The 93,229-nt window shown below is 46.6% G+C and carries 82 protein-coding genes, 1 pseudogene and 1 riboswitch; of the genes and pseudogenes, 36 read left to right on the forward strand and 47 right to left on the reverse strand.

Annotated elements, in window-relative coordinates:
• The first annotated feature begins 79 nt into the window (after nt 1–79).
• The 13 genes from recN (at nt 80) to QUA56_RS12325 (ending at nt 13,915) form a co-directional block, all read left to right on the forward strand.
• Nucleotides 80–1,834, forward strand: a complete 1,755-nt coding sequence (recN, locus tag QUA56_RS12265) for a DNA repair protein RecN (RefSeq protein ID WP_333357948.1) — start codon at nt 80–82, stop codon at nt 1,832–1,834.
• A gap of 340 nt (nt 1,835–2,174) precedes the next feature.
• Nucleotides 2,175–2,321: a hypothetical protein gene (locus QUA56_RS12270; protein ID WP_333357711.1), complete on the forward strand. Its 147-nt coding sequence runs from the start codon at nt 2,175–2,177 to the stop codon at nt 2,319–2,321.
• 116 nt (nt 2,322–2,437) lie between these two features.
• A complete protein-coding gene (locus tag QUA56_RS12275; RefSeq protein ID WP_333357713.1) occupies nt 2,438–5,620 on the forward strand; it encodes a GAF domain-containing protein in 3,183 nt (1,060 codons plus the stop codon).
• A 449-nt stretch (nt 5,621–6,069) separates the two neighbouring features.
• Nucleotides 6,070–6,618 carry an inorganic pyrophosphatase gene (locus QUA56_RS12280; RefSeq protein ID WP_333357715.1) on the forward strand — a complete coding sequence of 183 codons (549 nt, stop codon included), beginning with the start codon at nt 6,070–6,072 and terminating at the stop codon, nt 6,616–6,618.
• Between the two features lie 228 nt (nt 6,619–6,846).
• Nucleotides 6,847–8,154 carry a serine/threonine-protein kinase gene (locus QUA56_RS12285; RefSeq protein WP_333357717.1) on the forward strand — a complete coding sequence of 436 codons (1,308 nt, stop codon included), beginning with the start codon at nt 6,847–6,849 and terminating at the stop codon, nt 8,152–8,154.
• 145 nt (nt 8,155–8,299) lie between these two features.
• A complete protein-coding gene (locus QUA56_RS12290; RefSeq protein WP_333357719.1) occupies nt 8,300–9,709 on the forward strand; it encodes a serine/threonine-protein kinase in 1,410 nt (469 codons plus the stop codon).
• Between the two features lie 80 nt (nt 9,710–9,789).
• The gene (locus tag QUA56_RS12295) at nt 9,790–9,993 is read left to right on the forward strand and encodes a hypothetical protein (RefSeq protein WP_333357722.1); all 204 of its coding nucleotides are present in this window, start codon (nt 9,790–9,792) and stop codon (nt 9,991–9,993) included.
• 67 nt (nt 9,994–10,060) lie between these two features.
• Nucleotides 10,061–10,573, forward strand: a complete 513-nt coding sequence (locus QUA56_RS12300; protein WP_333357724.1) for an inorganic diphosphatase — start codon at nt 10,061–10,063, stop codon at nt 10,571–10,573.
• Nucleotides 10,574–11,211: 638 nt separating this feature from the next.
• The gene (locus tag QUA56_RS12305) at nt 11,212–12,063 is read left to right on the forward strand and encodes an MBL fold metallo-hydrolase (protein WP_445242902.1); all 852 of its coding nucleotides are present in this window, start codon (nt 11,212–11,214) and stop codon (nt 12,061–12,063) included.
• Between the two features lie 49 nt (nt 12,064–12,112).
• A complete protein-coding gene (locus tag QUA56_RS12310) occupies nt 12,113–12,679 on the forward strand; it encodes a diheme cytochrome C (protein WP_333357729.1) in 567 nt (188 codons plus the stop codon).
• A gap of 11 nt (nt 12,680–12,690) precedes the next feature.
• The gene (locus QUA56_RS12315) at nt 12,691–12,978 is read left to right on the forward strand and encodes a hypothetical protein (protein WP_333357732.1); all 288 of its coding nucleotides are present in this window, start codon (nt 12,691–12,693) and stop codon (nt 12,976–12,978) included.
• Nucleotides 12,979–12,998: 20 nt separating this feature from the next.
• Entirely contained in the window at nt 12,999–13,205 is a 207-nt protein-coding gene (locus QUA56_RS12320) for a hypothetical protein (RefSeq protein WP_333357735.1), read from the forward strand.
• A gap of 152 nt (nt 13,206–13,357) precedes the next feature.
• Nucleotides 13,358–13,915 carry an HPP family protein gene (locus tag QUA56_RS12325; RefSeq protein WP_333357738.1) on the forward strand — a complete coding sequence of 186 codons (558 nt, stop codon included), beginning with the start codon at nt 13,358–13,360 and terminating at the stop codon, nt 13,913–13,915.
• A 103-nt stretch (nt 13,916–14,018) separates the two neighbouring features.
• Here QUA56_RS12325 and QUA56_RS12330 read toward each other — a convergent pair whose 3' ends face one another.
• From QUA56_RS12330 to QUA56_RS12350, 5 genes are all read right to left on the reverse strand, one after another.
• The gene (locus QUA56_RS12330) at nt 14,019–14,429 is read right to left on the reverse strand and encodes a phosphodiester glycosidase family protein (protein ID WP_333357740.1); all 411 of its coding nucleotides are present in this window, start codon (nt 14,427–14,429) and stop codon (nt 14,019–14,021) included.
• A 115-nt stretch (nt 14,430–14,544) separates the two neighbouring features.
• Nucleotides 14,545–15,261 carry a hypothetical protein gene (locus QUA56_RS12335; protein ID WP_333357743.1) on the reverse strand — a complete coding sequence of 239 codons (717 nt, stop codon included), beginning with the start codon at nt 15,259–15,261 and terminating at the stop codon, nt 14,545–14,547.
• Nucleotides 15,262–15,280: 19 nt separating this feature from the next.
• Nucleotides 15,281–15,592, reverse strand: a complete 312-nt coding sequence (locus QUA56_RS12340; protein ID WP_333357746.1) for a polymorphic toxin type 33 domain-containing protein — start codon at nt 15,590–15,592, stop codon at nt 15,281–15,283.
• Between the two features lie 136 nt (nt 15,593–15,728).
• Nucleotides 15,729–18,857, reverse strand: coding sequence for a phosphoenolpyruvate carboxylase (gene ppc, locus QUA56_RS12345; protein WP_333357747.1), 3,129 nt, complete (start codon nt 18,855–18,857; stop codon nt 15,729–15,731).
• A gap of 225 nt (nt 18,858–19,082) precedes the next feature.
• Entirely contained in the window at nt 19,083–19,307 is a 225-nt protein-coding gene (locus QUA56_RS12350; protein ID WP_333357750.1) for a hypothetical protein, read from the reverse strand.
• A gap of 432 nt (nt 19,308–19,739) precedes the next feature.
• On the opposite strand from QUA56_RS12350, the gene QUA56_RS12355 reads away from it, so the two are divergent.
• The 4 genes from QUA56_RS12355 (at nt 19,740) to QUA56_RS12370 (ending at nt 27,868) form a co-directional block, all read left to right on the forward strand.
• Nucleotides 19,740–23,279 (forward strand): hypothetical protein, encoded by a 3,540-nt coding sequence (locus tag QUA56_RS12355; RefSeq protein ID WP_333357754.1) that lies wholly within the window; start codon nt 19,740–19,742, stop codon nt 23,277–23,279.
• An 804-nt stretch (nt 23,280–24,083) separates the two neighbouring features.
• Entirely contained in the window at nt 24,084–26,957 is a 2,874-nt protein-coding gene (locus tag QUA56_RS12360; RefSeq protein WP_445242903.1) for a zinc-dependent metalloprotease, read from the forward strand.
• Between the two features lie 159 nt (nt 26,958–27,116).
• Complete coding sequence (locus tag QUA56_RS12365; RefSeq protein WP_333357765.1) at nt 27,117–27,545, forward strand: element excision factor XisH family protein; 429 nt, start codon at nt 27,117–27,119, stop codon at nt 27,543–27,545.
• Nucleotides 27,521–27,868: a XisI protein gene (locus tag QUA56_RS12370; protein WP_333357766.1), complete on the forward strand. Its 348-nt coding sequence runs from the start codon at nt 27,521–27,523 to the stop codon at nt 27,866–27,868. Before QUA56_RS12365 ends, QUA56_RS12370 begins: the two co-directional genes overlap by 25 nt.
• Before the next feature lie 106 nt (nt 27,869–27,974).
• On the opposite strand, the gene QUA56_RS12375 is transcribed toward QUA56_RS12370, so the two are convergent.
• Together QUA56_RS12375 and QUA56_RS12380 are read right to left on the reverse strand one after the other, a co-directional pair.
• Nucleotides 27,975–28,598: a Uma2 family endonuclease gene (locus QUA56_RS12375; RefSeq protein ID WP_333357767.1), complete on the reverse strand. Its 624-nt coding sequence runs from the start codon at nt 28,596–28,598 to the stop codon at nt 27,975–27,977.
• A gap of 133 nt (nt 28,599–28,731) precedes the next feature.
• Entirely contained in the window at nt 28,732–28,926 is a 195-nt protein-coding gene (locus QUA56_RS12380; RefSeq protein WP_333357771.1) for a hypothetical protein, read from the reverse strand.
• A 423-nt stretch (nt 28,927–29,349) separates the two neighbouring features.
• On the opposite strand from QUA56_RS12380, the gene QUA56_RS12385 reads away from it, so the two are divergent.
• Nucleotides 29,350–30,759 (forward strand): amidohydrolase family protein, encoded by a 1,410-nt coding sequence (locus tag QUA56_RS12385; protein WP_333357772.1) that lies wholly within the window; start codon nt 29,350–29,352, stop codon nt 30,757–30,759.
• A gap of 135 nt (nt 30,760–30,894) precedes the next feature.
• On the opposite strand, the gene QUA56_RS12390 is transcribed toward QUA56_RS12385, so the two are convergent.
• From QUA56_RS12390 to QUA56_RS12420, 7 genes are all read right to left on the reverse strand, one after another.
• A complete protein-coding gene (locus tag QUA56_RS12390; protein WP_333357778.1) occupies nt 30,895–31,107 on the reverse strand; it encodes a hypothetical protein in 213 nt (70 codons plus the stop codon).
• The gene (locus QUA56_RS12395; protein WP_333357779.1) at nt 31,104–31,340 is read right to left on the reverse strand and encodes a DUF433 domain-containing protein; all 237 of its coding nucleotides are present in this window, start codon (nt 31,338–31,340) and stop codon (nt 31,104–31,106) included. The genes QUA56_RS12390 and QUA56_RS12395 overlap by 4 nt, the downstream gene beginning before the upstream one ends.
• 172 nt (nt 31,341–31,512) lie before the next feature.
• Complete coding sequence (locus QUA56_RS12400) at nt 31,513–32,013, reverse strand: pyridoxamine 5'-phosphate oxidase family protein (protein WP_333357781.1); 501 nt, start codon at nt 32,011–32,013, stop codon at nt 31,513–31,515.
• A 217-nt stretch (nt 32,014–32,230) separates the two neighbouring features.
• Nucleotides 32,231–32,467: a DUF433 domain-containing protein gene (locus QUA56_RS12405; RefSeq protein ID WP_333357782.1), complete on the reverse strand. Its 237-nt coding sequence runs from the start codon at nt 32,465–32,467 to the stop codon at nt 32,231–32,233.
• Nucleotides 32,468–32,590: 123 nt separating this feature from the next.
• Nucleotides 32,591–32,830: a DUF4926 domain-containing protein gene (locus QUA56_RS12410; RefSeq protein ID WP_333357783.1), complete on the reverse strand. Its 240-nt coding sequence runs from the start codon at nt 32,828–32,830 to the stop codon at nt 32,591–32,593.
• A 10-nt stretch (nt 32,831–32,840) separates the two neighbouring features.
• Nucleotides 32,841–33,176 carry a DUF6883 domain-containing protein gene (locus QUA56_RS12415; protein WP_172186779.1) on the reverse strand — a complete coding sequence of 112 codons (336 nt, stop codon included), beginning with the start codon at nt 33,174–33,176 and terminating at the stop codon, nt 32,841–32,843.
• A 54-nt stretch (nt 33,177–33,230) separates the two neighbouring features.
• Nucleotides 33,231–33,476: a DUF433 domain-containing protein gene (locus QUA56_RS12420; protein ID WP_333357784.1), complete on the reverse strand. Its 246-nt coding sequence runs from the start codon at nt 33,474–33,476 to the stop codon at nt 33,231–33,233.
• Nucleotides 33,477–33,536: 60 nt separating this feature from the next.
• Here QUA56_RS12420 and QUA56_RS12425 point away from each other — a divergent pair, with 60 nt between their 5' ends.
• Genes QUA56_RS12425 through QUA56_RS12435 form a run of 3 tightly spaced genes read left to right on the forward strand, consistent with a single transcriptional unit; the run spans nt 33,537 to nt 34,567 of the window.
• On the forward strand, nt 33,537–33,851 hold the full coding sequence (locus QUA56_RS12425) for a DUF433 domain-containing protein (protein ID WP_333357786.1): 315 nt from the start codon (nt 33,537–33,539) through the stop codon (nt 33,849–33,851).
• Between the two features lie 28 nt (nt 33,852–33,879).
• Nucleotides 33,880–34,200 (forward strand): DUF433 domain-containing protein, encoded by a 321-nt coding sequence (locus QUA56_RS12430; protein ID WP_333357790.1) that lies wholly within the window; start codon nt 33,880–33,882, stop codon nt 34,198–34,200.
• 4 nt (nt 34,201–34,204) lie between these two features.
• The gene (locus tag QUA56_RS12435; RefSeq protein WP_333357798.1) at nt 34,205–34,567 is read left to right on the forward strand and encodes a DUF5615 family PIN-like protein; all 363 of its coding nucleotides are present in this window, start codon (nt 34,205–34,207) and stop codon (nt 34,565–34,567) included.
• Between the two features lie 151 nt (nt 34,568–34,718).
• Here the strand turns inward: QUA56_RS12435 and QUA56_RS12440 are convergent, their stop codons facing one another.
• The 5 genes from QUA56_RS12440 to QUA56_RS12460 form a co-directional block, all read right to left on the reverse strand.
• The gene (locus QUA56_RS12440; protein WP_333357799.1) at nt 34,719–35,696 is read right to left on the reverse strand and encodes a heme o synthase; all 978 of its coding nucleotides are present in this window, start codon (nt 35,694–35,696) and stop codon (nt 34,719–34,721) included.
• 316 nt (nt 35,697–36,012) lie between these two features.
• Nucleotides 36,013–36,927: a heme A synthase gene (locus QUA56_RS12445; RefSeq protein ID WP_333357800.1), complete on the reverse strand. Its 915-nt coding sequence runs from the start codon at nt 36,925–36,927 to the stop codon at nt 36,013–36,015.
• 692 nt (nt 36,928–37,619) lie between these two features.
• Nucleotides 37,620–39,209: a glycoside hydrolase family 57 protein gene (locus QUA56_RS12450; protein WP_333357801.1), complete on the reverse strand. Its 1,590-nt coding sequence runs from the start codon at nt 39,207–39,209 to the stop codon at nt 37,620–37,622.
• Nucleotides 39,210–39,315: 106 nt separating this feature from the next.
• Complete coding sequence (locus tag QUA56_RS12455; RefSeq protein ID WP_333357802.1) at nt 39,316–42,546, reverse strand: EAL domain-containing protein; 3,231 nt, start codon at nt 42,544–42,546, stop codon at nt 39,316–39,318.
• Between the two features lie 371 nt (nt 42,547–42,917).
• Complete coding sequence (locus QUA56_RS12460; protein ID WP_333357806.1) at nt 42,918–46,193, reverse strand: PAS domain S-box protein; 3,276 nt, start codon at nt 46,191–46,193, stop codon at nt 42,918–42,920.
• Between the two features lie 105 nt (nt 46,194–46,298).
• Between QUA56_RS12460 and QUA56_RS12465 the strand changes: the two genes are divergently transcribed.
• From QUA56_RS12465 to QUA56_RS12490, 6 genes are all read left to right on the forward strand, one after another.
• Nucleotides 46,299–46,541 (forward strand): hypothetical protein, encoded by a 243-nt coding sequence (locus QUA56_RS12465; RefSeq protein WP_333357807.1) that lies wholly within the window; start codon nt 46,299–46,301, stop codon nt 46,539–46,541.
• Between the two features lie 68 nt (nt 46,542–46,609).
• Nucleotides 46,610–48,106, forward strand: coding sequence for an Asp-tRNA(Asn)/Glu-tRNA(Gln) amidotransferase subunit GatB (gene gatB, locus QUA56_RS12470; protein ID WP_333357808.1), 1,497 nt, complete (start codon nt 46,610–46,612; stop codon nt 48,104–48,106).
• 543 nt (nt 48,107–48,649) lie between these two features.
• Nucleotides 48,650–49,819 (forward strand): pentapeptide repeat-containing protein, encoded by a 1,170-nt coding sequence (locus QUA56_RS12475; RefSeq protein ID WP_333357809.1) that lies wholly within the window; start codon nt 48,650–48,652, stop codon nt 49,817–49,819.
• A gap of 39 nt (nt 49,820–49,858) precedes the next feature.
• Nucleotides 49,859–50,446: a Uma2 family endonuclease gene (locus tag QUA56_RS12480; protein WP_333357810.1), complete on the forward strand. Its 588-nt coding sequence runs from the start codon at nt 49,859–49,861 to the stop codon at nt 50,444–50,446.
• Nucleotides 50,447–50,744: 298 nt separating this feature from the next.
• Nucleotides 50,745–51,377: a Uma2 family endonuclease gene (locus QUA56_RS12485; RefSeq protein WP_333357812.1), complete on the forward strand. Its 633-nt coding sequence runs from the start codon at nt 50,745–50,747 to the stop codon at nt 51,375–51,377.
• 110 nt (nt 51,378–51,487) lie between these two features.
• Complete coding sequence (locus QUA56_RS12490) at nt 51,488–52,720, forward strand: pentapeptide repeat-containing protein (RefSeq protein WP_333357813.1); 1,233 nt, start codon at nt 51,488–51,490, stop codon at nt 52,718–52,720.
• Between the two features lie 561 nt (nt 52,721–53,281).
• On the opposite strand, the gene QUA56_RS12495 is transcribed toward QUA56_RS12490, so the two are convergent.
• From QUA56_RS12495 to QUA56_RS12555, 13 genes and pseudogenes are all read right to left on the reverse strand, one after another.
• Nucleotides 53,282–53,662, reverse strand: a complete 381-nt coding sequence (locus QUA56_RS12495; protein ID WP_333357950.1) for a response regulator — start codon at nt 53,660–53,662, stop codon at nt 53,282–53,284.
• 126 nt (nt 53,663–53,788) lie between these two features.
• On the reverse strand, nt 53,789–54,034 hold the full coding sequence (locus QUA56_RS12500) for a hypothetical protein (protein ID WP_333357816.1): 246 nt from the start codon (nt 54,032–54,034) through the stop codon (nt 53,789–53,791).
• Between the two features lie 139 nt (nt 54,035–54,173).
• A complete protein-coding gene (locus tag QUA56_RS12505; protein ID WP_333357817.1) occupies nt 54,174–54,356 on the reverse strand; it encodes a hypothetical protein in 183 nt (60 codons plus the stop codon).
• Nucleotides 54,357–54,472: 116 nt separating this feature from the next.
• Nucleotides 54,473–54,853, reverse strand: coding sequence for a response regulator (locus tag QUA56_RS12510; RefSeq protein WP_333357818.1), 381 nt, complete (start codon nt 54,851–54,853; stop codon nt 54,473–54,475).
• A 57-nt stretch (nt 54,854–54,910) separates the two neighbouring features.
• A complete protein-coding gene (locus QUA56_RS12515) occupies nt 54,911–58,345 on the reverse strand; it encodes a PAS domain S-box protein (RefSeq protein WP_333357819.1) in 3,435 nt (1,144 codons plus the stop codon).
• A 152-nt stretch (nt 58,346–58,497) separates the two neighbouring features.
• Complete coding sequence (locus QUA56_RS12520; RefSeq protein WP_333357820.1) at nt 58,498–60,429, reverse strand: response regulator; 1,932 nt, start codon at nt 60,427–60,429, stop codon at nt 58,498–58,500.
• Nucleotides 60,430–61,211: 782 nt separating this feature from the next.
• Nucleotides 61,212–64,547, reverse strand: coding sequence for a protein DpdE (dpdE, locus tag QUA56_RS12525; protein WP_333357821.1), 3,336 nt, complete (start codon nt 64,545–64,547; stop codon nt 61,212–61,214).
• Nucleotides 64,548–65,053: 506 nt separating this feature from the next.
• Nucleotides 65,054–65,710, reverse strand: coding sequence for a glutathione S-transferase (locus QUA56_RS12530; protein ID WP_333357822.1), 657 nt, complete (start codon nt 65,708–65,710; stop codon nt 65,054–65,056).
• Nucleotides 65,711–65,838: 128 nt separating this feature from the next.
• The gene (trhO, locus tag QUA56_RS12535) at nt 65,839–66,804 is read right to left on the reverse strand and encodes an oxygen-dependent tRNA uridine(34) hydroxylase TrhO (RefSeq protein ID WP_445242901.1); all 966 of its coding nucleotides are present in this window, start codon (nt 66,802–66,804) and stop codon (nt 65,839–65,841) included.
• Between the two features lie 347 nt (nt 66,805–67,151).
• Nucleotides 67,152–67,241: pseudogene (locus tag QUA56_RS12540) on the reverse strand (IS1/IS1595 family N-terminal zinc-binding domain-containing protein); the annotation flags it as partial.
• A 59-nt stretch (nt 67,242–67,300) separates the two neighbouring features.
• Nucleotides 67,301–67,480, reverse strand: a complete 180-nt coding sequence (locus QUA56_RS12545; protein WP_333357823.1) for a hypothetical protein — start codon at nt 67,478–67,480, stop codon at nt 67,301–67,303.
• 122 nt (nt 67,481–67,602) lie between these two features.
• On the reverse strand, nt 67,603–68,949 hold the full coding sequence (locus QUA56_RS12550) for a DUF3370 domain-containing protein (protein ID WP_333357824.1): 1,347 nt from the start codon (nt 68,947–68,949) through the stop codon (nt 67,603–67,605).
• A gap of 251 nt (nt 68,950–69,200) precedes the next feature.
• Complete coding sequence (locus tag QUA56_RS12555; protein ID WP_333357825.1) at nt 69,201–70,124, reverse strand: nucleoside hydrolase; 924 nt, start codon at nt 70,122–70,124, stop codon at nt 69,201–69,203.
• A gap of 79 nt (nt 70,125–70,203) precedes the next feature.
• Here QUA56_RS12555 and QUA56_RS12560 point away from each other — a divergent pair, with 79 nt between their 5' ends.
• Both QUA56_RS12560 and QUA56_RS12565 read left to right on the forward strand, forming a co-directional pair.
• Nucleotides 70,204–72,147 carry a S9 family peptidase gene (locus tag QUA56_RS12560; protein WP_333357826.1) on the forward strand — a complete coding sequence of 648 codons (1,944 nt, stop codon included), beginning with the start codon at nt 70,204–70,206 and terminating at the stop codon, nt 72,145–72,147.
• A 237-nt stretch (nt 72,148–72,384) separates the two neighbouring features.
• Nucleotides 72,385–72,603, forward strand: coding sequence for a hypothetical protein (locus QUA56_RS12565; protein ID WP_333357827.1), 219 nt, complete (start codon nt 72,385–72,387; stop codon nt 72,601–72,603).
• Between the two features lie 488 nt (nt 72,604–73,091).
• On the opposite strand, the gene QUA56_RS12570 is transcribed toward QUA56_RS12565, so the two are convergent.
• The 4 genes from QUA56_RS12570 to ntrB all read right to left on the reverse strand — a co-directional run bounded on the left by QUA56_RS12570 (nt 73,092) and on the right by ntrB (nt 77,371).
• Nucleotides 73,092–73,880 (reverse strand): universal stress protein, encoded by a 789-nt coding sequence (locus tag QUA56_RS12570; protein WP_333357828.1) that lies wholly within the window; start codon nt 73,878–73,880, stop codon nt 73,092–73,094.
• A gap of 46 nt (nt 73,881–73,926) precedes the next feature.
• Nucleotides 73,927–74,766, reverse strand: a complete 840-nt coding sequence (locus QUA56_RS12575; protein ID WP_333357829.1) for a nitrate ABC transporter ATP-binding protein — start codon at nt 74,764–74,766, stop codon at nt 73,927–73,929.
• Between the two features lie 152 nt (nt 74,767–74,918).
• Nucleotides 74,919–76,349: an ABC transporter substrate-binding protein gene (locus QUA56_RS12580; protein ID WP_333357838.1), complete on the reverse strand. Its 1,431-nt coding sequence runs from the start codon at nt 76,347–76,349 to the stop codon at nt 74,919–74,921.
• A gap of 173 nt (nt 76,350–76,522) precedes the next feature.
• The gene (gene ntrB / locus QUA56_RS12585; protein ID WP_333357841.1) at nt 76,523–77,371 is read right to left on the reverse strand and encodes a nitrate ABC transporter permease; all 849 of its coding nucleotides are present in this window, start codon (nt 77,369–77,371) and stop codon (nt 76,523–76,525) included.
• 99 nt (nt 77,372–77,470) lie between these two features.
• Nucleotides 77,471–77,683, reverse strand: a riboswitch (cyclic di-AMP (ydaO/yuaA leader).
• 283 nt (nt 77,684–77,966) lie between these two features.
• Between ntrB and QUA56_RS12590 the strand changes: the two genes are divergently transcribed.
• The 4 genes from QUA56_RS12590 (at nt 77,967) to QUA56_RS12605 (ending at nt 83,674) form a co-directional block, all read left to right on the forward strand.
• A complete protein-coding gene (locus tag QUA56_RS12590) occupies nt 77,967–79,160 on the forward strand; it encodes a HAMP domain-containing sensor histidine kinase (protein WP_333357847.1) in 1,194 nt (397 codons plus the stop codon).
• Nucleotides 79,161–79,324: 164 nt separating this feature from the next.
• A complete protein-coding gene (locus QUA56_RS12595; RefSeq protein ID WP_333357850.1) occupies nt 79,325–79,564 on the forward strand; it encodes a hypothetical protein in 240 nt (79 codons plus the stop codon).
• A complete protein-coding gene (locus QUA56_RS12600) occupies nt 79,506–80,714 on the forward strand; it encodes a HAMP domain-containing sensor histidine kinase (RefSeq protein ID WP_333357853.1) in 1,209 nt (402 codons plus the stop codon). Before QUA56_RS12595 ends, QUA56_RS12600 begins: the two co-directional genes overlap by 59 nt.
• A gap of 833 nt (nt 80,715–81,547) precedes the next feature.
• The gene (locus QUA56_RS12605) at nt 81,548–83,674 is read left to right on the forward strand and encodes a VWA domain-containing protein (RefSeq protein ID WP_333357856.1); all 2,127 of its coding nucleotides are present in this window, start codon (nt 81,548–81,550) and stop codon (nt 83,672–83,674) included.
• 214 nt (nt 83,675–83,888) lie between these two features.
• Here the strand turns inward: QUA56_RS12605 and QUA56_RS12610 are convergent, their stop codons facing one another.
• Nucleotides 83,889–84,215, reverse strand: a complete 327-nt coding sequence (locus QUA56_RS12610; RefSeq protein WP_333357858.1) for a PEP-CTERM sorting domain-containing protein — start codon at nt 84,213–84,215, stop codon at nt 83,889–83,891.
• Between the two features lie 545 nt (nt 84,216–84,760).
• Here QUA56_RS12610 and QUA56_RS12615 point away from each other — a divergent pair.
• The gene (locus QUA56_RS12615) at nt 84,761–85,489 is read left to right on the forward strand and encodes a Bax inhibitor-1 family protein (RefSeq protein WP_333357861.1); all 729 of its coding nucleotides are present in this window, start codon (nt 84,761–84,763) and stop codon (nt 85,487–85,489) included.
• 189 nt (nt 85,490–85,678) lie between these two features.
• Nucleotides 85,679–86,795 (forward strand): peptide chain release factor 2 gene (gene prfB, locus QUA56_RS12620; protein ID WP_333357863.1). Its coding sequence is split into 2 segments (ribosomal slippage): nt 85,679–85,750 and nt 85,752–86,795, totalling 1,116 coding nucleotides; the frame shifts between segments, so codons are not numbered across the junction.
• On the opposite strand, the gene QUA56_RS12625 is transcribed toward prfB, so the two are convergent.
• Nucleotides 86,796–86,942 (reverse strand): hypothetical protein, encoded by a 147-nt coding sequence (locus QUA56_RS12625; protein WP_333357866.1) that lies wholly within the window; start codon nt 86,940–86,942, stop codon nt 86,796–86,798.
• Between the two features lie 48 nt (nt 86,943–86,990).
• Here QUA56_RS12625 and rpsU point away from each other — a divergent pair, with 48 nt between their 5' ends.
• The gene (gene rpsU, locus QUA56_RS12630; protein WP_006632476.1) at nt 86,991–87,185 is read left to right on the forward strand and encodes a 30S ribosomal protein S21; all 195 of its coding nucleotides are present in this window, start codon (nt 86,991–86,993) and stop codon (nt 87,183–87,185) included.
• Nucleotides 87,186–87,196: 11 nt separating this feature from the next.
• Here the strand turns inward: rpsU and QUA56_RS12635 are convergent, their stop codons facing one another.
• The 9 genes from QUA56_RS12635 to QUA56_RS12675 all read right to left on the reverse strand — a co-directional run.
• Complete coding sequence (locus QUA56_RS12635; protein ID WP_333357868.1) at nt 87,197–88,657, reverse strand: AtzE family amidohydrolase; 1,461 nt, start codon at nt 88,655–88,657, stop codon at nt 87,197–87,199.
• Between the two features lie 13 nt (nt 88,658–88,670).
• The gene (locus QUA56_RS12640; RefSeq protein WP_333357871.1) at nt 88,671–88,847 is read right to left on the reverse strand and encodes a DUF4089 domain-containing protein; all 177 of its coding nucleotides are present in this window, start codon (nt 88,845–88,847) and stop codon (nt 88,671–88,673) included.
• A 118-nt stretch (nt 88,848–88,965) separates the two neighbouring features.
• On the reverse strand, nt 88,966–89,424 hold the full coding sequence (locus QUA56_RS12645) for a KGK domain-containing protein (RefSeq protein WP_333357875.1): 459 nt from the start codon (nt 89,422–89,424) through the stop codon (nt 88,966–88,968).
• A 96-nt stretch (nt 89,425–89,520) separates the two neighbouring features.
• Entirely contained in the window at nt 89,521–89,973 is a 453-nt protein-coding gene (locus QUA56_RS12650; RefSeq protein ID WP_333357877.1) for a hypothetical protein, read from the reverse strand.
• Nucleotides 89,974–89,984: 11 nt separating this feature from the next.
• Entirely contained in the window at nt 89,985–90,293 is a 309-nt protein-coding gene (locus QUA56_RS12655; protein ID WP_333357880.1) for a hypothetical protein, read from the reverse strand.
• Between the two features lie 84 nt (nt 90,294–90,377).
• Nucleotides 90,378–90,830, reverse strand: coding sequence for a hypothetical protein (locus QUA56_RS12660; protein ID WP_333357882.1), 453 nt, complete (start codon nt 90,828–90,830; stop codon nt 90,378–90,380).
• Nucleotides 90,831–90,841: 11 nt separating this feature from the next.
• Entirely contained in the window at nt 90,842–91,150 is a 309-nt protein-coding gene (locus tag QUA56_RS12665) for a hypothetical protein (protein WP_333357884.1), read from the reverse strand.
• A 26-nt stretch (nt 91,151–91,176) separates the two neighbouring features.
• Nucleotides 91,177–92,442 carry a cytosine deaminase gene (gene codA / locus QUA56_RS12670; RefSeq protein WP_333357886.1) on the reverse strand — a complete coding sequence of 422 codons (1,266 nt, stop codon included), beginning with the start codon at nt 92,440–92,442 and terminating at the stop codon, nt 91,177–91,179.
• A gap of 211 nt (nt 92,443–92,653) precedes the next feature.
• The coding region (locus QUA56_RS12675; RefSeq protein WP_333357889.1) for an ureidoglycolate lyase at nt 92,654–93,229 on the reverse strand (576 nt) is incomplete at its 5' end.

Genomic DNA, 93,229 nt, shown 5'->3' on the forward strand with positions numbered 1-93,229 from the left:
CAATTCCCAATTCCCAATTCCCAATTCCCAATTCCCAATTCCCAATTCCCAATTCCCAATTCCCAATTCCCAATTCCTCATGTTGCTATACCTCAGAATAGAAAACTTTGCCTTAATTGACTGCCTCGACTTAGAATTTGGCCCGAGTTTGAACGTATTTACAGGGGAAACTGGCGCAGGCAAATCGATTATCCTAGATGCGATCGATGCAGTGTTGGGCGGCAAGGTCGATCGCCGATCGATTCGCACCGGAGCAGCGCGGGCAATATTGGAAGCTACCTTTGAATTGGACAAAGCCGCGGCTGTGTGGCTGGGCGAGCAAGAAATCGAACCCATAGACGGAAATTTAGCCGTTTGCAGCCGGGAAATTAACGCATCTAGCGGTGTTCTGCGTACCAGATCGCGTTTGAACGGAATTCTGGTCAACCGCCAGTTAATGGACCAATTGCGCGATCGGCTGGTCGAAATTACCGCCCAAGGCCAAACCGTCCACCTCGGACAAGAAACCCTCCAGCGAGAATGGCTCGATTTATACGGCGGCAAAAGGCTCGCTGAAGCGCGATCGACAATCGGCTCCGCGTGGCTGGGAGCCAGCAACGCCAAAACAGCGCTCAAACGCAGGCGTCAGTCGGAACAGCAGCGGCTGCAAAGACTTGATTTGTTAGAATACCAAGTCCGAGAACTCGGCGAAGCCCATATCGAAGACGCAGGCGAACTCGAACAGCTAGAACAAGAATCGATCCGGCTGGGCCACGTAGTCGAATTGCAGCAGCAGAGTTACCAAGTCCACCAAGCCCTGTACCAAAACGAGGGCGACACCGCATCAGCCGCCGACTTGTTGAGCAAAGCCGAAGTAATTTTAAGCGACATGGCCGTTTACGATGTGCAGTTGCAACCAATCCTAGAAATGGTCAGCGATGCTTTAGCTCAAGCCACAGAAGCCAGCAGGCAAATTAGCAGCTACGGCGAACAACTAGAAGCAGATCCCGAAAGACTCGAAGAAGTAGAAGATCGGATTCGCGAACTCAAACAAATTTGCCGCAAGTACGGGCCGCTCAAAGAGGCGATCGCCTACTACCAAAGCATTCAAAACGAACTAAACGAACTTTTAGAAGGAGGCGAGTCAATGGAAGCCTTAGAACTCGCATATCAGACCGCTTTAGAGCAATTAAAAGACGCTTGCAGCCACCTCACTACCCTGCGGCGCGAAGCAGCCCTCAAACTAGAAACGCACCTCGTAGGAGAACTTAAGCCGTTAGCAATGGAAAAAGTGCAGTTTCAAGTCGAAATCTCGCCTTGTACCCCAACCGCCACCGGTGCCGACCAAATCGCCTTTTGTTTCAGCCCCAACCCGGGCGAACCCCTGCAACCCCTGGGCGCGATCGCCTCCGGGGGAGAAATGAGCCGCTTTCTGCTCGCCATCAAAGCCTGTTTTTCCCAAATAGAAAGCGCCGGTACGCTGATTTTTGACGAAATCGACGCCGGAGTCTCCGGGAGAGTCGCCGGCGCGATCGCCAAAAAACTCTACCAACTCTCTGACAAACACCAAGTTCTCTGCGTCACGCACCAGCCGCTGATCGCCGCGATGGCTGATTTTCATTTTCGCGTCAACAAGCAGACGATCGAAGCAAAACCAAGTATCGGCGAACCCCCAGCCGAGTCCGAACCAGTTGAACGCACAGTAGTCAGAGTTGCCGCCCTCAACAGCGAGCAGCGGCGCGAAGAACTCGCCCAACTCGCCAGCGGCCGCTCAGCAACAGAAGCCATCGCCTTCGCCGAATCCCTACTCGTCGAAGCCGCCGGATTGCGCCAAACTCAGTCCGCCAAACCCTGACCAGACTCTCAAGCCGATCGTGGGGTGAAAAGGCGGAGTTTTTCCGAGCTGGAGGTTACACTAAAAATGGCAACCGCAAGTTTTACAAAAAAAAAGCTGAAAGTCCCGTGAGTTTAGTTACGGGACGAAAGCTAAGAGCAGCAAAGTTGAGAGAAATTTTAGTTAAAAATCACAATTGTGTAGAGAAGGGCACACATCACTAGCCACTGGTGGTGTCACAATTGCGGCTAGTCCCACAATGCCATCCCTCTTTCAGCAGTCCTCCCTGCAGTACGCATTCATGTTATTGCGGGCGATCGGCTCTTAGACCTGCCGAACCTACTTAAACCAGGCACGCACAATGTCAAAATCAGTTAATAAACCATTTAAACAAGACTCGCATTCTCTAAAAAGATTGCAGCAATGCCACAGCAGCGTTACCGTCGCACCAGCAGTTAACCAGCAATCCGAACAGAATTGCCCTTGCCCTGTGGCCGGAGTTCTGTAAACTGGGAAATACTTTCACACATACTTGAGTTTTGTGCGACAGGTGACTCACCAATCAACTTGCCCGCTTTCCCAGCTTAGAGACTAACCCTTACACTTAAGCTTTTGTAAAGGTCTATGAAATCTGCATCTTCCACAAATTTATCTTCTCTGGACAACGTGATAGATGTCGCTGTTGTCGGCGGTGAAAATCATCATCAGGAACAGTATTCTCCCCCAGAATTTAAAAGCAGTGCAATTATCCAGCGCCAAGGAAACCTCTCGGGTATTCTCGACCTCCTAAATAAGCAAAGTTTCACAGTAGTAGTTAAGGAAGTAGAAGACAAACTTAAGGTTGTCAATCAAACCCTGGGAATGCTCGACAATATCCTTGAGAGCGAGGGATTTGACGCCATCCTCAACGAGATGTTGCAGTCGATTACCCTCAAAACAGGGGAATTGCTGAATGCCGCTCGCAGCACGATATTTTTATTAGACGACGAAAAAAATGAACTCTGGGCGATCGTCGCCAAAGACGAAAATGGCAAAAGTCTAGAGATCCGAGTTCCGGCCCATGTGGGCATTGCCGGAGAAGTAGCCACAGAAAAAAAAGTGGTGAACATTCCTTATGATTTTTATAACGACCCCCGCTCGACTAACGCCAAAAAAACTGACAAAGAAACAGGATATCGCACTTATACAATGCTGGCGATGCCCCTGATCAACGAAGAAACAGGAGAGTTAGTAGCAGTCGTTCAACTGATTAATAAACTCAAGCCCAACCACGAACATTATGGTATTTTAGACGAACAGATTGACAAGGCAGGATTTACTAAAGAAGACGAACAAGTTTTTAGAGAATTTGCTCCCTCGATTCGCCTAATTCTAGAATCGTCTAAATCTTTCTACGCAGCAACTCAAAGACAACGGGCCGCCACGGCGCTGATGAACGCCGTCAACGCTCTGTCTCAGAGCAGTCTAGACTTAGAAGATACCCTAAAAAGGGTGATGGATCAGGCCCAAGAACTCATGAACGCCGATCGCAGCACGCTGTGGCTGATCGATGAAGACAGAAATCAACTCTGGACAAAAATGCTGATTGGCGGCAAACTCCAAGACGTTCACATACCCAGAACAGCGGGTTTTGCAGGTATTGTTGCCCAATCCGGCGAACCGCTGCTGATTCCGTTTGACGTGTACAACGACCCCCGCGCCGAAACTTCCAAAGAAACCGACAAAAAAACTGGCTACCGTACTTGCAGTATGCTCTGTATGCCAGTGTTTAATGCAGACCACAAATTGATCGGAGTTACTCAATTAGTCAACAAAAAAAGACAAGGAGAATTCCCCCCCTACAACCCTGCAGATTGGCCCCACGCCCCCGAACAGTGGAAAGCGAGTTTCAATCGCAGCGACATGGAATTTATGAAGGCGTTTAACATCCAAGCAGGAGTCGCCCTGCAAAACGCCAAACTGTTTGCAGAAGTCAAACAGCAAGAACAAAGACAAAAAGATATGCTGCACGCCTTGACTAACGGCGTGATTTCTACAGATAAAAAAGGCAATATAGTAGCGACCAATCCCAGTGCCACAAAATTACTGGGTGTCAGCGAGGCCGAATTAGCCGAAGGTCAATCTTTGCGCGAGTTAATTAAGTTAGAAAAAGGCGATTTTGCCAAGTGGTTCGATGCGTCTTTGTGTCCAGAAGACGATAAAGACCGCCAGCAGTATTACCCCGATCAAGTTTTGCTTTCCTGTCAAGGAGAATCGCAGAGTATCAATCTCTCGATTAATTCAATGACCGACGCTACCGACGCCAGCAAGGTCAACGGCGCGTTAGTCGTCATGGAAGATATTAGCAGCGCCAAGCAAGTCAAAAACCTGATGTACCGTTACATGACCCCAGAAGTAGCCGAAGCGCTGTTAGCTTCAGGGGATACAGGATTGGGCGGCAAGCGCAAAAACGTTTCGGTGCTGTTCTCAGACATTCGCAGCTATACCACACTTACGGAAAAATTGCAAGCCGAAGAAGTGGTAGTGATGCTCAACAAATATTTTGAAGTGATGGTAGATGTCGTATTCGAGTACGGAGGCACTCTCGACAAATACATCGGCGACGCTCTGATGGCAGTTTTCGGCTCTCCAGCGCCCCTAGAGGATCATGCTTGGTGCGCGATGCAAACGGCAGTGAAAATGCGGGCAAAACTGGCAGAGTTCAATCAAGAGCGCATGGCACATGGCGAACTGCCGATCGGCATCGGTATGGGCGTGCATTCCGATGAAGTTGTTAGCGGCAACATCGGCAGTAGCAAACGCATGGAATTAACTTCGATCGGAGACGGCGTAAACCTCGCCTCTCGCTTAGAAGGCGCCAGCAAGCAGTACGGCACCGACTTGATCATCAGCGACAATACTTACAGAGATTATGCCGATCGGCTCTACGTGCGAGAACTCGACTTTATCACCGTCAAAGGCAAAAGCGAACCAGTAATCGTTTACGAACTCGTCGGCATCCGCGAGGGATACTCGCCAATTGGCAAGTCACTAACCGAAACACAGGAACAAATTGTAAAACATTACAACAAGGCCCGCGAACATTACAAAACACCAGTTACCCAAAGACTCTCAGAGAGTGAGGTGAAAAACATCTTAGATGAGGTCGCCGAAATGCCGGAGGCAGAGATTAAGAAACTGTCCTACAGTGTCGAGCAACAGTTGGAACACGAACTCAAGAACCTGTTACATCAACTGAAAAAGCTGTCAGAGTACGACCCGAAAAACCTGTCGGAAGCAGACAAACTCATCGTGCTGCTGCAGCCTGAAATCCAACTGCTGAAATTGGAAGGCATCAAAAACCTCTCGGAAGACGAAGCCACAATGCTGCTGCAAGCAAAAATCAAGCAGCTATCAGCAGACGAGATTAAACCCTTGCAAGAGGGCGAAGTCAAAAAACTGTTGGAAGCAGACATCTTAGAACCATCAAATCCCAGAATCAAGAGGCTGAAACCCGCAGATATCAGACAGCTATTGCAGGCGAAAATTAAAAGTCGGGCTGCGGAGACAGTTGCAGAAATGTTAGATGAGGAATTTGAAAATCTGGGACTCGATCGGGTTAAAAAACTGCTGAGCGAGTTTAAGAAAGTCTTAGAACCAAAAGCCAAGCAAGCCTTTAAAGACGCCGAACACGAATTTAACGCCGTTGTGGAAGTCGATCCCAAAAACAAGGCAGCTAAGTTGCACGTCGATCGCTGTAAGTTATTTCAGCACCGGCCTTCAGACGTACTAAACTGGGACGGCGTGTGGAATCTCACAGAAAAATAGCAGCGGCCCACAGCCAATGCTAGGGGTGGCGCCAGGGTTCCGGGCGGGGGGCGATCGCGATCGGGGGTGCGCCTCCCATCCGACCACCAAATTAACCTTAATATCCTGTTGGGGCAATTTTAAATAAGCTCCAACAGGTATCATTGTTAGATAACCCGACTTGAACTCGCTAACTTACTTTCGCCAGATCCCCGCGTTTCGCGCTACCCGTGGCAACAAACAAAGCACTTCTACCATCAGAAGAGCTCAAACAATAGTTACGAGTTGCGCTCGCATTACCCAGTTTACGAACAAAATCTTGGGGAAAGGCGACGAAACATCCGTTCAGAAACCGGGTTTTGACCCCGCGCGCGTAAGCTTTAATAGCGTTGGCGGCTCCTAAAAACAGCTTGCTTTCAGCAGATAGTCAACGTTCCTGTCTTAGATATAGAAAACTACTAGCATCAGTTATGGATAATTGGAATTCGCAATCGGGAGATATTGAGTGGGTAGATCAGGTTTACCAACTATTACTAGAGATTGCTCGCAGCTCGCTGTCACATATCCCCAGAATCCCCGAAAACATCACTCAAAAGTCTCTTCCTCTGATCCAGAAATCACAAAGCATTCAGCAAAGACCACAGGGGCACGGGTTTAAATCCGATTCCTTTTCGGTAAACGATCTTGAATGGGTGGCTCAAGTCCGCCAACTGCTCGAAGAAGTGACCGGCGAGTCTTTGTCGGAGCGGCCAAAAATGCCGGAAAACCTGGCGGGCCGAGCTTTGAGTCTGGCAGATAAGGCACAAAGCATCAAAGAAACAATAGAAGAAAATGCAGCCGGCAGCCCAACAGATGAAGATGAGACTTCCTTGGAGTCTCCAGACGCGCTGCTGAACCTGTTGCACCAGAGTTTAAAAACTCAGCGCGCCAAAAGCTACAAACCCGACGCTCCCGAATGGCAGCAAGTCTTGACTCTGCTAGATGTAGTGAAGTCAATTTACAAGCAAATTCAAAGTTAAATTCAAGCTTAAATTAGGGGGGTCTTCATTGTGCGCGATCGCGTTAAGTAGGTGAGTGCAAAAAAACAATCATATCCGATCGCTAGGGGCGGGTTTTACCAAAAATTTCCGCCTAAAACCAATCATCGAGAAAACCCGCCCCACCCAACGATAAATCGCTTAAACAAGTACAGACAATTGTATTTTTGTCAACTAAACTAGATTTAATCGCTTCTAGGGCAAGAGAACATGAGCGGACAAAACATCGGGGATTTGTCAGGAGAAATATTAGCCGATCGCTATCAGTGCGATCGGCGGCTCGGCAAGCAAGCAGGAAGGCAAACCTTACTCGCCCGCGACTTAAAAACGCAACAGCAAGTAGTCGTCAAACTCCTCTCATTCAGCAGCGACTTTAACTGGGAAGACTTAAAACTGTTCGAGCGAGAAGTCGAAACCTTAAAATCCCTATCCCATGTCGCAATTCCCCGATATCTAGACTCCTTTGAAATCGACACCCCCAACCGCAAAGGATTCGCCCTAGTTCAGAGTTACATCGAAGCCAAATCCCTACAAGAATATCTCTCAGACGGCCGCACCTTCAGCGAAAGCGAAGTCAAACAATTAGCCACAGCATTATTAGACATCCTCGCCTACCTGCACCAGCGACAGCCCCCGGTGATTCACCGCGACATTAAACCCAGCAATATTTTACTCAAAAATCGATCGGGCAACAGCGTCGGCGAAGTCTATCTAGTCGATTTCGGTGCAGTTCAAACCCTAGCCACGCAACAAGGAAAAACAGTCACCGTTGTCGGCACATACGGCTACATGCCGCCCGAACAATTTGGCGGGAGAGCAGTTCCCGCTTCCGACTTATACGGCTTGGGAGCAACCTTAATCGCCTTAATTACCAAGCAGCATCCTGCCGACTTGCCGCAGAAAGATTTGCAGCTAGAATTCGAGCAAATCACCCAACTAAGTCCCGCTTTTACCAATTGGTTGAAGTGGATGACGCATCCGAGTTTAGAGCGCCGTCCCGCCTCAGTCCAGATGGCAAAAGAAGTTCTCGAAAAACCACAGCAAATACATAAATATTCCCTGCCATTGAGACAGGGAAAAACCGTGAACACCTTTAGCTTGTTCAAGAATGCGATCGGGCGCAGCACTTGGATGGGAATTCAATCTGTAGGAGCTTGTGCAGCAATTTACGGCACCTTTATTTTTCCGCTAGTAATCACAATTGTCGCAGGAGTCATTGGTATTTTTCTCGGCTTGCTGCTGGGGTTGGGGAACGGAATAATCGCAGGAATTGTGACGCGCTTGTGGTTTTTTCCCCTAACTAATCCCAAACTTCACCGACAGGTCTTAACTGGAATTAGTATTGTACTATGTACCTCGACAAGTATCGTCTTCTTTCGGATAATGGATTTGAATACGCTAAAGGATTTGAGTGCTGAGATTTTCTTGGTGCTTGCACCGTCGCTAATTGCAGGACTGTCAATGGGGGCAAGTAGCAAGTCTATTGCCCGGTGGTATCAAAAAGAAAGTGGACTGTAATCTAAAATTTAGAGAGCGCTGGACTCACTCCGAGCAAATAAACCGGGTTTTTTGGCAAATGTTGGGGTTGCAATGAAGTATTTTTGTAAAAACCCGGTTTCTGGGTTCCGACGATCGCCTCAAATTCAAATTAATGTAAAAAAACATGACCAGCAAAATATTAGCAGAACGCTACGAAGTGCAGCGACAACTAGGAAAACAAACTGGTCGCCAAACGCTGCTGGCTCGTGACTTACAAACTCAAGAATTAGTTGTCATCAAACAGCTATTCCTCGGCAGCGATTTTGAATGGCAAGACCTCAAGCTATTTGAACGGGAAGCGGAAACTTTAAAAGCACTTTCTCACCCATCAATTCCGCGCTATTTCGACTACCTGGAAATTGACGAACCAAACAGTAAAAGCTTTGCCCTGGTACAGACTTATGTAGAGGGAAAAACTTTGCAAGATCATTTGCGTTCGGGGCGTACTTTTAGCGAAAGCGAGGTGAAACAATTAGCTAAATCGCTGTTAGCAATTTTGAATTATTTGCACAAGCAAAATCCGCCTGTTATTCACCGCGATCTTAAACCCAGTAATATTTTACTGCACAGCAGATCAGGTAACTCGGTCGGACAAGTTTATTTAGTTGATTTCGGTTCGGTGCAAAACCAAGCGGCCAAATTTGGCGGCACAATTACAGTAGTCGGAACTTACGGATATATGGCACCGGAACAATTTGGCGGGCGATCGGTTCCGGCTTCTGACCTCTACGGTTTAGGCGCAACTTTAATTTATTTGGTAACGGGTTTGCATCCTACGGAACTGCCGCAGCAGGATTTGAGAATTCAATTTGGCGATCGGGTAACGCATCTCAATTCTAATTTAATTGATTGGCTGGAGTGGATGACAGAACCAAGTTTGAACAAACGATTATCTTCCGCTGGAGAAGCATTGCGAGCGCTCAAAAATCCGCGCCCTATCAACAAAAGTCCTATGGTGGTGCAGCCGCCACCAGGCAGCGATATTGAACTAACACAAAATTCGGAGTTTATAGAAATTGTAATTCCGCCACAAGGAATCGGTTTTGGTTTAATTGCCCTGCTTTCTGGGGCGGTACCTGCGAATATTTGGTTATTGGGGAATTTGATTTTCACCTATAGCTTAGGGATAAATAACCAATTTATTATGCTAATGCTAATATCAGGAAGTTCTTTATGTGCGGTAGGAGTCATGTTTCTGTTTGCACTATTTCGGGAAGTGTGTCTGAGAATTGATCGGCAGCAAATCTCCTATAGTTGGCATCTGCTCGGATTGAAATGGTATTATTCCCGGCCAGCTCCCAGACAGGACATTTGCCAGTTGGAAATTGAACAAATTAAATACAGAGGTTCTCAGGTGATTATTCAAGCGGGCAACCAAAAATATCAACTAGGAGTGAAGCAGGGACTAAGTGAATTAGAAATCGAGTGGTTAGCAACAGAACTGAGCCAGTGGTTGGGATTGAAAATTAAAAGAACCTATAGCAATCCTACTATAGCAATCCTAAATGATTTGTTGAGAGGTTGCCATAAGTAAAAAGCTTTGGGAAATCAAAAGTTGGGAGATGAGTTACCAACTCAAAATAAATACTTAACGACACTAAAAGATTTGCACAGATGGTAATACAGCGGTTCCCGCTGTATTACCATCTGTGCAAATCAAAGCATTCCCCTCTCAAACTCTGGGATGGGCGTCTCGCCCGTCCGATGTATCTTCCCAGCAGGTGGGACACCCCACAAGCCTCATCCTCAAATTGTGCAACGCCGATCGCCCCCGCTTTCTCTCAATCTCATGCAACCGTCGGCCCCGATCGCCCGTAAAATGCTATCAAAGGGGTTTGGCAAATAGCCGTCATCCCCGATCATCTGTTAACTTGGAGATATTGTTGTGGACTTATCGCTAATTCCGGCACAGCCGAAACCAGGACTGCTCAACGTCCTCATCGAAATTACCGCCGGTAGCAAAAACAAGTACGAATTTGATAAAGACTTGCAAGCCTTTGCTCTCGATCGGGTGCTCTCTTCCTCAGTGCAATATCCGTGCGACTACGGCTTCATACCCAATACCTTAGCCGATGATGGCGACCCCCTCGACGGCATGGTAATGATGGACGAGCCCACATTTCCAGGGTGCATCATCGCAGCCCGTCCGATCGGAATGCTGGAAATGATCGACGGAGGCGATCGCGACGAAAAATTGCTGTGCGTTCCCGACAAAGACCCCCGCTACGCTCACTATAAGTCCCTCAAAGACGTAGCCCCCCACCGCTTGGATGAAATAGCCGAATTTTTTAGATCCTACAAACATTTGGAGAAAAAAGTCACGGAAATTCTGGGCTGGCAAGATTTCGATAAAGTAATGCCCTTGGTGGAAAAGTGCATCGCAGCCGATCGCAAATAAGCCCCTAGAGCGTGTTTTTCAACCCGGAGATCCCCCCTAACCCCCCTTAATAAGGGGGGGACAAGAGGCTTCAAAGTCACCCCCTACTTCTCTTTTTAATGGGGATTTAGGTGGAGGGGAATTTGATTGCAAAGGCAAGAAAATACCTCCTAGCCCGCACTCCTCGACTGCAAACAGACAAAAAATTCAGCAGGCAGAACTTAATGCGATCGCTGTACGTCTAAGAATCCAGTCGAGGAGTCGATCGCGAGCGTTAAATCACTCCTGAATGCTCAGTCACAGGCAGATAGAGCCCAGAAGGCACTCCGGCGGTAAGGTTGAAAAAAATATTATTTGAGCAAGTAGAGACTAAATTCTGCCTTCTGAGGACTGGGTTCTACCTTTAAAGAAATTTAACTGGAAAATTTACTGCGATCGCCTCAAATCAACGCTATCTTAATCTAAACGGATTGCTCAGAACGCAGAAAATCTTCAACCGCAAACAGGGTCGAGAGAATGCTCTCTCAAGTCTAAAATCAAAAAACTAAGAACTAAAAACTAAAATCTCAACCCCAAAATTCCAGCGCATAAACCTAAAAAAAATGCCTAATTCCGAACACTCCCCCGCCAATGCACAGCCTTCCGATCGCAAAACAACTATGGAAAATATTCCTTTGACCGAGTTTGTCGTTCAGTTTTGGGGGGTGCGGGGCAGCATCGCCACCCCCGGCACTAAAACAATTCGCTACGGAGGCAACACCTCTTGCGTAGAAATGCGCTTGGGCAAAAAACGCCTGATTTTTGACGGCGGCACCGGTCTGCGAGTTCTGGGTCTAAACTTGCTGCGGCAAATGCCGGTGGAAGCCCATATGTTTTTCAGTCACACGCACTGGGATCACATTCAAGGGTTTCCGTTCTTTACTCCCGCCTTTATCCCGGGGAACTGCTTTCACATTTACGGTGCGATCGCCCCCAACGGCACTACAATCAAACACCGTCTTGCCGACCAAATGCTGCACCCCAATTTTCCCGTCCCCATCCAAGTGATGCAGTCAGACCTCAAATTCAACGATTTGACTCCGGGCGATATTCTCGAACTCGACGATGTGAAAATAGAAACGGCACTGCTCAACCATCCCAACACCGCGATCGGATATCGAGTCACCTGGGAGGGACACACAGCGGTCTACTGCACCGATACAGAACATTTTCCCGATCGCTTGGACGACAATGTGGTACACCTAGCTCGCAACGCCGACGTGCTGATTTACGACGCCAACTACACCAACGAAGAGTATTACGACTTCAAAACCCCGAAAGTCGGCTGGGGACATTCAACTTGGCAAGCAGGAGTAGAAATAGCGAAAGCTGCGGGAGTCAAAAAGATCGTGATGTTTCACCACGATCCGGGGCACGACGACAATTTTCTCGATCGAGTCGAAGCAGAGGTGCAGGCAGTGTTCGCCAATGGCTGCTTGGCCCGCGAAGGCATGAGCATACCAGTGATTTAGGAAACAAATCGATGCAGGCTCAAAAAAACCGCCAGAAGGCAGAAACACAATGAACCACAAAACCCTCCCCAAGCGCCGCAGGCGAGGATTACGGGGGCTTTACTCAACTTTGCTGGTGTTGATAATTGTCTGCTGTACCGGAGGCGGATGGGTAGCAGCCCAGACTGCCGGCTCTAACACTCCGGCGCGACTTGCTCAAGTATCTGCCATTGAGGATAATGGCACTGTCGATCGCATCCCCGAACGCTACCAACTCGGACAGCAACTGTATCTAGAAAACTGCGCCACCTGTCACATCGGTTTGCCGCCGCAAGTCTTACCAACAGAAACTTGGCGCAGATTGCTGCAAGATTCGCAACACTACGGACAAACCATCAAACTGCTAGTAGACCCGCCCCGCCTGCTAGTGTGGAACTACCTGCAAACTTTTTCCCGTCCCCAAGCCAAAGACGAAGAACTCGCCTACCGAGTCGCGAGCTCTCGCTATTTCAAAGCACTGCACCCCAAAGTAAAGCTACCGCAACCCGCAAATATCAGCAGTTGCGTTACTTGTCACCCCGGCGCATCTCAATACAATTTCCGCAAGCTTACCGCCGAGTGGGAAAACTCTCCGTAGCGAAGATTAAGTTGGTAATTATATCAGAGTGCGAGCTAGACGATCGCACTAACCAGAAAACGGCGATCGCATTCTCCACTAGAGACTTATCAAAAGTGTGGGTGCGATCGTTTCCATTCATGCTTACTGGGCATCGCACCTTACAAATAACCTCTCGCTTTACCCTCATCAATAACTCTGACCAAGAATTTCAAAGGTGGTACCCGCCACGCGATCGAACCGTGGAATCAATCCAAAATCGAAAATCGAAAATCCTCAAGAAAGAGCATTTATCTCGCGCAAGTCAATCGAAAATCTAAAATCGAAAATCTAAAATCGAATGACGGCTAACGGTGAAGTTGTGCGGCTGCCGATAACGTCTGTTGCCAAACCGACCAAACTTGCTAGTCCGTTCCAACTGAGATGTTGCACCATTGTCAATAAGCCTCTTGTGGAACGGGCTCTGGGGCCCGTTCCACAAGAGGAAAATCTACTCTTTGTGGAACAGGCCGGAAAGCCTGTTAAGCGAGAATGGTGCAAGATGTGAGTTCCAACCGAGTGGTTAGCAGCAGCTTGAGTGGCATAGAAGTAAAAAATCTGTGCCTTTAACTACTTTTTGACAAATTGTTATGATATCTTAACTTTACCGGAGGCTAGTTCAGACAATTCAAGAAGCTTGGTTATCAAGTAACCTGATTTATGATTGACAGTAAAAAAATTCAACTGAAATGGGAAAGTTATTGGTTTAAAACCCTTGGGAGATGGCGATCGTGTTCATTGACCTGCCCAGTAGACAGACCTCATCCTCGGCATATTTTTTGGAGTTGGATTGGCAGCTTTTTGGCAATTACTGCAACGTCCTATCTTGCTGTAAAAACTAATTCTCCTTTACTAATGGCGCCGTTTGGCGCTACAAGCGTTCTGATTTTTGGTGTCCCTGACAGCCCTTTGGCTCAACCCCGGAATGTCATTGGGGGCAATTTCTTAGCTGCTCTCACCAGTTTAATGATTCTGCATTTTCTCGGTTCTTCTCCCTGGGCGATGGGAATGGCTGTTTCTAGTGCGATCGGAATTATGCAGATTACCGGAACTCTACATCCGCCTTCGGGAGCAGTTGCCTTAGTCGTCATGATGACCAAACCAGACTGGAAATTTTTGCTAACACCTGCTTTTGAGGGCTCAATAATCTTGGTTTTGTGCGCCGTCATCTTTAATAATTTAGCGGCAGACAGGACGTATCCCAAGCACTGGTTATAGCATTGTCTCTAATGATTTCATCCTTCCCTCGGGAGCACTACCCAAAATCGGGATGCTCCCTAGATTCCTTCTTCCTTCTTTCTTCCATCCGTGACATCCCGATTCAGTGCGCGTTGTCAAACTTCCTTCTGCTAGATCGATCAAAAAAAACGAACGGATCGGGGGAAGGTCGAGATCCCTTTTGAAAGCGTTCCCAGGACTGCTTTAACTGAGCCGGCGCCGCATATTCGCGATCGTAAACCACCAGGACATTCGTCAAATTCCGTCCCGGCGGCAATAAAATCTGCCCCTGATGAGCCAAACCCACCGAAGCGCCCCCGTCCAAATTCATCGCTTCAAAACAGCCGATTGCCCGCATAACATTAGCTTCTGCTTCCAAAGACAAACTATCAAGAAAAGTCACCAAAAATAACTTATCTCTCGAAGCCCGAAAGCCGATCGCCGTTCTGGAACCCACGCCCAAAACATGAGAATCTTTTGGCTGACAGCCTTGAGACTGTTTGCGTTGAGACATAAAAAATTTCTCAGTAATTCAATCTCACATCGCGTGAACCTACGCTATCCCGTCGGGAATCGCTCTTTGTCACTCCCTCGATCGCGCGCGATCGTACTCTAATTATTGCGCTAAGTTAAATATGGTCAAGCATTTGGAAGTAATCTAATAAGGATGCTTTATAACTGATTTGAGATCCTTGCTCGGGTATACGCCCTGCGTTCTGGTCTACTGTTTTAAAAGCTTCGCGCCATCTCACTGTCCAATTTTCCATATCGTCGCATTTAAATTTGTATGGATTATAGCTAAAATCATGGTTTAAGTAGCCATCAGTTATGCTGTATTCTACAAATTCTTGCTCTGTTTCAGACGGCTCTGTCTCTTGAAGTTCTTTAAACTTGATGCCGTTTTTCATCATGTTTATCATTTCAGATATCAAATTAACAAATTCTCTGGCTTCAACAGGATTTAGAAAAACTATGACAGAGATAATTTGTGACGATCCATAAATATATTCTTTTTGAATTTTTTTATTTGAGCAGCGCAGTTCATTAGCTTTATCCCAAAATCCTTTCCTCAAGCATAGATAAGGGAATTCATCTTCTTCGTTCGTAAATGCTCTACTGTAAGCTCCAAAAAATTCCATGCAAGTTGATGATTCAACAAACACAGATATATTTTCTTCAAATGCAATTTCAGTTTCATTAAAGATACCGCTAACTAAAGTTACATCAGTCATTTTTAAACGGGCGATTAATTTTGATAAGGAGGGAAGGACTTTTTTGACAGGTCTTTTTTTTAGAAAAGCGTGTGTGCCATTGGTGTTTTTTTCCCAAGGTAATTGGATTATCATTTAGACATCTCCTTTTGCACTATTGGAAATCTTGTAAATTGCCAAGATACTCACCTTGATTCTGGTTTTGACCTTTGCGAAATTTCCACATTTTTTTTTCCCGATCGACATAAATATCAAAATTGCTGACTTTACCTGGCGCGTCACCTTTAACATCGTGAGCATCGATACCATTCTTTTTCAGCCACTTATCATCTACTTTACTAGCTTTGCCAACTGGTCGATCGTAATTATCATCTGGGCCTTCGTCTGGATCGGGCGAGCCAGCACCAACAGCAGTTTCTTCTGAATCAGCATTAGTTTTCTTGTGATCATCCTCAGACGAATTCATCGCTAGATAAATACCAATTGCAGTATGATTGTGAGCAACTATTTAAGTTATCTCAACTTGGCTTTTAGCTAAACTCCCCGTAGCAGGGTGCGCCTCGGCCCACCCTGCTACTAATTCAAAACTCCCAACTATTTCCCTAGCCCGTATTCCGCATCCCCGCAGCAATTCCATTAATCGTCAGCAGAGCTCCCCGCAACAATTCACCCTTGCTGTAACGCGAGTGAATCACACCCGGAACTGCGCCGCTACCGTGCTGCCGCAAGCGTTTCAGCAGCGAAACCTGCAATAAACCCAAAGGCACAATCGTCGCATTTCGCAACTGCACCGAACGCTGCAGCGACGGATCTCCGTCCAACAAACGCTGGTGTCCGGTAATAGTTAAAACTAAACCCCGAATCAAGTGAAATTCGGCAGCAATTTGCTCGAATAAAGTCTGAAAACGCTCCTTGTCGGCCGGCAAAGCTAACTCCCGCACGTAGTGTTCTGCAATCTGCAAATCCACCTTAGATAAAGTCATTTCTACCTTAGAAATAACCATTCTAAAAAACGGCCATTTCAAGTAGAAATACTGCAAAAGTTTCATGTGTTCTTCCGGTTCTTCCAGCAAAAACTCTTGCAAAGCTGTGCCGACACCGTACCAAGAAGGCAGCAAAAAGCGGCTTTGAGTCCAGCTAAACACCCACGGAATTGCTCGCAAACCGCTGATGTCTTTTTTGCCACCGCGACGGGCCGGGCGAGAACTAATTTGCAACTGGCTGATTTCTTGAATCGGGGTAACTTGGTGGAAGAAATCGACTAAATCTGGCTGTTCGTAGATTAAATGGCGGTAGTGCGATCGCGATCTCGCCGACAACTCCTCCATAATCTCATTCCAAGGGTCGATGCCATCGAAACCGGTGTGCAGCAAACTAGCTTGAATTACCGCCGCCGCCACAGTTTCCAAATTGTAAAGCGCCAACTCCGGCAAAGAATATTTAGAAGCCAAAACCTCGCCTTGTTCGGTAATCTTAATTCGCCCGCTAATACTCTTTCCAGGCTGAGCCAAAATTGCCTTGTAAGCAGGCCCGCCGCCGCGCCCTACAGAACCGCCTCGACCGTGAAAAATCCGCAACTCTACATTGTATTTTTCCGCAACCGTTTGCAAAGCCTTTTGAGCTTTGTGGATTTCCCAATTGCTGCTGAGGAAACCAGAATCTTTATTGCTGTCGGAATAGCCCAGCATCACCTCTTGCAATTTGAGAGTTTCGATTATTGGGCATTGGATATTTTCTTCGCTTTTTTCCGCTATTTCCTGCGCGTATCCTCCTGTTAGCAAAGCTCGATAAAGCGGCAAATCAAAGATTTGCTGCATTACTTCCGGCGCTTTTTTCAAATCTTCCACCGTTTCAAACAGGGGAACTACTTGAATGCTGCTAATTCCTGTCGCCGGATCGTAAAGTCCGGCTTCTTTTGCTAACAACAAAACCGCCAGCAAATCGCTGACATCGTGGCTCATGCTGATGACGTAAGTTTGGCAAATTTCCGCGCCAAACTCCTGGTGCATTTGCCGCAATATTCGGAAGGTATTAATTGTTTCGCACGTTTTGGGAGAAAAGGGCAATTCTGCTGGAATTAAAGGGCGGCGAGTTTGCAGTTCTGTTGCGAGCCAAATAATTCGATCGCATTCCGACATTTGATTGTAAGACTTGGGCAAAATTTGCAAGTATTCAGCAATTTCGCTCAAAGCGTCGGAGTGTACTGTTGACTCTTGGCGGATATCTAGGTAAGCCAAATTAAACCCGTAAATTTCTACTTGGCAGAGCAGATTTTCCAAGTCCCGACAGCTCAAACCTGTTTCCACTAAATTGTGTTCGATGAGCTGCAACTCGGTCAAAAACTCAGCGCCCGATCGATAAAGGCCGGTCATTCCGGGATGTTCCGACAAAGCCTCGCGCTCCCGCTGCAACTCGTCTCCTTTGTAGAGCCGCCAATTACGATCGCGCGTATTTTCCAGCCGCTGGAGCACGTAGGCCAGCTTCAACCGGTAGGGTTCTTGGCGGTAGCGAATCGCCCACTGCTCGTAAACATCGGGGAATTCCGATTTGTCGCGATCGAGAGATTCGAGCAATTCCGGCAGCACGTCGCTCCAGTGCAGCGACAAACTCAACAGTTCGTTCAGCCGCTTCACCGCGCCGATGTACTTTTCTAGCACCAAGTGGCGCTGATAGCAAGCCGTTTGCCAAGTAACTTTTGGAGTCACAGAAGGGTTGCCGTCCCTGTCGGAACCCACCCAAGAACCGAACTTGCAAAAATTGTAACTCGGCGGTTTCAAGTAAGGATAAGAAGCGTGCAGAGCTTGCTTTAAGCGGTGGTAGAGTTCGGGAATAGCATCAAACAGAACTTCCTCGAAGTAGTGCAGAGTGTACTCCACCTCGTCAAGCACAGTCGGCTTGAATTGGTGCAGTTCGTCAGTGCGCCACCAGAGGCGAATTTCTTCCATCAGTTGCTCTTGGAGAGCCGCCGCTTCCCAGCAAGACACCGGGTAGGGGCTTTGAGAGTCGGCCCCGAGCACCTGAAATTTCTCGTCAACTTGGTCTAGCTGCTGGAGAATTTTCGCCATCCGCCGCTGCTTGGTGCGGATCGTGTGGCGGACAATTTCCGTCGGGTGAGCGGTGAATACCAAGCGGATGTCCAACTGATCGATCAAGCGCTGGATTTGCTGGCTAGGCACGTTCAAGCGCTGCAGCATCGGGAACAGTTGGTGAAAAGTTCCGGCGTCTCGGGCGATCGTCTCGCTGCTGTCTGCATTGCTCAGAGCCGTTTGGGTGGGGCTGGGCCCTTCCCTGTGCCGCGGGCGATCGGGGGCATCGGTTGCTTGTCCGGGCAGCTTAGAAAACATCCGCCCACCAGCGTCGTTACTGCTAGAGTAAGCTAGCTGTTGGTCTCGCTGTTCGTAGTGCTGTTCGACAATGTTGATCAACTGGAAATACAGTGCAAAAGCCCGAGCAGCGCGGATGGCGGCGTTGAGGTCGAGCTTTTCGATTAGCTGTACGACATTTGACTCGTGAAAGTGAGTGGCCTGTCCCTCGGCGGAATTGACCGATCGCATTTGTTGGAGCAAATCCACCAATTCCTGCCCGCACTCCTGTCGCAGCACCGATTCCCACAAGTCCTCTACTACTTTGAGGCGATTTCGCAGAAACAGGTCAGATTTTGAGTAAGCGGGAGAATAGGAAATAGATGTTGCATCAATAGCCTGTTCTGAAGACTGGAGGACTGAACTCATCGGGCTGTTCCTCAATAGCTGCGGGTGTCAAGAAAATTGTATGGTTTAGTTTCACCTAAAACACTTTTGTTTGCAGTCAAATTTGAGACAACTGATTTAAAGGCAGAAGGCAGTTATTTAGAAGGTAAAAGCAAAGACAAATTTTAAGCGCACGAATTTTACTGATTGTCAAGCTTTCAGGTCAAAAAATTTAGCTTCTAGCTGCAGCATCCTTCCTTGGGCCTTCTAATCCTGTGATTGAGGAAAGTTAAGCACGGGGAGGCGCGAGCCTCGAAAGATTTCTTCGCTTTCAACGCCGACCGACGCAACAAACTCAGCAGCAGCTTTCGTCGCCAGCAACCCGCCCAGCATGGGTAGAGCGGCCAAGCTCAATAAAATATTTGAGGGAATTGGCAAATTTGGACTGTTAGGTGTTTGAGTTTTGGGCAAATCTTGGTTTTCCGACGGCATAAATTCCTCCTGTGTCAATCCGCAATCCTCACTCAGTTTATAGCAGAAGCAAGAAGGTTTTAGCGATCGAGGAGAGGAGGAAGAAGCAATTATAGCAAGAGTTTCAGCAATGCCAGAACGTCCCGATCGTCTGGCGGGGTTGCTATACAGGGGAAATAATCATCTTGACTGCTGCGGCATGACTGATGACTGAAGACTTCTTCCTTCGCTTAACTTGCACCTAACTGTGCCAAAATACATTCGAGGTATTATCAAATCAACTATTTCCCAACGATCCCGAGGGGATACAGGGCGAGGCAGTAAGTCCAGCAAGGGTTAAACCTTACCAAACGGTTAGACTCTAGACTCGGCAAATCAAATAATTGTCTGTAAAACTTGTAAACTGTGCTATCTCTAGAAAACAAAACCAGCCTTGACGAAATTTAAAGTCCCATGTTGAATGCGAACGGGAGCATATTGGCAGACAATCGATCGGCCGCGTCGCAGTGGGCGCAAGAAGCTTTAGGGCTTCCCGAAGTTCAAGTACAAGCACGTTTGCGGGGAAATCACCTGCACGTTTTGTGCGAAGCAGCGCAGTGTCCGTCTCAAGAATTGGTGACGGCGAGATTTACCAACGCCCTAGAACAAACAGATTTAAGGCGACTGCTGCCCGATCGACCTAAAATTTACCAGTTGTTTCTGTGCGGCCGCAAACTAGGTTCCCGACAAAATGACTGGACAGTCCGGCTCGATTGCAGCAGTCCGCAGCGACAGCAACAGCAAGCGCAACCGGAACCAAAAGTGGCAGAAGTGCCGCCACCAGCGAGTCCCCTGACGTACGAACCGCCAGCGAGCCCTAAAAGAGGCGGATTTTTCGGCAAATTTAAGAATGACAACCGCAAACTCAAACAGACACCAAAGCCTGTAGAAACATCGGCTCGCGCGCCGCAGGTGCGAGAAGAACTGGATTTTGACAGCGAAAGTCTCCCGATTGCTTCCCGCATTGAATACCCAGAAGTTTTTGAAACTTCCCCCGTCACGATCGACACTTCGGCTGCTGCGGCGCGGGAAGCTTTCAGTCCCCCCGTTCCCCGCCGGCACGCGCCGGAAACAGCCCCCCAGCAGCAAGCGAACCGCGGCGCGGTGGCTTTGATTCAATCCCCCGAAGCTGACTCAGGCGAGGGCGATCGCGATGGAACATTGACGGTTTCGCCAGAAACTTTGGCGCGCCGGGGCTATCCAGATGCGATCGCCAGCTATCTCAGCGAAATCCTCGGGCCGATGGGAGTTTCGGTGAAAGTAAGCATTCGCGAAAAAGAAATCAAAAGCAGCCGGGAAACCCTGCCCGTGAATGCACCGGAAAATCTCAAGCCCAAGGAACGCCGGCTGCTGGTGCTGTGCGAGTCAGCTTACAGCCCCGACCCCTCCTTGCTGGCAGAACCCATCGCCGGCAGGCTGCGGAAACTGCAACTAGAGGATTTCCGGGAAGCAGTGATCGGCAGCCAAGTGACCGGCGAAGCGAAGCCGGACTGGCTGCTGCGGGTGGATTTGACTTCGCCGGACACAATTCTCAAGGAATGGGCCAGGTGGGGAGACGTGCAGTCGATCGCCAAACTGCTAAACCAACACTTGGCACCATCGAAAGTCGAAGTGCGGGCCACCCTCAAAGAAGCAACCCTCCACCTGTTTTGCAGCAAAACTGCCAAAAAAGGACAAAAACCTAAACGGCAAGAATACCCCGACAAGCAGCAAACCACCGACGAGATCGCCCCTTTGTTAGCCTCCTTCGCGCCCCAAGGCATCCGCGCAGCTACTATCTACGGCGTAGAACCGGCCAAGGACTCTCAGGCGGAGCCGGAGTCGCCGGTGTGGATAGACTGGGTGGACTTGCCTGCAGCCCACCACCCCGACTTGGCTGCGAGCGCCAAAACGCTGGCGGCTGGGGGCGACCAATTGGCTCTGACTTTTTTATTGAACAGGTTGCTCAACCCCAATCTCAGACGCAAGCTGGAAACAGGAGGGATTCGGGCTGTCGTGCTGCACAAAGCCGACGTGCTGCACGTCATGACTGAAGCTCTGACTTGCCCTTCTCAGTCGAAGGTAGGGCCGCCGGTGGCTAAATTCTTGCGGCACTTACAAATTCCGGGAGTGGCAGGGGTGCGAGTCTACGGGCGCCGGGCCGGCCAGAAACTGCCCCTGTGGCGCTACACGATCGACCTCAGAACGGCGGTTGACGAAAAATCAGCGGCGGCTCCGGCACCGGCTCCCTCGCAACTGGCTGTCTTGGAAAAGGAACCAGTGCCGGAGTTTGCGCCGGCGGAGGATGTGACTTTTTCGGGTTTGGGCGAGAAGCTTGATGAGCAGGTGCCCAATCCCTGGCGGCCCCGCTTCAAAATCAGACTCCCCGGATACAATCTGGGCGAGCAGTTAGTTCAAGCTGCGGTGCACCCGCTTGTCGCTTCGGGTTTGTTTGTTCCCAACGATGGTTTGTCAACAAATGCTGCTGCGCCGGGGGGCGTGAGAGCCGATCGCGCGGCCGGAATGGCCTTGGTTTGGGCGATCGCCGGCTGTGTGCTGACTTTTAATACCGATTGGCTCCTGGGTCTATTTCTGCAATCTGCGGCGGTCAGTCAAGCTCCTAGCGCCTCCGAAGTTTGTAAGGGTCAAAATTGTCAAAATCCCTCTCCCAAGGCTTTTGGCGACGTTACAGCCCGACTGCCGAACGAAACCCCGAACCCGGTTTCCCATTCTGGGGAGGTGAATTTACCTCAAATCCCGTTGCAGCAGTCGCCGGAAGCGAACCGAGAAGAGGCTTTCAACGGCTCTGGCTTTACGAAACCGGGAAATACTAGCGTTCCTGTAGCTGATGTTTCTGCAGCTCCCGTGTTCCCGACTTTGAGAAGCGAGCAGCTTGACGAGCAGATAGCGCGCTATCAAGAGTACATCCACCTGCACAAACAACCGCCGGATATTTTAATTGTCGGCAGTTCGAGGGCGCTGCGGGGTATCGACCCGGCGGTTTTGGAAACAGCTTTGGCAGCTTCGGGCTATCCGGGGCTGAGGGCTTACAATTTTGGGGTTAACGGAGCTACTCTCCAGGTTGTAGATTCGATCGTCCGCCGGATTTTGCCTCCGCAACAATTGCCGAAATTGCTGGTTTTGGCGGACGGGGCGAGGGCTCTCAACAGCGGGCGGCCGGATTTGACTTTTAGCGCGATCGCTTCTTCGGAAGGTTACAGGCAATTGTCGCGGGGGAGTTTTCTGATCCGCACCAATCAATTAGATACCGAAGGATCGAAAGAGAGTGCAAAAAATCCGGTGGCGACTGCAACTGAATTGGTGCAAAATTTGGAACAAACTCAAGCTAACGTTCAGCAATTGGTGAGTCAAAAGTTGGTGGAGGGTTCTGCAACTTACAAAAAGCGCGATCGGCTCAAAGGGTTTTTGCGATCGCTCGCCAATCCATCAGCCCCTGTTGCAACCGAGATCCCCCAAACCGCAGCCCTGGGCAAACAAACCACTGAAAACGCCCAGTCAACTCTTGGGGGTAAACCACCCAGCGAATTTCAACCAAACGGCTTTTTGCCGATCGATATACGCTTCAATCCCGATACTTACTTTCAGAAGCACCCGAAAGTATCTGGCTATTACGACTCCGACTATCAAGATTTTAAATTGATAGGCGAACAAGCTCTAGCACTCAAAAATCTGATCGAATTTACCAAGGTTCGCAACATCAATCTCGTGTTTGTGAATATGCCTCTGACTGAAGATTATTTAGACCCGGTGCGGACAAGTTACGAACAAGAATTCCGGCAATATATGCAAGAATTAGCAGCTCAAAGCGGACTAATTTTCCGAGATAATAGTTTATTGTGGCCAGAGGCACGGGAATCTTTTTCCGACCCCAGCCACCTCAACCGCTACGGGGCTGTTGCAGTTTCTAAGCGGTTGGCTCAAGATCCGATGATTCCCTGGCCGGCGAAGAAGTAGAGTTAATCCCTTTCCGGTGAATATCTATGAAGGAGAGGGGGAGAATGGGAGAGTGGGAGAATGGGAGAATTTATCAGCTACTGCTAAGCGAGAGATTGTCTGTTATGTTCGAGAGAGAGGGAGAACTACGACTTACGCACGCCGAGCTCAGAAACCCGGTTTCTTCATAAATTTCTCGTTACTAAACGCAAAATTCTTGTACAAACCGGGTTTCTAGCCCCCAAGCGCGTCAGCAATGAAACTGTCATAAGTCTTGTTATATAGCGGTTCTCAGAAAGATGAGGTACGTAGTTGGGCTTCAGCCCAATAAGTCTGGGTGGTTATGTAAGCTGTCAGTCATACCTCATCTTTTTGAGAAAGGCTATAAGTCTTGTTATACAGCATATTCCATGTATATGTAGTACACATAATCTTGTAGTAAGTATAAGGTGCGTCGCTTTCAGAGTCAATCTGCAAGTTCCATTTAAAAGGTCGCAGATCCGCACCCTACATATTAACATCACACAATATAAATATAGCGGCTGCTGTACTTCATCAACCTGGAATATGCTGTAAGTTAAATGATTTAAATCTTCTTGTAAGGGCGGTTTGTGCAATATCTATGATTCTTATTTAACTCATAATATCATGTCCGGTAGCATCGGAATTATGAGCGCGCTCACGTCGTCTCGCTCGCGATCTGTAGCCGCGAGCGAGACGCTCGCACTTATCATCCAAATATATTATTCCGATGAACCGGAAATGATACAACTCATACTCCGCGACTATCTCAAAACTATTCTTTCCTGCGGCTGGATACTGAAAATGAAAAGATTGATATTTCCAGAAAAAAGCAAAAATCAACAGATAAAAAGTTCCAGAAAAAATCTGCCTATGATATTTTTTCTATTATCTTTAGCATTTTTCTGTTTCAGTTTGTATAAAGGTTTATTTTTACCTTTAGCTTTATCATCTCCGCCGCCCAGCAAGGAACAAAGTAGCGAACAGCAAACTCTGGAACCCTTTGAACAGGTTGTCAAAGACGCACAAAAGTTAGAGGGACTATTTACCCTTTACCGCAATCAAGCAACTAATAAAGTTTATCTAGAAATTACACAGCAACAACTAGACAAAAAGTTCCTGTGTTTCGTGACATTGGCTTCGGGTTTGGGGGAAGGGGGCATTTTTAGCGGATTGCCGATCGGCGATTTCTTGTTTCAACTGCGCCGAGTCCAAAATAACGTGCAGTTTGTGATACCAAATATCAATTTTCGCACCAGTCCGGGCGACCCGCAAGCGGGTTCGGTGGAAAGGGCATTTAGCGAGTCGATTCTTTATTCTTTGCCGCTCAAAAGCATTCATCCGCAAAGACAAACCTTGCTGATCGATTTAGGCGATTTGCTGATGAGCGAAAAGCGCGATTTACCGGGGGTAAAAGCGATTTTGCCGATGATTCTGGGCGCTTCTTACTCGATCGATGCAGACAAGTCTTATTTTAAAGATGTTAAAGCGTTTCCGCTGAATGTGGAGATTGCTTCTATTTACGGTTTTTCTAGCGATAATGATAGTGCGGTTAACTATTTACCTTCGATTCCTGACAGTCGGGCTTTTAACCTCCGCATTCACTACAGTTTCTCGGAAGTGCCGCTAAATAACGGCTACCGCCCCAGACTGGCGGATGAGCGAGTGGGCTATTTTCTCACAGCATATAAAGACTTTTCTGACAATAGCAGCCGGGAGCCTTTTGTGCGCTATATCAATCGCTGGCATTTGCAAAAGCAAATCCCGACGGCGCCTATGTCGCCTCCGGTGCAGCCGATCGTCTTTTGGATTGAAAATAATGTGCCTCTCGAATACCGAAATGCAATTCGCGAGGGCATTTTGGAGTGGAACAAAGCTTTTGAAAAGGCAGGTTTTACTGAGGCAATTCAGGTCAAACAAATGCCGGACAACGCTAAATGGGACCCGGCTGATGTCCGCTACAATACTATTCGCTGGTCGAGTTCTTTTGAGCCTGAGTTTGCAGGCATCGGGCCGTCTCGCACTAACCCGCTGACTGGGGAAATTTTGGATGCTGACATTCTTTTGGATGCTAATGTTGTCCGGCAAATCAAACAGGGCTATCGGTCTTTGGTGGAACAAAATCGCTCGCTAGCGAGGAGTTTTCAAGGGCGAAACGGTTCTAATACCAATCCCTGTCAGTTCGGGATGTATTCGCGATATTTGCAGGTGCTAGAAAACGGGGATTTAGGAAAAAGCAGCGGGGAAAACGATCGAGGTGGAATTGCTGAGGATTTGCCGAATTTGGTGGAAAGATACCAAGAGCAAAAGCGCTCGCCTTTGTCGCGGTTGATGTCGAGTTCGGATATGTGTTTTGGGTTGGAATCGAGCCGGCAGTTTGCGATCGGGGCAATGTCGATGGATCTGTTGGAAAATGCAGCGCCTAGCGGTGCGGCAATTGACAATTATGTTAATGAATATATCCGATTTTTGACGGCGCACGAAGTAGGTCACACTCTCGGTTTGAGGCACAATTTTCACGGGAGTACGATGCTGCAACCGGAGGATTTGAACAATACTCAGGTAACTCGCGCGCAAGGTATGGTGGCGTCGGTGATGGATTACGTGCCGATTAATTTGGCGCCGCAGGGAACTGTACAGGGCGACTATTATCCGGTGATTGTAGGGCCTTATGACGATTGGGCGATCGAGTACGGTTACAAGGTGATTGGTGGCGCAAACCCCAACAGCGACTTACCAGCGCTGCAACAAATTGCCAGCCGCGCTGCGGAACAACAATTAGCTTACGCGCCGGATGAGGATTCTGTTGATATTCTCGATCCCGCTGCAAATACTTTCGATCTCAGCGGCAATATGCTCGAGTATTCGCAATGGCAATTGGAGAATTCTAGGGCGATGTGGAAGCGTTTAGAAAAGCGAATTCCGGTTGGGGAAGACGGTTATAACGAACTGCGGGTGATGTTTGATTCGGTGTTCGGGTATTATGTTCAGCAGGTGATGAATGCGACTTTGTATGTGGGGGGACAGTCGTTTAATCGGATTCGCCCTGGAGATACTAATGCGAAGTTGCCGTTTGTGCCGATCGAACTTTCTCAGCAGCGAGAAGCTTTGGCTACAGTGGATAAGTACGTTTTTGCGCCGGATGCGTTCAGTTTTGCGCCGGAGTTGCTGAACAAATTGGCACCTTCCCGCTGGGAGCACTGGGGGAGTCCGGCTTTGGTGTTTCCTCTAGATTACCCGATCGGCGATCGAATTACTTTTTTGCAGCGGTTTGTGCTGCGAGTTTTGCTATCTCCGGTGCGGCTGGCGAGACTGCGGGATGCGGAGTTAAAATCATCGCCGGAAACTGCTTTGAGGTTGCCGGAAGTGTTCGATACCTTGGAAAAGGATATCTGGAAAGAGGTTTTGCAGGCGGAAAAGAAGATGCAAATTTCAACTTTTCGGCGTTCTTTGCAGCGGGAACATTTGGCGATTTTGATGGGAATGGTGCTGCGAAAAACCAGTGTTCCAGAGGATGCGCGGACTCTGGCTTGGTACGAGTTGCGGCAGTTGCGGGAGGGTTTGAGCAAGAGTATTCGGAATTTGGATCGGAATGCGGATGCTTATACGCGGGCTCATTTGGAGGAAACGCGCGATCGGATTTCTAAGGTTTTGAATTCGCAGATTCAATCGAATTAATTTGGGGGTTCAGAAACCGGGTTTTTGAGGAAGATATTTCGTTGTCGCCCGCAGATTTGGTCAAAAACCCGGTTTCTGAGAATCTCAGTCAACTTAAAATAATTCGGAACTTGCGTCGTATACGATAGATAGACAGGGAAGCTAAAAAGAACAGCCCTTATGCCTGCCAAAGACCTTTATCACGATACTGTCTGCACCGCCCTCATCAAAGATGGCTGGACAATCACTCATGACCCACTGATTCTCAAAATTGGGGGCCGCTCGGTCTTTGTCGATTTGGGCGCCCAGAAACTAATTGCGGCTGAACGAGGGTCTGAAAAAATTGCGATCGAGATCAAAAGCTTCCTCAGTCCATCACCGATTAATGACCTTGAAAATGCTTGGGGGCAGTTCTTTATGTACGCCAGAACGCTGCAAAAACGAGAGCCAGAGCGTCGTCTATACCTAGCTGTTAATCGCAACACCTTTGAAACGTTGTTTAAAGAAGAAGCTGGGCAATTGCTGCTAGAAGAACCAGGTTTTCGCCTGATAGTTTTTGACCCAAACATGGAGGAGATTATCCAATGGCAACCGCAAATCAACCCGTAGACGAATGGTGTGAGACGTTGGAGAAAATTCTCCAATACTATGCGGATATTCCTTATACTTATGGGGATGTGATTACCTATGTGGTGGTCAGCCGCGATCGCAACCATTTTATGCTGATACATGAAGGTTGGGAAAATCATCTGCGAGTTCATGGTACTGTGGTTCACGCCGAAATCCGCAATGACAAAATCTGGATTCACTATGATGGGATTGAAGACGGCATCACTGACGAACTCGTCGCCGCTGGCGTGCCCAAAGACTGCATTGTTCTTGCTTTCCATCCACCGGAAGTCCGAGAGTATACTGGATATGCGATCGCATAGCTTCTCGTCTCGACCGAGATTTTAGATAATATCAGCTTGGTAGCGTATATCGCACCTTAATAATTTTTTGGGCAATACAAAGTACCCTACAAATAATTTGCAAACGCTAAACTTCTGTCATCGCAACGATTTGAGCGATGGTTAATACCAACTGAGGAAACGTTGGAGAAACAATAATGGCTTCTCCTTGATATCGCTGTGCCTGATATTCACCATCGATTAAGCGGTTGATGGTCATCGTAGACTGTTTTGGAGAACCAATATACTGAACGCCTCCCAACCCTGCATAATCAACGATCCAATACTCCAGGATTCCTAAAGTTTCATACTCATTCAATTTGATGCGGTAATCATCCCGCCAATTCGTACTGACAACTTCGATCGCCAAGGGAGGTGGAATATAGGCAGCAGCAGAGGCAGAACTTTGACGCATTCTGACCCATTCTTCCTTAGCAAACACCACAATGTCGGCTTTACGACTCGATTCACTTTCGCCCGGGGCAGCGTTCAATCTGACTTGTTTACTTTGTCGAGGAACGTAGGGAAGGTTCAAGGATTGGCAATGATCTACCAAGAGACGACATAATCCATCGACGACATCCTCATGTTTGGCTGTGGGTTCACTCAGGGGCATGGCAACTCCATTGACTAGCTCGAATGACCTGCCTGAGTCGTCATCCCAGTTGAGAAATTCCTCGAAGGAAAGGGTTTTTTGGGCGATCGCAACCATTGATATTAACCTTTTGCGTAGGTTGGCTCTCTGTTGTCTGTTTCTAGCTTAACGTGAGGTAGAGAGATAGATCGCTGCTCTTGTAGGGTGCGTTAAGGAAGTATACCGTAAACTTTGACACCTCTTCTCGGTTTTACTGCCCGCGTCCTGGTTTGCAATCTACGAAACCTAATGCTTCTGTGTCGAGAAAACTGGCGATCGAAATGGCGATCGGATATTCAATTTCTGCAGGACGCGCAATTAGAGCCGCTTTAATTCGTTCTGGCAAACGTCCCAAAATAACTTCGGCATCAGCAGGAGAAAGTTGTTCTTGAAGTTTGGCTTGCATGGCATTCACCTTTGGGTTGGAATTTGATAAATACATTCAAGCCACTACCGAACTCAGATTTAGCGGTCTAACGGCTAAAGTGAGCGGCAGCAAGCATCATCCAAACGAAGCGCAAAGCTTTTATCATGTCCGCTCCACTGCGTTGTTATGCCGCCATAATTGCCTTGACTAATAAGAGAGGTGATTAATTAAGCAAATAGTTAAAATCAATAGTCCGGACAATTTTTAGTTAGTAGTCTCAAAACCTCGATTTTTCGTTAGTAGCTTGATTGCCCAATCGCCTGGAAACCCTTATTCTCAGGTTTGGAATCAAAAACTGTCCGAAGTATTGTTAAAATGTTGATTGAGTCATCACTCTCAAACCATAGTCTTGCTCACTTCCTCGAGAAGGTTGTGCTACGAATTATTAGGAAGCGATCGCAGATGAAAGAACAAGGCAGATTAAACAGACGTAGTTTTTTAGCTGGGGCAGCAGCTTTAGGAACCGTTAGCCTAACCCAGACTTGGACATCCCCAGTCATGGCGGCACAATCGGCAGTGAGATTGCCCGATCGCAAAGAGATAATCATCCGAAATGCTTACATCATGACAATGGACTCAGCACTTGGAGATCTGACCGGGGATATCCATTTGCGGAATGGTGAAATCGTTGCGATCGGAACTCAGTTAGATGCTCCAACAGCCGAAACGATTGATGGACAAAATATGATCGTCTTGCCAGGTCTTATTGATACACACTGGCATCTGTGGACTGCCTTGCTGCGAAGTATGTCCGGTGATACCAGAGAACAGGGGTATTTTTCCATGACCGAGCGTTTGGGCAAGCGATACACGCCAGAAGATATGTATCGCGCAGCGCAATTGGCAACGGCTGAGGCACTCTATTCAGGAATCACAACGATACACGACTTTAACCACAACGCCCGCACGATTGATTACGCTAGTGCATCCGTCCGCGCCATCGCCAATGCAGGTATTCGTGCTCGTTTTTCTTACGGGTACTACAAAGATCAAGCATCAGAAGAAGCCACTGACTTTGACAGCATCATGAGGCTGCATCGTGAGATGAAAAATTCCCAGTATGGTTTGATATCTTTAGGATTTGCGCCGCGAGAGGTTTCTGCCTACAAAAACTATCACCGGGATTGGGAGATAGCCCGAAAAATAGGGCTTCCAATTACGGTTCATGCAAGTTCCTCACTGGATGAAGCTGGAGAAATCGATCAACTCTATAAGGACGGGTTACTTGCAAAAGATGTACTCATTGTCCATGCGACTGCGGCAACGCTAATTGAAATGCGGCACTTATCAAAAAGTAACGCAGCCGTTAGCCTGACCCCTTTCACAGAAATGCGAACTGGTTTTGGCTTTCCTCCGATTCAAGAACTGCTTTCAGCAGGCGTGTTGATCAGCCTTGGAATCGATACAACAGCCTTGTCAGGAAATGCAGATATGTTTGCAATCATGAAAGTAATTCAAAATGTTGGTAATGCTCAAGCCAAGAGTGAGTTTGCTTTCTCTCCGCGACGAATCTTAGAATTTGCAACTATCAACGGAGCGCAAGCGTTGGGAATCGATCATCAAGTTGGCTCTCTTAAACCTGGTAAGCGTGCCGATCTGATTATGGTATCTACCGAGAACCTGAATTTAGGAGTATTTACAGATCCAGCACATTTATTAGTTGAAGCTGCTCAACCCTCAAATGTTGATACCGCGATCGTAGATGGAAGGATTCTAAAGCGAAACGGTCAACTTTTGGCAATGAATGCGAAGGAAGTTATTCGAGAAGCAAAAGATTCGTTAAGGTCTGTCAACTTTTTCTTAAGAACTTAACCTTGTCATTTAACAAATAAACTTCAAACTACTGCCTCAACCCAGAACTTAGGCGGCATAACGATTTAGTTCAACCGCGCGCGCCTCTCAACGAAGCTAACAATCTTAAATTCGCGTCAGTTGCAACGACTAGATTTATCGAAGCACCCCATACAAGAAACCTTGAGCTTTTGCAGATTGTTTACCGTGCTGCCGATAAATCTTATAATTGTATCGCAGTTGCGGTACAATACCCAATATAATAGAAAAATACCGCCGATCGCTCGATCGCTGATTTATTTCACCAAAAGTAGCAGTAATCCACGCAACAATGGCTGGTGATAGATGAGCATTCAACCAAATTGTCATGCGGCTAAAACGGGATGGTCGAGTTTGCGGACTGCATAGAGAAGCGCAGCTTTGATATCGTCAACTTCCAAGTCTGGCAATTCTTCCATAATTTGTTCAAAACTCAAACCCGCAGCTAGCAACTCTAGGATATCGATGACTCGAATCCGCATTCCCCGGATGCAGGGACGACCGCCACATTGTCTTGAATTCACCGTGATTCTGTCAAACAGATAAGCAACGGATGCTGGCATTGGTTAAAATTGTTTGAAACCTGTGTCTCTAGCTTACTTCATTTATCGCTCGAAATTCACACCGCGATATAATTCTGCGATCGCAATTTCCAGCTCAATACTCTGTAAAGTATTATTTGTAGGCTGTAGGCGGTCGTGTGCAGCGCATTTTTGTGCGGCTGTTGTCTTATGGCTACTTACTCTGATGATATCTCCTAATCTCCTCGATAGAAACTTCTACACGCATTTTTATCGTGCTGGGAGTGAGGTTCCGCACGGAAAGACAATTAAGCCACGCCACTTTGGGTATCGCTTTGTAGAAGTTTTTGATGGGGTCTGGCGAAAACTGCTCCAGTTGCAACTCTTTGCCCGGATACACCAATTCGTGAGCTTTCCGGATTTCCTCTTTTGCCGTTACTGACACGGCAATGCCTTGCAGATACAAACATTTAAAGTTGTTTGTTCCGCTTGGACGAGTGGAATCATAAAGAGTGAGAAAGACGTTCGGATTTTTGATCAAGTTTTGTGAGTGAACGGCATTTACCCATGACGACCAATAAAAATTCAATTCGTCATCAGCGACGGCAGAAACCGGCGTGTTCCACGGCGTATCTTCAAACGAGGTTGCGATATTCGCGTAGGGACAAGTGCGAATCAGTTCTGCTGCTGCGGAACCAAGGTTAACATCGTTCATGAAACACTCTTATGTGATAGGAAGTATAATCCGCCCGCATTGAAATAACCACAACGCTGCGCGCAGCCGCACAACTTATAATTGTATCGCATTTGCGGTACAATACCCAATAGAATAGTAAAATACCGCCGATCGCTCGATCGCTAATGTATTTCACCAAAAGTAGCAGTAATCCACACAGCAATGGCTGGTGATAGATGAGCATTCAACCAAATTGTCATGCGGCTAAAACGGGATGGTCGAGTTTGCGGACTGCATAGAGAAGCGCCGCTTTGAGATCCTCAAGTTCCAAGTCTGGCAATTCTTCGATAATTTGCTCAAAACTCAAACCCGCAGCTAGCAATTCTAGAATATCGATGACTCGAATCCGCATTCCCCGGATGCAGGGACGACCGCCACATTGCCTTGGGTTCACTGTGATTCTGTCAAACAGATAAGCAACGGATGCAGGCATTAGTTAAAATTGTTTAAAACCTTTGTCTCTAGCTTACTTCATTTATCGCTCCAAACTCACACCCCGATATAATTCTGCGATCGCAATTTCCTGCTCAATACTCTATAAAGTATTATTTGTAGGCTAGGCGTAGGCAGGAAGTGGCTCATAAACGAGTTGCATGAGTTTTTCTGAGGGAACGATTTCCATTGCATAGGTATTACCTTGAGCATCCGCAAAATCTACTAGATAAGCGCGATCGTCAAAGCTCATCAGAATCGTGCCAACTTGTCCGGGCCGGAGCAAAATTGGCTGAGAGGTGTCTTTATGGATTGCCTGAATTTCTTCGGTCAAGGCAACAACATCATACTCATCTAACGTCATGATAGTATCCTCACTTATTGACAGGATAGGTATTAGTTAACCTGGGAAAGTCTTCATCGGTGCGAATCATCCAACATGACAGCACCCAAGAGCTTCCTGTTTCCGTAGTCATGAAAAATTTGATATCATACTGGGTTCCATAGTTGTCTGTTTTATAAATTTCTGCCTCCTGATTGACCGCACATTCTAATAAAGCGACTTCTAAAATAGCTTTGTTTTCTAGTGTAATTCCCAATCGATTTCTAAATAGGATGGCTTTATCTTTTCCTTTGGGATGCTGCATATTTAGTGAGTATCGCTCAAGCTTGTCGCCCAGCAGTGCCTTCTCTCCGTTGGGTAATTTCATCTGTCGAAATGGTCAAGTCACTTGGTGGAAAATTTTCATTGGCCAGAAACCGCATTAACTTGCCTCAGCAAAGAGTAAAGGTGTGTAACATACGTCTTCTTTGAGGCACTCAGCCGCGAAAGCAAACACAGCTTGTAGAGATTCAGCATTAAGCGTTGGGTAGTTTTCTATAATTTGTTGCTGCGTCCAACCTTCTGAAAATAGCCCTAGAACGAACTCCACTGATATTCGTGTCCCCTTAATTACAGGCTTGCCAAGCAGAATTTTAGGATTTGAGTGAATGTGTGCTTTCCAGTTCATAGCCAGTGCGCCTCTATAGGATTTTCATCTATTATGAGTATAGTTAAGATTATAAAATTTATGACCGCAGCAGTATCTATTGACATTGGTACGCTCATTACACGCACTCCCGGACTGCATGGTGGATGTCCCCACATCCTCGGTAAAGGCGTTACTGTTCGCCGGATTGTAACCTGGTACAAGCGAGGATTGAATGCTGAAGAGATTTGCGATCGCATCGGACATCTCACCCTCGCCGAAGTCTACGCCGCACTCACCTACTATCATGCCAACACCGAAGAAATTGAAACTGATTTGATCCATCAAGCAGCAGAAGCCAAGCGTCTTGAAGCTTTGTACAGCAACTTTGGTAAAGATGAAATGCTAAGATCGTAAATAATACATCGCCCACAGACTGATCAGTATGCAATTAGAAGATTATTTCAACTTTCTAGCGGCCGATGATATTCGGCTCAAAGGTACGCGAATAGGAATTGAAACGATTCTGTTTGATTATCTCTTTCGCGCCAAAACTCCCGAAGAAATTGCCCAGACTTATCCCTCGCTAAGATTAGAACAAGTCTATGCTACTATTCTGTATTACTTGCAGAATAAGCAAGCGGTAGAAGCGTATATACAAGATTGGCTAGAGTGGGGCGATCGCATGAGAGAAGAACAGAAGCGAAACCCAAATCCCGTGGTAGAAAAACTCAAAAAATTGAAGGCTCAAAAGCTGGCGATTTAGAATTATGGCTTTCAAGTATCTTATGGATGAAAATGTCGATCCAATTTACACCACGCAACTACGTCGGTTAAAGCCAGATTTATTTGTGATGGCAGTTGGTGACTTGACTGCACCACCCAGGGGAACCCTAGACCCAGAAATTTTAGTTTGGTGTGAAAATAATGACTTTATTCTAGTTACCAATAACCGCAAATCAATGCCAGTTCATTTGACAGATCATGTAGCTCAAGAACATCATGTAGCGGGAATTTTTATTTTGAATCAAAAGCTAGGGGTTGGCGAGAATATTGAGCAGTTGATTTTGATAGCTGAAGGTTCATTTGATAATGAGTATCAAGATCGAATAGAGTTTCTACCTATCGTTTAGGAATTTCGGATCGATCGCAAAAACTGGCATACATTACCTAGGAGACTTACTCAATCTTAACTCTATACCCACAACTTTAAGTTGGTTTGAGGGTAGATTGCATATACCCAGAGCCCCGGCTTCTTCAAGAAGTCGGGGCTCTAAAAGCAGACTACATTACAACTGCACTAATCAAAGTTTGCACATTTTGCACAATAGCAGTAGTAAAATTGTGAGTCACAGGCAAACTGTCAACGACTATTCCGGCGCACAAGAGCATCAGGTACAGAATAGAGTATTTGAAGAGCGATCGCGCAACAATCTTATCCTCTGGAGTCTGCAACAGCAACCAAGCTTTTTGGGCAAAAATAGCACCGAGGAAAATAGCTGTTCCCGCATACACAGCGCCCGCTAAATTCAGCGGATACACCAGCAGCAAAGTTGCAGGAAGCATCAATAGAGTGTAAATCCAAATTTGGCGGGCTGTGGCTTCGTCGCCCTCAATTACCGGCAACATCGGCACGCCTACTTCCTTGTATTCGTCGCGAATCATCATGGCTAATGCCCAAAAATGCGGCGGTGTCCACAGGAAGATAATCCCAAACAGCAGCCACGCACCCCAACTCAAATCTCCCGTAACCGCAGCCCACCCAACTAACGGGGGAATCGCCCCTGCTGCACCGCCGATGACGATGTTTTGCACGCTGTGGCGCTTCAGCCAGTGGGTGTAAATTAGGACGTAGAAAACGATGCCTGACATCGCTAGCAATGCGGCTAATAAGTTGGCAACAACTGTCAGCAATGTAAAGGATATTGTAGCTAGGGCGATCGCAAATATCAAAGCATCCCGCTTCTTGACACGCCCCGAAGGAATCGGCCGCCACCGGGTGCGCTCCATAATATAATCGATGTCGCTGTCGTAGACACAATTAATCGTATTAGCAGACGCGGAAGCCAAAGCGCCTCCAGTAATAGTTGATACCAGCAATAGCGGGTCTACTTCTCCTTTGGCGGCCATCCACATTCCTGCTGATGTGGTGATTAGTAGCAGCAGAATAATTCTCGGTTTTGTTAGTTGGTAGTAACTTTTCACCACTTGCGAAAAGTTTTCGTGGAGGCGAGGGCTATTGTTTGTAAGAACTTCTTGCATCGGTTATTAGTTGTTAGTTGTTAGTTGTTAGTTGTCAGTTAGTTGTCATTGGTTCGTAGGGGCGGGTTTTACGAGAGATATCTGCCGTAACTAAAAGGATTAATAAACCCGCCCCCACCGACGAGAGATAAATCAGCCCTCTCTTACTCAAGGAATAGATAAATCTGCGTTTTATATCCTGTCCGGTTGATTGGTGATCGTATGGGCGGGGCGGGTTTATGAAAGTGTTGGCTTTTAGATCGAGAATCATGGTGAACCCGCCCCTACAAGACCTTGGATTATAATAACAACGATGCTACCGGACATGATATTACTCTCAAGCTGATAAAACCCGATCGCGCCAAGCTAAAACGCTAAAAGCAACCAAGGTTCCCAGCAAAGCAGCACCGACTGCTTGGTGGGCGACTGTTAGCGGTTCTACCTGAAGGTGCAGCCGGAAAGTTGCCAATCCCAAAACTAATTGAGCAATCAGACAAACACTCGCCCAGTTAGCCAGTTTTCGCAAGTTTGAACTCAGTGCAGGCTGCCGCCAAGCCATGACTGCTACTGCTACAGTTGCTGCGGTAGCAGGTACGATACCCGCGATGTGGCTGTTCATTACCGAGCACAATTCTGAGGAGTTCAAACATTGGTGCAGCGCCCATCTAGAGCCTACTAATGCTCCTAGCAAACTTTGCAGGTAAACTAACAATGCTGCGATCGAACTTACCCAAGCTAATTTACCGACATTTCCTGTAGCTTCGTAGGGAGTCAGCATGAAACCGATGACTAGCAGGGCGCCAAAAAATAGTAAAGCTGTTCCCAAGTGAGCGGTAACGATGTCAAATCTGAGCAGTTGCGTTACTGTCAAGCCGCCCAATACGCCTTGAAAAACGATTAAAAATACTGCCCCGGCGCTCGCAATCGGCAGCCATTTTGGCAGGCGGCTGCGGTAAAACAAAGATAGTCCTAAAAGTGCGATCGCGCTCAAGCCGATCGCCGCGGCGTCCAAACGGTGAAACCACTCCAGGAATACCTGCAAATTCATTTGTGCAGCGGGTATTAATTGACCGTAGCACAGCGGCCAGTCGGGGCAAGCGAGCCCCGCATTCATCACGCGCGTGGCGCTGCCTACGGCCATTAACAGCCAGGTTGCGATCGCAATTTTCCACACTAAGCCGCGGATAATATCTTTTGGCTGCCACTGCACTCCTGCTGCTGCGTTTGGCTGATTTAAAACTGAGTTTGCCATGAAATTTACCTTAGCCTTTGTTATCGATCGAACTTAATTAAATAGCGAGCTTTTACTTTTGCTGAGCTTACCCGAGCTTAACACTCTTTTTCTCTGAAAAACCGTCATTTTTACTACCTTAGCGACACTTTTATCCAATTACTTTTTTTGAGAAAATTTCCAACTTTCTTCTTTATATTACAAAAGATTTCCTTTATTTTGTCAAACTTAAAAAAACTTTAATCTTTCCTCGCTCGTGGATAATTAAGAACTCCCCCACTGTTGAGCCTTGACGGAAAAATAAAGATATAATTAAGAAAAACAATTTATGAAATAATTGTGATATGAGCCGCTCGAAAGTGTTTACAAAAAACTAAACAGTATAAAAAAAACTAAAAAATATCATTTGCAACAAACTATATTTAGGTGATTGTTCTACTCCTAGTAGGAGTATGACGGCAAATAAAACGGCAGTCAACAAATTAAGCAAGCTATAAGCCAGCCACTCCTGAGTCCACGCCTCACAGCCCCGAGTTTCGATCGGCTCAAATTTCATAAATATCCCAACTCAATTATTGTTTTATATAGTGCCACAGCCTCTCCGAGATTCAACCATGATTGCTAATGACAATTGTATGAAAAAAAACCCGCGACGGCGGGTTTTGTTTGTGTCGCAACTCGTTTTAAACTTTGGGGATTTGCTCGAAGTTTGCTTAAAGCGATCGATAAACGCGATAGTTGATTTCAGGGAAAATATTGTCAATCTCCTCAACCTTCTCCAACCAACCGGAATCGACTTTGCCTTCTTTGACTTCATCGTACAGCTTGTGAAAGCGCATTAAGTGCGATCGAGTCCGCCGCACTGCATAGGGCACCATCGTCCCTGTACGCATGATAAACGCCCAGTCAGAGGATTGAGCTAGCAGCACTTCCCGCGCGGCCTGGTTCAAAGCCCGCCACTGCAACTCATCCGCAGGTTCCATGCTTCCCAACTCAATCATCCGTTCCGCAGCTTTGTGCAAGTGCGGGTAAATCCAAGCATTGGTATCGTTCAGCCAATACTCGTGGAAACCTCGGAAACCCCAGCTAGACTGAGACGGGCGGCAAACTTGCTGAGTCGGATTTTCCCGCAAATAATCGGCTAAATGCGTCATCTCGTAGGTATTTTGGTCGTACCAACTCTTGCGGAACAGGTAATCTAAGAACCAAGGCCCTTCGTACCACCAGTGACCGAAAAGTTCGGCGTCGTAAGGTGAAACAATAATCGGGGGACGCTGCATGATGCCGTTCAGGTGTTCGACTTGCCGTTCCCGGTTGAAAGCAAAGTTGCTGGCGTGTTCGGCCGCTTTTTCCCTTGCCCAGTAAGGATCGTACAACTGTTTATCGCCTAAACCCAATCCGCGACCGGTGATTTTGTGATATTTAATCCCGGTATTTTTCCGCTGGCCGTTGGGCATGATGTAGGGCTTAATGTAGTCGTATTCGGCTTCCCAGCCCAAATCTTTGTAGAATTCCCGGTATTCGGCCGCGCCTGGATAGCCGACTTCGGAAGACCAAACCTGCTGCGATGATTCGTGATCCCGGCCGAAGGCGGCTACTCCGCATTCGGTGAAAATCGGGGCGTAGCTGCCGTAGCGGGGACGCGGGCGGGCGTAGAGGATGCCGTGACCGTCTGTGAGAAAGTAGCGGAGGCCTGCGTCGGCTAACATCCTCTCTAAGCCTTCGTAGTAGGCGCATTCGGGCAGCCAAATGCCTTTTGGTCGGCGGCCGAAGTTTTCTTCGTAGTTGTCGCAGGCTACTTGAATTTGCGCCCAAACTGCCTCGGGGTACATTTTCATCAGCGGTAAATAGCCGTGGGTAGCGCCGCAGGTGATGATTTCGAGGTTGTTGGTGTCTTGGTGTTCTTTGAAGGCTTTTACTAAATCTCGATCGTACTTTTCCCAAAAGTTCCGAACTTGAGAGAAGTGGGCGGCGTAATGTTCTGCCAAATAGCGGAGGTGACCGTTTCCGCTGTTGTGTTCGATTTCGAGATCCGCTAATTCTTCAAGTTTAGCCAAGTGGTCGTCGAAGCGGTCTTGCAGCAATGGGTCGCGCAGCATTGCCACCAAGGGCGGCGTCATGCTCATGGTAATTTTAAAGTCGATGCCGTCGCGCTTGAGCCCTTCAAAGACTTGCAGCAGGGGAATGTAGGTTTCCGCGATCGCCTCAAACAGCCATTCTTCTTCTAAAACGTAGTCGCTTTCGGGGTGGCGGACAAAAGGCAAGTGGGCGTGAAGAACGAGGGCGAGGTAGCCAATAGTCATAGTGATTTGGATGCCGTAGTTATTAACTGACGCCAGTAGTTAGGGACAGCTTTAAAATATTTTAAGATTTTATGCTGAAATGGGACGCACAAAATGCCGTGTTTTTTTAATAGCCTTTCTCTAACACACTAAATGTCAGCAAATTCTGATTTTCTGCTTGCTGTCGGATTAGGGCTGCTGCTGTTTGAGAGTCTACTGCCTTTGAGAAAAAGAATCCTTGGGCGTACTCACATTTTAACCCTTTGAGTATAGATAGTTGCGAGGCTTCTTCGACTCCTTCGGCTACTACATCCATGCCTAAATTGTGCGACAAAGTAACGATCGATCGCACAATTTCTGTCGGGTCAATGCCTCCTTTGCTGAAATCGAATTCACCTCCCATCCTGCTAACAAAAGAGCGGTCTATTTTTAAGATATTGGTGGGGAAGCGGTGCAGGTAGGAGAGTGATGAATAGCCGGTGCCGAAATCGTCAATGCACAAGTGTATGTTTCGGGCTCTGAGCTGCACCAGCATTGCTGTTACTGATTCGGAATTTTCTATGAGCACGCTTTCTGTAATTTCTAGTTTTAAACTGCTGCCATCGAGGTGACTTTCTTCGAGAACTTGGTCGATGTATTCGATTAAATCTGGCTGAGAAAACTGTTTGACTGAAAGGTTGACGCTGACGCTCAAAGGCGGGTTGCTTTGAAATAGCTGCTGCCACTCGCGGATTTGGTGGCAAGCTGTGCGGAGTACCCAGCGGCCGAGGGGTACGATCAAGCCGGTTTCTTCGGCGATTGTGATGAATTCGCCGGGGGAAACTAAGCCGCGTTCTGGATGCTGCCAGCGCACTAAGGCCTCAAAACAGGTAATTGTGCTGTTGGCGATCGACACGATCGGCTGGTAGTGAAGGATAAACTGGGACGCTGCGGATAAGGGAGGTAAGCCTGATTGGGGAGATTGGGGAGATTGGGGGGATTGGGGAGAGTCTTCTTCTCTGGCCGGGTCTCTAATTGATTCGATCGCCCGCCGCAGGTCGTTTTCTAGCTGCAGCAGCCACAAAGCGTGGGCGTGCATGGAACTGTTGAAAACTTCGTGTCGGGCTCTGCCGAGTTCTTTGGCGCGGTACATTGCTGTGTCGGCATCTCGCAGCAGGTTGGTCGGTTCTAGGTATTCGCCAGAACTCAAAGCAATGCCGATGCTGGCGGTGATAAATACTTCGTGTCCGCCGAGAAGGATGGGAGAGGTAATTTTTTTTTGCAGGCGGTTGACAATGTTGGTAGCTTCATTTATGCCGTCGATGTCTTCGAGCAAAAGCACGAACTCGTCTCCTCCGAGGCGGGCCACTGTATCTCCTCCCCTCTGACAAGTTTGTAGACGCTGCGCGATCGCTACTAGCAGTTGATCCCCGATGGCGTGGCCGAGAGAATCGTTGACTAATTTAAATCTATCTAAATCGAGAAACAGCACGGCAAACAAGTAGTCTTTGCGCCGTGTTGCCAGCCTCAGAGAGTGTTCCAGCCGATCGATAAATAGCGCTCGGTTGGGCAATCCGGTGAGGGCGTCGTGAAAAGCGTCGTGCAGCAGTTGTTCCTCGGCGAGTTTACGCTGAGTGATGTCGTAGCAGTTGACGACGATCCCCTTGACTGCGGGATCGTGCAGCAAGTTGGTGGCTACAGCTTCTACATAACACCAGGAACCGTTGCGGTGGCGGACTCGGTACTCAACTGGGGACTGGCTTCTTTTGGGGTTTTCAAGGGCTTTGTGGAGGGTTTGGGCGATCGCGGCGCAGTCATCGGGGTGAACTGCCCGTAAGGCGTTGCGCCCGAGCGCCTGGTGGGGCGCGTATCCTAAAATTCGCTTGACGGAAGGACTGATGTAGCGGAACATTCCCTCGGCGTCAAGAATGATCGTGATGTCTGTGGCGTTTTCAATCAGCGATCGAAATCGCTGTTCGCTTTGCCGCAGGGATGATTCGGCAAGTTTGCGATCGCTGATGTCGAGAGCTACTCCGTCTATAATTACGTCGCCGTTTTCGTTTTTGGAAAATCTGGCGCTGTCTTGCACCCACTTCACCTCGCCGGAATTTAACACGATCCGGTACTGGCGATCGCAGGGCAAAAGATTCGAGCTCGATGCTGCTACGCTTTTGTCACACGAGCTTTTGTCCTCTGGATGGATGATTTCGGTCAACAGTTCCGGGCGTGCCATTACTTCTTCGGGCCCGAATCCAGTAACTTCGCGCACGCCCGGACTGATGTAGGGCATGGAGGTTGTGCCGTCTGGATGCAGCACGAGGCGGTAGACTGAGCCGGGAATGTTAGCTGCCATTGTGGTTAGCTGCTGCTGGATGCCGCGGACTGCTGCTTCGGCGCGCTTGCGTTCTGCGAGTTCGGTTTGGGCTTGTTGATAGAGTTCGGCTTGGTGGATCGCGATCGCGCACTGATCGGCTATGACTTTGACTAGCGATAGTTCTTCAGCGCTCCAAGAGCGCGGCCGATCGCACTGGAAGAGGCAAATTCCTCCCAAAAATGAGTGCTGGTAGAGCAGCGGCGCGATCGCGATCGCGCGAAACCCTAAAATTTCGGCTGCTGCTTGCAGGGACGGGGCCAGAGTCGATAACTCGGCGATCGCGATCGTTTCTCCGCTGGCGAGGGAGGAGCGATAGTGTTGGGCAAATTCGCAATTTAGCCCGATCGCCCGTTCTCTGTTGACTGCCTTTGAGCTCATGTACCGAATCCCGATCCCGCCTGCGGTATCTGGCTGCAAAATCGCGCAGCCGCTAATTTCTAGAGCTTCATGCAGTTGATCGGCGGTGGTTTGCAGCACTTCGTCGAGTACGAGAGTTTCGCGCATGGCTTGGCCGATGCGGTTGACGATCGTTTCTCGCTGAGCTTGCCGGTGAATTTTGGCGATCGCTTCTTGCTGCTGGTGGCGCATTTTGTATTCTTGGAGCGATCGTTCTAAGACTGTTGGCAATCTAAACAGCCGCCCTTTTAATACGTAATCGGTCATTCCGGCTTTGATGCACTCTACTGCTGCTTCTTCTCCCAAACTTCCCGTTACTAAAATAAATGGTATGTCTTGCCCTAATTCCTGCATTAATTTCAACACTTCTAAACCGTTGAAACCCGGCAGGCGGTAATCTGACAGTACAGCGTCGTACTTGCAATTTTCGAGCAGTTTTCTGCACTCTGTTGCTGTTTCGGCCGTGTCGAAATTAAAATTTACTCCCCCCGATTCTAAGGCGAGCACTATTAATTCCATATCTTCTGCCATGTCTTCGACAATCAACAATTTTAATGTTGGTTCTGCTACCATTATTAGCCGATAGTTGGTCTGATTTATATCTGACATAAGGCATTTTGAAGTGTTAAATTTGTTGTTCTTGTTGTTGCTAAATGTCATTTATTAAAGTGAGTTTTGTTAATTTTATATCGAAAATTTTAGTGATTTTTATAAAAATTAATTATATATTATCTTCTCAGAACTTTTATTTAGTACCCGCAGCCGAGGGCTCACCGAACCGATTGGGGAGCATCCCTATTCTGTAAAAAGCGCTTTTTAGGAATGCGAGCATCTTGCACGGCAAAGCCTATATTTGTCGCTTGAATCTTCCACAGGGAACATTCCTGTGAAAGCACTCATTCGGATGCTCTCAACGATTGTGACTTATTTAACAGTATAATAGTTTTAAATTTACAATTTAAAACTATTATACTGTTAACTTACGAATCTATATTACCGTTTGAGATTGTTTGCCCTAGTTTAAAGTAAAACGTGGCTCCTTGACTAGGTACGCTTTCTGCCCAAATCGTGCCACCGTGGCGGTGAATAATCCGCTGGACGATCGCCAAACCGATGCCTGTACCTTCAAACTCTCTCTGGGAGTGCAGCCTCTGAAAGGCTCCAAACAGCCGATCGGCATATTCCATCGGAAAACCCACGCCGTTATCCTTGACAAAAATCGTTCCATCCGGTAAACCATCAATAATTATTGTAGCCAGAGTGCGCCCGCGGCTGAACTTGACGGCGTTGCTAATCAAGTTGCTGAACACCTGTTGCAGCAAAGTTGGATCTCCGATCGCCGCCGGCAAATCTCCGACGGCAAATTCAACGCTGGGGGGAGTTTGCCCCGGCTCTGCGACAGTTGGGGGTTTAGTCAATTTAATCGCAGTTTGCACCAAACGCGCAAGATCGATCGGAATTTGCATTAACTCGGTGCGAGTCACCCGCGACAGGGCGAGCAAACCGTCAATCAACAAGCTCATTTTTTGGCTGCTGTCTTCAATTATTTCGATATAGTGAACTATTTTGCGATCGCTCAAAGCATCTGTTGATTCTAACCGCTGCTTCAAGACACTCACAAAACCTGAAATGTGTCGCAAAGGTGCGCGCAAGTCGTGGGAAACTGAATAGGAAAAAGATTCTAATTCTTTATTGGCAGCTTCTAATTGCTCTGTACGTTCTGACAAGGCTTGTTTTGTCTCTACCAACTCAGTGATATCGCGAGCAGTGCGAATTAAAGCATAAACCTCGCCGTCGAGATTTCTCAGCGGAATTTTAAACGTGTCAAAGTAAGCATTGCCACCCGCAGTCACAAATTTTTCCTGGTAGTGGAGAGTTTTTCCTGATTCAAATACCTGCAAATTTTCCCCGCGAAATAGTTCTGCGAGTTCGCTGGGATAGCACTCAAAAATGGTTTTTCCCTGCATCTGCTGCCTGCTGTCGAAACCGGAAAATCCGGCAAGAGGCTGGTTGACAAAAGACAGGCGCATATTGTCGCGTTCTACAACATAAATGTAGTCCGGCAAAGCGTCAAAAAAAGTCTCTAATTCTGCGGTACGCTGGGCGACTTGAGCTTCTAAAGTTTCGTTGAGTTCTTTGAGTTCAGCTTCTGCTCGTTTCCGTTCGGTGATATCTTGACCAATGCCGATACACCTGCCGTCGGAAAGGCGAACATTTGCCCAAGAAGTGTCGATTATTCGCCCGTCTTTAACTTTTGTTTTGAAGTCGCCCCAGTTCTGAGTTGCTGCTTGGATTTCATCCAAAACGTATTGGCGGTATTCTGGCTGCGGATAAAATTCTGCCAAAATATCGCGGTCTTTGACTTCTGCAAAACTCCAGCCGAGCACTTGTTCCCAGTGGCGGTTTACCCAGTTTATTTCACCGTGGCTGCCGAAGAATGCGACCATGACCGGCACGTTGTCGAAGATAGTTTGCAGCAGTTCTTTTTGCTGTTTTAATGATTCTTCGGCTTGTTTGCGATCGGTGATGTCGAGTACGGAACCGATAACTTGGCTCATTTGTCCGTCTGGGGTTCTTTTGAAGATTGTAGACCGATCGTGCACCCAGCGCCACTCCCCGTTTTTGTGTTTAATTCTGTAGTCTATGTCATCTGTTTCATGGGGATTGCTGCTGTGTGTTAGCCGCTCCATACCTGTAATTAGTTTTGACATATCCTCGGGATGAACCAAGTTAGCCAGAGCATCTGTACCCAAATCTTGCAATTCTTTTGCAGTGTAGCCGAGCATCGCTGTGACCGATTCATTTGCATAAATATTTCTGTTTTCTACTGCATCGTAAATGTAGAGAAAGTTGGGGATAGTTGTCAGGATGCTCTCTAAAAGTTCTTGATGTTTTTGCAGTTCTGATTCGGCCTGTTTGCGATCGCTTAAGTCCAGCACAAAACTGACACCAAACTGCTTAGTTCCTTCTAAAAATGAGCTGCCCAGCAGCACCGGAACGCGGCTACCATCGGATCTGATGTATTCTTTTTCAAAGGGAGAAACCGTATTTCTTGCCATCAGTTCGGCAACTTTTTCTGTGTCTAAACCCACGTATTCTGGCGGTGTCATTTCTTGCCAGTTAATTCTTCCTGCAAGCAGCTCGTCCCGCGTGTAATTTACCGTGTTTAAAAAAGCGCCGTTTGCATCTGTAATGCAGCCGTTAATGTCCCAATAAATTATGCCGATCAAGTTAGAATCAACTAGGGATCTAAATTTGGCTTCGCTTTGCCGCAACTGGGATTCGACTTGTTTTAGTTCTGTGATGTCGCGGGCGATCACTAAAATTGTTTCGACTGAATTGTCTTCAGCAAATTCGGGACTGACTCGACTGTGGTAGTATTTTATACCGTCAGGAGTAGCCAATTCAAATTCTATAGTTTCTTGTTTGCCAGTACGGAAAACTTTAAAAAAAGCCTCATCCCATAAGTTGCAAAGCTGTGCCGGCATTCCTAATTCCTTGTTACTTTTGCCGATGAATTCGCCCCGGAGTTTTCCGGTAACAGCTTCGACTGCTTGGTTGAGGTAAATGTGGCGCAATTCTCGATCGAACCGGGCGATGATATCGGTCGCATTTTCTGCTAGGGTGCTGAAAGCTTGTTCGCGCCTGTGCAGTTCTTCTTGAGTGCGGTGGTGTTCGGTTAAGTCTCTGGCAAAAGAGAGAATTGAAACTACTGTTCCCGATTCATCGATTAGTGCAGAATTGTACCATTCGCAGTAAATTACCGAGCCATCTTTGGTATGGTTGCGGTTGTGGCAAATGTTGCGGGGTTCGCTGCCCTGTAACAGTTGATTTGTGACGGCGCACACTTGCTCCAAGTCTTCTTGATGAACTATTGACAATTCGTGCCAGTCTTTGCCGATTACTTCTGCTGCACTCCAGCCAAATATTTGTTCTGCCATTGGCGACCACCGCACTATCCGAAATTCCCTGTCCCACTCTATAACTGCCATTGGCGAGTTTTCTAGGTGCAATTCCAGCCGCGAGTTGGCTTGTTTGATCTGAGTTTGAAGTTGCTGGCGGAGTTGCTTAGCCTCGGCAAAGCGGTCGCTGATTTCCTGTGCGTTTGCTGAGCCGGATTTGGCAATGCAATCGATGGTTGCTGCTGTTTGTTTTTCGAGTTCGTTCCAAGCGAGTTCGAGGGCTGATTCCGCCCGATCTAGCTCAGTGATGCTGTTCTGAAATAGTGCGGCACTTTCAACGGGAATTTCCGGCATATTTTTGACACTTAGGCAAGTGTTACTTTGAGAATTGAAAATTAAAGCTTAAAAATTAAAAATATGTAATTTCCTGTTAAATTATACATTTTTAACTTTTAATTTATGGGCGGAGTCGATCGCTGGAAGCGGGCGGTGCTATTAAAGACTGCCAGTAAAAGGGTTTGGCGTGCAGATCGGCAATTGCGGTCGATCGATCTAAAACTCTCCTGGGCAAGCGTGCGGGCGGGAGCTGGCGTTAAGTATATTTTTGCACAGGGTTGTTGTTTGGGAGCGATCGAAAGGATATCGCTGCGGCTCGGCGCTTGTGCCGGTGCCAATTGGTCAACAAGCGCTACCGACAAATAATCTCAAATCGGTTTGGTCAATAAAAAGCTAAAATAAAATGTAAAGTTATTCAGTCTTTTAGGTCGCTTATGACTGCTGCTGCACCCTCTTCGATAAAAAACCAAACTCAGTACGAAGCCATTATCGGTCTCGAAACTCACTGTCAATTGAGTACGAATACTAAAATTTTCTCCAGTTCTTCTACAGAATTTGGCAATGCCCCAAATACTAATATTGACCCAATTTGTATGGGAATGCCTGGAGTATTGCCAGTATTAAATCAAAAAGTGCTGGAGTATGCGGTGAAAGCAGGGCTGGCTCTCAACTGCGAAATCGCACCTTACAGTAAGTTTGACCGCAAGCAATATTTCTATCCCGATTTGCCGAAAAATTATCAAATTTCTCAGTTCGATTTGCCGATCGCTACTAACGGTTGGCTAGAAATTGAACTGGTGGACGAGACGGGAAATTCTACTAGAAAAAAAATCGGGATCACTCGCTTGCACATGGAGGAAGATGCCGGAAAATTGGTTCACGGCGGCAGCGATCGGCTCAGCGGTTCTACTTATTCAATGGTGGATTACAACCGCGCCGGTGTGCCTCTAATCGAAATTGTTTCGGAACCGGATTTGCGATCGGGCGCGGAAGCTGCCGAATACGGTCAAGAATTGCGCCGGATCGTGCGCTACATCGGTGTTGGCGACGGGAATATGCAGGAAGGTTCGCTCAGGTGCGACGTGAATATTTCAGTGCGCCCCGTTGGCAGAAAAGAGTTCGGCACGAAGGTGGAAATTAAAAATATGAACTCTTTTAATGCGATCGAACGGGCGATCGATTACGAGATCGAGCGGCAAATTCAAGCTGTGGAAAATGGCGAAACCATCGTCCAAGAAACGCGGCTTTGGGATGAAAACAAGCAGTGTACTTTCAGTATGCGGATTAAGGAAGGTGCCAGCGATTACCGGTATTTCCCGGAACCGGATTTGCCTCCGATCGAAGTTTCGGCCGAGCAATTGCAGGATTGGAAAGCTCAACTGCCGGAATTGCCGGCCCAAAAGCGCCACCGCTACGAAACTGAGCTCGCTCTTTCTCCCTACGACGCGCGGGTGCTGACTGACGACAAAGCGGTGGCGGAGTATTTTGAAAAGTCGATCGCCGCCGGTGCTGTTGCGAAACAAGCTGCTAATTGGGTGATGGGCGATATTACTGCTTACCTGAAAAATGAAAAGCTGGCGATCGCAGAAATTCCTTTCCAACCGCAGGATTTAGCCGAACTGCTGGCGCTAATTGATGCCGGCACGATCAGCGGCAAAATCGCTAAGGATATTTTGCCGGAGTTGCTGGCAAACGGCGGTTCGCCTCAGAAGTTCGTAGAGAGCAAGGGTTTGATTCAAATTTCGGATACTGGGGCGATCGATCGGGCGATCGATGCAGTTTTGGCCGCCAATCCCAAGGAGCTCGAACAGTACCGAGCCGGCAAAACTAAGCTGCTGGGCTTTTTTGTCGGCAAGGTGATGAAGGAGACGGGCGGCAGAGCCGATCCCAAATTGACCAACGAGCTGCTGGTGGCGAAGCTTAACGGTTGAGGCAATGCAGTCATTAAGGGGGTTGTGTAGCGTTCGCGGCGGGCGGTTTTTCTCGATTCCGCCGCGCTCTGGCGCTTCCCGCTGGATGGTAACTTTATAATTCATCTACATTTCTTTACAACATCTTCACGTTTGGGGGTTTCACCCCTCATCCCGATCGTGTTATATTGTGTTATGTAGATGCACCCTGATGGTAGAGAGAGTTACTTAGGTAGCTCTCTCTTTTTTTGTCTTTTTTTTGCACGGACGTGAAAATACGGATGGGGGAGAGGGGGAGAATGAGAAAGAATGGGGGAGAATGGGGGAGAGAGGGAGAGTGATATCAAATCTGGTAGCATCGGAATTATGTAGCGCTCACGTCGTCCCCGCTCGCGAGCCACGCCGCGAGCGGGGACGACGTGAGCGCTGACATTATCCAAATATATTATTCCGATCGATGCAACCGGAAACGATATGAGCCATACCGATTACCGATTACCAATTACCGATTACTGATTGCCGATTACGGATTAATATCAACTTTAGTTATTAACTAATTTTGACATGATGAGCGAACAAGCTAGCGAGCTAATCAAGCAGGGGATTTCGCAATATCAGGCGCGCCAATTTGAGGCGGCTCTGGATTCTTGGCAGGAAGCGCTGGCGCTGTATCGCTCAATGGACGATAAGCGGCGATCGGGTGCGGCGCTGGGCAATATGGGCGTAGCTTACGAAGCGCTGGGAAATTATGCTCAGGCGATCGACTGCTACGAGCAGCATTTGGTGTTAGCGCGGGAAATTGGCGATCGCCGGGGCGAGGCAAATGCTTTGGGAAATCTGGGCAATGCTTGCTGTGCTCGCTCAGATTTTTCTAATGCTATTGATTACCAGCAGCAGCGTTTGGCGATCGCGCGGGAAACTGGCGACGGGCGCTCTGAGCTGGAAGCTTTGGGCAATTTGGCGCTAGCTTGCGATGCTAATGGAGATTTGCCTGGTGCGATCGAATGTTATCACCAGCAGTTGTCGATCGCGCGCGCCAGCAAGGAAGATCGCGTTGAGCGCAGTGCTCTCAAGAATTTGAAGCTCGCTTACAAGTATTTAGCAGATTACGAGAAGGCCGACGAGTACCGACAGCAGCAATTGGCGATCGTCCGGGAACTGTTTTTAAACGATAAAAATAAAAACTTTTTACAACTTGCAGAAACAGTTGGTTTGAATCCGGTTGAGGATTTTGCCGGGGCTAATTTAAGCGGTTTTGACTTGCACTACGCTGATTTTAACGGTGCAGATTTGCGCGAGACAAATTTCCGGGGCGCAGATTTGACCTTGGCGGATCTCAGCGGTGCTTTGCTGAGCGCTGCTATTTTAATTGATGCTAATTTGTGCAATGCTAACTTGCGGGATGCTGAACTCAGCAGCGCCAATTTAAGCGGTGCTGATTTGCGAACAAAGTTGCCCCGGGCAAATTTGAGCCGTGCAAATTTAACCGGCACAAATTTGAGCAGTGCTTATTTACCGAATGCGATTTTAGTCGATGCAAATTTGACTGACGCTAATTTAAAAAATGCTGATTTGAGCGGTGTTGATTTGAGCGGTGCGAATTTAAACGGTGCTGATTTGAGCCGCGCTGATTTAAAAAATGCTGTGGTGGAAAATGCCACGTTTTCTGGTTGTTTGGGGATTTCGGAAGCGGTGAAAATTGAGTTGAGGGCGCGGGGCGGGATTTTTGAGTAGAATGGGGAATGTTGGTAATTGTAGAGGGTAACAAAAGCTATGAGTGCCGTAACTGCAAAACGATTCTCGATCGCAGAATACCACCGTTTGGAAGAACTGGGTTTTTTTGAGTCCGATAACCGATTTGAATTGATTCGCGGAGAAATTATCAAAATGGCTGCAAAAGGTACGTTTCACTCTGTTTGTAATTCGCTGCTGTTAGGAGAGTTGTACCCGCTGCTGCGAAAAAGAGCGATCGTGCGCGGTCAAGACCCAATTACCTTGTCGGATGATAGCGAACCAGAGCCTGATGTTGCGATCGCCCGCAATCGTTCTGACAATTATTTATCTTCTCATCCTTTAGCTGCTGATATTTTGTTGGTAATTGAGGTTTCTGATTCTACTTTGAAGTACGACAGGAGAACCAAGTTATCTCTCTATGCTGAATCGGGAATTTCTGATTATTGGATATTTAATTTGGTAGATATTCAACTGGAAATGCACAGCGAACCTTATCAAAAACAAAGAGGTGGTTTCGACTATCGAGTCAAACGAGTGGTTTTGCCGAATGAGGTTGTGGTAATTCCAGGTTTCCCAGATTTGTCTCTCGATTTATCTGCGGTATTTCCGGCGCAGATGGGTGACTAAACATTCTGGCTCGAACGCACATATTTTAACTTAGTAATTAAAGAGCGATCGAGCTTCCTTCGATGATATAATGTAAAACTGCAAAGAAATGAAGCATAAAACTAGCACTATAGCAATCCTAAATGATTTGAAAAATAGTACGCGAGCAAGATGCTCGCACTACAAGGATTCCGATCTCGCTCGATTTTGCGACAGATTTAGGACTGCTATATCATCCAAAACAATTTGCTTTCTGACCCGGATTTATTCGCGGGAGAAATCTAAAATCTAAAATCTAAAATCTAAAATCTAAAATCAGATGACTGCTCAAACTCTCGCTCGGCCAGAACAAAGCGTCCAGCTATCAGGTATCAGTTGGCAAACCTACGAAACTTTGCTTGCCGAAATCGGCGATCGGCAAATTCGACTGACATATAATCGCGGCAATCTTGAAATTATGGTACCATCCCCAGAACACGAAGTTTACAAAAAAGTAATGGGTCGATTTGTGGAAACCTTAGCTGAAGAATTAGATGTGAAAATTGAACCTCTTGGTTCTACCACATTTAAACGTCCTGAACTTAGCGGTGTAGAACCTGATGAATGTTTTTACATCCAAAATATTAGTGCAGTTAAAGGCAAAAAAAGAATCGACATGAATCAAGATCCGCCGGATTTAGTAGTGGAAATTGATATTACCAGCCGTTCGGAAAATAGCTTGCAGGTTTATGCGGATTTGGGAGTTCCGGAAGTTTGGATTTATAATGGATCGCGGCTCAGAATCAACAGATTTGAAAATGGAGAATACGTTGAGTGCGAGATCAGTTTAGCATTTCCCAGCTTACCGATATTAGAGATTGTCGGATTTTTGGAACAAGCAGAAACAATGGACTATTTGGAATTAGTGAAAGCATTTCGGAATTGGGTAAAAAGCCAAATTCAGCAAAACTAATGACTTGCTGAGCAAATTAAACAAAATTTACAATTTTACCCACAAAAAAAAGCTGTATTGTGATAAAATAGAGATGATAAACTAATTTAAATATCAATTACAGGCTGGTAGTGCCAGCAATTCTACCCGATATGCGATCGCTAGAGTCTCACAACAAATACCCAGATTGCTTGTGGATGCAATTAGAAGCAATTCCAGTTGCATCGGTTGCAGCCCAAACCCAGCAGCTCGACATTCACTTGAGCTTGAATTTTAACGAGCATTGGGAACCCATGCTCGGCGGTCGCGTCAAATTTGGCCTGCAAGGCGGGACGCTCAAGCTCAATCTGGAAAACTGCGAAATTCCCGTAGCATCGCGCCAGTTAGTCGGTTCTTTCAAGCTTTCGCCAATAGAAGAAACGCAGCTTATTCAAAGCAGTTCAGAAGTTTTATTAACTGAAAATCTGCGGGGAGTTCGAGACAGCAATAATGCGGAAAAAATAAATGAAACTGACTGCACGTTTTGTCGCATTTCCACAATAGGCGATGATACAACGCCAGGTTGGATTTTTGCATTAGAACAGGGCCAATCAGTATTAAAAGGTTTGCTGAAAAGTGCTAAACTGGGACAATTTTCCGCCAAACCATTGCGGATTACAGCAACTTTTCAAGTTGCGAAAGAAGATATTTTTCTCGCCGATGCGGAGGGTTTGTGGCCGCACGATATCACGCCCAATCAACATTCGGTTTTAGAAAGAATCCTGACTGTATATCTGCAAAAAAATAAACTCCAACCGGCGATCGGTTGGGCGCTATTGTCCTACAATTTGCCTCCGGTTGAACAGCCCGAGGTGGAAATTGTCCCGGAATCTGAATCGGAATTGCAGGAAATGGTCGATCGCATTATCTCCGCTGAAACCGACAACTTTGCAGAGTTGGCAAAAATCGCCAATCTCAGTCCAGCACTGGATTTCGCGGGCAGCAGCTTGCGCGGGACGACTTTAAGTGCAGTGGATTTTAGCAGCGCAAATCTCGATCGGACAAATTTCCGAGGTGCAAACTTAAGCGATGTCGATTTCAGCGACGCCAACTTGCAAAATGCCAAATTCGGCGGTGCAGATTTGAGTGGCGCTTTCTTAGGAAATGCTAATTTAAGCGGCGCAGATTTGCACAAAGCAAGTCTAGCTTTAGCTAATCTCAGCGGTGCCAATTTGAGCGGCGCAAATCTGCTGGAAGTGAACTTAACAAATACTAATTTCAGCGGTGCGAATGTCGAGTCAGCCAGATTCGGAAACAATTCAGGAATCGATGAGGAAATGCAGGTGAATCTACAGCAGCGAGGCGCGATTTTTGAAGAGGTTTAGCCCGTAAGTGCGAGCTCCCTTTTATTCATCCGCCTCCATTGCGGCACGGGCCTCACGCCTGTGCGATGGAATTTAACCTTTAAACTACCGTCTCTGAAGAAAGTTGCTTCTTCATCCTTAACTCTCTAACTAATACCAATTCTCCAAAAGTTTGCAACAGTTATGAGTTTTTGGTTTGTTTCCTGAAAAACTGTTTGTAAGGTGCGTCGCTGTGAGATAGTCGCTTTTTTTGATAAATTTTGATAGCGACGCACCCTACAGCTACTGTTGCATGATTTTTTATAATTAGTATAAATTTATAGAGGGCGATGAACCGTAGCTGTTAAGATGGTAAACAGGCATTTCTTGCCAACACTGACGGCAAAACCAGTATACTTGACTGTGGCGAAGGTGACGCAGCATTTGATTCGTGCAGCAAAGACAGCTTGTCATAAAAACCTCTTTTTTATCGAAAGTGTATTTGTCTTTTGTTGCCAAGTGCTGTAAGTTGGGTTGAAGCAGCAACTTTATGAATGTAGAGGTAAAGTCTTAAGAATCCTGCGTCTGCCATACCGGGGAGTGTCAATCATCCCATCCCAAAATCTCTGCCACTTTTCCCGGCAGGGTGGTGGCTTCAAATGGTTTGCGAATTACCCCAGCAACACCCATTTCGGCAAATTCAGCCATATCGCTTGACATAACTCTTGCTGTCAGCAGAATCACTGGAATCGATCGAGTTATGGGATCGGATCGGAGACGATCGTACACAGCAAATCCATCCATTCCCGGCATAGATACATCCAGCAAAATAGCGTTAGGTCGTTCTGTTTGTAGGATTTGTAAACATTCTAGTCCTGATTCGGCCACCAGGGTGTTCCATCCCGCGAGGTCTTCCAGGCACAACTGTATCAGTTCGCGGAGGTGTTCTTGGTCATCCACGATGAGAATTTGCTTCCCTTTCATCTTGTTTTCGGGCAGGAGACTGCGATCGTAATTAGCTACTTGCAAAGCGTTCTTTTTTTTTTGTTGATTATAAATTATTTTTTTGGTGGCCAATTGAGTCTCAAATACACATCTTTAAGCAATCGCTCAAAGATGTGTATTTGAGAGTTGAATCCGAACTTGGGATGGCGGAACTCTCAACTCTTTAGCAAGCTGAATTGTTAAACCATCCGAGTGTATTTCAGTCCCATAGGTTTCAGGATGTACGCGGTGGGGCAACGGGATGAGAGTTTGAAATCCACTAGGAAGGAAATAATTCACATCTTGCATTATTCTCAAGAACGGGCAAGATGCCCGTTCCACAAAGAGTAGATTTTCTTGTGGAACAGGCATCTTGCCTGTTCCTAAAAGGCTAATTGAGAATGGTGCAAGATATAAGAAATAACCTTCTACTCCCGCAGCTTCGGTAGGTTGACCTTGGATTAAAACAGTTTGTGGAGTGATGTGGAGATTCAATTTGACAAGATGAATGTCAGAAATGTGAACTAACTTTAAGGATAAGTGTCACATCCTTTTCTTGAATTTTAATGCCTGCGATCGGTGTTTCCTCTGTACGATCGATCCAAGGTGTGGATTGCTGACAACCAGCGGGCAAACCGGAAAATGAACCTGCGAGATCCTGATTTACATCATTCAAAGCCTGAAAAGCATTCATTGAGTCTCCTTTTAATGCAAAGAACTGTTAGCTGCATAAGAGGAGACTAAATAGCAACGGTAAGGATTTGGTAAAGATTCGATTGTTGTTACAAAATTTCACAAAAATCGTGAAAGTCAATCATCCCATCCCAAAATTTCTGCTACTTCTTCCGTCAGGGTGATGGGTTGGATGGGTTTGGCAATTACCCCAGCTACCGCCATTTGGGCAAATTTAGTCCGATCGCTGGGCAAAACTTTCGCTGTCAGCAGAATCACTGGAATCGATCGAGTAATCGGATCGGACTGGAGGCGATCGTACACAGCAAATCCATCCATTCCCGGCATAGATACATCCAGCAAAATGGCGTTGGGTCGTTCTATTTGCAGTATTTGTAAACATTCCTCTCCCGATCCTGCCCCCACTGTTTTCCATCCGCCTAAATCTTCTAAGCAGGCCTGCACGAGTTCCCGAAGGTGTTCTTCATCGTCAACAACTAGAATTTGTCTGTCAGTCATGGGATTTTGGATTGGAGATTTTGAATTTGGGATTGATGCTAGAGATTAATCTAAGCGTTATTCAATGGTGCGTAAGGGTAGGGTGAAGCAAAATGTGCTGCCTTCACCTAAGATACTTTCCGCCCAGATTTTGCCGCCATGCCGCTCAACTATACTGCGACAGATTGCTAAACCTAAACCGGTGCCTCCTTTTTCGCGGGAGTCGGAGGCATCGACTTGCTGAAATCGCCCAAAAATCAGTTCTAGTTTATCTGCAGGAATGCCTCGTCCGCGATCGCTAACTTGGAACAGCACAAAGTCTGTCTGGTTTTCGGCACTCAGATGAATTGTGGCATCGGCAGGTGAGAATTTAATCGCATTACTGAGCAAATTTGTTAAGGTTTGGACGATCGCATCTCTTGTTGCCCAGACTTCTGCATCCGTGGGGGTAACGATTAATGAGATCTGCTGTTGAGTAGCGATCGCCTCGATGCTCTCTACTGCTTGCTGCATCAAATCGGCAGCTTTGCAAACAGTTTTCTCCACAATTGCCCGCCCGGAGTCTAGGCGCTCCAAATCTAAAATATCATTAACCAGGTTCACTAATCGATTGGTATCGAGGAGGGCAATTTCAATCATGCGTCTAGATTTTTCGGGCTTTTGATCGTAAACCCCACTTTTTATTAGCCCCAATGACATTTGAATTCCTGCCAAAGGAGTCCGAAGTTCATGGCTGACAATACCAATGAACTCATTTTTAATCTGTTCTAGCTTTTGTCGTTCGGTAATATCTTCCCCAATGCTGATCGTGCCAATGATGTTTCCCTCTGAATCTTGCAGCATGGTATTGTTCCAGGCAATAAATCGTTCCTCACCCGATTTGCTTAAGATAAAATTTTGATAATAGGGATGATATTTCTGGGCTAAAACTTCCGAAAAAACAACTTGAATCGATTGTTGATTAGCAGGGGGTAAGAAGTTTTCAAACCAATTTTTTCCTAAAACTTCTGGGTGAGTATATCCTGTAATTTTTAAGAAAAAAGGATTAACATAATTAATATTTCCCCATCGATCGAGTCCGACAACAATCAACTGCACGTTATCCAAGAGCGATCGCCAGCGTCGTTCCGCTTCTCGGATCGTGGCTTCGGCTTGCTTGCGTTCTTGCAGTTCTAGCTGAAGTTGTCGGTAGAGTTTGGATTGCTGGATGGCGATCGACAATTGGCTGGCAATCTGTTCAAGTAATTCTATTTCCCACGATTGCCATTGATGAGGTGCCGTATTTTGGTATATAGCTAACAAACCCCAGAGATTTTCTCTCAAAAATATCGGGAAAACTGCATAACTTTTTGCTTGAAATTGTTCCACTAGCTCGATATGACAGGGTTGAATTTCACCGCTGTAAATATCATTAACAACAAAATTTTCATGATTGCGGAATCGACCGCCGCTAGTTTCTTGCAGGTAGGTATCTGCACAATTTTTTTGAAGATCGCTTCCTATCAGTTTTACCCAATCCTCACAAACTGACTCCACGACAAAATCACCACTCCAATCAGGATTAAAGCGGTAAATGGCAGTGCGATCGGTTTGTAATGTTTCCCTAATTTCAGTAACAGCAGTATTTAGAACGGCATTCAGATCCAAAGATTGGCGAATCCCTTGAGTAATCCTCCAGAGCAAATTTTCCTTTCGGGATTTCTGTAGTAAGGCTGCTGCTACCTCTTGTCGAACTTCTTCGAGGTGCTTCGCTACGGTAATATCTTGATGAACGGCCACTAGAACATCGCCGTAGTCGGAATCATTGAATACAGAGCAAGTTGCACTGCACCAAAATGGAGTCCCATCTTTCTTGACATTCTGGACTTCATAGCTAAATTCACCCCTTTGTAAAACGGCAGACCGAATGGCTTGATTTACATCTTCAGGATTGACCGATTCGCTGGCATAGTTGAGAATCGAAACGTGCTGACCGTTGAGTTCACCAGAGTCATAGCCAAACATCTGCTCAAATTTAGGATTGGCATAGATAATAACTCCATTATCTGCTGTTACTAAACAAATGCCTTCCGCCATGTTGCGAGTAATGACAGCCTGAAGCTCCAGCATTTGTTCTGTTTGTTTGAGTTTAGTCAGATCGCGCAGACTGACGATTACCCCTACAATATTTTCGCCTGCATCACGTAAAGGTGTATAAGTAACGCTCAAAAATTGCCTGACTAAATTGGGAGAATCAAACCAGTTTTCATACTGAATTTTTTCGCCAGCCAAACATCGGTCTAACCGAGGTTTGATCAAGTTATCGAACACGTCTGCATCCAGGATATTTCTAACAGAATTTCCTATAACTTCGCTTTCCGATTTGTTGCACCAAGTCAAATAAGCTTGATTGACTATTTGATAAATATAGTTGCGATCCATCAGCACAATCCCATCTGTTGTATTGAATATGATGCGTTCATACTGGCGGAAGGCTTCTTCAGTACGTTTGCGATCGGTGATATCAAATACGCTAGAACGACTCATCATGAAGTTACCTGCTTCATCATAAATTGCTGTAGCATTTAAGTTTATCCAAATGGGTTTTCCGTTTTTATTCAACATCTGAAACTCTAAATTGTTGATGCAGCCTTGTTTTTTTAATAATGGAAAGTTTAGATAAAAAATATTTTTACTTTCAAGTGTTATTAAATCAACATATTTCTTTTTGTGCACGATTTCATCGCGGGTATAGCCTAACCACTTCAGTTCCGTATCATTAATCATAATTATTGTTCCTGCTGCATCTAGGGAATGATAGCCACAGGGAGCATTATTATAGAGGTCTTCAACTTGGGTGATATAGTGTTGCAACCTATGGTTGACTTCAGTGAGTTCAGCAGTCCGTTCTCTGACTCGTTGTTCGAGTTCAGTATTGAGTTCTTGTAGGGCAATTTCTGCTTGTTTTTGCTCCCTGAGTTCCGTTTGTACTCGCTCAAATAAATCAGCTTGCTGAATGGCAATTCCAGCTTGAGTTGCTAGCTGTCGCATGAGTTCAATTTCTGATGGTTGCCATTCGCGAGGTTCTGCACAGTGATGGGCAATCAATAATCCCCAAAGTTCTTCTCCCTTAAGAATAGGAATAACCAGGTTAGCTCTAACTTGAAAATTTGCCAGGAATTCCCGGTGACAAGTATCAATTCCGGCAGTATAAATATCCGATTTAGAGGTGAATAAGCCTTGTTTGAAGGGTTCGATATAGCTTTCACCCAAGCAAGGATCGTGTATCAGAGTGGATAAGATTGCTGTCCATTCTGAACCAACGGACTCTACCACCACCTTTCCGCTCCAGTCTGGAGCAAATTGGAAGATAATTACCCGATCGCATTGCAGAATGTTTCTGAGATCCGTTACCGTAGTCTTGAGAATATCTTCGAGTTTGAGGGATGCGGAGAGAGAAAGTGCTGTTTTAGCCAGGATTTGCTGTGGCTGTTGTTGCCATTTCCCATAATCTTCATCAGTATGTTCTATCATTAATCTACTTAATTAATTACATTTTTTACATTGAGGCAGAAACCGGGTTTTTAGCCCTCGTGCGTAAGTTCTATTTATAGCGGTTATCAGAAAGATTCGCGGACGTAGTTGGGCTTTAGCCCTCTTAATTTAGTGGTTATGTAAGCTGTCAGTCATACCTCATCTTTTTGAGAAAGGCTATAAGTATTCCCAGGCTTAACTAAAGGACGAGAGCGCCTGATTCGGCTGAGTACCCGCGTCACTAATTCAGGCCCTAGTACCGGCTTGGTAATAAAATCATCGGCTCCCGCTGCAAAGGCTTGTTGGAGAGATTCTGGATCGGTATGGGCTGTCACCACTAAAATCGGTAAATTTTCCCATTGGATATCCTGTCGGACGACTTGACACAATTCTAAGCCGCTGACGATCGGCATTTCTATATCCAGCACTATTAAATCGGGTTCAGTGCTAATTAACACCTCCCAAAATTGCTGTGGTTCTTTGAGATTTGTCACCTCAATTCCCCAAGGAGTCAGTAACGCTGATAATTTAACCAGCATCACAGGGTCATCATCTACGATTAAGACTTTGGCTTCTGAAGTTTTGGGACTGGGTAGAACACGGGCGATCGCTCGAAAAATTTGCTCGGTGGTTGCAGGTTTGTGGAGAAATTGCTTAGCACCTAAACGCGATACTGCCAAGCGATCGGCAAGACTATCTCGTCCGGTAAAAACAATTATAGGAAGAGTAGGCGATCGCTCGGTCAGTTCTCGCAGTAGCGTCAATCCATCTTCCTCTGTCTCTGCAAAGCTTAAATCTAGTAACATCACATCGGGTATTGACAGGGCAAGATGCGATCGGGCATCAGTAATATTCGGCGCAATTTTCATCCGCAATCCCCAAGCTTCGGATTCTACTTTCAACCGCTCCGTTAATGCAGCATCATCATCAACTACCAAAACCCGATAGTTGAAAATTGAAATAGTAGAAACTGGTGCAGCCGTTGATGTAATCGGTGTTTTGGCTAATTCCTGCTGTAATCCTGTCACCAATTCCGAGAAGCGGGTAATTTCGTCAGCAGTGAAAGAGCGATCGTTTATTAGCAAATGCTCTGCTGAGCGTGCCAATTTCGAGCCTTCGGGATAACCAAAAGAACCCAGAGAACCGGCCAATTTATGAGCTTCATGTTTTGCCGCTTGCTGTAATTCTGTTTTTAAATTTCCTGCTAATAGAGCTGTTTTCGCCCGCTCTAAGACAGCAATTTGTTGGTTGAATCCTCCCCGAAACCGCTCTAACAATTTGTCATTCTCGGACTTATCTAGCCCGCGAGATTGATGTTTTTGGGTGCGCTCAATCCCAGGATTATTTGAACTGGACGACGTAGATTGGGGGTACGGTTTCAGTCGATAGCCCATGCCATAAACTGTTTCGATGATTTCTTCAGTTAAGCCGCCTGCCCTCAGTTTCTTTCTGACATCCTTAATATGAGTGATAATGGCGCGATCGGTTGGTGCGTCATCAAATCCCCACAGACGATCCAAAATGGCATTGCGGCTAAAGATGCGATCGGGATTTCGCAGCAATAATTCCAGCAGGTTATATTCTGTCGCTGTCAGTGAAATTATTTGTTCGCAAAATGTCACTCTACCAGACTCTAAATCTAAACAAATATCTCCCCAAGTCAATGTATTAGCCGCTGAATTCTGAGTAGAACCTCCTGGGGAAAGTGCTTTACTGCGTCGCAATAAAGTTCGGATTCTTGCCAGTAATACTTCCGTAGCAAAAGGCTTGGTGATGTAATCATCGGCACCCGCATCGAAAAGAGCCACCACCTCCGCATCTGAATCCTTTGCCGTCATTAACAGGATCGGTTTGCAGTAGCCCTGCGATCGCAGTTGCCGACACAGACTAATTCCATCTAGTTTGGGAACCTGCACGTCTAACAAAATGAGGTCATACTCAATTGCTGCTGCCAAATCTAGGCCCGCTTGTCCATCATTTGCCCGATCGAACCCGTAATGATTTGCTTCCAACACCTTGGCCAGTGTTGCACTCAGCCCTCCATCGTCCTCTACGAGCAGAATTTTTATCGGAGACTTCTTCATTTTGGCTGTGCGGTTCAATTCCCATGCGATCGATGCACTTTGATGGGGAGCATCCCATTTTTGCTTTCAGATCGTGGACGGTTGCATCATAATAATATATTTGGATCGTATTCAGCGCGAGCGTCTATAGCGAACGGTAGGGAGTGCGAGCGAGACGCTCGCACTCCTAAAAACGCTTTTTACCAAATTGGGATGCTCCCCTTTGATGTCAGGCCGAAGCGTGGCTTTTAACTAAATCACTGCTACTCATTACTACTGTTTTTATCTTACCCTTTTTACAGTCCCATCACCCAAAAATTGCTGTCACTTCCGCAGTTTATACCAATTTAATGTGAAGTTGCACATATCTCGATCCCCCTAAATCCCCCTTAATAAGGGGGACGAAAGAGAAGAATCTTGTCCCCCCCTTATTAAGGGGGGCTAGGCAGGGTGGATTAATTGTCATCCTAGAAATAGGTACGTAGTTGGGCTTTAGCCCTCTTTATATATACGTCTAAAGAGGGCTAAAGCCCAACTACGTACCTTTATTAATTAATATAACAGTTGCGTCCCAGACGCGAGCTTTGAGCGGTGCTTTCTGTCGTTTCAGTTTTCTTCTCCTCACAATAAAACCACCCTGCTTATTAAGGGGGGCTAGGGGGGATCGAGATATGTGCAGCCTCATACAAAATTGGTATTAGATAAAACGGATAGCCCTTTCCTTCATCCCCGTTTATCTGCCTGCATCTGCGGTTCAAAAAGAGCGATCGCCCTCACAAAGAGCGATCGAACTCCCAAACAAATTATCCTTCATCCTCAGATTTCACAGGAGCACGCCCAGAAATCACAATAAACCCAACCGATTCGAGAGTCATGTGCGGGCGGCGAATTCCAGCTAAAACCGCTTGACTCAACAAACTTTCCGTATTGATTTCATCCGCTAAAACCGATTCTAAAAGTTGTTCGGATTTAGAAAGTCGATGCAAGCGCAATTGCAATTGATTCACCCGGTTTTCGAGTTGGATTGCAGCACTGACAGCAGATCGATCGCACATTTCCACAAAAGCCGATCGCCCGCGCAGCAACTCCTCAGATACCACCCGTCCCTTTTGACAAAAATCATCCCACTCGAGCGGATCGACAAAACTATCAATAATCGACGTGCGATTTTTCGACAAATTGTAATCCCGATTCGGCCCGCCTTTCCCCTTATAAGCCCGCTGCAAAATCGCTAGAATTTCTGCATCTTCCACCAGAGACATCGGCTCGCTGCGAGCATCTACAAACACACTTTCAAAAGTTGGCAGAAACAGAGCATCAGCGCGTCGCTGCAAAGCTTTCAAATTGTAATTTTCGATATTTTGTGCTTGCAAAACTTGGTCAGCCGGCTGCACATCAGTCTGAATTGAATAATTAAACTGAAAGCCGAACCACTCCATTCCGGGCTCCGCATCCCAACTTTCATCATGCCGCCACATGGCAAAAGCTTGACCCCGATCGTCCCAGCGAATATAAGAGCCAAGTGCATCGATCAATCCCTCCCCAATTCGGTAAAGAACGACATCATTATTCTGATAAGCAATGCGGCGGTTGTAACTGCCATACTGCTGGCAATAAGGAATCAATCTGGTTCTCAAATCGTTCGAGGGAATCAACGTTTTTTGAGTAGGTTGATAGCGCAGCAGCCCCGATACACTCGGATGTTCGATTTGTTTGAAGTGGAGAGCTTGACACAACCAACCTTCCGCAGCCCGCTGCATTTCTTTATGCTTAGCATCGCAGTTGTCGAGAGATTCAAAATACTGAGAGGCGCTATCATCAAGAGTATCAATTTCATCGAGAACGTACTGTTCGTCAATTTTGATTTTCTCTTGTTCGATTTCAGTTTTAATCGCTTCAATTTCGCTGGATAAGCCCTTGCCTCCCTCAGCAAACAACTTTTCTTCAAGTTTGAGAAGTTTTTCCTCAGCATAAAACTGAAGGCTGGCAATAGATTTGTTGAAGATATCAAACCCATCTTTTACAACTTGAAACCAAGCTTCGTGGGGACTCTCTGGCAAATCCGGGCCTGCAAACAAACAAAATTGCACTCCCATTTTGCTGCCAATGCGATCGACTCTGCCGAGTCTTTGTTCTAACTGGTTGGGAAACCACGGCAAATCGAAGTGAATTAACCAATCTGTCAATTGCAGATTTACCCCTGCTTCCGCCGATCGATCGCACACTAAGATAAAACAATGGGGTTCAGTCTTAAACCGCTTGAGACTAGCCTCAACATCATCAGCCGATTTGCCCGTTTCATGGCTGGCGATCGCCTTTTTACCAAAGATTTTAGCTAAATTTTCTGCAATCTCTTTACAAGTTGCCGTAAAACTGGTAAAAATCACAATTTTCGGGAAACGCTCGCCGGGAATCGGCCGTTTAATTTGCTGTTGAATTCTCGACAGCAAATCGCGAGGATTGCTGTGATACTCGCGCGGAACCTTCAAAGCAACTGCGAGAAATCGGAGAATGGCGATTCGTAACAAACTCAGTCGATCGAGTCCTTCCTGGGGCTTTTCCAGGGTGTTCAGCAAGGTTTCCAGCATTTCCCTTTCTTCAGGAAACAGCGCAGTTTGGGTCAAAATCGCCGTGTCATTTTGTCCAAATTCGCGATCGAGTTCTGGAGTCGATTTTTTCTGCAAGCGAGCTTTGACAACCCGTTCTAAAACATTCAGCCAAGTACCAGAAGCGCGGAAAAACAGCAGAAAAATTCTCTGATATTCGCTCGACTTGGGAGCGACTGTGCGCCATTGATCGAGTACGGTTTGAATTTCCGCCCACTGTTCATCATTCAGATCGTACTCAGTTTTGGGGACAGCATCTCGATCGAAAATCACATCTTCCACTGCATCCCGGCGGTTGCGAAGAATGCGACGATGCAGGCGGTAGGTATCGCTAACGTGAGTGCGAATAGTTCGGACAAGCCGAGCCTGTTCTGCGGTTTCTTTAGTTTTCAAACAACTTTCTAACTCTGTTGCTAATCCGATTAAATAATCGTCTTTTGCAAAAAGAGTGCGGAGTTGAGCGAGTTTTGTTTGCAAAACAGCAGGCTTGGCGTTTTCTCTGAAATCCAGCAAGGTGCGGCCGATTTCCTGACGGTTTTGCACCTGTTCTTTGAAATTTTCCAGGTCATCAAGACGGTAAGTTGTCGGATCTAGCCAGTGCAGCATCGTTAGAAAATCTTGCTCGCGGCCGAGAACTGGCGTTGCAGATAATAACAATAAATTTTTGCTTTTGTGAGCGAGTTTCTGACAGAGTTCAAAGCACTGCTGCTGAGCGCGATCGCTCGAATTTGCCATTGCAGCCATATCCTGCGCTTCATCAACAATCAGAAAATCTAGGTTGGCGTTGCGGCTAATTTGATTGATGTCGCTAACAGCAACAAGCTGCACTCGGTCAGCAAAATGAGACAAATAGAATTTATTTTCCAACTCCTGCCGCCACTGTTCGAGCAAATATTTCGGAACCAGTACCACAGCGCGTCCGTTGGGTTCATCTAGCAGAAATTGGCGGAGAATTGTCCCGGCTTCTACTGTTTTTCCGAGTCCTGGTTCGTCTGCCAATAAATAGCGCACGATTGGGTCTTCTAGGACGCGCCGGACGACTTCAACTTGGTGCGGATAGAGGTCTATGTTAGCAGAAATTAAACCGGTCATGCCGCGGCTGACGGCCCGCTGTTCGATCGCAGATTGAACGAATGCCAATCGGCGATCGTGAAAATACGGCGTTTCTTGGCCTTTGACTGCTAAAATGTCGATCGGATCGGCGATCGGGATATTGCAGCGAACGTAAAGTTCGGTTTCGACAGCTTGCAAACTTTGGCTGTCGGGGAGGTCAATTTCGTACTCTAATTTATCTTCATCCCAGTCATAAACTCGCCCGATTATCCATCTTTCCTGAGTGGTACTCCAGAGGTAGCAGCGGGTTTGGCGCTGAAGTCTAGCTTCTTGCAGCAAACCCAAGGGTACAGTTTTGCGGAAGCGGTTTTTTACTGAGCAAAAATATTCAATTAGGGCATCGGTATGCGATACCTCGACAACTTTTCCGATTCCCAAATCGTTTTTGGGCGATCGAACTAACGAACCAACATCAATCATAGTTTTAGCCTAATAATACTTACTAGAATACAGCAAATCCTTTCACGTTAAAAAAATCAGCAAAAGGCGATTTTTGCCTGCGTCACTTTTCTAGTCAAATGACAGTCAATCTTGTATTATGAAAAAAATAAGTTTAGCACGGTAACTCACATATTGCACCATTCTCAAGAACGGGCAAGATGCCCGTTCCACAAAAGATAAATTTTCTTAAAGATAAATTTTCTTGTGGAACAGGCCGGAGAGCCTGTTCCTAAAAGGCTCATTGAGAATGGTGTTAGATATAAGTTAAAACTCACATCTTGCACCATTCTCAAGAACGGGCAAGATGCCCGTTCCACAAAAGATAAACTTTCTCGCTTCACAGGCCGGAGAGCCTGTTCCTAAAAGACTAATTGAGAATGGTGCAAGATATAAGGCACGGTAACTAACATTAGAAAACGTAGTGAAACAATCTCAAACCTTTGATTCAACGCCCTTGAGTGCGTGCGTAAATGCTGAATAACTAATTACGAGGAAGGAAAAATAACGCCTGGATTACCGGATTCCCATTTCGGGTATTTCTGCATAACACTGGTATAAATTTCAGACTCTGTAAACCCTGCTAACCAAGCTTGTAGCGGAGGCCAAGGCTGTTCGTTGAACCAAGTTCGATCGGTATGAGCGAATTGGCGAACAAAAGGTGCGATCGCCATATCAGCTAATGCTACATTGTTACCAAACAAATATTTAGTGGCACTTAACTGTGCATTTAGTTTGTCTAGGAATAAAGAACCTTCATAGCGATGTACTTGGGCATCAACACCTGCATAACGATCGGGGTACTTATAACGGTCAAGATGATATTTAAACCTATCATCAAATAGAGCGATTAGTTCCAGCATTTCTGCAACAGAACCTTGCTGTGGCATCAACCATTGTTCAGGATCGTGTTGTCTCAATGCCCACAACATGATGTCGATACTTTCATCCAGTACGCGCCCGTCAACATCAATCAATATCGGTACCGTACCTTTTGCTGATACCTCCAACATCTCTTGTGGTTTGTCTCGCAAAACCACTTCCCGCAACTCACACACCCGATTGCTAACCATCAAGGCCAAGCGCGCGCGCACAGCATAGGGACAGCGGCGGAAGGAATACAAAATCGGATATGTTGCTGACATATTATATGTTTAGTCGATCGCGCGATCGGGTTTTTCGGGTCAGAAACCCCGTTTTTCCGTAGATTTCTCGTCGCCAAACCAGATTTTTCGTAGAAACGGGGTTTTTTTAAGGTTAGTGAATAATCATATTAGTCGATCGCACCATCTACTTTTTCCTTCGCATCGTAGCGCGCGCCTATATGTACTTGGTTGCGACGCTTAGCAAGATCGATCTGACGTTGACGCTCAGATAAGGCTTGTTTTTTGGTTTCAGTTTTCGAGTCATGACAATGAGGACAACTCACACCAAGTACAAATAATTCAGAAGCCTTATCTTCCTCACTAATCGGGTGACGACAACCGCGACAAAGTTCATAATTACCCGACTTTAACCCCTGACTAACAGAAACCCGTTCATCAAAGACAAAACATTCACCTTCCCAACGACTTTCTGCTTCCGGCACCGTTTCCAAATATTTTAAAATTCCGCCTTCGAGATGATAGACTTCCTCAAAACCTTGACTGCGTAAAAAAGCAGTAGATTTCTCGCAGCGAATACCACCCGTGCAAAACATTGCCACTTTAGGTTTATTGCGTAAAGCAGTTTCCTGCAGCACCCATTCAGGTAACTCAGAAAAGCTTTTTGTTTTGGGATTAATAGCGCCTTCAAAAGTACCCATAGATACCTCGAAGTCGTTACGCACATCAACCACGACAACATCGGGATCGTCAAGCAGCTTATTCCACTCATCAGGCTTAACATATTTGCCAGCCATGAGGCGGGGATTAATGTCCGGTACTCCCATCGTGACGATTTCGCGCTTCAAGCGTATTTTCAGGCGGTAAAAAGGTGCTTTTTCCGAGAAAGATTCCTTGTGCACCAGATCCGCAAAACGCGGGTCACTACGCAAGAATGCCAGCACTGCGTGTACGCCCTCGGACGAGCCGGCAATAGTGCCATTGATGCCTTCTTCGGCCAGCAAGATAGTGCCTTTGACGTTGTTGTTGTTGCAACAATCGAGTAGCGGTGCTTTCAGGTCAGCAAAATCAGGTAGTTCAACGAACTTATATAAAGCAGCGGTTAAGAAAGAAGCCATAGATTGAATTGATACCACTAATTAATTTTCATAATATGAAAATTCAGTCAAAGCGGACGGTGGGACTCGAACCCGCGACGTTCAGCATCGGAAGCAGTAAGTACGACTCAGGAAACCCTATACTGGTAAAGGCTTACACCCTCCGCACAGATTTTTGTCTCCAATTTTGTCTCCAAATTGTCTCCAAACAGCTAACATTGTCCTGTCGCTTTTGCCATTTTACCATGACCCATCCCCTTAGTAGGGCTAAAAAAGGGGCGTTACACAATTGAGGGATGATTCAAGAAGGGAGGGGCACAGTCTGATGTGGCGGGAGCATCTCTGAGCGAGTAACCTTTATGAGGTTGATAGCAATCTATAAATTATCTACCGCAACCGATACAAATATAATTCTGTTTACCTTTTTTATGACCATTTTTATTAACATGAGTTGACTGACATTCAGGACATTGCATAAGCTCTGGGTTTTGTGAAGTGTTATTTTTGGGCGATCGCACTCTCAATTTATCATACCCTAATTCAGCAACGCCAAAGATGCTATTCCGTACAAAACAAAGTGTCCGAGTTTGTCATAAGGCGGATGAGCGAGAGGAAAGTTGACTAATTTCCCCGTATCTGCTATAAGCACGATACTGAGAATCATTAAAAAGTACAAAAAACCAGCAACAATCCAGAATTTGTTTGATAACTTCATCTTGTTTTTGGCAAGACCGACTAGACACAAATCAAGTCCGCGCCGCGCAAAAATAAAAACAAATCTGGTTGATTACTTATTGCATTTTTAGGGGCAGGCCTACCCGTAGCTGCGGGTTAAATTTAATTTGTTTTCACTGTCAAAACTTGCGGAGGCGACGCATCGGGCGGATAAATAAAATCCACTTCTACAAGTCGCTTTTCTCCCGATTTCATCTCTAATTTTACCAAAGGTTCCCCCTGCTGTCCCCGCCGCTGCACTAAATGCACGTAGCGAGTTTGAGGCAGTTTACTGTCATCAGTATAGCGGACTCTGACCGTCCCCCTAAAAAAAGTTTGAGGTGCCGGAGGTTCTAAAAAACTAAGTCCTCCTGAAGTTAATTTGTCTGTCTTAATTGGAGTTTGAATGGCGACAGTTACAGTTTGATTTTTGCTGGTAGAATTGTACAGCGGCAAGCTGAGACTGTATTGAATTCCGTAGTTGCCGTGGGCGCGGTATGCTGTATCTGGGTAGCGGACTAACATCCTCGCACTTTGCACTTGATTTGTGCCCAGCATTCCGCGCGGGAGGCTGCTTAATGGGTAGGAAAATGCTGTTCCGGGTTGGGGAATTGCGAGGTTTGATGTGGCCCGGTTGTCTGAGAGAAGTGCTCGCCATTCTGAACCTAATGCTACACCGGCAACTCGACCGTAAATTACTTGACCTTGGGTGATTTCTGGGGGTGTGGGAGTTCGATCGCGCGGCCCGGCTACGTTACCATTATCCAATAAGTTTTGCCATTCTGCTAAGTTGGGCGATCGCTCGTTTCCCTGTGCGTCAACTCGGGCAAACATCGCCAGACTGGCCACATAGACTGTACCATCGCTGTGCAACCGCATCAAGGTCGATCGACCGTTTAGCGGCGGTACCAATCCCCGCACCGGTATCGGATGATTCATCAACATTTGGCTTTTTCCCGGTGGAATAATTAACCCAGCCCCAAACTCTGACTGTCTCCTTCCTCTCAGAATATCATTCACGGCGCGGCTTCCCGGCCCCGCGTAAATATTGCTGTTTGAATTATCGACTTGCGGCGGCAATTCAATAAAAGGTGCATCGGGTTGACTGAGATAACTCGCAGCTTGCAATATATCTAATTTTACTGGTTTATTGCCCGGATTGTAAACAATTACTCCTTGATACAATGTTCGCAAATCTTCGGGCGCGGTTGCTTTGGCAATGTGGTGGGCAAATATGTCGAAACGTCCTTGAAACGGAAAGTTTAAATGTGCCGCCGGAAATCTTTTACCATCCGGGGGAAATGTCGAAAGCAAAATCCCTTCTTGCAGCACTACTTCGGGACTGTTGCTGTTAAATACTGGTATGTTGTCTAACTGTCCGGGGAGAGGTCGCACTTCTTGGATTTGGACGATTTCTTGAGGTGCGGGAGGGGTTTGGGCTAAGGGGATGATTGATAAAATTGGCAGCATTTTTGAGAGGAGTTTTTTTTTACCGCAGAGGGCGCAGAGGGCGCAGAGGGCGCAGAGGAAGAGAGGGAAGAGAAGAGGATGTAAACATTGGCGTCAGGGCGGGTTTTGTACTGAGATTTTGCGTACCAGTCGTAAGCTGTTGCGGCATTGAAATTGTCTGTCAAAAAAAAATCAAGTTTTGTGGGGTGGGCGTCCCGCCCGCCCTGAACATACAATTTAAATGCGCGACAGCTTAGCCGATATTGTGATTTTTACCGCGCCCACTGTTGTAATATGTAATTGTAAAACTTTTCGATATCTACTCGATCCATTGCTTGAATTTTTCGCCCTCCATTTTTAACTTTTGTGCGTCCTTGACTGATGCCTTCAGTCACAATTTCGGTTTCCGATTCTCGCAGTTGGTAAAATTCGGGATGCGCTAAATAAGCGGTTGCCAAAATGTCCCAAAAATAGTAATCTTGAGATATTGCTAGGGCATAACACTGTCCTGCTAAGTCGGAAATGGGATATTTGCGCTGTCTTGCTAAAAGATTGGAAAATTCGACTGTCAGCGGTACATTATTCGTGATGTCTAAAGGACACATGACAACGGGAATTTGGGTTTGCCAAATTCTCTTGATTGCTATCGGGTCCCAGTAAGCATTCCATTCCGCCGACATATCTTGTCCGGGTTCCATATCTTTGCTAACATTGCCGATAACATTGAGGGCGCCTCCCATCCAGACAATTTCTTGAATTTTGCTTTCAATTTCAGGCGCGATATCTAAAGCTTGCGCTACTGTTGTTAACGGCCCCGTTACCATTAATGTGACTGGTTCGGCTGCATCTTGCAAAACTCGCACCATAAAGTTTTGTCCGGGTTCTGATATTAACGGCGTGTCAATGGTTGCTTTTTCATTTAGAATGGGAAGTCGATCGACTGCAAAGGAATCTCGCCGAAATAACACCGGAAATGGATTGAGTCCCCGCACGGTACTCGCCGCCACCGGAACTTCTGAACGCCCCATCAAATCGAGGATTTTGCGCGTTGCACTCACCGCCGGTTGAATGTAGCAGTCCGCAGGAGTTACAATTACTCCCAGAGTTTCGACTTCCTCCATTGTCATCAGCAACACGACTGAGAGATAGTCGTCAACTGCACCGTCCTGATCCATGAGTACGAGTTTTTTGGACATTTTGCTTCCCCGGTGACTGAATTAGTGTAAAGTACAAATATAAATTTATTTGTTCGAGAAACACAACTGCCTCAACTATATGAATACAGTATCACCTTACGGCTCTTGGAAATCACCTATTTCTTCCGACTTAATTGTTTCTGGAACTGTCGGACTCGGACAAATTGCTATTGACGGCGATGATATTTACTGGGTTGAGGGAAGGCCTTCGGAAGCCGGGCGGAGCGTCCTCGTGCGGCGCACTCCTGATGGTAAAATCAGCGACGTGACACCCCCTCCTTTTAATGTTCGCACTCGCGTTAACGAATACGGCGGCGCTGCTTTTGCAGTTGCTGGCGGTGTTGTCTATTTTTCTCATTTTGCCGACCAACGTATTTATGCTCAAACATTAGATTCTCAACCCGAACCTCTGACTCCTGCTGCTAATTGTCGCTATGCAGATGCGATGGTTGACAAGCAAAGAAATCGCCTGATTTGCGTGCGCGAAGACCATGCAGGTGAGGGGGAACCTGTCAATACTATTGTTAGCATTAATTTAGATAACGGCGAAGATATTCAAATATTAACTCAGGGTAATGATTTTTATGCTTCCCCTCGTTTGAAACCTGACTGTTCTCAACTTTCCTGGATTTGTTGGAACCATCCCAATATGCCGTGGGATGGCACAGAGTTGTGGGTGGCTGAAATTAATGCTGATGGTTCTTTAGGTGAAAAATACTTAGTTTCTGGCGGGATTGAGGAGTCAATTTTTCAACCGGAATGGTCGCCCGATGGAGTTTTGTATTTTGTTTCTGACAAGTCGAACTGGTGGAATTTCTATAAAACAGTCAATCCCCGCTTGGGAAGGGAACAGCAAGAGGTTGAACCTTTGTGCGAAATGGCGGCTGAATTCGGACTTCCTCAGTGGGTTTTTGGAATGTCTACTTATGCCGTTGTCTCGGAGAGCAAAATTATTTGCACCTACACTCAGGAAGGTAAGTGGCATTTAGCAAGTCTCGATTTAACGACAAAGCTGTTGACAATAATTGAGACGCCTTACACTGATATTTCGTCGGTCAAAGCGCGCGGAGAAAATGTTGTTTTTCTGGCAGGTTCGCCGACAGAATCTACTGCTATTGTACAACTAAATTTAGCAACAAGTCAACGGTCAATCTTGCGCCAATCGAGCGATTTAAGCATCAATTCGGGTTATTTATCTGTACCGGAACCGCTCGAATTTCCCACGGAAAACGGTTTGACTGCTTTCGGTTTCTTCTATCCCCCGAAAAATCAAGATTTCGCAGCACCTGCGGGTGAGAAACCGCCGCTTGTCGTCAAAAGTCACGGCGGCCCAACTGCTGCTACTTCTAGCAGCATGAATTTGAAAATTCAATATTGGACGAGTCGCGGTTTTGCCGTGCTCGATGTTAATTACGGCGGCAGCACCGGTTACGGCCGAGAATACAGAAAAAGGCTGCAAGATAGTTGGGGAATTGTCGATGTTGACGACTGCGCTAACGGTGCTAAATATTTAGCTCAAAAAGGTTTAGTTGATGGCGAAAGAATGGCGATCGCCGGAGGCAGTGCAGGGGGGTACACTACGTTGTGCGCTCTTACTTTCCGCGATGTGTTTAAGGCGGGTGCGAGCTATTATGGAGTTAGCGATTTGGAAGCTTTGGCAGGGGATACTCACAAATTTGAAGCGCGCTATCTGGATGGATTAATCGGGCCTTATCCTGAAAGAAAAGATTTGTATGTAGCTCGTTCGCCCATTCATTCCGCCGAACGTTTATCTTGTCCCGTTATCTTTTTTCAAGGATTAGAAGATAAAGTGGTTCCGCCCAATCAAGCGGAAATGATGGTAGAGATATTGAAAGCTAAAGGTTTGCCGGTTGCTTATGTTGCTTATGAAGGGGAACAGCACGGTTTTCGCCGCGCTGAAAATATCAAAAGAACTCTTGACGGCGAATTCTATTTCTATTCCCGGGTGTTTAAGTTTGAGTTAGCTGAACCTGTGGAGGAAGTGCATATTTACAATCTTTAGAACTCATTAAGTTTGCAGTTGCTCTGTCTTCACTAAAACGAAACTGCAAGCTGTAGCATAAGTCGGAAATATTAAATGTGATGTAGTTCACAAACTGGGCTATTTGCTATCACAAGTTTTTGCTGTTGATTGTCACATCTTTTAAGGCAATACACTGACAAGATATTAGGGTGCGATCGCCTTTTGTTGCTGCAGAAACGCGCGATCGCGCGATGGTCGAGTAGAGAGTCAATTACTATGCAAACTCCTGTCCACCTGATTCCATCTGCTTTGGGCGAGCTGTTTGCCGAAGTCAATCATCATGGCTACATTACTTTAGCCGATCGGTACGGTTTGATGGCGGCTATTTTTGATGAAACTTTGACTGAGGAAGACAAACGCTCGATCGATCGGCTCCTGCGCTCTGTGTGCCGGGGAAGGATAAAATTAGTTAACGAACTGTCTATGATCAGGTAAGTGCCGATAATTTTAATTGACTGAAATTTAAAAAACTCAACATTAAAAAATTCCTAATTGTCTCGTAATTGAGACTTTGATTGAAGAAACACTTTTTAATTTTTGATCGAGATATAGCGGTTCTCAGAAAGATGAGGTACGTTGTTGGGCTTGGGCCCTCAAGCGTCTGGGTGGTTATGTAAGCTGTCAGTCATACCTCATCTTTTTGAGAAAGGCTATACAGCATATTCCAGGTTCATGAAGTACACTCTTCAGTTATATTGTGTGGTGTTAATTAGTAGGGTGCGTCGCTGCTTCATATTTGATAAAACTTGCAGATTGACTCCTTGGCGACGCACCTTACACGGGCGATCTCTCTTCTTGTGTGTACTACATATACATGGAATATGCTGTAGGACTTACGCCAAAAATGGACGCGCGAATTATAGCGGTAAGGTGTGCACTGCACACCTTACATAATTAGGTTCCGGGTTCACGACAGAACAGGTTTAACCTGTAGGTATAGCTGTAGCTAACTGTAACTTGTTCAAACTTTCTTCAGGCTGAAAATCCATCTGATAACTGAGTGCCGAAGGAATCCCCAGCACGCAGCAAGGAAAATTATTGCCTAGTTCCCTAACCAGCGGGTGGTTGCCAGAATTGCAGCCCAAAAATAGTAAATTTGCTGATTCTAATTCAACCACATTTCTCAGTTCTGTAGCAACCCGCCCGATGCGTAAATGAGCTTTGAATAAACCGCGCCATTCCTCAGCCAAACAGCGCGCTTGCCACAGCAGCTTATCAGCAACCTCGTACTCATTATTTTGACCCAAAATTGCTGGGAAATAATGCGGATCGCTCCAAATTTTTCGCTGGGATAGTGATTGGATTTCGGTTGGAGGTAAAGAGATCGCAGGCGCTGCACAATTAAGAGCGAATGTTTCCTCTAAATCCGACACTTTCGCCTGGGCCGCCAAGGCATTTTTCACAGCCAATTTGCAAGTATCTTCGCCGTATTTTTGGGGCGCTTCGTCGATAACGTAGACGACTTGAACTGTGACTTCTTTAGTTGTTACTAAACGAGTTTGATGCGCCATCCAAAGGGTAATGTCCAGAGCTGTTTGACTTTGGGGAGAACTGTTGTAACCGACAATAAAGTTGATAGTTTTTGCCTGTTTTGGAGCTTTTAATTTCTTAGAACTTTGCACTTGTGGCTCCGGCAGCAACACCATTTCTTCTGCTAAGTTTTGGTATCCCAATGCACTTTCAAAACGCGCTAAAATTGTTTTGAGATTCACAGGCTTGACCTCTCTTAAGTGAATTGTTTTTTCTGTCCGTCGGGTGTTATTCGTCTTGGGTAAAGTAGCGATCGAGAAAATTCAAAGCATAGTTGCGGAGTTCGTAATAATCCTTCGATTCCCGCAACTCCTGGCGATCGCGGGGGTGTGCAAACGGCACTGACAAAATCTCTCCTATTGTCGCCGCCGGGCCGTTTGTCATCAGCACAATGCGATCGGACATATAGATAGCTTCATCCACATCGTGAGTAATCATCATTGCAGCTTGTCTGTGATTTTCCCAGATATCCAGCACCTGTTTCTGCAACTTGCCGCGAGTCAGAGCATCCAGCGCTCCAAACGGTTCGTCCATCAATAACATTTTCGGTCGAATTGCCAAAGCTCGCGCAATCCCAACGCGCTGTTTCATGCCCCCTGAAATCTCGTCTGGATATTTATCGGCTGCTGCTGTTAAGTTTACCATTGCTAGGTGTTCGTTGACAAGACTAATCTTTTCGGAACGCCTAAGATTTTGCAAAACTTCATCAACTGCCAGCCGAATATTTTCGCGCACCGTCAGCCAAGGCAGCAATCCGTAGTGCTGAAATACCATCATGCGATCGGCTCCCGGTTTGCGGATTTCTTTTCCTTCCAGTGTCACCATTCCGTCACTCTGTTTTTCCAAACCTGCCACTATTTTTAGCAGCGTTGATTTGCCGCAACCAGAGTGACCGATTACGGAAATAAACTCGTTTTCTCCAATACTTAAATTGATATTTTCCAAGACGCTAAATTCTGTACCGTCACCATTTTTGTAAGACTTGAACAAATTGTCTATTTCCAGAAATAGACGATCGCTCTTGACGGAATTTTTGGTACTGGTAGAAGTAGAGGTGTATTGGCTCACGGTATTCTCCTAAAAATTAGTAAAGTGTTAATTGATTTTTCTTGCTATTGCCTAAATCCTCAAATTGGGCAGTCGGTTTCAACCGACTTTAGCTATTAGCCAGGGAATTCATTCCCTGGCGGGACATGAGGAAAAAGGCAACATCTCAAACATTAAGACTGAAAAAAAGACTGAGGGCGGTTTGCTCGAATTTCAAAACTATTCAAATAACCCACGAGATCGCTAGGATCGAATGCTTTTTTATCAATGAAAAGTTCCGCAGGTTCCACTCGGTAATCCTCCTTCGGACAATCGATCGCCATTTCGGCAACAATCTTGCGGTAAAGGTCGGTTCTCCAAGCTTTTTTAGCTAATTCCTCAGCATTTTTTGGCACTTCTTTAATCTGTCCCCAGCGAGCGGCTTGAGTCATCAACCACAGACTCTGAGACTGCCACATAAATGTTGAATGATTTCCCGGTATTTGAGGCAAATTCTTAGGAATGTCATAGAAAATAGTTGCATCTTCCGATTGTATGGTGCGCTCTTTTCCGTCAAACCCTCCATAGTTGTAGTCGCCAACTATTGCTGGTCGCGTAAATTGGTCGATCGCCCCTTTTTTCGGTTTAGCCCCCGTAAACGATCGCTCAGTCAGCAGCGCCGATATTTCACTGCGATTTTCCGGGTTGCTGCAATACTGACAAGCTTCCACCATTGCCTTAACCAGCGAGTAATAAGTCTTCGGATTTTCCTCAATGAATGATTCCATTACTCCCAAAAGGCGATCGGGATGTCCCAGCCAAACTTCCTTGCCTTGCACGAAGGTAAAACCCACTCCCAAATTGCCTTGAATTGCCCGCGTATTCCAAGGTTCTGCCACCATGTAAGCCTGCATGGCACCAATCCTGATATTAGTTACCATCTGCGGCGGCGGCACAATAATTACCCGAAATTCTTTGAACGGATCGACACCGGCCGCCGCCGATATGTAGCGGACAAAGTATTCGTAAATTGCAGAACTGAGGACAACAGCCCAAACCCTTTTTTCGGGTGGCTGACTGTCAAAAAAGGCTCGAAATTGTTTGCCAAATTCTTCAAAATTACCGCTGTATTCGTGCCACGGGCGCAAACCGAAATCCCACATAGCTTTGTTCATCGTCATGGCGTTGCCGTGGCGGTGAATTGTCATTGCTGCACACAGGGGTGCGTGACGCGCTCCTTCGGCGCCAATTCGGGCGTTTGTGACGGCGCCGGATACGACTGGGGAGGCGTCGAGGCGGCCGAAGATTAGGCCGTCGCGGGAGGTTGCCCAGCTTGCTTCGCGGTTGAGTTGGACGTTTAAACCGTATTTGCGGAAAAAACCTTTTTTCCAGGCGATCGCAAATGGCGCGCAATCGTTAACCGGCACGTATCCTACGGTTAAATTTGGTTTTTCTAATGTTCGGGAATCGACAACCGGCTTTACCGCTTCGGCTTCTTCAGTGAGTCCTTTTGCCGATCGATCCGCGCTAATTGTACAACCAGATAAAGCCATTCCCGCCGCCGCCGATCCGATTCCTTGCAAAAACTCTCGGCGCTTCCATTCATTGGAAAACTTGTCACTCATACAATTTGAGATTTGAGATTTGAGATTTGAGATTTGAAGTTGTAGTTGTAGGGTGCGTCGCCACCAACCATCACAAACAAAAATCGACCATCGATGAGCGACGCACCTTACAGTTGACAGTTGATAGTTAACTGTTCGCTGCTGACTAATGACTAATGACTGATGACTAATGACTAATGATTGATGACCGATCGATGCGTTACCAATTCCTGAACTTTGTCAACAGCAGCGTCGAGCAACAATCCAGTTAAACCAATTACAAACACCGCTAAAAATACCGAACTCAGGTTCAAACGGCTCCACTCATCCCAGACAAAAAAGCCAATTCCCACACCGCCTGTCAGCATTTCCACCGCCACAATCACCAGCCAAGCAATCCCCAAACTAATCCGCAAACCTGTAAAAATGTATGGCAAACTGGCCGGCAAAATTATCTTGGTAATCCGCCGCCACTGCGGCATTTCCAACACTCGCGCCACATCCAGATAATCCTGGGAAACGCTAGAAACTCCCAAAGCTGTGTTGATAATTGTCGGCCACAAAGAGGTGATGAATATGACAAAAATTGCCGACGGCTCTGCTAAATTAAAAATCGATAGAGCTATGGGCAGCCAAGCCAGCGGCGACACTGGTTTGAAGATTTGAATCAGCGGATTGAGCGCCATCATTGCCGGTTTCGACATCCCGATCAGAAATCCCACGGGAATCGCCACTGCTGCACCCAGCAAAAATCCCACCAACACCCGCCGCAAACTCGCTAGCAGCAGCCAGCCAATGCCTAAATCTCCAGGCCCGCGCTGGTAAAATGGATGCAATATGTAATCTAAATTAGCGATTAACGCCTGATACGGAGTGGGAATCAAATCGCTTTTGAAGCTGGCAACAATCCACCACAAGCCGAGAATTCCCAAAAAACCAGCCGCAGGCAACAAAACTGCATCTCGGATGACAACGGGTTTTACACGCTTCCACGCTGCAACTCCTGCAACTGCGATCGCAGATAAATTAAGCTGTATTGACATTTCAATCTCCTTCAGAGTCAGGGCAGGTACAAGAATCTTGAACAATACCAACCTGAGACACTGACGAAGCCAAACTATCTTTTTCAGAAATTTGGCTTTTCAGTCTCTTCTCAATGCCTGCGAAGTTAGCTGACGGGCTAGGACTGAGAGATGTCCTTCTCCTTAGATTTCAAAATCAAAAATTACACTCAAATTTGGCAATTTTTAACTTTGCTTGATAATTCTGTAGAGATTCGCCCCGAAAATTGGTTCCTCCGCTCCAGCCACACGCTTGGTTCGATCGCGCAGTGTTGGATTAGGCTTGACTTTTTAAGCCAATTTATATTAAAATAGCACGACAGTATAACTTTGTCAATACGTCTTTAGGAGTAGCTATTTGCGCTCGGCGAAGCTAAAAAGTTGAGAGAAAATTCAAAAAGTTAATTATTAAACTAACCTAGAGATATAGCCTTTCTCAGAAAGATGAGGTACGACTGGGCATAGGGCATAGGGCATAGGGCATAGGGCATAGGGCATAGGGCATAGGGCATACCTCACCACGCTTGAGAACCGCTATATAAAGTGCGATCGCTCACTTGATTTATATCTAAGAGCCATGATTGATTTTAGCCAAGCGCTACAAGATAAAATTGACATAATTATCCAAAACTGGATCGAAGCTGTTCGCTCCGACGAGCAAATCGAAAGCGCCAAGCAACTCACCTACACTTCCGTGCGCGACAGCCTTCCCATCGTACTGCAAGCGATCGTAACTATGCTGTCCCAATCAGAAGAAAGCGACATTCGGACACTCATAGAACAAAGTTTAGACCACGGGACTCTCAGGGCAAAACAAGGCTACGAAGCCGAAGAAATTGCGCGGGAATACCGCTTGCTGCGGAGGGTAATTTTCGAGGCTTTAGATCCAGACTTGCTAAAAAGCTCAGCCGCTGAAGTAAGCCGAGCTTACCGCTTAATTGACAATGCCCTCGACGAAGTAATTGCTGACTGTTTCAAAACCTATACTCAGGAAAGATTGCAAGGACTACAGGATTTGCAAAACCAATTGCAGCTTACAAATCAAGAGCTGACTCGCTTACTTCGCACCAGTCAAGAAAATCTATCTCACTTAGCTCACGAATTGAAAACCCCCCTCAATTCTATTATTGGTTACTCAGAATTGTTTTTGCGCCAAACAAACAATCCTAGAGTTAAAGATTCTGCTCCTAATTTGGCACATATTGATAAAGTCCTCAGCAACGGCAGACGGTTGCTTAGATTAATTAACGATACTCTCGAAATCTCGCGGTACGACGCGGGACGCATAAAATTGCAGCTAATTGCGACAAATGTGCGATCGGCGATCGGCAATGTTGTTGAAATCATCGAGCCTTTGGCTAAAGCAAAAAATTTAGAGATCGCCGTTGAGTGCGATCCGGTTCTCGATCGAGTTATGACAGATTACTTGCGCTTGCAGCAAATTATCACCAACTTGGCGAGCAACGCCATTCGCTACACCCAAGCTGGTACTATTATCATAAAAACCGAATTATTGTCAGACAAATATTGGAGTATTTCCATCACCGATACAGGAATTGGCATTGCTTCAGAAGACTGCGAGCGGATTTTTATGCCTTATTTTCGAGCCGACAACTCCCTGGGTTCTTGCATTCCTGACAGTACCGGCTTAGGGCTAGCAATTGTCGCTCGATTAGTCAACCTCTTGCAAGGTAAAATCGAATTAGTTTCTGAAGTAGGAGTTGGCTCCTCCTTCACTGTCACTTTTCCCTTAGAACTCGATCAATTTTAAACAAAAAATCCGCTTGAGTTGCCAAGTAAATGTTGCCTGTGCGATCGCAGCTTGCACGTTTTACATTTAGTCCCCTGACAATATTAAAACTTAAAAATTAAAAACTTTCGGTGTCATATCATACTACTTTATGGCTATTTTGTCAATAAGTTTAAGTGCTGGTTTTGGCAGCAACAAGCTGGGATCGACTCATCGAGACAGATCCGGCACGGGAAAAAATCACCTCAAAACTACTTCTTTTGGCAGGGTCGCGATCGCCCGAAGTTTGGTATGGCGATCGGGCGATCGCTCAACTACAATTAAGCATGGGCAATATCTGCCAAACTCAACCCCCACGCAGACATCATGGACTACAGCCAAGTGCTAGCCGACAAAACCGATACTATCCTCAAAAACTGGATTGAAGCAGTTCGTCAGGATCGGAACATTGAAAGTGCTGAGGCCTTACCGTACTCAGCAATCGAAAATCACATACCTCACCTGCTGGCGGCGATGGCCACAGTGCTTTCCCAATATCAAAACAGCGAAATAAAACTAATAATTGAAGCCAGTTTAGATCACGGATTTCTCAGAGCCGAACAAGGCTACGACGCCGCAGAAGTAGCCCGGGAATACCATTTATTGCGTCAAGTAATATTCTCCCACTTAGAAGCAGAATTGCTAGCAGGAACCACCGCCGAGGTATTCAGAGCTTTTCGGCTCATAGATGCCGTAGTAGACGAAGCAATTGCCCAGTGTTTCAATAGCTACGTCGCTCAGAGGCTGCGGGAACTTCAACAAATCCAAACTCAGTTAAAACTCACCAATCAAGAACTCCATCGCCTCGTCAGCGTCAATCAAGAAAACGTCTACCATTTAGCTCACGAACTCAAAACTCCCCTCAACTCAATTATCGGTTATTCCGAACTGTTTTTGCGCCAAGAAAAATGGCAATCTGAAATCAAAGATACCCTCCCCGGCATCGAACATATCGAGCGAGTATTGCGTAACGGCAGACAGTTGCTGCGCCTGATTAACGACACACTAGAGCTTTCTCGCGCCGACGCCGGAAAAATTAAACTTAACCTGCGGTCAACTCATGTACAATCTGTAATTAACACCGTAGTAGAAATGATGCAGCCATTGGCTGATGCTAAAGGACTAAAGCTCGCTGTTACGAGCGACTGCGCCCCAACACAAGTAATCGCCGACGGACAGCGGCTGCAACAAATTGTGACTAACCTGCTGAGCAATGCCATTCGCTATACAGAATCTGGTAGCATTGAATTAAATTGCCGCCGTGCTGGAGAAGCCTATTGGGCGATCGCAATTACAGATACCGGCATTGGCATCGCCCCCAAAGATACAAACCGCATCTTTGACCCCTTCTTTCAAGCAGGAGAAGCCGGCAAACACCACTTTCCCCCCGACAGCACCGGCCTGGGATTAGCCATAGTATCGCGGCTCGTCACGCTGCTGCAAGGCAAAATAGAGCTAGTATCAGAAATAGGAGTCGGCTCAACTTTTACAGTCATTTTACCCCTAGAAATTAAAATTTTGCAACAAGTAATTTAAAAGTTAAAAATTGTGAGTTATAAATCGCAGATCCTAATTCACAACTCACAATAACTCTTAACCCATAAATCCGCAATTACTTCAGTTATCATACTGTCGCTATTGCACCGCAGCTACTTTGAAATACGAGCAAACACCCGCCTGCTATCTTCTAAACAAGCCATCTACAAGAGACGATCTCGAACTAACTAACCAGATAAAAGCACCTGTCAGGAAAAAGTTCTCTCGAAGTTCTCTTCGATCGAGCCTGTAACTCGAACCGCTTCCCCCTCTAGCTATCCCGTCGCGCTCTAAGTCATAAATCACATTTTGGGCCTACCATCTCTCAGACTTTCCTGGATACCTTTCTCTAGCATGATTCAGCAGTCGTTTGGCTCAAGCTTTGTTTCCTTTGACCGCTTGCAACAAGTTTCTATCTATTCCTTCTGTGTCCTGGGAATCGCGCCATAAAAAAAGCGATGATAGCAATTGCTACTATAGCAATCCTCAATGATTTGCTTGCATTATACGCGAGCTTTCTGGCTCGCACTGCAAGGATTCTGGTCTCGCTCGAGAGAGGCGGCTGATGCGAGGATTGCTATAACAGACTTATTGTTACTAAGGGTTTCACAGCTTATTTATTTATTAAACGACCCTATTCTGCTATTTTCTAATTTGATGTTGTGACAAGATGCCAGCCCGATACTATACAAATTTTAAAATTTTTGCTCGCGGAGAGCTTTATAATACTAAATCGTACTGTACCAAAAACAATTTATTGTTCAGAAACGCGATCGCATCCTACTGGTAGTATGATAAGTATATCAAAGCCTCTTTAACAGAAGATTATTTCGATGTCCGCCCTCTACGCAACCCCTACCGTGACAGCCTTTCCCCTAACAGCCGTTGTTGGACAAGAAGCAATCAAACTAGCCCTGCTTTTAGCAGCAGTCGATCCCGGATTGGGAGGAGTGGCGATCGCAGGCCGCCGCGGCACCGCCAAATCAGTCATGGCCCGTGCCTTGCACTCCTTACTGCCACCAATTGAAATTATCAAAGACTCTTTTTGCAACGCCGAACCTGATGAAAATATTGCCGAACAGGCATCTTCTTTATTAGAAGAAAGCGGGCAAGAGGCCCGCACCACCGATACTAATTCCCCAAATACTGAAATTATTCCCACACCCTTCATCCAAATTCCCTTGGGTGTCACTGAAGACAGACTCTTAGGTTCAGTCGATGTCGAACAATCAGTAAAATTCGGTCAAACCGTATTTCAACCAGGACTATTAGCCCAAGCAAATCGAGGCGTACTTTATGTAGACGAAATCAACCTCCTCGATGACAACATTTCCAACCAATTGCTAACAGTATTAACCGAAGGGCGCAACCAAATAGAGCGCGAAGGTATCAGCTTTCAACACCCCTGCAAACCTCTATTTATTGCCACCTACAACCCCGAAGAAGGGCCGCTCAGAGAACATTTGCTCGATCGCATCGCGATCGTACTTTCAGCCGACGCAGCACTCGAACTAGAAGAAAGAGTCTATGCAGTAGAACAAGCTTTATCCTACTCCAGCTCCCCCCAAGAATTTTTGAATCAATACGCCGAAGACACCGACAACCTCAAAACCCAAATCATCCTAGCCAGAGAATGGCTCAAAGATGTCAGCATTAAACACGAACAAATTGCCTACCTAGTAGAAGAAGCCATCCGCGGCGCAGTTCAAGGACACCGCGCCGAAATATTCGCAGTCCGCGTCGCCAAAGCCTGCGCCGCCATCGAGGGACGCACAGAAGTTAATGCCGAAGACCTTCGCCGCGCCGTAGAATTAGTCATCGTACCCCGCGCCACCATCATCCAATCTCCCCCAGACGAAAACCCGCCTCCTCCTCCCCCGCCACCGCCTCCCCAAAACGAACAAGAACAAGAAGAGGAAGAAGACGAAGACGAAGACGAAGACAAAGAAGACGAACCTCCAGAAGAACAAGAAGAAACTAACATTCCCGAAGAATTTCTGTTCGACCCCGAAGGCGTAATTCTCGACCCCAGCGTGCTTTTCTTCGCCCAAAATGCCAACCGCCAAGGCAAATCGGGAAGCCGCAGCACCATTTTCTCCGAAGATAGAGGCCGTTACGTCAAGCCAGTATTGCCCAAAGGCCCCGTCCGCCGCATCGCCGTTGACGCTACCCTCAGAGCCGCCGCACCCTACCAAAAAGCCCGCCGCGACAGGAACTCTCAACCCCCCCAACCCCCCCTTAGCAAGGGGGGGCAAGAGGCGAGTCAACCCCCCCTTAGCAAGGGGGGGCAAGGGGGGGTTGAGCGCCGCGTATTTGTGGAACAGGGAGACATTCGGGCGAAGCGCTTGGCCAGAAAAGCTGGAGCTTTAGTCGTATTTGTCGTCGATGCCTCCGGTTCGATGGCCCTCAACCGGATGCAGTCGGCAAAAGGTGCAGTCATGCAGCTACTGACAGAAGCTTATCAAAGCCGCGACCAAGTTGCTCTGATTCCCTTTCGCGGAGAACAAGCAGAAGTGCTGCTACCGCCGACTCGCTCGATAGCCTTGGCCCGCAAGCGTTTGGAAAGACTCCCCTGCGGCGGGGGTTCCCCCCTGGCTCACGGTTTGACGCAAGCCGTGCGCGTCGGAGTCAACGCGCGGCAGTCTGGAGATATCGGTCAAGTTGCGATTGTCGCAATTACTGACGGGCGGGGGAATATTCCTTTGGCTCGTTCTTTGGGGGAACCGATTGTAGATGGAGAAAAGCCAGATATTAAAGCTGAATTGTTAGAAATTGCTGCCAAAATTCGCGGGTTGGGAATGCAGTTGCTGGTGATTGATACCGAGAGCAAGTTTATTTCTACTGGCTTTGCGAAGGAGTTGGCCAAGACTTCTGGGGGGAAATACTATCACTTGCCGAAAGCTACCGAACAGTCGATCGCAGCTATGACTAAAAATGCTCTGCGCGACGCGATCGGCTAAAATCCTGATAAGCTGTTGTGCATTTAAACCACTAACTAGGCTGTTCCGGGTGCGTCATCCGCGCGCGAACACGCTCCGCTTAAACGGGAAACACTTCGGACGCCCGGCACCATACAATCTGTTTTAAATGTTCAACAGCTTACCCGCATTTATCTGCGTTTATCCGCATTTATCTGCGGTTAAAAATCCAAAAATTAGACTTTTGGCCAAAAGTTTAATTTTTAACTCTCGCTCTCCGGCGACTCACAGCCAGCGAACCCGCAACTAAACCCAAACCTACCACCGTCGAAGGCTCGGGAATTTTCACTGGTCGAGTCACCGGGCTTACCGTTCCCGGGCTCGGGCTTGGAGAAGTTGTACCTTGGCGGAGTTGACCGATATCAGCCAGCAGCAAATAGTCTGAACCCTGCCATGAAGCAGCGGTAGAAACGGCTCGGACATTAGCTGCAACGGCAGCTTGGCCGCCGGAAATAACGACAGCAGCAGCCAATAAAATTCCGGCGGCAGGTGGCAATAATTTGCTACCAAAAAAGGTGGGCATTGGACATTACCTATTTAGCATTTTGTCGATCGAACTCGATCTCTCGATCGTTAATTTTTTGGGCATTCCCTGTCTGAGCTACCTTAGCAACTAACCAAACCGATTTTAGATTTTAGATGATTGCAGTTTCCTGTCCCTAGTTTCAACTAAGTCGCAAATCAAAAACCTAAAATTAACTGCGGCCCCTACCTCTAGCATAGAGTCCTCAGTCCCAAATCGTAAATCCCAAATCCAAAATTGATTGAGCTCACTTATCTGCGATTCGATCGACTTTAAGTTTGCCCCTCGCCGCAGATAGCGCCTGCCCTATAATTTTAATTATAGCTTTGCCGCGATGTGTAATGGTGCAAAAAGGCGATCGTCCCGAGACAACAGCTACACGGCACAGACTTGTACGCAGTCGATTATAAACAATCGCTTCCTGCTTTGGAGTGATTTCACCCCCGTTCTTTATCAAATCTTTAAACTCTTTCAGGTTTTGTCAACAGACTGTAAAGCTGTCAAAATATAGATAGCAATTCTCAGCCAAAATTAGGTAAATCCTCGTGAGTAACACTAGCAATTTCCGCGAAGCCGTGCGCGAGGCCAAAAACCAAGCGCTAGTAGGCCCCAACGTCATCGCCAACGCTCTCCCCTTTGTCGGCGGCGGACTCGTCTTAACTGCGGTAGGCGCCTACGGCGGCCTCGGAGTGATCCGCAACTATCCCGGGATCTTCTTTCCCACCTTCATCGCCGCGATCGTCGTAGAATTAATTCTGTTCTTCGTCGCCCGCGGTGCCGCCGAACAAGGCAACAAAAATACCGCTTTGCCCCTGCTGGCAACCTACAGCCTGCTTTCCGGCTACACCCTCAGCGGATTGGTATTTACAGCCCTCAGAACCCAAGGCGTCGGCATCTCCGGGATCGGTTTTGCAGCCCTCGGCTGCGGCATTACCTTTATCGCCGCCCGCCAAATTGGCTCCAACCTTTCCGAACAAGACGGCATGGCCCTCACCAAAACTATCAGTTTAGGTGTCATTGCTTTGTTAGTCGTCGTTGGCGGTCAGTTTCTGCTCTCACTATTTGGCATCTACACCCCAACTTGGTTGGAAATTGGCATTTCCGGCATCGGCGTATTTCTGTTCGCCGGCGCTGCGATCGTCGATTTTTACATATTACCCCGCAGCTACCGCGACGACCAGTATTTGCCCGCCGCTCTGTCGATGTACTTGACCTACATCAACTTGTTCATCTTTATTCTGCGCCTGCTGATTGCTCTCAACGGTCGCGATTAATTGAAACTTTAGCTTAAAAAAACCGAGGCTCGATCGAGCCTCGGTTTTTTATTGCCTTGACAGTTTCCACTCAAATCTGCATTCATCCGCGTTCATCTGCGGTAAAAAAATCTTTCTTAGTATTTGTGCAACAACAAGTCAGCAGAAAGCTAAAATTAACATAATACCCCACAACTAGGAAAAGTAACAGTGGAAGTTCTAGACATCAAACACAATATCGAAACTTTGTCCGATCGACTGGGTACAACCCAGGACTATCTTTGACATCCCTGCACTTACAGCCAAAATTCAAGACTTAGAGCAAATCTGCGCCCAACCAGCATTTTGGGACGACCAAGATCGAGCTCAAGAAACCCTCCAAGAACTTAATGACTTCAAATCTCATTTAGACCAATACCGCGGCTGGCAAACGAGCTTGGAAGATGCTAAAGCTATTTTAGAACTGCTGGAGTTAGAAGCCGACGAGTCCCTGTTCCAAGAAGCCTCATCGAGTCTTTCTCAGTTAACCCGCGAACTCGACCAGTGGGAACTGCAACAATTACTATCGGGGCCCTACGACGAAGGCGGCGCCGTTTTGACGATTAACGCCGGGGCCGGCGGCACAGATGCTCAAGATTGGGCTGAAATGCTGCTGCGGATGTACACCCGCTGGGGGGAAAGTCAAGGTTACAAAGTACATTTAATGGAAATTTCCGAGGGAGAGGAAGCAGGTGTTAAATCGGCTTCTTTGGAAATTGTCGGCCGCTACGCTTACGGTTATATGCGATCGGAAAAAGGCACTCACCGCTTGGTCAGAATTTCGCCTTTTAATGCTAACGACAAGCGTCAAACCAGTTTTGCGGGCGTCGAAGTGATGCCCGTTCTCGATCGATCCGTCAAGTTGGACATTCCAGAAAAAGATTTGGAAATCACGACTTCCCGCGCTGGCGGCAAGGGCGGGCAAAACGTTAACAAGGTAGAAACTGCTGTACGCATCGTTCACATTCCTACTGGTTTGGCCGTCCGCTGTACTGAAGAACGCAGTCAGTTGCAAAATAAGGAAAAAGCTCTGGCATTACTCAAGGCTAGGCTGTTGGTGGTTGCTAAGGAACAGCGGGCTTCGGAAATTGCCGAGATTCGCGGCGACATGGTGGAGGCGGCTTGGGGCCAGCAAATTCGCAATTATGTTTTTCACCCCTATCAAATGGTCAAGGATTTGCGTACTGGCGTGGAAACAACCGCCATCGCAGATGTGATGAACGGCGAATTAGACCAGTTTATTCAAGCTTACCTGCGGCAGGAAAATCAGTTGGTCAGTAGTCAGTAGTCAGTAGTCAGTAGTCAGTTGACAGTAGTCAATGAGGACTTCAGTCCGCAAAAAAGCAGGACTTGCATTCATCACTACGAACCAATTTTCTGGTATGATTTTTGGGTTTTGGTCGATCGCCCGACCTCCAACAGGTCGCGCGGTCAAAAACCTTGATATGATAAAACTTGATCTGACAAACACTAAGGAGAAATAATGACCCAAGTTGTAATAGGCGAAAATGAAGGGATTGAGTCAGCCCTACGACGGTTTAAGCGACAAGTTTCCAAAGCGGGAATTTTTCCCGACATGAGAAAACACCGCCACTTTGAAACCCCCCTCGAAAAGCAGAAGCGCAAAGCTATTGCCAGACGCACTAAGAGACGCTTTCACCGCAACAACAAACCCTAGAATTATTAGCACTAAATTGATTCGGCAGATATAATGCCTTGCGATTCTAGTACCGCAGCGACTCGGAGAATCACCGCTTCGCTGTAGGGAGCACCAATAATTTGTACCCCCAAGGGCAAAGCGCCGGGCCGCTGTACGGGCACGCAAAGAACGGGCAAGCCAATAAATGATAGGGGTTGGGTGAACAGTCCGAGATTGGGACGCACTAAGATTTCTTGTCCGGCTATTACCATTTTCTCGACGCCAATTTCAGGGGCTGCTATCGGGGTGGCGGGTGCGAGGATGATGTCTGTTTGTTGGAATATTTCGCGAATTCGATCGCGGTACCACTGTCTGAATCTCTGGGCTTGCAAGTACCAAGTCGCAGGGATCAGGGTTCCCGCTAAAAAGCGATCGCGCGTGGCAGGATCGAAGTCTTGAGGGCGCGATCGCAAATTGTCTAAATGCAAGTTTCCGCCTTCGCAAGCGGTAATGATAAATGCCGCAGCCCGGGCGCGATCGGATTCCGGTATGCTGACAGTCGCAAGCCCCCCTATTTTTGGGGGGTTTGTTGTTTTTTCTGTACATATACCACATTCCAATACATTTGTCAAGGCTTTAGCAACTATTTCTACAGCATCCAATGCTTCCGGTTCGGCCCCTGTGGCGAAATACCCGTCAGCAACAGCAATTCGCAATCCTTCGATGCCTTGATTTAACTGCGGCGAACAAAGTTCTGGCGGGCGTTGAGTGCAAACGGGGTCACGAGAATCAGGGCCTTGCAGGATATCGTACAGCAGCGCCATATCTCTGATCGATCGCCCAAACGGCCCCACACAATCCAAACTACCCGAAAATAAATAAGCGCCAGCCCTGGACAAACGGCCGTAAGTAGGCTTGAACCCAAAGACACCGCACAAAGCAGCCGGTACGCGGATGGAACCGTTAGTATCGGAACCGAGAGTGATGGGTACAAAACCGGCGGCGACTGCTGCTGCGGAACCGCCGCTGGAACCGCCGGCGATGCGCGCAGTATCGCGGGGATTGCGCGTGGGCCCGTAGTGGCTGTTTTCGGTGACGAAACCGTAGGCGTACTCGTCCATGTTGAGCGTACCCACGAGCACAGCCCCGGCTTGTTTTAGTCTGGCGACCACGGCCGCGTCCTGGGTAGCCGGAGGATTGCCAGCGTTGATTTTTGACCCAGCTAGAGTAGTAATTCCGGCGATGTCGAACAGGTTTTTGACTGCGAAGGGAACGCCTGCTAAAGGGCCTGGGTTTTGGTTATTTGCGATCGAATTATCTATGTTTTCGGCTGCTGCGAGTGCGCTTGAGGCGGTGATTGCAGTAAAGCAATTGAGGACGTTATCTCGATCGGCAATTCGTTCTAATGCCGCAGTCACAACCGCTGTCGCTGTAATTTTACCACTTTTAACCGCCGATGCTGTGGCGACTGCATCCGCTTGTGCTAAAAATTTACGTTCATCTGCGTTCATCTGCGGTTAAAAATCAGGGTTCAAACACTGGCGCAGCTTCGATTTCGTGGGGTAAAGGAAACTCAGTAACGAGTCGGGCGATCGCAGCTATTCTCTCGAAGTTTACCACAACACCCGGCCGATGTTCCGGGTTTAGGGGTAAGTTTATCAGTTCGGCGGTGCGATCGACATATTCTTCTATATTTGTCATTAGTCCATCCCAAACAACATCAGCGTTTATCCGCGTACATCTGCCCTCATCTGCGGTTGAAAATCTAAGATTCAGATATAGGTGCATCGACTATTGTATTGTAATCGCGATCGGGCTGTCAGTTATTATTGCTCAGTTTTTTGTATTCCTCAGATTGTCTGATATCATCTAAAGGAGATTTTGGCTCTAGTGGTTCATCAGGACAAAACTTTATAGATGTCTGTGTTTTACCAGACTTTAAATTTTTATTAACTTCTATTTTAAGCTTTCCTTCTTGCCAACCTTTGGCACCAATCTTGAGAATTTTACAATCGATTCCTTCTTGAGGGGAACTCCAGTTTATATCGCCTGCAGGAATTGTTGTTTCTTCGTTGAGCGACAGAGATTGCATCCAATAATATATTGATTTTTTGCGAGATTCGTTTTCTGCTCCCTCGATAGAAAGTAGTATATAATCAAACTTCCTAGCGACTAGCTCTTTAAACCTCCGCACCGTAAAAGTAGCCTTATCCAATAACAAAACATCATCCTCGCCGTCTAGTAGATCATATTTTTTTATTTCAAAGTCTTCTTTCATTTTTTCAACAAAATTCTGCCACTTACTCTTTTATACCATTTTAAGCGATCTGAGTCAAGGTGGTAGAGACACAATTTGCGATCGCACTTTTCCCACTCAAACACTGACAGTTTCCCGCAACTTCTCAACTGCCACATCAAGCGGAGGCAAAGTAAAATCCTCAGCATCCATTAATTCCTTAACCTTCTCAAAAATCTCAACTTCCGCCTCTTCTTGGTCTGTCAGCTTATCATAAAAATAAGGGTCAGTAAACCACTGTTCAAACACTATCATTAACAATCCATTGGGCGAAAGTTCAAACCGCCAATACTTAGAAATTCTGCTGTCAACCACTTCAAACATCGGCGCCGGATTATGGATGGGATAATAGCTATAATTATCATTGCAGATGTAGTACCAAATAGTCCCTTTCCATTCTCGGATAGCATAAACAACATATTCCTTGCCTATAGTTAGCGGTAACTCAACGTTTCTAGTGTAACCGCGTGGCGGATCTATATATTCTTCAGGAAGAGATTCACCAGTCTTAGCAATACAACGAATTTTCATAACTTGATTACCTACAGATTTTTAGGGGCTGTTTTGGGATACTGTCGCTTGAACTTAAACTCCACATTTTGAAGAGTCTGACTGTTCCGAAACCAATGAAATTGTACGGAAGCTCCATTAATTTCAAAAGCCTCAATACTTGTCATTTTATCCCAATCTTCAGAATTCCCGCCATAAACATCAATAAGTCTCGGTGCATCCCCCAACAATCTATCTGTACCGCAATGAATTACTATGCAATTACCAGCCTTAGCATCTTGCAGCAGCAGTTGCTCCGGTAAGTTTCTCGGTTCCTCATCTGAAATAGCACCTTGATTCATAGTTTAACAGTTTCAGATGTTATTTGTCAAAACGGTATTTTAGTCAAGGCGAAAAAACTCAATAGACCTTCGCTATTCCCCAACTCAAACACTGACAGTTTCCCGCAACTTCTCAACTGCAACATCCAGCGGAGGCAAAGTAAAATCCTCAGCATCCATCAATTCCTTGACCTTCTCAAAAATCTCAACCTCCGCCTCTTCTTGATCCGTCAGCTTATCATAAAAACAAGGGTCAGTAAACCACTGTTCAAAAGCAAACCTTAACACCCCATTCGGGTCAAGCATAAACTGCCAATACTTAGAAACTCGGTTATCAACTACTTCAAACAGCGGTGCCGGAGTCTGTATGGGATAATAGCTGTAATGATCGTCACAAATATAGTACCAAACTATTCCCTGCCACGAGCGGATGGCATAAACAACATATTCCTTGCCAACAGTCAACGGCAATTCAATCTTTTTAGTATAACCTCTTGCCGGATCGATATAATTTTCCGGTAGAACTTCCCCAGTATTAGCAATACAGCGAACAATCATAACTTGTCTACCTATAAATTCTTAGGTGCTATTTTAGGATATTGTCGTTTAAACTTTAATTCAACTTGTTGGAAAATTTTTGCATTTTCAAACCAGTGTATTTGTACGGAAGCTCCATTAATTGTAAAAGCCTGAATGCTAGTTATTTTGTACCAGTCTTCGGGATTACCTCCATAGAGGGCAACCAATCTGGAAACATCCCCTAGTATATCGTCAGGCCCGCCCTGAATTGCTCTACAATTACCAGCCTTAGCATCTTGCAGTAGCAGTTGCTCCTGCAAATTTATCGGACTCTCATCGGGAATAGCACCTTGATTCACAATTTAACAGATTAAAATATTGTTTGTCAAACCGAATAAAAACTCATTTTAGCAGGTGCAGTTTCCGCCAGCAACTTTCCCCGCGAAATCACATACCGAACCGCAGCGCGCCTCCTAATTGCATCATAACAATCCTCAGCATCCAACACAATCAAATTTGCAGGTTTCCCCGCCTCTATCCCATAATTCTCATCTCCCAGATAGAGAGTTTTAGCACCGTTGACAGTCACCATATTAAAACAAGCTGCAATCTCAGCCATTCCCGTCATCTGACAAACATGAACCGCCATATGAGCGACATCCAACATATTTCCCGTACCTAAACTATACCAAGGATCTTGCACGCAATCGTGACCCAAACTCACATTCAATCCCTGCTGCCACAACTCCTTAACTCGCGTCACCCCACGGCGTTTGGGATAAGTATCAGCGCGGCCTTGCAGGGTGATATTAATTAAAGGATTTGCAATAAAATTAATTCCCGATTTTGCCAAACTTCCCATCAGCTTAAAAGCATAAGCATTGTTGTAAGAACCGAAAGCCGTCGTGTGGCTAGCCGTTACCCGCGAACCAGCCCCGCTTCTAATCGCACAAGCTGCTACTACCTCCAAAAATCTCGACTGTTCATCATCGATTTCATCGCAGTGAACATCTATTAATCTATTGTATTTTTCAGCAAGTTCAAAAATTCGCTCAACCGACTTCACCCCATCTTCCCGCGTCAACTCATAATGCGGAATCCCGCCCACAGCATCCGCACCCATATCCAGAGATTTCTCTAAAAGTTTGTCATTTTCTGGACTTCCGTAAATCCCGTCTTGAGGAAAAGCCACAACTTGCAGAGTCATCCAATCTTTCACTTGTTCTCGAACTTCCAAAAGTCCTTGCAAAGCAGTCAGCGTCGGTTCGCTAACATCAGCGTGACTCCTGACAAACAAAATCCCTTGAGACGCTTGCAGCCTTAAAGTTTCAACAGCCCGTTTTTTGACATCATCCAGAGTTAAACTTTGCTTTCGTTCCCCCCAGATTTGAATTCCCTCGAACAAAGTGCCGCTTTGATTCCATCGCGGTTCCCCCGCAGTCAAAGCAGAATCGAGATGAATGTGCGACTCAACAAACGGGGGACTGACTAATTTTCCTTGAATGTCGATTTCGGATTCTCCCAATTCGGGAATCTGCGGCGATACGGTGGCTATTTTGTCCCCATCAATGGCGATATCCACTGTTTGACTGTCGATCGCACTTAACAACCGACATTCGCGCAGAACCATGCTATACTTTTGCTCAGGCATGACAATTGCACCTATTTTAACAATGGTAAACTTTATCTTTCCTAATTGCGATTCAGCCTAGTGAGACCAAAAGACTTCTCCAATCACTTGCGAACCCCCTCCTTCTCCTCCTCTGCGTCCTCTGCGGCCTCTGCGGTTAAAAAATCTTACTCAAAAAACCCACCTATAACCATAATCACCAAAAAGAAAGCGCAACTACAAATCGCCAACATCAGACAATCTCAAACTCCAGATTGTGATTTTTCACAAAATCAAAGGTAAAATGGTCAACCAAATTAGTATCGCTCAATTCCAGATTGTAAAAATCAACAAAATCCGCATCAATATACGGCCCAGCGTGCCAAGTCCCCACATCTAACTTAATAAAACAATTGCCCGGAATCCGAAAAGCAGCAATATCATCTAAACTCGGTTTATCGCTATCCCCATGAGGCGCAACCGCCATCAACCAATCCTTCCCCTCCAAAGAACCCAAACACTGAGTACATTCAACGTGCCGCGTAATTTTGCCAAACTTGCGACCTTTATTGTGCAGCCGCATAATGTAAAATCTAGGAACACCATTTTGCAAATTTAACTCAGCGTCCTCAGCATTGAAAGACTTGCCATCAACAGCAGCAAAGATAACTTGACCGTAACTCTGAAAATTCTTTGGTGTCACCCATTTTGCGGACAACTGCTTAGTCGAAATTGATTCACTCATAAATCGCAACATCCCCTCCCTGCTTTCCATCAAAAACATTCTAATACAGTAAATCCTCTCTCTTCTCTTCTCTGTGCCCTCTGT

The organism is Microcoleus sp. N3A4, assembly GCF_036701805.1.
Taxonomy (GTDB): Bacteria; Cyanobacteriota; Cyanobacteriia; order Cyanobacteriales; family Microcoleaceae; genus Microcoleus.

What these genes read in the sequence shown, in the direction of transcription:
- recN (WP_333357948.1), top strand. Translation starts at nt 80, where the DNA reads ATGTTGCTATACCTCAGAATAGAAAACTTTGCCTTAATTGACTGCCTC.
- QUA56_RS12270 (WP_333357711.1), top strand. Translation starts at nt 2,175, where the DNA reads ATGTCAAAATCAGTTAATAAACCATTTAAACAAGACTCGCATTCTCTA.
- QUA56_RS12275 (WP_333357713.1), top strand. Translation starts at nt 2,438, where the DNA reads ATGAAATCTGCATCTTCCACAAATTTATCTTCTCTGGACAACGTGATA.
- QUA56_RS12280 (WP_333357715.1), top strand. Translation starts at nt 6,070, where the DNA reads ATGGATAATTGGAATTCGCAATCGGGAGATATTGAGTGGGTAGATCAG.
- QUA56_RS12285 (WP_333357717.1), top strand. Translation starts at nt 6,847, where the DNA reads ATGAGCGGACAAAACATCGGGGATTTGTCAGGAGAAATATTAGCCGAT.
- QUA56_RS12290 (WP_333357719.1), top strand. Translation starts at nt 8,300, where the DNA reads ATGACCAGCAAAATATTAGCAGAACGCTACGAAGTGCAGCGACAACTA.
- QUA56_RS12295 (WP_333357722.1), top strand. Translation starts at nt 9,790, where the DNA reads ATGGTAATACAGCGGTTCCCGCTGTATTACCATCTGTGCAAATCAAAG.
- QUA56_RS12305 (WP_445242902.1), top strand. Translation starts at nt 11,212, where the DNA reads ATGGAAAATATTCCTTTGACCGAGTTTGTCGTTCAGTTTTGGGGGGTG.
- QUA56_RS12310 (WP_333357729.1), top strand. Translation starts at nt 12,113, where the DNA reads ATGAACCACAAAACCCTCCCCAAGCGCCGCAGGCGAGGATTACGGGGG.
- QUA56_RS12320 (WP_333357735.1), top strand. Translation starts at nt 12,999, where the DNA reads ATGACGGCTAACGGTGAAGTTGTGCGGCTGCCGATAACGTCTGTTGCC.
- QUA56_RS12325 (WP_333357738.1), top strand. Translation starts at nt 13,358, where the DNA reads ATGATTGACAGTAAAAAAATTCAACTGAAATGGGAAAGTTATTGGTTT.
- QUA56_RS12330 (WP_333357740.1), bottom strand. Translation starts at nt 14,429, where the DNA reads ATGTCTCAACGCAAACAGTCTCAAGGCTGTCAGCCAAAAGATTCTCAT.
- QUA56_RS12335 (WP_333357743.1), bottom strand. Translation starts at nt 15,261, where the DNA reads ATGATAATCCAATTACCTTGGGAAAAAAACACCAATGGCACACACGCT.
- QUA56_RS12340 (WP_333357746.1), bottom strand. Translation starts at nt 15,592, where the DNA reads ATGAATTCGTCTGAGGATGATCACAAGAAAACTAATGCTGATTCAGAA.
- ppc (WP_333357747.1), bottom strand. Translation starts at nt 18,857, where the DNA reads ATGAGTTCAGTCCTCCAGTCTTCAGAACAGGCTATTGATGCAACATCT.
- QUA56_RS12350 (WP_333357750.1), bottom strand. Translation starts at nt 19,307, where the DNA reads ATGCCGTCGGAAAACCAAGATTTGCCCAAAACTCAAACACCTAACAGT.
- QUA56_RS12355 (WP_333357754.1), top strand. Translation starts at nt 19,740, where the DNA reads ATGTTGAATGCGAACGGGAGCATATTGGCAGACAATCGATCGGCCGCG.
- QUA56_RS12360 (WP_445242903.1), top strand. Translation starts at nt 24,084, where the DNA reads ATGAAAAGATTGATATTTCCAGAAAAAAGCAAAAATCAACAGATAAAA.
- QUA56_RS12365 (WP_333357765.1), top strand. Translation starts at nt 27,117, where the DNA reads ATGCCTGCCAAAGACCTTTATCACGATACTGTCTGCACCGCCCTCATC.
- QUA56_RS12370 (WP_333357766.1), top strand. Translation starts at nt 27,521, where the DNA reads ATGGCAACCGCAAATCAACCCGTAGACGAATGGTGTGAGACGTTGGAG.
- QUA56_RS12375 (WP_333357767.1), bottom strand. Translation starts at nt 28,598, where the DNA reads ATGGTTGCGATCGCCCAAAAAACCCTTTCCTTCGAGGAATTTCTCAAC.
- QUA56_RS12380 (WP_333357771.1), bottom strand. Translation starts at nt 28,926, where the DNA reads ATGCAAGCCAAACTTCAAGAACAACTTTCTCCTGCTGATGCCGAAGTT.
- QUA56_RS12385 (WP_333357772.1), top strand. Translation starts at nt 29,350, where the DNA reads ATGAAAGAACAAGGCAGATTAAACAGACGTAGTTTTTTAGCTGGGGCA.
- QUA56_RS12390 (WP_333357778.1), bottom strand. Translation starts at nt 31,107, where the DNA reads ATGACAATTTGGTTGAATGCTCATCTATCACCAGCCATTGTTGCGTGG.
- QUA56_RS12395 (WP_333357779.1), bottom strand. Translation starts at nt 31,340, where the DNA reads ATGCCAGCATCCGTTGCTTATCTGTTTGACAGAATCACGGTGAATTCA.
- QUA56_RS12400 (WP_333357781.1), bottom strand. Translation starts at nt 32,013, where the DNA reads ATGAACGATGTTAACCTTGGTTCCGCAGCAGCAGAACTGATTCGCACT.
- QUA56_RS12405 (WP_333357782.1), bottom strand. Translation starts at nt 32,467, where the DNA reads ATGCCTGCATCCGTTGCTTATCTGTTTGACAGAATCACAGTGAACCCA.
- QUA56_RS12410 (WP_333357783.1), bottom strand. Translation starts at nt 32,830, where the DNA reads ATGACGTTAGATGAGTATGATGTTGTTGCCTTGACCGAAGAAATTCAG.
- QUA56_RS12415 (WP_172186779.1), bottom strand. Translation starts at nt 33,176, where the DNA reads ATGAAATTACCCAACGGAGAGAAGGCACTGCTGGGCGACAAGCTTGAG.
- QUA56_RS12420 (WP_333357784.1), bottom strand. Translation starts at nt 33,476, where the DNA reads ATGAACTGGAAAGCACACATTCACTCAAATCCTAAAATTCTGCTTGGC.
- QUA56_RS12425 (WP_333357786.1), top strand. Translation starts at nt 33,537, where the DNA reads ATGACCGCAGCAGTATCTATTGACATTGGTACGCTCATTACACGCACT.
- QUA56_RS12430 (WP_333357790.1), top strand. Translation starts at nt 33,880, where the DNA reads ATGCAATTAGAAGATTATTTCAACTTTCTAGCGGCCGATGATATTCGG.
- QUA56_RS12435 (WP_333357798.1), top strand. Translation starts at nt 34,205, where the DNA reads ATGGCTTTCAAGTATCTTATGGATGAAAATGTCGATCCAATTTACACC.
- QUA56_RS12440 (WP_333357799.1), bottom strand. Translation starts at nt 35,696, where the DNA reads ATGCAAGAAGTTCTTACAAACAATAGCCCTCGCCTCCACGAAAACTTT.
- QUA56_RS12445 (WP_333357800.1), bottom strand. Translation starts at nt 36,927, where the DNA reads ATGGCAAACTCAGTTTTAAATCAGCCAAACGCAGCAGCAGGAGTGCAG.
- QUA56_RS12450 (WP_333357801.1), bottom strand. Translation starts at nt 39,209, where the DNA reads ATGACTATTGGCTACCTCGCCCTCGTTCTTCACGCCCACTTGCCTTTT.
- QUA56_RS12455 (WP_333357802.1), bottom strand. Translation starts at nt 42,546, where the DNA reads ATGTCAGATATAAATCAGACCAACTATCGGCTAATAATGGTAGCAGAA.
- QUA56_RS12460 (WP_333357806.1), bottom strand. Translation starts at nt 46,193, where the DNA reads ATGCCGGAAATTCCCGTTGAAAGTGCCGCACTATTTCAGAACAGCATC.
- QUA56_RS12465 (WP_333357807.1), top strand. Translation starts at nt 46,299, where the DNA reads ATGGGCGGAGTCGATCGCTGGAAGCGGGCGGTGCTATTAAAGACTGCC.
- gatB (WP_333357808.1), top strand. Translation starts at nt 46,610, where the DNA reads ATGACTGCTGCTGCACCCTCTTCGATAAAAAACCAAACTCAGTACGAA.
- QUA56_RS12475 (WP_333357809.1), top strand. Translation starts at nt 48,650, where the DNA reads ATGATGAGCGAACAAGCTAGCGAGCTAATCAAGCAGGGGATTTCGCAA.
- QUA56_RS12480 (WP_333357810.1), top strand. Translation starts at nt 49,859, where the DNA reads ATGAGTGCCGTAACTGCAAAACGATTCTCGATCGCAGAATACCACCGT.
- QUA56_RS12485 (WP_333357812.1), top strand. Translation starts at nt 50,745, where the DNA reads ATGACTGCTCAAACTCTCGCTCGGCCAGAACAAAGCGTCCAGCTATCA.
- QUA56_RS12495 (WP_333357950.1), bottom strand. Translation starts at nt 53,662, where the DNA reads ATGAAAGGGAAGCAAATTCTCATCGTGGATGACCAAGAACACCTCCGC.
- QUA56_RS12500 (WP_333357816.1), bottom strand. Translation starts at nt 54,034, where the DNA reads ATGCCTGTTCCACAAGAAAATCTACTCTTTGTGGAACGGGCATCTTGC.
- QUA56_RS12505 (WP_333357817.1), bottom strand. Translation starts at nt 54,356, where the DNA reads ATGAATGCTTTTCAGGCTTTGAATGATGTAAATCAGGATCTCGCAGGT.
- QUA56_RS12510 (WP_333357818.1), bottom strand. Translation starts at nt 54,853, where the DNA reads ATGACTGACAGACAAATTCTAGTTGTTGACGATGAAGAACACCTTCGG.
- QUA56_RS12515 (WP_333357819.1), bottom strand. Translation starts at nt 58,345, where the DNA reads ATGATAGAACATACTGATGAAGATTATGGGAAATGGCAACAACAGCCA.
- QUA56_RS12520 (WP_333357820.1), bottom strand. Translation starts at nt 60,429, where the DNA reads ATGAAGAAGTCTCCGATAAAAATTCTGCTCGTAGAGGACGATGGAGGG.
- dpdE (WP_333357821.1), bottom strand. Translation starts at nt 64,547, where the DNA reads ATGATTGATGTTGGTTCGTTAGTTCGATCGCCCAAAAACGATTTGGGA.
- QUA56_RS12530 (WP_333357822.1), bottom strand. Translation starts at nt 65,710, where the DNA reads ATGTCAGCAACATATCCGATTTTGTATTCCTTCCGCCGCTGTCCCTAT.
- QUA56_RS12545 (WP_333357823.1), bottom strand. Translation starts at nt 67,480, where the DNA reads ATGAAGTTATCAAACAAATTCTGGATTGTTGCTGGTTTTTTGTACTTT.
- QUA56_RS12550 (WP_333357824.1), bottom strand. Translation starts at nt 68,949, where the DNA reads ATGCTGCCAATTTTATCAATCATCCCCTTAGCCCAAACCCCTCCCGCA.
- QUA56_RS12555 (WP_333357825.1), bottom strand. Translation starts at nt 70,124, where the DNA reads ATGTCCAAAAAACTCGTACTCATGGATCAGGACGGTGCAGTTGACGAC.
- QUA56_RS12560 (WP_333357826.1), top strand. Translation starts at nt 70,204, where the DNA reads ATGAATACAGTATCACCTTACGGCTCTTGGAAATCACCTATTTCTTCC.
- QUA56_RS12565 (WP_333357827.1), top strand. Translation starts at nt 72,385, where the DNA reads ATGCAAACTCCTGTCCACCTGATTCCATCTGCTTTGGGCGAGCTGTTT.
- QUA56_RS12580 (WP_333357838.1), bottom strand. Translation starts at nt 76,349, where the DNA reads ATGAGTGACAAGTTTTCCAATGAATGGAAGCGCCGAGAGTTTTTGCAA.
- ntrB (WP_333357841.1), bottom strand. Translation starts at nt 77,371, where the DNA reads ATGTCAATACAGCTTAATTTATCTGCGATCGCAGTTGCAGGAGTTGCA.
- QUA56_RS12590 (WP_333357847.1), top strand. Translation starts at nt 77,967, where the DNA reads ATGATTGATTTTAGCCAAGCGCTACAAGATAAAATTGACATAATTATC.
- QUA56_RS12600 (WP_333357853.1), top strand. Translation starts at nt 79,506, where the DNA reads ATGGACTACAGCCAAGTGCTAGCCGACAAAACCGATACTATCCTCAAA.
- QUA56_RS12605 (WP_333357856.1), top strand. Translation starts at nt 81,548, where the DNA reads ATGTCCGCCCTCTACGCAACCCCTACCGTGACAGCCTTTCCCCTAACA.
- QUA56_RS12610 (WP_333357858.1), bottom strand. Translation starts at nt 84,215, where the DNA reads ATGCCCACCTTTTTTGGTAGCAAATTATTGCCACCTGCCGCCGGAATT.
- rpsU (WP_006632476.1), top strand. Translation starts at nt 86,991, where the DNA reads ATGACCCAAGTTGTAATAGGCGAAAATGAAGGGATTGAGTCAGCCCTA.
- QUA56_RS12635 (WP_333357868.1), bottom strand. Translation starts at nt 88,657, where the DNA reads ATGAACGCAGATGAACGTAAATTTTTAGCACAAGCGGATGCAGTCGCC.
- QUA56_RS12640 (WP_333357871.1), bottom strand. Translation starts at nt 88,847, where the DNA reads ATGACAAATATAGAAGAATATGTCGATCGCACCGCCGAACTGATAAAC.
- QUA56_RS12645 (WP_333357875.1), bottom strand. Translation starts at nt 89,424, where the DNA reads ATGAAAGAAGACTTTGAAATAAAAAAATATGATCTACTAGACGGCGAG.
- QUA56_RS12650 (WP_333357877.1), bottom strand. Translation starts at nt 89,973, where the DNA reads ATGAAAATTCGTTGTATTGCTAAGACTGGTGAATCTCTTCCTGAAGAA.
- QUA56_RS12655 (WP_333357880.1), bottom strand. Translation starts at nt 90,293, where the DNA reads ATGAATCAAGGTGCTATTTCAGATGAGGAACCGAGAAACTTACCGGAG.
- QUA56_RS12660 (WP_333357882.1), bottom strand. Translation starts at nt 90,830, where the DNA reads ATGATTGTTCGCTGTATTGCTAATACTGGGGAAGTTCTACCGGAAAAT.
- codA (WP_333357886.1), bottom strand. Translation starts at nt 92,442, where the DNA reads ATGCCTGAGCAAAAGTATAGCATGGTTCTGCGCGAATGTCGGTTGTTA.